This is a genomic window from Nitrosomonas sp. PY1 (genome assembly GCF_022836435.1).
Lineage (GTDB): Bacteria > Pseudomonadota > Gammaproteobacteria > Burkholderiales > Nitrosomonadaceae > Nitrosomonas.
In genome coordinates, this window is the sequence record NZ_BQXC01000001.1 from 519,044 (window position 1) to 634,386 (window position 115,343).

The following is a 115,343-nucleotide window of genomic DNA, read 5'->3' on the forward strand; positions in this document are numbered from 1 at the left end:
TGGGATGACTTTACCAATCCGATTACCACATTAACGGGTAAAAACATTGATCTGGAAACTTTCAATTTCAGCAATGGTGTATTCTGGCACTTGGTATGGTTGGGTCTTGGCTGCTTCTGGATTGGCTACTTTGTAGCGAAACCGATGTTCTTGCCACGTAGTCGGGTATTGTTGGCGTATGGAGACGAATTGCTGACATCACCGACGGACAGGAAATTTGGTCTTGCGATGGCGATTCTGACCTGTGCGATTGTATGGGGTGGATATCGTTATACAGAAACGGTTCATCCGTACACGGTACCGATTCAAGCGGGTGAATCTAAAGTAGAGCCATTACCGATTGCACCGAATCCGGTAGCGATTAAAGTTACGCATGCGAACTATGACGTACCTGGACGTGCGTTGCGCGTTACGATGGAAATTACCAACAATGGTGACTCACCGGTTAGTATTGGGGAGTTCACTACAGCGGGTGTTCGTTTTGTTAACAAACTGGGTCAAACACATTTAGATCCGGACTATCCGAGAGAATTGGTTGCGACTGGTTTATCGATGGATGATGACAGAGCGATTCAACCTGGTGAAACACGTGAAGTTAAGATGGAAGCCAAAGATGCGTTATGGGAAGTACAACGTTTGATGGCGTTATTGGGTGATCCTGAAAGCCGTTTTGGTGGATTGCTGATGACTTGGGATGACAGTGGTACACGTTATATTAACAGTATTGCGGGAGCCGTTATTCCAGTGTTTACCAAACTATAATCGAAGATAGATTGGTTTAGGTTTAAACACAAAGCGCCGGTACACCGCTGTCGAAAGACAGATAGGGTACCGGCGCTTTCTATTTGCCGATTGAGTTTTCAAGTGAATATTTGATCAGGGGTTCATGAATTGTTACCAGCAATTGAAATTGAAACAGGTGAATTGCCGGAATATGTAATTATATGGTTGCATGGTTTGGGTGCGGATGGTAATGATTTCCTGCCTATAGTTGATCAATTGAATCTTCCATTGAATAAATCTATACGATTTGTATTTCCTCATGCGCCAGAACGACCGATTACTATTAATAATGGCTATGTTATGCGAGCATGGTATGACATTAAAGGCTCGAATTTTAATGCTAGTGAAGACGAATTAGGAATTCGTCGCTCCCAGAGAGCGATTGAAGCTTTGATTGAGAGAGAAATTGAGAATGGAATAGCAACTGAGCGAATAGTAGTGGCGGGATTTTCTCAAGGTGGCGTAATGGCTCTGCAAGTAGGTCTAAGATACACAAAACCACTTGCGGGAATTTTAGCGTTATCATGCTATTTATCGCTTTCCGAATCGCTTGTAGCAGAGATAAATCGGAAAAATCTCACAATTCCGATTTTTATGGCGCATGGAATTGACGACAATGTAATACCATTATCTTATGCTATAAGATCAAAAGAAATGATAAGGGCGGTAGGGTATACGCCTGAATGGCACGATTATTCCATGATGCACAGTGTGTGCAATCAGGAGCTGCACGATATTAGTCAGTGGATACAAAAAGTATTTTCATAGATAAGGAATTCGTTTGCAACAACTCGGGAAAGAGATCAAGAGATTGATAAAAATTTATCGCTACTCGTTTTATTTCTGGAAATGAGAAAGTATTGCGGTCTGATTCTAATCTGGTTGTTCAAAATAATAGAGTACCAGGTCGTGAAATTGTATTGGCACGAGCTAGGCTCACACATCTCTAGTGAAGGTAATATGCACATTTCATGATGGTTTGCAGTCTACCAGAGGAGGTTAAAAAAACTTTTAAGAGGATTTTCGTTATGGAGGCTCTGCAAAATGGGGATAAATACCCATAGTGCTTTACCGTCAATTCGTCCAGCATATCTCATAGAGAGCTAAAACAAATAGAGAAGTCGAGATTGTTCTGTAGTGCTGTAACTGATTGCCAAGTTGCTCGATTGCGCAAAAAGTTATAGTGGACAGAGGATGACGAGTAGATACAAGAGCAAATAGAAATAATATTCTGAAAAACAATATGATACGAAAAATGGAGGATATTTTTGAGAATATTAGTGGCTAGTGTGCGACTATCAGTGGTTTCTTGTGAAATGAAATATCAACCACCTTGGTAATTTTTCTTATGATTGATACTTCAAACTCGATAATCGATAAAAAATTGATTGCTAGCTATTACCAAACACAGTATTGGGTTTCTATAGAGCGCGAGAAGGTAGTCGTTTTCATTGATCGTTATTCGGAACGGATCAAGTCGCTACTGATTCAATTCGGGGCATCCTGTGCGGCTATTGTGACAGCTTATAATTCGTATAGCCAATTGAGTAGTGAGAATGCAAATTGCTTTGCAAATGAATTGCTAAGAAATTTTTTGGCCCAGAATCACTACCACTTCCTTGAAAGTTTGAATGTTGACCCCACTCAAACATGGCCACCGGAAAAAAGTTTTTTTGTTTTTGGTCTCGAGTTTCACGCTGCGCAAAATATTGGACGACAATTTGATCAGAATGCCATTGTATGGATGAGGCATGATGCAATCGCACGGTTAATTTTATTGCGTTAGCAGAAACGAGCAGAATAAAAATATTGTAGTGGTGTTAATAAACACGATAATATATTCAACTTCGATAACCTTGTTTAGGAGACAACTATGAAGAAGATGTTCACTTACCTGACATTGGCTATCTTCAGCTTTGGACTATTTGCGTTTGATGCTGTCGAAGCAGAAGCAGCCAAACGTATGGGGGGCGGTAAAAATATCGGTTCTCAACGACAATCGATCAACCAGCAACAAGCAGCGCCAAGCAGTTCTAAACAATCTCCTGCTGCACCTGGGGCGACGCCTTCGACTGGAAGTAAATGGGGTGGCGCGCTGGCTGGCTTGGCTGCGGGCGGGCTTTTGGCGGCACTTTTTATGGGGGGCGCTTTTGAAGATATTAACATGATGGATATGTTGGTTCTGGCTTTGTTGATTGGTGCAGTATTTTTTGTGATACGCATGCTGCGTAAACCAAAGATGGCAGGACAGGGTGCGCGTATGCAGTATTCCGGAATGAATACGGATACGCAAGGTCAATTCAGTGCGCCGCCTTTTGGCGCTGCTGGAAACACTGTTTCATCGATGGATAATGCTGCTACGGCTCAGCAACCTAATATTCCTGCGGGATTTAAGGTGGAACCATTCCTGCGCAATGCGAAAAACTCTTTTATTAAGTTGCAAGCTGCCAATGATCGTGGCGATGTCAATGAAATTCGTGATTATGCAACACCAGAGATGGTTGCTGAGATTACTACTCAAATTAATGAAAGAAATGGCGCGCAACAACAAACCGAAGTCATGTTTATTGATGCTAATTTACTCGAAGTTGAAACCACGAGCGATACAGCCATTGCAAGTGTGCGTTTTACAGGTCAGTTGAGAGATTTGCCTAATGGCGAGGCTGAATCTTTTGATGAAATTTGGCATGTACAGAAAGATCTTAAAGATCCAAATGCCACATGGTTACTTGCGGGTATTCAGCAGATCTCTTAGTGTGATTACGGAAAGTTAATTTTCCTAACTTTCATTCTTCAATCCGGAAACTGTTTTTGATTCATCTAAAAGACAGTTTTTCCGGATTTTTAGTTTACAGTCTTTAAAGTGTTGTCATATAAATATGCTAACGAAGCTGTCAAAGGTACTAACTGATTATTGCAAACATCACATGCTTTCAATCAATTCAAAGAATCTTACAAGTCACTAACGGGCGCTATCCTAACCAATCACTGTATTTTGCTACAGAGACGGGTGAGTATGCTGTCAATACGTTTCCAGTTAGTTTATTTTGTTGATCGTTTCTGAAGATTTATCTTGGATAGAATCTTTTGTTTCTTCTAATCTATTTTCAATTCTTTTTCTTATACATTCTGCTTCACTTCCAGTGCAAGTAGCTTCTTCAATTCGGTTTACCGTTTCATTGGCTCCTCTTTTAATATCATTAGCAGTTGCGGTAGCTTTTTCTGATATCGTTTCATCTGCGTACACATTCATGACTGAAAGTGATAATGCTAAAATTATGAATGAATATAATCTCATTTTATATTTCCTTTGTTTTGGCGAGTAATTGCTCGTTATGTGGTTTTAATAAAGGGAATTCATTAATCCGGAAGCTTCCATAGCTTAAGAAGGAATGCTACGATCATAATCAATTCTGCGACAAATACGTTTGAATTTTTCATACCAGAGCTCTGGCTATGCCAAAAAACACTAGAGCGTTAGTTTCACAGCAACACTAATAAATGTCAATGCTCAACCTTGCGTAACTGATATTGATTCTTGTTGCCAAAGTTGGCAGCATGACTCTCGGATATTTACTGCACACCTTCAAAATTGAATCGATAGTCGGTGAGTTTTTTGTAAAGAGCAAAATCACTAGAAAAAAGAATTATTTTCTTGTCTAATTTTGTATAAATGCATTAATTCCTGCTTGGGCGATCTGAGCATCCTGATTAGATCGCACACCGCTGACGCCAATTGCGCCGACAAATTGACCGTTGATGACAATCGGAAGCCCGCCTTCGATCGGTAGGGCTCCCGGTAAATTCAAATAGCGCAGGTGACCTTGGTTAATATTGTCTTCCAGAACTTTAGTCGGGCGCCGAAGGGCAATCGCTGCGCGTGCTTTCTCGATCGCGATTTGTATGCTACCAAACTGAGTGTCGTCTAAGCGCTGCAAGTAGAGCAAGTGCCCGCCATCGTCCAAGATGGCAATGACAACCGGCCATTGGTTCGCCAGTGCCGTTTGCTCGGCTGCCTGAGCGATTTTTTTGGCGTCCGCTAAAGTTAGCATGATTTTTTCTGTTGTCATTTAGATCCCGCCTCCATTTTCAAATACTTCATTTCGCATCTGTGCTTGTGAAACGTTACTTCCAGGTGGAACCGAACGGGTTAGCCACACATTGCCGCCAATGGTGGACCCACGTCCTATGGTGATTCTTCCTAGAATCGTTGCGCCGGCATAAATTACCACATCGTCTTCCACAATCGGATGACGTAAATTGCCTTTGACCAAAGCGCCACTTTCATCGACCGGAAAGCGTTTTGCACCGAGTGTAACAGCTTGATAGAGGCGCACATTATTACCGATGATGGCGGTTTCTCCAATGACAACGCCAGTGCCATGGTCGATAAAAAAACTACTGCCGATTTGTGCGCCTGGATGGATCTCAATACCCGTTTCTGAGTGTGCGATTTCTGAGATCATGCGAGCGATTAGCGGAACACCGAGCTGATAGAGTACATGTCCGAGGCGGTAGTGCATGGTTGCCATGATGCCCGGATAACATACTAAGACTTCGTCAATGTTACGTGCGGCGGGATCGCCTTCATATGCTGCTTTGATGTCACTTTCTACTAGTCGGCGTATTTGTGGAAGCTGCTTGGCAAATGCTTGCGCGATGATCGCTGATTGCTTGCGGTCTTCGTTGCTGAGAATTTCCAAACCGGAGTTGTAATGAAGTTCGTGCTGGATTTGTACCATCAATTCACGTAATGTCCGGTTCAGAGTATGTCCAACATAATGATCGATTCCTTCATCAGCCAACTCGGAAGATCCTAATCGATTAGGAAATAATGCAGCACACAAGCCTTCAGTGACGCTGGCTAGAATTCGACGCGACGGCAAGCGTGGTGGCGCGGTGTGGCGGTTGCGACTCTCCAAATTTGTTACACGAATGTTGCGTAATTCAATAACGATTTCATCTACATTCAGGTGTGTATTACGCACTAGAATGTCGCGTGTTCTTTTGGTTGTGCTCACAGCGGTGTCATGCCTTGCTCGTCAAACATGCCTTCAAACAGGATGCTGCTTAAATAGCGCTCTGCAGAATCTGGCAGTATGGTTACAATGGTTTTTCCGGCATTTTCAGGACGCTTGGCTTGGCGTATGGCAGCTACTACGGCGGCACCGCAGGAGATACCAGCCAGTATGCCTTCTTCTTTGGCCAAGCGGCGCGCGTATTGAATGGCTTCTTCATTCGTAACTTGTTCGACGGCATCGATCAGTGACAAATCCAAGTTATCCGGTACAAAGCCAGCGCCAATCCCCTGAATTTTATGCGAGCTTGGTGTCAGTGTTTCACCGGCACGTTTTTGTGTAATCACAGGACTAGCCGATGGTTCAACGGCTACCGAAATGATGTTCTTGCCGCGAGTTTTTTTGATATACCGTGAGACGCCGGTTATCGTACCACCGGTTCCGACACCCGCAACGAAGATATCCACTGCGCCATCGGTATCCTCCCAAATTTCCGGGCCAGTCGTTTTTTCGTGAATTGCTGGGTTGGCAGGGTTTTTGAATTGTTGTAGCAAGACATAGCGGTTTGGATCGGAATCAACGATTTCCTGTGCTTTGGCGATTGCACCATTCATGCCTTTTGCTCCTTCGGTCAAGGCAAGTTTTGCACCCAATGCTACGAGCAATTTACGCCGCTCTAGACTCATAGTTTCTGGCATTGTCAGAGTCAGAGGAATACCCCGGGCTGCTGCAACAAAAGCTAGCGCAATGCCGGTATTACCGCTGGTTGGCTCAACAATTTCCTTTCCTTTACCGAGCAGCCCTTTATGCTCAGCATCATCAATCATTGCCGCACCAATCCGGCATTTAACTGAATAAGCCGGATTGCGTCCTTCAATTTTCGCTAATATCAATGCGGGAGCGCCATCGGTGATACGATTCAGGCGTACCAATGGAGTCCGTCCAATAGAGAATGCGTTGTCTTTAAACCAATTTGCCATGAGTTTTCCTCTGTGTGCTAATGAATGACAGAATATCAGCTTTTGACTATAGCGCAGTCATGCTGAGATTAACAGGTCGTTGAATGTTGCTATTTTTTTATTATTAATGCGTGATAGCAAAATGAAAAATTTACCATGCTTATCCCGGGAAATGCAATTAATTGTAACGTTGATCGAACATCGCAAAGAATCCTGTATAGTACGGTTTTTACAGATAGATCGGAAAGGAGTTTCGATGAATGCAGAGGTAATTTCATGCGAGCTGCATGATTTCGTTGAAGTGGCTTGCATGTATGGTTATCACTTAAGGGTGGTACTCAAGAATCAGCAAATCGTAGAAGGTAAAGCGCTAGATATTGTCAATTCGCCAGAAAAGCGTGAATGCCTGATTATTGATCAGAGTGGCGATGATAAGCAGTACATTGATTTGACTGAACTGGTCAAAATGGAGGTGTTAACGCCAAATGCTCGGTTTAAGGAAGTTGTTTTTGATTAAGATGTTTTTTTGCTATAAAAACGGATGATAACTATTGCTTCATTATTGATAGATTGGCATCGCAAATATGGACGCCACGATTTGCCTTGGCAAAAAAATCGTGATCCATATGCAATCTGGGTATCCGAGATTATGCTGCAGCAAACCCAGGTCAATACGGTTATTCCTTATTATCATCGTTTTATGCAGGCTTTTCCTACTGTCGCTAGCTTGGCAGATGCGCCATTGGAGGCTGTCTTGGCGCTGTGGAGCGGTCTTGGTTATTATTCGCGCGCACGGAATTTGCATGCATCGGCACGTATAGTGGCATCAAACTACCAATGTCGCTTTCCTGTCGACCGATGCTCACTGGAGCAATTGCCTGGGATAGGGCGCTCCACTGCTGCGGCAATTGCAGTTTTTTCGTTTGGACAGCGCGAAGCGATTTTGGACGGCAATGTTAAACGTGTGTTTGCGCGTTATTTTGGTATTGATGGTTTTCCAAGCGAATCCAAGGTGCAAAAAATACTTTGGGAGAAAGCGGAAGAGGCTTTGCCTCATGATTATCAGAATGGCCAGATTGAAGCCTATACGCAAGCGTTAATGGATTTAGGTGCAACGGTTTGTAGTCGGGGTGCGCCGACGTGCGAAGTCTGCCCGTTAAATCGTTATTGCATTGCTGCAATTGAGCGTCGTATAGATCAACTACCTACACCAAAACCGCGCAAATCACTACCACAAAAGGAAGTCATTTTTTTGTTTTTGTTGCGAGATCGAAAATTATTTCTGCAAAAAAGACCAACTTCTGGTATCTGGGGTGGGTTATGGTGCCTACCTGAAATCAGTGCAGGAGTGGATGTTTCGGCGTATTGCTCAGATCAGTGGCATATCCAAGTCAAAACATTGCATGAATTGCCTATTTTGAATCATCAGTTTACTCACTTTAAATTGCGTATTTATCCAAAACTGTTGACGATCCGATCGGAAAAGATGGCTTTGTCTGACGATTCGATCTGGATATATCCTTCTGAGGCTCTGGAGCGTGGCATTCCAACTCCGGTTAGAAAGTTATTGCAGCGTACTTTTTCATCATCGAATAACTTGGCTATTTTTATATAAGTGATGAATACCGATTGGTCGACTTGGCGTAAAGAAAAACGTAAACAACTGATTGCCGCGCGCGAAACAATTCGACCGGAAGCGCACCAGCAATGGAGTCAGAGTATTACTGATTTTCTCAAACAAGAGTTTCCGCAGCTGCAAAAGATGATTGTTGGAATTTATTGGCCATTCCGTGGTGAGTATGATCCGCGCGCCATCGCACAATACTTACTCAATGGAGGTGCTACCTTAGCACTCCCAGAAGTTATTCAGCGGAATGAAGCTTTGCGTTTCTGTGAATGGACACCGGGTATGGCAATGAAAACCGGATCGTATGGGATCGCAGTACCCATAGATTCTCGACAAGTGTTGCCCAATGCATTGTTGATTCCTATGGTGGGGTTTGATGCGTACGGGTATCGTTTAGGTTATGGCAGTGGCTATTTTGACTGCACGCTCGCTGCTTATGATCTCCTGCCTTTGACTATCGGCATTGCGTTTGAATTGCAGCGATTGGAAAATATCCATCCACAATCGCACGACATACCTATGCAGTATATCGTGACAGAAGCGGGTACCTTTTGTTGTAACGACAACCTGATAAATAGGGAAGATTAGTTGTGTTTAAAGGATTCTTTAAAGTCATGTGTTTGTAAGACTTACTATTAAAATGTAGAAGACTAGAGAGAGGTTGTAGTGGATTAGCTTAAATAATAGATAAACTACCACAGCTCCTAGCTTTTTACTCCCCAACGTGGAGTGAGAGAGTGATTGATTTTTAAATAATCCAAGATGCGAGCTACGACAAAATCAATCCTTCAATAGGAGGGCATAAAAAATGTGGTGTGTTTTTTCAAATCAGGCCACCATTTTCAAAGTTGATGTATGTCTTTCCGTATTTTTCCCGATCTTTAACCCCGGATACCAGTGTTCAAAATGACGGTGTAAATCGTTATTCAGAGCCGCCGTTTTCGTTTGTAACAGATAATGGAGGTCTTGCGTCCATTGCATTTGCTGTTTCTTAACCTTCGGTCTAGCGCTCTTTCAACATTGCCATGCCAAAGTACCTTTGGTGCTTTCTAAGGCACCGGTGAGCTAATAATTGCGCTAACAGGCGAATTCCCGTAAGGCATTCCGGATGCGTCGGTAAGCGCGTGTGTGACGGGTTTTTTGATCGGGTATGGGAAGAGCTTGATTGGATCAATGACATTCAAGTTTTGCAGAATGTCGTGGATAATTATACGGCGGAACTGCCTTAGTGTTCAATTTTTCGTCTCTGTAGAATTATCCATTTCACGTTCTTGCCGTTCGATGAAATCCTTGGTGCTATCGATACCACGTAGTTGTAGCACATAATTTCGTACAGCAGCTTCTACCAGAACCGCTAAATTGCGACCCGCTGCAACAGGGATGATTACTTTGCGAATATCGACGTTCATGATGTTTTGATTGAGATTGCTCAATGGTAAGCGTTCTAGTGCTACTTGATCTCCAGAGACGCCATTTTGTAAGTGAACAATCAATTTCATGTTTTTGCGGCGCCTAACCGCGGTTTCACCAAAAATGGTGCGGATATTCAATATCCCTAATCCACGAACTTCCAGATAATCTCTCAACATCGGAGGGCAACGTCCTTCAAGAGTTTCAGGCGCAATGCGGCGCAACTCTACAATGTCGTCTGCAACCAAGCCGTGTCCGCGGCTAATAAGTTCAAGCGCCAACTCACTTTTACCAACACCGCTTTCACCTGTGATCAATACACCCATACCTAATACATCCAACAGTACACCATGTAAAATACAAGAAGGCGCGAGTACACTGCTGAGATAGGTACGAATTACCCAGATGATCTCAGAGCTGGGATATGGGGATCTGAGCAAAGGGATGTTGGCGTCATTGGATAGTGCAAGAATGGACTTGGGTGCCTCAGCATTATCCGCAATAATGATACAAACCATATTACTTTGTATCAATTGGTTGATTTTTTTTTCTAACGTATGGGGATCGAGCCGGTTTAAATAATTGATTCCGTCGCTATTTAATACTTGAATCCAATCAGGTTGAATGAAGTTCAAGTAACCAATGGCTTCTTTGTCATTATGTAAGACAGAATCGTCTGTGAGTAATTTATTGTTTCCCTCGTAGCCTGAAACCCAACTGAGTTTAAGCTTTTCCTTCTTGTCTTCAAATAATTGCGCGATGCTAATTTGTGACATTTGGTTTCCAATCAGCAATCATTTGGTGAATTGCAGCACCATCTTTGTGGCGTAAAAGATTATCGCGAAATTGTTTGTCACTAAACATTTGCGCCAATTCACTAAGGATCTGTAAATGCTGGTCGGTAGCTTTTTCTGGGACGAGCAAAATACAAGCGATATTGACAGGTTGACCATCAGGGGCATCAAATGGAATCGGTTCTTTTAAAGTTACTAATGCTGCTACGGCTTCACGCAATCCTTTGATACGACCGTGTGGAATTGCCACGCCTTGCCCTAAACCGGTTGATCCGAGTTTTTCGCGGGCAAATAAGCTTTCAAAAACCTGACTGCGTGCAATTTGTTTTGTGTTTTCGAATAATAATCCGGCTTGTTCAAATACCCTTTTTTTACTGGCAACATCTAAATCAACAATGACATTGGCTGGAGGAAGTAGCTGAGAAATGAGATTCATTAAGAATTTGTTTTTTTTAATAATTATTTTGACGGAATATTGTTAATACGCATTTGTGTGACAGTCTTTATGAAAAAGTTAATGTGCTTAAGATTCAAAATCATGATCTTTTAATCCACTATGATTGCGTTTTTCAAGATTCTTTTCTTTATGTTTAAGTATTTGCCTATCTAATTTATCGACCAAACTGTCAATCGATGCGTACATGTTTTCACTTTCTGTTTCGACAAAAATATCTTTACCGCGAATATGAATGTTTGCCTCTGCTTTTTGTACTAGCTTTTCTACCGACAAGATGACGCTAACATCAATAACATGATCGAAATGCCGTGTTATTTTACCGATTTTTGAAGTAACGTATTCACGCAATGCTTCAGTAATTTCTACGTGATTGCCGATAAGCTTAAGATTCATAGTAATCCTTTATTCTATTTAAAATGTTTTGCGAAGATTAGCTGGAGGGATTTGTAATATTTCCCGGTACTTGGTGATGGTTCTGCGTGCGACAACGATTCCTTGTTGCATTAAAACCGCAGCAATTTTACTATCGCTTAAAGGTTTTTTAGTGTTTTCTTGCTTAACTAATTCTTTAATCAGCGCGCGAATTGCTGTAGCTGAGCAAGCACCGCCAGTATCTGTTGCCAAGCGGCTACCGAAAAAATATTTAAGTTCAAAGATACCACGCGGTGTATGCATAAATTTCTGTGTTGTTACTCGTGAGACCGTTGATTCGTGTAGATTTAATGTTTCTGCGATCTCTCTGAGAACGAGTGGTCGCATAGCTACTTCTCCATGTTCAAAAAATTGTTGTTGGCGTGCGACAATAGCAGTGGCGACTTGCAAAATTGTTTGTGAGCGTTGTTGGATATTCTTGATCAGCCACTTAGCCTCAGTCAGTTGACTTGATAGATTATTAGTGGCATTTTGTTTTAGTATGTTAGCATACAGACGATTAATATTTAGACGCGGTAAAGCAGCCATATTGAGCTCCGCAATCCAAGTGTTATTTTTCTTTTTTATAATAATGTCAGGTATAACATATCGTTCGATCGATGCGTTAAATTCTGAGCCAGGCTTTGGATTTAGATGTGTGATTAACTTCTGAATTGCTTGTAGTGCCTTATCATCGCATCCCAGTAATTTTTTAATTTGACTGTAGTCATGAGATGCCCAAATCTGTAAGTACTCCGCAATAATTTTAAAAGCTTCGTTTCGATAAGGTGTTTTTTCAGGCATGGCTTGCAACTGTATGAGCAGACATTCTTGCAAATTGCGTGCACCTACGCCAACTGGATCGAGTGTTTGTAAGTCTTGCAAAGCAACTTCTAAATCATTGGGGTCGATTTCAAATTCGGGTGGTAAGAATGCATTCAATTCATCCAAAGATTGTGTCAGATAGCCGTCTTCATCCAAGCTGTCAATCAACAGAGTGATAATTTCTCGGGTGAATTCAGAAATTCTTTGTGAGCAGGCGACCTGAGTAAGCAAATGTTCTCGTAAAGTGATAGGTTTTGCAGGAATTTGAGGTCCATCGTAGTCATCGTCCTCTAAAGCCTGGTATGTTGGGAAATCTTCCTGTTGCCATTCCGGACCGCTATCATATTCTTTGTCGTTTATATTCGAATCTTCTGAGGGGAGCGTTTCAGTAATTTTACTTTCATTGTTAGTTTCATGATTGCTAGATTCAATCTCTATTTCTGAGCAATCATCATTGACCGGTATTCGATGAGTATCCAACAACTCCAGCAACGGATTTTCTTGCACAATCCGCTCGATTTCTTGACTTAACTCAATAGTAGAGAGCTGCAACAATCGTATCGATTGCTGCAGTTGAGGTGTCAATTTAAGTTGATGCGAAAGCTTTAGTTGCAGTGCTGGTTTCATGATTCCAAGAAAACGATCATTGTGTTAGAAATTTAATTTTTTATTCATTATGTTACAGTTTAAAATGTTCACCCAAATAAACTGCTCTGACTCGTTCGTCATGAATGATCTCCTCAGGTTTTCCTTTTGCCAGTACATGTCCTTCGCTGATGATATAGGCCCGATCACAAATTCCCAAAGTTTCTCGAACATTATGATCGGTAATCAAAACACCAATGTTGAGCTGCTTAAGAAATGCAACAACTTTTTGAATATCGATGACGGCAATTGGATCAACACCTGCAAACGGCTCATCTAGTAAGATAAACCTTGGTTGCGATGCCAAAGCTCGTGCAATTTCAACACGTCGGCGTTCGCCACCGGACAAACTCATAGCGGAATTATTGCGCAAATGTGAGATATGTAAATCGTTTAATAGGCTATCTAAATGGCATTGTTTTTCGTCCTCTCCGAAATTTTGTAATTCTAATACTCCTAAAATATTCTCTTCAACGGTTAAGCGTCGAAAAATAGAAGTCTCTTGGGGTAAATAGCTTAAACCAAGTTTTGCGCGATGATGAATGGGTAATCGGCTGAGGTCAATATCATCCAATGTTATTTCACCTCCATCCAAGCCAACAAGTCCAACTACCATATAAAAGCAAGTAGTCTTGCCAGCACCGTTGGGGCCTAGTAGTCCAACGACTTCACCGCTATTTAACGAAAATGACACATCTTTAACTACGGTGCGTGATTTATAACTTTTTCTCAGTTGATTTGCTTTTAATTCACTCATTCCAGATTGCCACTTATTTCGATGCTACGCAGGTTAGTTATTCTGATTTATTCTTGGGTTGAATGGTGATATGCACTCTTTTGTTGGGAGCTGATTCGATATTGCGATTATCATTTCCAATTACTTTGAAAAATTCATTGCTCATTTCATACGAAATGTAATCGCCATTTACTTCGTCTTCGCCACGTTTCAAGCGAGCGCGGCGAAATAATTCAATTTTGTCAGCTTTACTATCGTATTCCGCGCGCTCGCTCCAACCTTCGACATATTCATTCAAGCCATCGCGTTTTTGGCGAAAGGTAACTAAATTCCCAGTAGCGATGGCGTGACGAAAGCCATCGATGTCTTCTTTCATGATCAATTTGTCTGCCTTAATGCGTAGTGTGCCTTGAGTGAGAATGACATTGCCAATAAACGTACTGATGCGAGTGGATTCTTTACGATTGACATCATCAACTGTCGCTCGATCCGCTTCAAGGTGTATCGGTTTATTTCGATCAGCTTTTTCAGCCAATACGTTGGTAATAATAAAAAATGACAAAGCGCACGCCGTGAAAAATAATTTCATTATTTTGATGATGATTTGAAGTTGATAGCTTTTACATTGGATAGAAGTTGCAGAATACCTGTTTGATTGTCCAATTCCATTCCGATGGCACTGATTCTGGAGCCTGGTTTAGAAATTGTTACAGCGTGATTTGTGATGACCATGCTTTCATCAGGAATAAGATACAAGAAATCAGTTGTTAAAGTAATTTGATCTTTTTCATTTTCAGTACCGCGAATAGCGGTGACGTTTTCTCTTAGATAAATATTTTGGTTTTTATCTCTGATCTCTGCAATATCTGCTTGTAAGCGAAACACAGGTTTGCCTTGTCCAGAGTTTACGAAGCTGACTTGCTGCATACGCGTGACATTTTCTTCATGATAATGCGATAAGGTTTCCGCCGAGAAATTTCTACGATTGGCTTTCGTATGGTTCATTTGAATACCAGATACTCCTTCAATAATATAATCAGGATTATAAAACATGCCTTTACCGTTGATGGATTCATAAGGCCGATAAAGCTGATCCAACCATAATGCTACCAGCGCAAGAAAAATAAACACCGCAAGTGGAAAACTAATATGGGAATATTTAATCATACTAGATAAAGAAAAATGGCCGGTTTGATGATTGCAGTAAAATTAATTTATTCGACACAACAACTTAAGGCTATTCAAAGTTCTGTATGGTATGAATTATATCAGAACCGGATATTTTTACTTTTTATGATGAATTCATCTTTTCTTTTACGTTGGCTTGCAAATAGTGCATTTGAATCTGTATCTTAGTATGATAATGTGCATCATTTCAGTCATTACCGGAAGGAAGTAAACAAATATTATGCAGCATGAAGCAATTGATTTTGAACACTATGATTTACTACAAGATGAAGCGTGTGCTCAGCGTATTATTGAGGCCAAAAAAATGCTTGGAAAGCGTGCGGTTATTTTGGCGCATCACTATCAACGTGCTGATGTTTACCGGCATGCCGATTTGACGGGGGACTCTTTAAAGCTTTCATTTTTAGCGGCACAAACCGATGCAGATTATCTAGTTTTCTGCGGCGTGCATTTTATGGCGGAAGTCGCAGATATTCTTTCTAGCCCGCAGCAAGTGGCTATTTTACCTGATATGTCTGCAGGTTGTTCGATGGCCGATATGGCGAGCTTATCGAATGTAGAGAGAGCTTGGCGTGATTTAGCGGATGTCTTGGATCCCGATGAAAAAATCACACCGGTAACCTACATCAATTCGGCAGCAGATCTAAAAGCTTTCTGTGGCGAGCACGGTGGAATTGTATGTACTTCCAGCAATGCTGGTAAAGTACTGCAATGGTCTTTTAAGCAGCGAGAAAAGGTATTGTTTTTTCCAGACCAACATTTAGGGCGTTGGAGCGGTCATCAATTGGGTATCCCTTTGGATGAAATGGTAGTGTGGAATTTTGATGAACCTTTAGGAGGGCTTACGCCTGAGCAAATTAAGAAAGCCAAAATTCTACTGTGGAAAGGCCATTGCTCGGTTCATCAAATGTTCCAACCACATCACATTATCCGGTTTCGTAATCAGCATCCGGATGGCATCGTTATTTCCCACCCAGAATGTAGCTTTGAGGTTTGTAAAGCATCCGATTTTGTCGGCTCTACGGAATACATTATCAGAACCATTGCTGAGGCGCCAAATGATACGCGCTGGTTAGTTGGTACCGAGTTGAATCTGGTCAGTAGAATTACTGAGGAATTTAAGTCGCAAGGAAAGATTATTCAATTTATGTCACCGATGGTGTGTATGTGTTCAACTATGGCACGTATCGATCCACAGCATTTGGCTTGGACACTGGAAAATCTAGTCAATGGTAATGTGGTCAATCAAATCAAAGTACCGGAAAGTGAGGCCAAGCTCGCTAAATTATCATTGGATCGAATGCTAAAGATCTCATAGTTTTATTCATGCTATGAAGACTGTATCTTTTTCTTTTGAAAGTGCTGTTATCACGGAGCAACAGCGCGAACAGATTTCTCGTGCTATGAGTATCTTGAATGCTGGTGGAGTGGTCGCTTTTCCGACAGAAACAGTTTATGGCCTTGGTGCTGACGTGACAAATCTCGAAGCGATTAGCAGTATTTATCGTATCAAACAAAGACCGATGAATCATCCTCTGATAGTACATATCGCTGATTTTTCGTGTCTGTCAGAATGGGCGCAAGCAATACCGGACACCGCTTTGAAGCTCGCAGCACGATTCTGGCCTGGGCCATTGACTTTGATTCTGAAACGTAGTCGATGTGTACCGGATATTGTAACGGGTGGGCAAGATACCGTGGGGATACGCGTTCCTGGACATCCCATTGCATTAGCTTTGCTTCGATCTCTGGGGCGGGGTAGGGCGCTTGCTGCACCCTCTGCTAATCGTTTCGGTCGAATCAGTCCAACCACGGCAGCACACGTGCAGAAAGAATTGGGCACAGAAATTAGCATGATTTTAGATGGAGGATCGTGTGCGGTCGGTTTGGAAAGCACGATAGTCAGCTTTGTGGGCGATAACCCTAAAGTGCTTAGGCCGGGTGGAATTGCTTTGGCTGAGCTCGAATCAGTACTCGGTGCATCGATTAGTATGATGCATCGGTCTGATTCATCCACGATTCGTGTGCCAGGGTCCTTGTCTTCGCACTATGCGCCAACGACACCACTCAAATTATGTGCGACGGAACAGTTGTGGCAGTATGCGCAAAAAATGACGAATCAGCAGTTAAAAACGATGGTTATCACTTGGTCTCCGATTCAACTACCTTTGCAGCAAAATGAATATCTACAACATTGCTCCATGCCCAATGATCCTGAATCTTATGGTAGGGAGTTATATGCGATTTTGCATCAGTTCGACCAGGCAGAATTTGATTATTTATTGGTCGAGATGGTGCCTGATCATCCCAACTGGGTAGCTATTGAGGACCGCCTGCAGCGAGCCAGTCATCGCGCATCATAAAATTATATTGTTAATTGAGGCTAAGTTATATGAATTCCGGTAACACTTTACAAGCTGTTTTATTTGACGTCGATGGAACTCTAGCAGATACCGAACAAGATGGTCATCGCGTCGCTTTTAATCAAGCATTCAAAGAAAATGGATTGAATTGGCAGTGGAGTATTGAGCTTTATGGTGAATTGTTACAGATAACGGGAGGTAAAGAACGTATTCGCTACTATTTAGAAAGATATTCTCCAGAATTATTGAGCAGAAATGATTTGAAGGATTGGATCGTGCATTTACATAAAACCAAAACGGGTTTTTATGAAATGTTTATGGAAAAAGGCAGCATTCCATTACGGCCAGGAGTGGCCCGGTTGATTCATGAGCTACGTGACAAAAAAATAAAGCTAGCCATTGCCACAACCACTACGTTGGAAAATGTTACTTCGCTATTAAAATCTACTCTTGGAGAAGAATCCATCGATTGGTTTGATGTGATTGGTGCTGGAGATATTGTATCGATGAAGAAGCCTGCTCCCGATATTTATCACTGGGTATTGGATCAGCTTAAATTGAATGCGCGGCAGTGTATTGCAATTGAAGACTCCGAGAATGGATTAAAATCGGCGATAGCAGCGAATCTGCAAACATTGATTACAGTCAACGATTACACGCATTTGCAAGACTTTTCTGGTGCGCTAGCAATTTTGTCTGATTTGGGTGAGCCAGAAAAACCATTTATCCAAATTAATGGGAAAACTTTCAAGCAGCAGTGGATTGATTACCAGAGTCTTAATCACATGCTGGAATAATGGTTGATATTGAATGGGTTATTAAAGATTAATTTGAACTACTGTTAATCGTATCAGTCTATTTCATAGAATTATACTGTTCATTATGAGTTAGGAAGTTGAATGGAGAATTCTTTTTTTAATAATTAAGTATAAAGGGATAGGCTTATGAAACGCATTAAATTACCTTTGATCGTTGTGATCGCTGCACTTTTTATTAGTTTTTCGTCAATTGCGGCGGATATTAATCCACATGTTGCAGAAGCTATAGAGCATGCAGAGTCTGCACAGACACACGGAAAAGCAGGTCATGCTAAAGAATTGCAAACGCATGCAGAAGAAAGCCTAAAACATGCAAAAGCTGCGGAAAGTGGGCTTTCTGGTGCTAGCAAACAACATGTTGCCGAATCCGTTACACATTTGAACGAGGCCATTGCGCATGCTAAACAAAATCATGCAGATGAGGCTACTAAGCATGTTAGTGAAGCTTTGGTCCACTTAAAAGAATCTTCTAAATAATTGTTATGTCAGGCTAGAAGCTTGTTTAGTTAGAGTTTCTAGCTTAAGAAGAGTTTTAAGTTAGCGGTAAATCTTCACAAAGAAATCCACAGTTTCTTTCAATCCTTCCATGAAGTGGTGTGTTGGAGCGTATCCAATTAAGGAATGGGCTAATGATGTATCTGCTAAGGAGTTTCGGATATCTCCGGCACGTGGGGCACGATGGATTGCCTCGTGCTGGGATTGCAATATATTCCTGATTGCGTCGTACATATAGTTTACGGTAAATTTTTCACCCACAGCTACATTGATTACTTTACCAAAAGCTTGCTGGTTTTCGCAAAATAGAGCACGAATATTGGCTTGGACTGCATTATCCACAAACGTGAAATCGCGAGTTTGTTCGCCATCGCCATTGATATAAACAGGTGTTTTGTCGAGAATTCCTTTGATGAAAAGTGGTATAACAGCTGCATAGGGGCCATTGGGATCTTGTCTTGGTCCAAATACATTAAAATATCTAAAACCTATGACTTGCATGCCATATAGTTCATGAAAGACAGAAGCGTATTGTTCATTTGTTTTTTTTGTTACCGCATAAGGTGAGAGTGGTTCTCCTACGCGATTTTCAATTTTGGGTAGCGTGGGTTCGCTGCCGTAAACAGAGGACGATGAAGCGTATACAAATGTTTTAATGCGAGCATCTTTTGCAGCAGTTATCATGTTAACGAAGCCCGTAATATTGACTTCATTGGTAGTAAGAGGGTCTTTTATTGAGCGAGGAACTGAACCCAGGGCGGCTTGGTGAGATACATAATCGATTCCTTCGCAGGCTTCCTTGCAAGTAGCAAAATCTCGTATGTCGCCTCGAATGAATTCAAAAGCTGGATGATTACTAAAGAGATCTATATTTTTTTGTAGGCCCGTGCTCAGATTATCTAATACTCTAACTTTTTTAGCTTTATTGTTTAACAGATACTCAACGATATGCGAACCGATGAAACCTGCTCCTCCGGTGATAAGAAAAGTATGCTGATCAAATGGACTTGAATGAAATAAAGTCATCAAAGGCTCCAGTATTTAAGATTCTTAATTTTGTTTCTGAATTGGCCTTTGATATCAATTAAAATACCATTGGGCTTTAACAATGACTTAAAATATTCTTCAGTTAAGTCTTTGTATTCACTGTGGTTGACTGCTGCGATGATTGCATCATAACTTGTTCCTATCTTTTCACATAAACCAAAGCCATATTCATGTTTCACTTCATCATCATTTGCGCGAGGATCGGATACGTCCACCTGTACCTGATATGCGACTAGCTCATTATAGACATCGGCTACTTTTGAGTTACGAATATCCGATACGTTTTCTTTGAATGTACACCCCATAATCAGTACTTTAGCTTGCGCTATATTGACACCGGATTTAATGATGGCTTGAACTGTTTTTTTTGCAACATGATTAGCCATTTCGTCATTAATAGTTCTACCAGATAAAATGACGCGACTGTTATAACCAATCTGTTGTGATTTGTAAGTAAGATAATAGGGATCTACACCGATACAATGACCTCCAACTAATCCAGGGAAAAACTTCAGAAAATTCCATTTGGTTCCGGCCGCTTCAAGTACTTCAAAAGTATTAATATTCATTTTGTCGAAAATGATCGATAGCTCGTTCATAAGTGCGATGTTTAAATCGCGTTGTGTATTTTCAATAATCTTTGCTGCTTCGGCTACCTTCACTGAGCCAGCTCGATGTATGCCGGCTTTTACTACCAAATGGTAAACCTTCGCAATTTGATCAAGCGCCTCCGCATCGCTCCCAGATACTACTTTCACGATGGTTTCCAGTGTATGAAGCTTATCGCCGGGATTGATTCTTTCAGGGGAATATCCATATTTAAAATCGATACCGGCCTTCAATCCAGATGATTTCTCTATAACAGGTAAGCAATCTTCTTCAGTGCATCCGGGATATACCGTTGATTCATATACTACATAATCTCCTTTTTTAATAACTTTTCCGACTGTTTCAGAAGCCCTTGAAATAGCTGTTAAATCAGGAACGTTATGCGAATCAACAGGAGTGGGTACAGCTACGATAAAAAATTTTGCTTTTTTTAAAACACTTAAATCGTTTGTGAATTCGATATCGCAGTCAATGAAATCATCCTCAGTCAATTCGTTGCTAGGATCAATGTTATTTCGCATCATTTCTAATCTATCTGCATGAATATCAAATCCTATTACCTTGATTTTTTTGGCAAATGATAGTGCGATGGGTAATCCTACATAACCTAGCCCAATAACTGCAAGTGTATTTTCTTTATTGAAAAGTGATTGATACATAGATATAGATATTATTAAGTTTCTGATAAATGATAAAAAAACAAGTTTGGCGATTATTGGTATTTAAAACGGATATCAATTGTTAGATTAGATAATTACTTGCTCATGAGAATTTGAGCGTAAATAGCAATTATTCAAAAATAAGCCAAAAATAAGCTTGTGACTTGTAAAAAAGTACTTAATTTGAGTTAGATGAGCAAACATCCGCGCACTTTAGCATACTTAGCCATCCCAGAAAAGATAAGGGTAGGTTTTGTTGAAGGGGTGACTAGTATGCGTTATTAGATTTATTAAAGTATTTTTGTAATTAATATTCTTTTCGTAGTTTGCGTATAAGACTGGGAGAGCGCTCTTTTGTAGAGAGCGCAAGCATCTTTGTTTTCAGTCTTTACAAGGTGCCGATCAGCAGGAATTTGCACTCGATGTTGTTGTCACGCTCCGCTGTGTGTCGCTTTTGCAATCATCATATGTTTTTCGAATCTCGCTCCTTTGATTCCCGGTAATCATTTCATCAAACTCATGTAAAGCTGCATAAATCCTTTGCTACAGGCAAAGATGGTCTGTTTGTTCGCTCTATTTTGTAAAATAATTTGTGAAACAATGATTGACATGGTATTTTTTCCCACGTATATTTTCAAAAGAGGGAAATAATCACACGAAATAATTTCGATGTTTTCTTCTGAAGCTAGGGTTTTGTGATTTTTGTATTACCCCCTAAAGCCCCCTAAAAATCGTAGCGAATCTTGAGTCATGAGGTTTGTTTTGATTGAGTAGGATTCTGTGAGTTTCTTATTGTTAATCAAATAATAAGAAATATTTGTTCAAAACGTAATAATGAAAAATTGGAGGATAACAAGATCGATTCAATGCGATTAGAGCGGTTCTTTTATCAGTGACTAGCTGCGTAATGTAAATGTGCATAGTCTCACAAAGCTAAGCATAAAGTGGCAGACAACGGTGATCGAGCCGACATAATTGATTTTAATGAAGATAACGAAAGGATTTTTAATGAAAAAATGTTTTAACTACGAAATGAATAATACACAAGACGATAAATTTTTGCTTAAAATTAAAAGATCTTGTAATTTAATTTTTGGGGTGGTCTTTGTCATAGGCATGAGTTTAATTCCCTTGGGAGCAGTAAATGCTGGTGCAATGAAATGGCATCCTGGTCACTACTATATACTTACACCTAAGCAAAAATCGATTGATTCATACATGAATATGGTTTATGACGAAATGCAAAGTACGCCGGCCTTGCGCGGAATACAAGCGCGTTTTTCATGGCCAGAACTAGAGCCCTCAAAAGGTGTTTATAATTTTGCATTGATTGATAAACTTCTTGCGCAGCTATCCAGTCGAAAAAAACGACTTTTTGTTCATTTGGGGTTAAAATCATTTGATCTCAACGGAAATGTTGTTCCTGCTTACATGACAACACCTGAATATGAGGGGGGGCAATTTAATTGGGCGAAGTCTGGTTCAAGTACACCCAAAGGGCGCAACGTAAAGCTATGGAACGCAAAAGTTAGGGATCGCTTGGCAGCGTTATTTGCTGCAATGGGAAAACGATATAATTCGCATCCTTATTTTGAAGGCATCACAATGAATGAAACGGCTCTTGGAAATGCGTTACCAAGAATGTCGGATGCTCAAGTAAGCGGTTGGTTTGATAACTTGGCCATTCTTCATCAAAAAATCCGCGTGGCATTTCCAAACACTGTGACATTTCATTATTTAAACTACCCACGGGATCAATTGGCAGAGGTGATTGGGAAATTTAGACAATCCGATACTGGAATAGGTTGTCCTGATGTGTTTCTAGAAGATCCAGGTGTGCACCATCCAACAGGGATTTATAGCTATTATCGTAAGAATAATGGTGTACTGCCTTTAATGGTGCAAATTGAGCATGCCAATTACCTCAATACCCGCCATGACAACACGGGGTATGTGCCGACCATGGCTCAACTGCACAATTTTGCCAAGAATGAATTGGATGTTAATTATATTTTTTGGACAAGGCTTCCACAATATAAAGATAAAATTCTTGAGCATTTGAGATATAAAGCTCAAACAGCGGACGCATCAGGTGGGTTACGTTCTAACTGCCCAAGTGCGTTTTCATCTTGTAATACAAACTAATAAAGTTATTTAGAAGTTTTTTACTAAGATATTCTGCCGTATAAACAAGGATACTGCTATATAATTTAGTATGTATCCTTGTTTGTTTTCTTTTGATGGAAATTAAATCGACTGAAGTGATAAATTTATTTTTATTATCGAATAGCTTAACAAAATGGGCTTTTCTTTGAATGATGAGAAACTTGGGTTTTGATAGACTTGAAAAATATTGTTTGAGTCAATTGATTGCTTTTGATTGGGTTTCTTATGGAAAACGACCATACTACGAACTTTCTAAGAAAATTTTTTCGTTCACATTGGAGTAGCCGATCCATGTTATGGAAGGTTTTTTTTTATATAAAGGATTCGCTTCAATCTTTTTTTTCTGCTGCATTACTAACAATTGATTATTTTTTGTTTTCTTTCCAGCAAGATCGTACAAAAAGATTATTCAGGCAGAGCGAATACATTCATTTTGAAACTCATTGCATTAATCTTCTTCGTAGAACCGATAAGAGAAAATTTATTGAAGATCAGTTTGATAATGTAAGTTTTAATTTGAAAATGTTTCCTGCGGTTGATGGCGCGATCATTGATACAGCAGATCTCGTGAAGCGAGGTGTTCTTTCACCCGATAATAAAGATCTTGGTTCCGGAAAACCTCTTTCTTTAGCACAAATAGGAGTATACCTTTCCCATTATACACTTTGGGAGAAAGCGGCCAATTCAGTCAATAAAATCACTTTCATTCTTGAAGACGACGCATTGATTCAATGCGATGCGGCTACATTACAAAAATTTACTCACTATATTCCAGAAGATACAGATATCTTTTTCATTAACCATAGAAAAAATAGAATACAGCACATCAATCCGTATGTGTCAAAATTTGTGGGGCGTTTCTGGGGACTTACAGCCTATTTTTTGACAAAAAATGGAGCAAAAAAATTACTTGAATTGACTACCCCCATTCATATGAGTGTTGATGATATGATCAGTCAATTGAATGAAAAAGGATTGATCAATTGTTATTGCTCTCGCCAAGAGCTGGTTGTTGAGTGTAGTAACGCGAAAGACACCAAGAACTTTCGCTTCGCAAGCGATATTCTTGATCGAACACAAGAGAAGAAATAATGTGAATTTAAACTCGTTTCATCGAGTCAAAGAAGTCAGAATTGTTTTTAGTTCCTTTGACTTTATCAAGTAAAAAAGCCATAGCATCCATATCATCCATTGGATGAAGCAACTTACGCAAAACCCAAATTTTTTGTAAAATATCGGAGGATATAAGGAGTTCTTCGCGGCGCGTTCCTGAGCGATTGACATTAATGGCTGGATAAATACGTTTTTCTGCCATGCGTCGATCCAAATGGATTTCCATATTGCCAGTACCCTTAAATTCCTCATAAATAACGTCGTCCATACGCGATCCGGTATCAATCAACGCAGTTGCGATAATCGTTAAAGACCCGCCTTCCTCAATATTTCTTGCGGCACCGAAAAAACGTTTCGGGCGCTGTAACGCGCTGGCATCGACACCACCAGTCAGTACCTTACCTGAAGCAGGAACCACCGTATTATAGGCGCGTGCCAACCGCGTAATGGAATCAAGCAATATAACGACATCTTTTTTATGCTCAACCAAACGCTTGGCTTTTTCAATGACCATATCGGCTACTTGTACGTGGCGTGTTGCGGCTTCGTCAAAAGTAGAGGAGATGACCTCACCTCGAACTGAACGAGTCATTTCAGTTACTTCCTCGGGGCGTTCATCAATAAGCAAAACTATCAAAATAACGTCAGGATAATTTGCCTCAATAGAATGCGCAATGTGCTGAAGCATCACAGTTTTACCCGACTTAGGGCTGGCAACCAATAAACCACGTTGTCCTTTTCCGATAGGTGCAATTAAATCAATGATGCGGCCGGTTATGTTTTCTTCGGCTCTAATATCGCGTTCTAGTATAAGGCGCTCATTGGGAAATAGGGGGGTAAGATTCTCGAATAGGATTTTTTGTTTAGAGTTTTCTGGAGGCTCGTTATTGACTTTATCAACTTTAACTAATGCAAAGTATCGTTCGCCATCCTTAGGTGGGCGAATTTCCCCATCAATCGAGTCGCCTGTATGTAGATTGAAGCGTCGAATTTGGCTGGGTGAAATATAAATATCATCTGGACCAGCTAAATAAGATGTGTCAGGGGATCGTAAAAAGCCAAAGCCATCTTGTAATATCTCTAGCGTTCCGTGTCCATAAATGGTTTCACCTTTCCGAGCTTGATTTTTTAATAAGGCAAAAATCAAATCCTGTTTGCGCATTCGATTGGCGCCATCAATTTCATATTCGACGGCCATTTTGACTAACTCTGTAACATGAAGATTTTTTAAATCAGATAAGCGCATGAGGGTACTCGTGGTAAAGGATAATCAAATGAATGGTGAAAATAGGGAAGGAAAAGGCTACAGATGGAATCGTTCAAGTGGATAGCGCTGCTAAGAAAGAATCCTACCTGACCTACATCCATAGGCGCGTAAGACTAATCGGTTTAGATATGACTGTCAATAAATGCAGTAAGTTGTGATTTGGATAAAGCGCCGACTTTTGTTGCTTCGATATTACCATTTTTGAATAACATCAAAGTAGGGATGCCGCGAATGCCATATTTAGGTGGCGTAGACTGGTTTTCATCAATGTTGAGCTTGACTACTTTTAGCTTGTCTCCGTATTCATTCGCGATCTCATCCAGTACCGGTGCAATCATTTTACAAGGACCGCACCATTCTGCCCAATAATCTACTAAAACAGGCGTGGCTGATTGTAAAACTTCTGTATCGAAATTAGCATCCGTAACATGATGAATATGCTGACTCATATAGTCCTCTGTTAAATAAGTGATTGTAAAAGCATAAACCCAATACTATCGTTAAAAATCGGGATATCAATTAGCTGACTGAAGTTTGGGATTAAAATTTATTGAAAGGTTTAAAAACAACTTATCTTGCTATGCTATAGAAAAAACGATCAAATGTGAAGCGTCAAATCTAAAAATGATGATAATTATGGGCGACTGAAAGCAATAGCCCTTTCAGAGTGATGGGGGCGCAACTTAATTCCGGTACGGTTTCCTATGGTTCTACTTACATGGCTGGAAGAGAGTAAAAGTAGCGTTATACCGCTGTCCAAGCGGATTGTATAAAGGATTTCTGCGCCTAAGAAAATTTTGTGAGTTATTGTTGCGTATGCGCGGCTGTTTTCATCGAATTCGATATCGGATGGGCGTAAAAAAACATCGACATCGTGACTGTTCGTGTTAGTTTTTTGTGACGTTAATACCGTAGATAAAACACCCAGCTCGGTTTCTACATGATCGGAATCCCGCATAATTCCGGGCAATAGAGTACCTTGCCCGATAAAATGCGCTACGAAGCGATTGATAGGATGATGGTAGAGATTGTCTGCAGTATCCCATTGTTGAATAGCGCCTTGGTACATGACGCCGATTTGGTCGGCGATTGCAAATGCTTCGGCTTGATCGTGAGTGACCAGGATAGCAGTAATGTGTTGTTGCTTAAGGATGTCACGTACTTCCATACTGAGACGCTCGCGTAAATTGACATCCAAATTTGAGAAGGGCTCGTCCAGTAACAATAGTTTCGGTCTAGGAGCGAGAGCACGCGCTAAGGCAACACGTTGTTGCTGTCCACCGGATAGTTCATGTGGAAATTTGTTAATCGAGTCCGCTAGGTGCATGATGTCGAGTAATTCATGTACACGCTGTTGTTTCTCGATTTTGCTTAAATGATTCAAACCAAAGCGAATATTATCCGCGACATTGAGATGAGGAAATAAAGCATAATCTTGGAAAACCATACCGATGTTTCTTTGTTCTGGGGGGACAAAATGAAGTGCGCTGCACAATAAAATGTCATCCAGCCGAATCTCACCCGCCGTGATTCTTTCAAACCCAGCAATGCACCGCAATACGGTGGTTTTCCCACATCCACTCGGGCCTAATAAACAGCCGATTGTTCCTTGCTCGAGTGTCAGTGTCAGCGTATCTACGACAATGCGCTTGCCATATGCTTGCTGAATCGTGTCGAGTTGCAAAAATGGATGACTTATCATTGATTACTCAGTTTGGCGCATGAATAGGAAGATTGGTATCAAGCCTGCTAATACCAGTGTCAAAGCAGGAATTGCAGCTTGTTCCCATTGTCCTTCGGAAGTCATTTCATAGATACGTACTGCCAGGGTATCCCAGCCAAAAGGCCGTGTCATCAGTGTAATGGGCATTTCTTTCATGACATCGACAAATACCAAAGTCATTGCGGTAAATAAGCCCGATTTGAGTATAGGTATATGCACTCTGCCAATAATCGACCATCCGTTCAACCCAAGGCTCATGGCCGCTTCATCAATACTGGTTGTTATTCGCCGCATTGCGCTGTCAATGGCGTAGTGACTTACAGCCATGAAGCGTATCAAGTAGGCGATCAGCATTAAAGCAATGGTACCTTGAACGATCGGTCCTATTTCTATCTGAAACCAATGTGCCAATCCTGTCGATAATTTGCCATCTAGCCATGTCAGGGGTACGTAAACACCAATGGCTAGGACAGTACCTGGGAGTGCATAGCCAATGGTCGCAATACGAACAGCGTTGCGTGTGGCAATATCCGGGTAACGACGCACGCTATAAATCATCAAGGTTACTACCGAGCAAATGAGTACGGCAGCTAAACTGGATAGCAATACTGAATGCGACAGAAATCCTAGATAACGTGCACTATCAAAATCTTGTGAAAAAGCTTCAATGGACCAGAGTGCAAGTTGTGCGACAGGCAATACGAATGCCAAGGTTAAAATGCATATTATGAAACCTATAGCAAATACATTCTGCCATCCGATTAGTTGAATGCGTTGCGCTCGACCGCTTACTTTTGTTTCTGCGTAACGCATGCGCAGGCGTAAGCGCTGTTCGATCACGATCACGATAAAAACGACGATAATCAGTAACGAAGCCAGTTGTGAAGCTGCTTGCAGGGAAAACATATTAAACCAGGCTTTGTAGATTGCGGTGGTAAAGGTATTGTAGTTAAAAATAGCGACTGTACCGAAGTCTGCCAATGTTTCCATAAGTACCAGCATCAATCCGCCGGCAATCCAGGGGCGCGCCATTGGTAATGCAACGCGGAAAAATCCTTGTATTCGATTAAGACCCAACGATTGAGCGACTTCCAGCGAACGTTTGCCTTGCGTCAGAAATGCATTGCGTGCAAGCAGGTATACATAAGGATAAAAAGCCAAGGACATTACAATGATAACTCCCATGCGGTTGCGTATCTCAGGAAACCAAGATAAATCACTGTCGAGCGTGTTACGTAATGTGGTTTGGATAGGACCGGTAAAATCGAACAAACCTAACGCAACAAACGCAGTAACATATGCGGGCATAGCCATGGGTAGTAATAGCGCCCAAGAGAAAAAGCCACGTCCGGGAAAATCGTAGACCGCGGTTATCCAAGCCAAACTGGTGCCTAATATTGCTGTGCCAGCGATAACGCCGCATGCGAGCCAAAAAGTATTGTGTAATAAAAGCGGCAGCGATGTTGCGATCAAATGCTGCCAAATATCTCCAGCCGGCGCAAGTAGCGATGAAATTATCACGCCAATAGGCGCTAACACTAGTATTGCGGCTAGAAAGGGAATTAAACGCCAGACAGACATTACACCGCAAAAGTTAAGGGATAAAACAAGGAAACATGAATCCTATCACCAGCTACAGTTGTTATGGAATACTTTCATGTTTCATCGTTCATTATTGATATCCGGCACGATCCATGAGCTTTACTGCGGTTGTTTGCAGCTCGCCCGCTTTTATCAGGTTCATCGGATTCTGTTTAAACTCACCCCAACTTTGGACAAATGGATCGGCATCAATGGCTGGATTTACCGGATATTCCATGTTTACATCAGCAAACAGATTTTGCGCTTTATCAGAGGATAAGAATTCCAGCAACTTGATTGCAGCTTGTTCATTGCGACTGTAACGAGTGATGCCTGCGCCTGAAACATTCACATGAACACCATTTTTATCCTGATTGGGCCAGAAAATTGCCAGCGGTAGATTCGGTTCTTTTTTCATTAATCGACCGAAGTAATAGGTGTTCACTAAAGTCACATCGCATTTTCCTGCAGCGACATATTCCAATGCTTTGGTGTCATCTGAAAGTGGGTCCGTCGCCAGATTGGCGACCCAGCCTTTGGCGATTTCCTCTGCTTTGGCTTCGCCATGTTCTGCAATCATCATCGCTACCAATGATTGGTTATAAACTTTTTTGGATGAGCGCAAGCATAACCGATTTTTCCATTTGGGATCGGCTAAGCTTTCATAGGAGGAAAGCTCTTCTGGTTTGACTTTTTTCGTGTTGTAAACCATGGTTCTGGCACGAATCGATAGGCCGAACCATTGATTTTGCGGGTCACGTAGATGAGCAGGGATGTTGTGCGTGAGAACACTGGATTTGATAGGTTTCAGTAATCCTGCTTGAGCAGCCGCCCAAAGATTTCCAGCATCGGAAGTGATCAGCATATCTGCAGGTGTATTTTTGCCTTCCGCTTCAAGTTTGGCGAGCAGAGCGCCTTCATTATCTGTGGTGTATTTTACTTTGATGCCAGTTTCTTTGGTGAATGCATCAAACATCGGTTTAATCAATTGTTCGATGCGAGCAGAATAAACAACGACCTCTTGTGCTTGCGCAGACGCTACAGGCCATATAAAGAAGCAGAATAAAGCGAAGATAAAACGATTCATATTGAGTTTAAACATAAAAGAATTCGAAATGATGAGTAATTTAAATGGCTTGATTAAAATAGCCTATCTGATCGTTTAATTTGATAACCAGTTTGTTAGTTACTATAGTATGAATAGGAATAGTTATCAATTAAATCTGGTGTATTTTTATGGATTCAGTGTAGAAAGCGAAGGAGCAGAAGGTGAAAAGTTTCTATGGCCAATTACAGGTAATTTGATTGTAAAGGGATCAAGACTAAAACCAAAAGTCAGTCCGAGTAAATTCAACTCAAAGCCTTCCACTGGACTGATCAATATGCCAAATAATCCAAATACCGAGAATTGATAACCGCTACCACTCGGTGCGCGGGAGAAAAACCGTAATCCGAGATAATCTTTACCGATTGCAGTCGATGGTAAATTTAATCGAAGCTCGGGAACGGCTCGAGAAATCCATGCGACGAATGTATTGGAATTCGGACCAGGCCAAATGGTATAGCTATGAGAATAAGGATAAGCGCGCGCAGCTTGATCAATTTTTTCGATCATTGTCTCGGCATCGCTACCACGTTTCTCCAGTAAAATTTCTGGCATATTTCCATACCACCTGCGATCTGGCGCATTTTGATGAATCGATACCACCGACAGTTTTTGGCGTTGTAGCCAACCGATCACTTCATATACGGTATAGGTGTTCGCTTGCGTCGGTTTTACTGCAATCCAGGTGTGAATGCCAAAGTATCCTCGCCAACTGTATGCACGCGCACCATACACCTGAATGACTGCTTCTGGTGTGGTGGTGGGGTCAGGTGCCAATCCGGTGGATTCTCGGCTCGCATTCCACCAGTACTGTGCGTGTACGGAATGGGTGAAAAGTACGATGCATAGCAGCAATGGCAAAAAGAATAAGAAACAAATAGATTTCATATTGTATTGAATTAAAAATCATGCAAATAATCGGAAAATTGAAAATATTGGAAGATATTATTTCTTGTGTTGAGCGATTAAGAGATCTGGTAATTCTTTAAGAAACCGCCCGGTACTTATCATTTGATGTCGTAGCATGTTCCAGTTCTCAGCATTTTTTCGTGCGTCCAAGCAACGCATCAAACGCATACGTAATGCTTCGTTTTGTGTGTTCAAGATTGCAGACCAAAGTGCGTCATCCACGTTATACACTTTATCTGTGGATAAGCTTACCGGAATCACATGCTCAATTGGCACGGCCAGATCATTGGCAACCGCTTGTATGGCTCGATTAATGTTGAGCGATTTAGTATCGCCGGTATCGTTTAAATCATAGGGGGGCTGCCATTCATTGATGGGTCGCAAGCGGTCAATGAAGCTGACTACTACCAATAAAGGTGATGCATGGCGGTGCGTACGCGCAGTTTGGAATGCGCGTAGTGCATCGAGGCTATCGCGCTCAATTTGCCGATCAGGACGATCGGCCGGTGTAATCCACAGAATCAAATCTACTTCACCAGCGGCTTTTAGCATTTGTTCTTGATTGAATAGGGAGCTATCGCAGCCTGGGCTATCCAGGATAATTGCTTGTGACAAACCTTCGCGGGTTAGAACAAACGGTTTGAGAAGATCGGTAGTGTCTGGCAATGTATCTGTCGCAGTGATGGAGTCTCCAAATAGCGCATTGATTAGGCTGGATTTTCCTGAATTTGAGCGACCTAAGACCAAAATGCGCAAAGGTTCGTCACGCAGTTTTGTGAGGGTATCCGTTGCTTGTGTCAAATCGATTTCGGAAACAGGAGTGATCGCATCGGGTTGTTCGATACCTAATGATAAGCGTCCACTATAAAGATCAATAGCGTAGTAACCGACTTTACGCACATAGGTACGTAAAAACCAGCGATGCAACTCATCTTTTGCCAACATGAAGCTGCGCTCACGTAAATGGCGCCATGTTTCACTGAGTAATGCATTGACAGGATTGACAATGATATTGCCAGCGCGATAGATGTTGAACAGTTGCTCTGCTTTAGTTTTCCAGCGTTGAATACGAAATAAATCACCGAGAGTCAGTCGATGACTGAAAGGGATCTTTTCGGCAACATCACGGCGTAAATCTCGGCTGGCACGCTCAATAATCAATAGCGTATGCGGAATGGTCAGTTCTAGTAAGGGTTTCTCAACATCTGGGTGATAATTATGCGCAACTGTTTGCAAGGCTTGCTGTGCGAGTTGCAACGTCCATGCGCCATTTTCCAGCGGCCAATCTTTAGGATGTGTATTTTCCGCCAATGTTTCCACTTGCTTCCATACAGTATCCGCGCTGGGGGGCCAGATTGGATTTGGGATTGTGGTGGCATCCTGTAGTAACTTACTTTCGCGCTGTACAAGCCAAGATTGTAAGCCGTAACTCAACACACCGCATACTGTAAGCACAATCAACCAAGTTACCAAATAATCACTTTGCCACAGCCATATGACGCCGAAGCCAAGTAAAGCTAGTATTGGTAATATCAATAACAAAAATACCAATACCCTAAGTGGGTTGAGTAACGAAAAATATTTCATTCGGATTTATTCGACTTACTTGAGCGTTGTTTCAAAATCAAAGCACCGCGCTTTAATTCCTCGGCATACAGCCGACGCAGTGAATCGGGGTCAATATTCAATCCATTTTTTCGTTGCGCGAAGAAATAAATCGCTGCTTTACCTAATGCATACGTGGAAGATCCAGTTGAGGCGACGCTCCATAGGGTACCGATTGTTTGGCCCCAAACTGGGATGATTTTTACTGCCGTTCGGGTCAACCATCGAGTCAAATAACTTGATGCGATGCCTACCCCCATCAATCCTAGAAATTCACTGATAGTACTTTGATCCCAATGCTGTCCGTACAGCTTAGCCAAGCCATGCAGCATCTTTGCTTGAACTGCCGAAACGCTAACCAGATCGACTACCGGCAGGGCGCCTAAGCCTGCAGCAGTGAAGGTATAACCGACAATGTGTTGATGTGCGGCACGCGCATAGATATCGCGTACTTCCTTGCCACCACTAAGATGATATTGTAAACCTAAGGGAGATAATGCTTCGATTTTTTGCCACAACTCCTCCAAGCCGTATTCTACGGGACTAAAACCGTCTTCCGGTAAAGTCAAATCCACTGCGACCCACTGTACCGGCGCGAAGCCGGGTAATGGTTTGAGGCTATTACGCTGCGATTGCAATGCACGGCGCAAATTCAGCGGAATGCTGTCGGGCAGTGGATCGTCGTCGTAAGGCCAAGGTAGGATATGCGTGAAACTGTTGGGATAAAGATCATGTAATCCAGTTTGTACGATCAATACTGGCCACTCGGGGTGGTGTTTACGAATCGTGTGTAGTACGTCAAAAACACTGATTTGACTGAGATCGGCGACTTTCATCACGGCAATTAACAAATGTGCTTGTGTTTCGCAGTAGCGGATGTCTTCGCTGGGATCATAAGAAACCTCGCCGAGTCCACGCGTATCTAGGAACCGTACGATCGGTGCTGGTGTAGGAAAATCGTAAAACTGCGAAGTTCTCGTGCACGGCTGAAATCCGTTACCGATTTCAGCCGCCTCACTACCGGTCAATGCCTTGATGATCGAAGTTTTGCCAGCTTGGGTTTTACCGAGTAGCCACAAAACCGGTATCGGTACCTGTTGGCGTGCGGCGCGCAAAGAAGCATCCAGAACATCAGGATCGATTTTTGGTGATGTAAATGCCGCGCGCAACTGTTCCCAGTAACCGCTCCAATTTTCTAAGTCATTCCATTTCATTGTCCCATCTTAACATTTCTGGGAAATGGCTAAAATCCAAAATGGTGCGGGTTGTTGCTATGGTTGTTAGAACGTTAAGCTAGGCGGTGTGTTATGGAGTATCTGATTTTCGTAGAAAAGTGACTTAATCTCTTCTGGATTCTATGTGAATTAAATGTTTTGTAACAAAAACTACTTAGAGGAGATGCTTTGTACCAAGAATTATTTGATGCGCTTGTAATTTTTTTATGATTTCTAAACCACCTTGAATTACTACCTCAGGATTCGGATGATTCAATTCAACAGCAATTTGCTGTAACAAATACTCACACGATTTATGAGTATTGTTGAGTAGTTGCATTAAACGGGCAGTGACAGCATTCACTTCCATAAAATGTACGACAAAATCCGCGTTACGATAAACGATCAAATGAATTAATTCTTTACAAGGAATTTGTGGTTGAAAGGTGGGGCTAATCTGATGAACCGGGAATTGGTAGCTGAGCATCCAAGCCAGTGGAGAAATGACAGGAGTACCTGTTAACAGATCACCATTAGGATCAAAGGTCGTTTGTTCGATTTCTACATCCAATGTCGAAATGGCGAGTTCAACCCATTCGTAATGCGCCAATTCCAACATGAAAGGAGGATCATCAGTAGAGGCATGGCGCTCATGTTGTAGATATTTGAGAAATTCTCGCGGCATTTCAGGGAATAATGGCGTATGTGCTAAGTGGCTAGAAAAATAATCACGTATTATGGTGTGCCATTGATTATCCGGAAGAACTTTGCGTAATACCGGATAGGCATTTGCGATAAAGTCTTCTACATTACGGTAAAATAAGTCGCTGTATACGTCCATGCGTTGTGGATTTATACCTTTAGGACAAGCGTTTTTTTGGGGATTGCGGATATAGGCTGCAAAAGCGTATTGCAGTGCGGTAAAATCGTTAAGATCAGTCTTGTCGCTTATGGTATTCACGATTTCTTTCTTGCCACTGAGCTTGTATGGCTTGAATGTTAGTAATTTCTTTCAGTAATTCGGGCAGCGGGGGGATGTTGAAATCCCGCTCCAATAAAGTTGGAATGACACCAAAATGCTGATATGCATTATTCAATAATTGCCATACCGGGGCTATTACATCGGCACCGTGGGTATCAATGATCAGATCTTCTGCCTCGTTGTAATGTCCGGCGATATGGATATAAGCAATACGTTCGGCAGGTAATCGATGTAGAAAAGCTTGAGCGTCATAACCGTGGTTGACACTGTTGACATAAATATTGTTGACATCCAGTAACAGATTGCAATCGGCTTCTTGCAGTACTGCATTCAGAAAGTCGATTTCCTCCATCTCTTGACCCGGTGCGACGTAGTACGAGACATTCTCGATTGCGATACGTTGTTCGAGTTGCTCTTGTACTTGCTTGATTCGATTTGCAACGTAACGAACCGCCTGTTCGGTGAATGGTATTGGCATCAAATCGTACAGGTGGCCATCATCACTGCAATAGCTCAAATGTTCACTGTAATAGCGAATATTATGTTCACGCAGGAATTTTTTTAGTTTCTGCAAAAAAGCTTGGTCAAGCGGCGTAGGGCCACCAATCGAAAGCGACAAACCATGACAGATGAAAGGATGCTTTTCAGTCAGTTCGTGAAGTTTTTTACCAAAATAGCCGCCTACACCTATCCAGTTTTCCGGTGCAATTTCCCAGAAATTAACGCTATCGGTTGAATGATCCGAAAGCGAGCGTATAAACGCTCGCCGTAGCCCTAAGCCTGCACCATGAACGGGATAGTTCATATTATTGTGCAACGCTTTGAGTGAGCGGATTATTTCTTATTGCTTCCGCATTTACCTTCACCGCACTTACCTTCTTTTTCGGATTTCTTGTCGCCACACTTACCTTCCATATTCTTTTTCATTTCATCTTTGTTGCCACACTTGCCTTCACCACATTTACCTTCCTGAGCCGGTTTTTTATCGTCGTGCTTAGGTTTGTCAGCGGCATCGGCCTGCGCTAATTGCATATAGCCACCCGCTAGTTCTTTCATTGCGAAAGGATTAGCGTTGTTTATTTCGGTATTGGCCGACAGACTGCTGATAGTCAGAGTAGAAACAAAAGCGGTGCCTAATACAATTGAAGCTGGTTTGATTATTTTTTTTGACATAAAATTTTCCTTTAAGAATTAAAACTGGAACTTCGAATCATAGCGTTAAAATCTAACGATGTGTTTCATTATTTTTGGTGGGATTTACTAGCCAGCGCGTAGACATTCCCGCAATCATATGATCATCCACATGACAATGAAATAACCAGTTGCCCGCAGATCGAGGAACCATATCGACAGAAATCATGCTAGCCGGTAGTACTTCGATGACATCTGTGCGTCGACCGTGATTAAGTACAGTTTGCCCATGCCAATGGACAGTATGGTTGTCTGTTTCGTTCCCAAGCGCCATCAAATGCCAGCGAATCCGTTCGCCGATAACCGTTTCATAACCAGAGAGATTACCAAAGATACGCCCATTTATGGTATGTTTCATACCGCTTTCTTCATCATTTTCTTCATTGAAAATCATGAATAGTGCGGTGAATTCATGATCGACATCCTTCGGGGTTGGGTCGGTATTCGAACGCACTTTGTCTGCACGTGTTACGACGATGGTGCCAATTAAACCAAGATTGGTTTCTTCTTCTCCCATTACGTGCGAGTGATACAACCATACTACCGATGACAGATCGCTTGGGCCGGGTCCGGCATCTTCATCAACAATCCAGGTATAGGTAAAACTTTTTCCCGGCGGAATACTGCTACCTTGACCGCCATCTGCGCCCTCATTGTCTTTGGTATATTTCATTCCGTGCGGATGCATAGAAAGAGGTCGGTCTGTTTTATTGAGAAAATGAACCTTAAGTGTATCTCCGACCGCAGCACGAAGTTGCGGGCCTAGAATTCCCATCCATTCAGGCTGGGAAGATGGCTTTGAGTAACTGCTATCGGTATACCCGATATAACGATATTTGGTGTAAGTTAAAGTTTTTCCCCATACATTCATATCATCGTGCGAGTTTATTAAATTTTTGCTTGAAGGCGCATAATTCCAAGTTACTTGTTCAGCAGCAATCCAGTATTCCCTGACGGATGCTTGCGTTGAAAAAGAATAAGCTGCTAAAAAATATAAAAATAATAACTTGAAGGTATTTGTATTACGAAAAGAAATCATTACAGACTAAAAATAAAATCATCAATTATTCGGTAGATTAACCATAGCTTTTTGTGGCAAGCCAGTAAATCCACTTACCCAACTTGCTAATGCATGGATTCCTTGTCGGAAGGCAGTTAATGTTGATCGATCTAATATAACACAAGGTTTTTCAGAGAACTGGCAATAGCATTTGACAATAATAAACACCTGGTGATTGATACAGTCAATCGGACAAACGATCATATCTGTTTTTTCTAGAAGCTGCAGTAATCGTTCAATGGATACATCATCTGGAGCGCCGTGAAAGGACATGAATTGCGCTCCTGTTTTTTGGGTAAGCCGTTCATATTCCATATAAAGGTTTTTACGGCCTCCAATACACAGAACGGATTGGCCTGATAAGTCACATTCATTCTGAACGTTAATCGGCTTGATCGTATTGTATTTTTCCGCTGACAACGTTTTGATCAACCTAGGTTGGAATTTTTGTTGCAATGAGCTTCGAGTCGATTTATGGCGTTGGGAGTTTTTGGAAATATTTGATTTTCGATACGAAGATAAAAGTTTGAAATTCTTATGGAAGAGTCTCAGAAAGTTATCGATTAATGCAAAAGATCGATTAGAAGCAATCGAATGAAACGTATTGCTTATTGTCAACACAGGATTTCTTAATGCTCTCATAATCGAACCCCCTGAATTTTATTCATAAAGAAAAAATCGCTTGCTGACCTGGGAGGATTAGGCTGGCTGGCTAAATAAGCTGCTGGAGAAGGAAGAGAACTCCAGCAGCGTTGGAAAAACTTACATCTGACTTTGTAACCAATTTTGAATACCGACTTTCTGTATAACATCGAGCTGCGTTTCTAACCAGTCGATGTGTTCTTCAGTATCTTCAAGTATATGCTTAAATAATTCACGAGAAATAAAATCGCTTGCGTCTTCACAAGCTGCAATGGCTTTGAGTAATGACTCTCTAGCGATTATTTCAAGTTTTAGATCACAAGCGACGCATTCTTGTGCGCTTTCTCCGATCATTAGCTTGCCCAAATCTTGTAAATTGGGTAAGCCTTCCAAAAAAAGAATCCGCTCAATTAATTCATCAGCATGCTTCATTTCTTCGCAGGATTCTTCAAATTCATGCTTGCCAAGACTATGAAATCCCCAGTTTTTATACATGCGGGCATGTAGAAAGTATTGATTAATAGCGGTTAGTTCGTGTAGTAATTGCTGATTTAAGTGACGGATAATCTCTGTGTTACCTTTCATGGTTGTCTCCTATACAGGTAAAGGCACGGGTATGGGTATATTAAATATCAAAACATCGTTTCGAAAGAATAACAAAATTACTATGCTACTCATCGATTCGTTCACAATATTAATATACCTGATTACCGCTTTAAATCCACATACTATTTGTTCAAAAGTAGTTTTCCGTTACGTGTGCATCGTAATGAATACTGTTCTCCTTTGTGCGATATCAACACGATGTCACCATTTTTAAATAACCACTCGCTATCCAGAGTTTTTTGGGTGTTTTCTGTTGAACCTTTTGAATAAAAAATAGAATCAATGCTGTTGAGCTGAGAAGTATGTATTTTGTTCATATAAAATATAAGTAGTAGTTAGAATTATTAATGAGAATGATTATCATTATAATCTGTTTTCTGAGAAATGCAAATTTTTATATAATCTGCAGAATATACGGTGATGGACTTCAAATTGATGTTCTGTGGTTTAGTTTCGCGATTTCTCAATTACAAAAATCAGGAAATATTTTTCTTGCTAGTTAAGAGCAATAGTTTTCTGATTGGTAAAAATAACAAACAATTTAGGCGGTTTTTGTGAAAATGCCTAGAAAAAATATTGTTTACAATAATTTTATGAGAATATGATTAATGCGAAAGTGTCGTACGAAGTGATGCGCCGGCTGGAAAGTACTAGTGAGTTTTAAAGGGGGGAAAGTTGCAAATGAAGCTTCAAATCGTTATTTTTATATACTCCAGAATATATGTGTAATGGATTCTATGATGTGATTTCATGTCTATTTCGAATACGCATTATCGCGATAATTTATTTATCAATGCTTGCCAGTTCAAATGTTGCTGCGGAGGATTTTGCTAAGTTTCTGCAGCCATCGACGTTGGGACTTGGTAGAGTCATCCAGCCTTATTTTACTTACGGACTTGTCGTCGATGACAATATAATGAGGATTCGTAAAAGGTCTAATCCAAATCAATTGGATGAATCCCAAGTAAAAGATGAGCTTTTAAAAGGCCATAAATCTGATATTACCAATCGATTTGTAGGGGGAGTTCTACTTAACAAAGAATTTGGTCGTCAGCGATTCACTGGTGATTTGAACTGGGCTTATAACAAATTTGAAAGATTCAGCGACATGAGTCAAGATTTTAAGAATGCTGCTGGTAGTTGGAATTGGGTCGTTGGTAAAAGATTGGAAGGTAATGTGGGAGTGACTTACAACGAATCATTAATGCCATTTTTATTTCAGCCAGGCGCTAAAATTCTTCGTACTCAACAAACACAATTTGTCAATGGTGTATGGACAATTCATCCGCGATGGCGTTTTAACGGTGAATATCTCCGCTATGATCAGGATATAGGTAAAACCGATCTTGCTGCTAGTCAACGGGCGAGGAATCTTGCTCGTACTGAAAATCGTTTTGAAGGTGGAATCGATTATGTTACATATGGTAGGAATACCGTTGGCGTGCTTTTCCGGTACATCATAGGGGATTTTTCCCAAGCACCTAGTGTCGGTCCTGACGGAATTCCAATAAGCAGCGATTTTGATCAAAAAGAGGTCATGGGGAAAGTGAGTTGGGCCGTTACTGAGAAATCCCATTTTTTGGTGACAGGGGGGTGGGTTGAGCGCTTAAACAAAAGCCTTAAACAGCGTAATTTTAGTGGATTTAATGCACGTGGTATTTATACTTGGAAAATGACAGAGAAACTGGGGTTCAGCGTTAACGGTTGGCGTATAACTTCTGCCATGGGTAACTTAACCGCGAACTTCAGCTTAAACACCGGTGTCAGCGTGCATCCCTACTGGCAGATTACCGAAAAAATTCGGTTTGAAGGGGATTTATCTTACGAAAAAAGGAAATTCGATCGACTCACAGCTCTTTTTGACAATGCGGAGGTTACTGGTACTAAAAATACATTTCGAAATGTGGCCTTGAGAGCAGTTTACCTACCCCATCCAAGTTTGGTATTAAGTACTTCTATTTTTCATTCTGATTTAAGTACTGATGCTGTGGTGGGTGGTTTTAATGCAAATGGCGTTACCGCTAATTTGCAGTATGTGTATGGAAAACGATGACAAGTAACGATTTACCGATAGTAGCTTTTTTTAAGCACCTGCTTGATCCTTTTATTATATGGGGCATGTTGATACTGACAACTTGGTTCTATGACGAGGATTTTACGAGTTACTATCTTGTATTGGTAATTATCACGTTTTTTATTTCATCCTATATATACGAACGCACCATGGTCTACCGAAATTGGCGTAAAGGTGGATTACTTGCTTATATGCGTGATACTGTGATCGGATGGATAATGATTGTTGGCATTATTGTCTTTCTGGGATACGCAACTAAATTTCACGATCAATTTTCTCATCAAGTACTGTTGACTTGGTTTGTTGTAACGCCTATTACACTCATTATTAGCCACATTATAGGGCGTAGCATTATTTCCTGGCTTTATGCAAAGGATCATTTGCGTTCAGCGATCGTGATAGGCGCTAATGAAACGAGCCTTGAATTCATTAAACATATCGAAGAAATACCTTTCTTATTGATCAGCTATCATGGTTATTTCGATGGACGTGTTCACTCACGTATTATCGATACGCCTGATAATTGTTTTGGTCGGCATTTAGGTGGTCTCAGCGATGTGATTGCTTATATTCACAAATATAACATCGAGATGGTATTCATCAGTTTGCCAATGTCTTCTCAGCCACGTATTCAGAAATTGATGGATGAAATTCCTGACACTACAGCTTCTGTATATTTCCTTCCCGATATTTATGTTTTCGATTTAATGCAAGCTCGATTTGATTATTTTGGGGATGCTCCGGTTGTGTCCATGAATGAATCACCGTTCGTTGGTGTTGATGGGGTAGTGAAGAATACCAGCGACTTCATTTTATCGATAATTATTTTGATCCTTTTATTACCGCTAATGCTGGGTATTGCAATTGCAGTGAAGTTGACTTCGCCTGGTCCGATTATTTTCAGGCAACGACGTTATGGTTTAAATGGCGAAGAAATTATTGTGTATAAATTTCGTTCGATGACTGTTGCTGAAGATGGCGTTAATGTGACGCAGGCAACGAAAGATGATCAGCGTTTTACAAAGATTGGTGGTTTTTTACGCCGTACTTCGCTGGATGAATTGCCACAATTTATCAATGTACTACAAGGACGCATGAGTATTGTCGGTCCACGTCCCCATGCAGTTGCACATAACGAATTGTATCGAAAGCTAATTAAAGGTTATATGTTACGCCACAAAGCGAAACCGGGAATCACAGGCTGGGCCCAGGTTAATGGTTGGCGTGGAGAAACTGAGGTATTAGAGAAAATGAAAGCTCGCATTGAACATGACTTATATTACTTGAAGAATTGGTCGATTTGGCTCGATTTCTGGATTATTATTCGAACCGTTTGGACTGTTGTTCGTAAAGATAATGCGTATTGAGTTATTACTTATTGTAAGCCAGACTGCGGTCAATTTAGGTTTCTTGGTTTGTGATATCCCTTATCGCTAAAGCTGTAGCGATAAGGGATAGGGTGTTGCAAAAGGCGCTGTACTTGGAATTAACTAATCACTATTAACGAAACTTAATAATGAGTATCATTGGTTTGCTTTGATTGCATCGAGATTGGCTTGAGCATCTGAATTCCCTTGTGATGCAGCTTTCTCAAACCATTTGATAGCTTCTTTTTCATCTCTGTTGACACCTTCTCCAGTAAAATACATTGCGCCCAAATTATTTTGGGCATCTATATGGCCTTGTTCTGCCGCTTTTTTAAATAATTCAACTGCATGATTCATATCTTTTTCAACGCCTTCACCGTTTACATACATCAATCCTAAATTGAATTGGGCATCGGCATATCCTTGTTCTGCAGCACGATAAAACCATCCAGCCGCAAGCTCTGGGTCATTGTCGAGAATTTTTCCTGAAGGGCTTTTTGAAATGGCTTCACCGGTATAGTACATTACACCTAGATTGTTTTGTGCTTCCGCATTTCCTGCTTTTGCATTTTCTACTAGCATCTTAAATTTTTTTTCAGCAGCTTCAGAATCATTATCTAGCTCTTGGGGGAAGATTTGTTTCTTTAATTCACTTTTTTCTTCATCCGATAAACCTTCTGAAAGCGAAGAGGGGATTTCTCCTAAGCGCGTGATTTCATCTGAAACGGTTGCTTTGCCTTGAGTGTCGGATTTATCGGCTACGGAATTATTATCGCAACCAATAATCAATCCAATAACTGCAATAAAAAAAATATAAGACAATGTTTTCATAATTGTTTTCCTGGGTAATAAAAAGGCGATTTATAGCATCTATCGTGGATTTGAATCGAATAAGATGTGCTGTTGATAGAGCATGCTTCTATTGATATTGTCGTAGATTGGTTTATCTTATGGCGCCAGATTTTTTCAGTATCTCTGCTATCTCACTAAATCGGTATCGTTCGGCAAGCATTAGTGCAGTCATTCCATTGCTGCTTTTTAAGTTTAAATTCGCTTTTGCTGCAATAAGGGTATATACCGCTCGTAAATGACCGTGTTGTGCCGCAATCATCAATGCAGTAGCGCCGTTTTCCAACTGATAGTCTTTTTCCGCACCCGCATCCAACAACATCTGAATAATCTGTTGATGTCCTTCTTGTGCGGCTAATAATAATGCTGTCATACCATTAATTCGTTTCGCATTGACACTGGCATGTGCAGCCAATAGCAATTCTACTGCCTGCTTTCGATTTTTGCCGGCAGCCAAGATTAAAGCAGTGTCCTTTTCATCATTGACAGCATTTACATCTGCTCCTGCTCTCAATAAAAGCTTTATAATTTCATCACGGCCATCGTGTGCAGCTTGCATGAGCGGGGTATAGTCATCGTCATTTTTGCTGCTAATATCTGCCCCTGCTTGTAAAAAGCGTTCAACTATTTCTGTATGCCCTTTTTTTACCGCAGCTACAAATGCTGTATTGAGCTCTTCTGACTGAATTTGCTTTTCGTCTAGGATTTGTTTTACCAATCGAATATTACCTTTATTGGCCGCATTTACAAGCTCACTGTCAGTTAGTGCAATTGCAAAGCTAGGTGTTGCCAAAAGCAATGGCAATGTATATCTCACCAATTTAAGTATTAAAAGTTTTACCTTATTATTAATCATATGTTGATAGCAATAAATTAAAAAAACGGATTATGCCACTGGATTTTCGTGCGATCACTTTGCCTTTTGTTAATTACTTTACACCAAACATGTTAATCTATATTGATGCCAGTTCAAACAATACAGATTTTTCAAGTTTAATCTTTATCTCGATTTTTAATCAGTTATCGATCAATTAAAATGACTAACGATCATTACGACATTGTCATTATTGGCGGCGGTCCTGTGGGCATGGCATTAGCAATAGCCTTACATAACGCGGATGCTTCGGTATTGTTATTGGAAGCTCGTGGTATACCAGAAGAGATTGGGGATCCCAGGCCCTTGGCATTGTCGTATGGTAGTCAATTGATATTACGTCGGCTGAGAGTTTGGGATCGATTAACTCAGAAAACACCCATTACATCCATCCATATCTCTAACAGGAGCAGTTTCGGACAAACATTGATTACACCGGAGGATGCTAATGTTCCAGTATTGGGTTATGTAGTCAGCTATTTCGATTTATATCGTTCCATGTACCAAGAATTGTCGGAAAGAACTACGGACAATATTGATTATATTGCGGGAGCAACCGTAACTCAATTGGAAACCTCTGATCATTTAGGTACGGTATATTTTGATTATCAAGGAAAGAAAGTAAAAGTCGATGCCCAAATGCTGGTGCTAGCCGATGGCGGTAAGTTGACGCAATTTATTCCGGGTATCGTGTATAAAACCCGAGATTATCAACAATGGGCAGTCATCGCTAATATCAAGGCCGAGAAAAAACAAGTTGGAGTTGCTTATGAACGCTTTACTCCTGATGGACCGATAGCATTATTACCCAATAAGGAAGATTTTGCTTTGGTTTGGACAGTGCCATCTTCAATTGCTAAAGAAATTTGTGAGCTTGATGATGTAGCGTTTCTTAAGCGTTTGCACCATCATTTTGGCGATAGGTTAGGTCAGTTTGTTGCAGCAGGAGAGAGATCTGCTTTTCCACTCATGCTAAAATACGCCCCTTCGATTATAGCGCAAAGAATAGTTTTGATAGGTAATGCCGCTCAAACACTGCATCCAGTTGCAGGGCAGGGATTTAACTTGGGGTTACGTGATGCCTATGAGTTATCGAGAGAAGTATCGAGTATGCACAATACGGTCAGTAAAATAGGTACATCTACTATGTTAACGAAATATAGTGAAAAGAGAAAAATCGATAGTTATGGAGGCATGATTTTTACAGATACGCTTATAAAACTCTTTTCTAACGAGCATGCATTACTAAAATCAGCCTGCGGATTTGGTTTAAGCACCTTAGATTGCGTTTCTCCTCTGAAAAGACTTGTTTCTCGTCGTATGATTTTTGGAGCAAGAGGGTAGTTTATTCGATGTTGCTACTCTGTCGGTGATCAAAGCGCTATAATTCACGCCAACCATTGTTTTAGAATGGTTTTGTTTTAATAAGAATGATGTAATCGTTAATAACTATTTTTTAATAAAGTAGATTACCTAGAATATTTTCTATCCCTGAAACGTATTCAATCTAAATGCAAATCGGTTCATATATTTTTAAAAATAAGCTTATTGTCGCACCAATGGCTGGTGTTACAGATCGACCCTTTCGACAATTATGTAAGAAAATGGGTGCTGGCATGGCGGTTTCTGAAATGGTTTCCAGTAATTCGTTGTTGTGGGGATCGAAAAAAACGGAGCGTCGTGCTAACCATGAAGGTGAAGTATCTCCAATTTCCGTTCAGATTGCGGGTTCTGACCCCAAAATGTTGGCAGATGCGGCTCGTTACAATGTTGAAAGGGGAGCTGAGATCATTGATATCAATATGGGGTGCCCTGCCAAGAAAATATGTAACGTTATGGCGGGTTCGGCTTTATTGCAAAATGAATTACTTGTTAGGAAAATTCTTGATACTGTTGTTAAAGCAGTTGATATTCCAGTAACACTTAAAATACGTACAGGTTGGGATAAGCAACATAAAAATGCTTTGATTATTGCGCATATTGCTGAAGATTCAGGAATACAAGCTCTCGCCATTCATGGCCGTACTCGTGCTTGCGCATATACTGGCAATGCTGAATATGACACTATTGCAGCAGTTAAAGCTGATGTCAAAATCCCGGTCATAGCGAACGGCGATATCACAACGCCTGAAAAGGCAGATCGGGTACTTACATACACTAAAGCCGATGCAATTATGATAGGGCGCGCGGCTCAAGGACGTCCTTGGATATTTCGTGAGATAGATCAATATTTACAAAATAAGGCTGAGTTACCATCACCTAAAGTCTCTGAAATACACCAAATTCTCATTAACCATTTACATGACTTGTATGATTTCTACGGAGAATACTCCGGCGTGCGTATCGCACGCAAACATATATCCTGGTATACCAAAGGCTTAGTTGGTTCTGCCGGTTTCCGGCATAAAATGAATCAATTGCAAACCAGTGAACAGCAAATCTTCGAAATAAATCTATTTTTTTCTGAATTAGCCGAGAAAGGCCAAAGATTGAGTTATATAGAAGGAGAGGGATCAGTTCATGAGCGCAGTGAAGGAGAATGAAATTGCAACGTGTATTCGCAAAGCTATCGGTACCTATCTGGGTGATCTAGACGGAGAGAAGCCGGGGGAACTATATAGTATGGTTATTCATAGCGTTGAGAGACCTTTGATTGAAATAGCAATTCAACATACTAGGGGTAATCAAACTCAGGCAGCGGAATTGCTGGGAATAAACCGTAATACATTACGCCAAAAAATGAAACAATATCAAATTAAATGACTATTCAATATGCACTCCTGAGTGTTTCCGATAAAACAGGAATAGTAGATTTCGCTCAACGATTGATTCAGAATGGTATTAAGATACTATCTACGGGTGGAACGGCTCAATTATTGCGAGAAAAAGGATTAGCCGTAACGGAGGTTAGTGATCATACTGGCTTTCCTGAAATGCTGGATGGTCGTGTTAAAACTTTGCATCCGAAAATCCACGCAGGAATATTGGCTCGTAACGATTTAGTAGAACATCAGCAAGCGCTTGAAGAATCAGGAATTCCCAATATCGATTTGGTTGTTGTTAATCTTTATCCGTTTAAGAAAACTATTGCAAAACCAGATTGCAGCTTGAGCGAGGCGATTGAAAACATTGATATCGGTGGTCCAACTATGATAAGGGCAGCTGCAAAAAATTACCAAAAGGTTGCTATTGTTACCGATCCACTTGATTATTCTTCCGTTTGTGAAGAGCTGGAAGCGTGCCATGGAAAGATTGGTGAGGCAACTCGTTTGAGTTTAGCGAAAAAGGCATTTTCTCACACGGCTTCTTATGATAGTGTTATCAGTAACTATCTTACCGGTATCGACAAAAATTTTCCTGATTCTCTCAATTTAAACTTTCATCTTGTCCAGGAATTGCGCTATGGCGAAAATCCTCATCAGAAAGCAGCTTTTTATCGTGACGAGGTAACGGTATCTGGTAGCTTGGCGAATTATGAGCAACTACAAGGCAAGGAGTTATCTTATAACAACATCGCAGATACAGACGCTGCATGGGAATGTGTCAAGACTTTTCATCAACCAGCTTGCGTGATTGTGAAGCATGCAAATCCTTGTGGAGTGGCTATTGCAGAAACAACTTTGCAAGCCTATCAACGTGCTTTTGCTACAGATCCCGTTTCTGCTTTTGGCGGTATTATTGCATTCAATCGACCGCTAGATAAAGAAACGGCAGAATTCGTTTTGAAGCAATTCGTTGAAGTCATCATTGCTCCACAAATATCATCTGAAGCACAACAAGTTTTGGGGCAAAAAAATAACATTCGCGTATTGATTGTGTCATTAGAGAATCATTTTCATCAGTATGATTTGAAGCGAATTGGTGGAGGCATTTTGGTGCAGACTCCAGATATAAAAAATGTTACCGAGTCAGATTTACAGGTCGTTACACAGGTAAAGCCAACCGCACAGCAACTTGCAGATTTATTGTTTGCATGGCGCGTGGCGAAATTTATCAAATCGAATGCCATTGTGTTTTGTCGTGAGGGTCAAACTGTAGGTATAGGTGCTGGGCAGATGAGTCGTGTAGATAGTGCACGTATTGCATCTATTAAAGCTCAGCAAGCTAATCTTTTATTATCAGGCTCTGTTGTTGCTTCAGATGCTTTTTTCCCTTTCCGAGATGGCTTGGATGTTGTGGCACAGGCTGGTGCAATCGCTGTGATTCAACCAGGCGGCAGTATTCGAGATAACGAAGTTATTGCGGCAGCCGATGAACAAGGTATTGCAATGGTGTTTACAAATATTCGTCATTTTAGGCACTAATTTGTTTTAATAATTATGAGAGTATTGGTTATTGGTGGCGGTGGTAGGGAGCATGCGATTGCATGGAAATTAAAGCAATCTCCTCGTGTTGATAAAGTATTTGTGGTGCCAGGCAATGCAGGTACAGCACTAGAACCAGGTGTTGAAAATGTTGGAATAACCGAAATTCCTGAGCTTGTTGAATTTGCGCAAAAAGAATCTATAGCCATTACTATCGTTGGTCCCGAGGCACCGCTGGCTAATGGCATAGTTAATGACTTCGAAAAAGCGCGATTAAAAATTTTTGGACCGACTTGGCAGGCTGCGCAACTTGAGACATCAAAAATTTTTGCTAAGGAATTCATGTTGCGACATAAAATTCCAACAGCAGGGTATATGCGATTTACCGATGCATTATGTGCTCATCGTTATATTGATGAAAATCCCGCACCGCTTGTTATTAAAGCAAATGGCTTAGCTTCTGGGAAAGGAGTAGTGGTTGCAGAAACGAAAGAGCAAGCACATAGTGCTGTGGATGCTATTCTTGTTGCCAAAAGCTTAGGAAATGCAGGAAATGAAATTCTCATAGAGGAATTTCTTCAGGGCACAGAAGTCAGCTTTATTGTTATGACGGATGGGCAATATGTATTGCCGCTAGCGAATAGTCAGGATCACAAACGGCTCTATGATGGAGATCAGGGTCCTAATACTGGTGGAATGGGTGCATATTCACCTACACCTTTTGTATCATCCACGCTTCATGAAAAGATTATGCAAGAAATCATTCATCCCGCGATTGATGGAATGAGGCAAGAGAATATTCAATATCGTGGTTTTTTATATGCCGGGCTTATGATTTCTCAGAATGAACAACCAAAGGTTTTGGAGTTTAATTGTCGACTGGGTGATCCCGAAACACAACCAATTATGCTTCGACTCAAGAGTGATTTTTTTTCAATCATAGAGCATGCTGTTAATGAAACTTTGGATAATGCATTGATTGAATGGGATTCGCGAATTGCATTAGGGGTTGTGATTGCTGCGCATGGTTATCCTGAGAATCCAAGGAGAAACGATGTTATTCAAGGGCTAACGGAATCAATGCTTGCGCAAAAAGATAATAACGATTTCCATGTTTTTCATTCCGGTACTGTTATTCGGAAGAATGGTACTAGTGATGAGATTGTTACTGCTGGGGGGCGCGTACTATGTGTTACGGCATTGGGCGAGACAGTCAAAATTGCGCAACAAAATAGTTATCAGTTAGTAGATAAGATTTCTTTCAAGGATTGTCAGTTTCGTCGGGACATTGGTTATCAGAGTATTCGACGCTTGAGTTAGAGTTATTTGGAGTTATATGTAATTAAATAACGATAAGCTAGAAATTTTTACGTATGATTGTTGAGCGGCTTGAAGATAGAGTTGTTGTCGTTGTAAATCTGATATCGATTTTGCAAAGTCAACATCTTGTAGATTTGACAATAAGCCCTCAAATTGAATCTCTTGATCGCTTCCTACGCTTTCTAGTGCATCAATCTCTTGAAGCCTTGATCCGATAGCTGATTGTTTAGTGAGTACATTTTCTAAGCTATTGCTGATATCTTGTAGTGTAGAACTTAAAACGTTTGCAAAACGAGTGCCGTCAGGTTGGCCGGCAGCGGGTTTTTCTAGTGCTGAAATTAAATTACTAACGGTCTGGAATATGCTTTTGTTAGTGCTAGGGGATACAGTAAATTTATCACCATTGACAGGATCTCCTTTGATATTAAATTGGATTCCGTCGAAATTAATTGTACTGCTGCTGTTACTATAAGAATTACCAGATGAAACGGTTGTTGATGTCGTTGTATTGATAACATCATAAGTTGTAACTCCTGCCACAATGGAAAAGCTTATTTCATAGCTATTACCCGTTAAGCTGCCTGGATTAACTACAGATCCTGCATCGACAACTCCTGTTCCTGCGTTTAGAGGGTGAGCCGCAGTGGCAAAGACGCCATTACCATTTTTGATTCGCTCAAAGATGTCGGTTCCTGGATCGCTCACAGCCAATTGGCGTGAAAAGCTCACCTGACTTAACCTTTGTCCTTGATCTCCCTGGTACTGTACATTCAACCCGGTTTGACTAAAAGGTTTTGTGTTCGCTTGATATCCTGAAAATAGGAATTGGCCTTTCTCATCAGTTGCATTCGCTAATCCGACAAGAGATTCCAGTTGGCTGCGCATTTCCGTTGCGACAGTTATTCGATCAGCATTACTGAATGAGGCAGTTCCTGCACGTACTGCAGATTCATGCACATCTTGTAGCAATGATGTCACTTTTTTTAATACGTTTTCTTCAAGCTTCAATGATAAATCTGCGGTTGTACGATTAACCGAGTATTGCTTGTTAAGTGATATAGATTGACTGATATTTAATGCCTGTGTGGCAGAAATGGGATCATCAGAAGGTGTTAATACTCGCCTTCCAGTTGAGAGTTGCTGTTGAGTTTTGATTAATGAGTCTTGTTGCTGAAGCATTAAATTCGTTCCCGTTTCATATATAGTATTTGAACTGATGCGCATTCTATTGCTCCTTATTAACCAAGCTGTAGAATTGAGTTAAACAGTTTTTCACTGATTTCAATAATTTTGCTCGAGGCTTGATAGACTTGTTGATATCGCATCAAATTAGCGGCCTCTTCGTCCAAGTTAACACCCGAAATCGACTCCATTGAATTTTTAGTTTGTGTTAATAAATTTGCCTGAGCCTTACTTGTTACTTCTAGTTCGCGCGTTTTGTTACCTATTAGAGAAACCAGTTGCCCATAAGAGGATTGATAAGTAGCAGAACCGCCATCCATGGTGTTTTTTGTTTGTAAAGTACCTAATTGGAGTATGTTACGATTGTCTGCAAAGCCATTGCTATTAGGTGTTATTGTGAAAATATCTCCACTTGCAGGTTCACCACTAATCTGAAAGGTATATCCATTAAATGTGATATCAGCTCCTGAAGTGTAAGTTTGATTAATTGCTGGCAGCCCGGAACCCAATCCGGTTACATTGTATTGACCATCATAAGGCGTGTGAAATGTGATCGTCAGCGGTTGTTGGAGATTGGGATCGGCAGGAAATGCCGTTACATTCCCAGCGCTGATGAGGCCTGTGCCGGTATTTGATAAAGCCGAACCAGTGCGATTAGGGCCTGCTGCAGCTATTTTAGCGGTATCTTTAATGTTAACCGCAATATCTCTGGCACCATTTATCGTTGGCTGAATTAGAAATCTTTCGTTGGCTAGAATGCTTGCATTGGTAACGGTTACTCCATCAAGAGTTAATGGAGAGGCAGGTGAAGGCATTGTTGCGCTACTGATAGAGCTTTTGTCGGATAATCTCATCAAAGTATAATTCGTTCCGTCATAAGAGAATTGGTAATCGCTTGTCGTTAAATTTCCAAAATCAGTGATCGAGGCAGAAATACTTGATGTTCCGCTATTTATCAAAGAAGAAATAATTTTCGGTGAAGATACTGTAAAAAAGTCACCGCCCATTTCACCATTAAGGTCTACGCCTAAGTGGTGTTGCTCATTAAAATTTTGTGCCAATGTTATTGCGATTCTTCCTAATGAGCTCTGCGCATTTTCAAGGGTATTACTGCGAAATGCGAATAGGCCCCCTAAAGATCCTCCGTTTATTTGTTCTTCAGGTAATTGAATAGTACTTCCACCGCTAACTATGCCTAATGTTAAATTGCTCGGATTATCGGGAGATTGTATTGTTTTGAGTGATATCGCTCTAGAACCAACAACTATTGCTTGACCATTGCCAATATAAACATTCATACTGCCATCACCTTGTCTTACTGTGTCAGTGTTTACCAGTTTGCTGATTTGATTGATAAGTTCATCTCTTTGGTCAAGCATATCGTTAGGAGGTTGTCCAGCAGTAGAACCTTCAGCTACTATGATTTGTTGGTTAACTTCAGCTACTTGCTTTGCTAGTGAATTTATTTCGTCAATGTTGCTGGTTATTTGCTCATTTACTCCACTTTTAATTTGAAACATTCGCTGATCCAAGCTTTGGAAGCGCGCAACAAGAGCTTCTGAGCTACTTAATATGGATTGGCGCGAGGATGTTAAAGAAGGGTTTGTGGCGACATCCTGTATGGCATTAAAAAATTTCTGTAATGTTGGTGATAAACCAGAAGTCGCTTCAGCCAGCATATTGTCAAGTTGCTTTATTTCCGCATAATTGGTATCCAGCAATTGACTTTGTGTTTGAACCTGCAGAGATTGCGACACGAGAAATTGACTATATATGCGTTGTATGGTGGTTGTATGAACCCCTTTTCCTACAAATCCAGTGCCAAATGATTGCGGAGCATTAGTGCCTTGCAGTACCTCTTGTCGCTTAAAGCCAGGCGTATTGGCATTGCTTATGTTATGGCTGGTTGTCTGCAATTGATTCTGTGCAGTTAGAAGGCCAGAGATACCAATATTTAGAATATTTCCCATAATATTATCTAAGTTCGTATTTTTAGAGAGCCATATTCGTTATATCGACGCAACGAAAGAAGTATTAAGCAGATTTTAAGTAATTAAATAAATTTTCGATTTTGTATTGCTTCGTTATTAATTATCTTAATTAATTTGTCTGCATAAAGTGGATCTGTTGCATAACCTGCTTGCTGCAAGCCATTTGCAAATGCAATGGCGTCGGTATTTTTTACAACTTTGGCATATCGTGGATTGTCCGATAGCAACTTGGCATAATCACTGAACCCTTCTGCATATGAATTATAGGCACGAAATTTTTCGACAATTCTTTGTGGAGCACCATTGATGTACTCGGTTGTTACTGTCTCGATAACTTCCCCTTTCCAGTTTGCTCCAGCTTTAATACCAAATAGGTTGTAACTAGGCTTGTTGTCCGCACGCCGAATTTCATGTTTACCCCAACCGCTTTCTAAAGCAGCCTGCGCTAGGATAAATTGAGAAGGAATGCCCGTTGATTGAGTGGCAACTTTTGCATGAGGTAAGAGTCTGTCGATAAAACTGCTGATTTGATTAGATAATTTACTGTTTGTTAATTCCGATTGCTTTGAAAGAGAGGAGGATTCCGTTCGTGTATTAGCGATATTAGGTGTGCCGATAGAGCTAATATTTGGAGTGCTTTTTAATGTAGGCCATAGCTGTTGAGATTCATCATTGGGATGCATGCCCGGAATAATGGGTAACTTTTTATTCGGATCAGTTGTAGGTAGTGTCGGGTTAACTTCATTAGAAATAGAAGCTCCTAATGCGTGGGACCGTGATAGTTGTTTTACCATCATATCTGCAATACCGATGCCTCTTTTTGATATATGCTGCGCCAATTGCTGGTCATACATTTGGGTAAAGAATTGTGTTTGCTGACTATCAAATAACCCATCTTTTGGCGTAGCTTCGCGCATACTTTTTAGAAGCATGTGCATAAATAGCCCTTCAAATTGTTGTGCAACTTTTTGTAAAGCATTATCTGGATTTCTTTTGGCTAGCACTTGCAATTCATCAATGCTCCTGGCATCAATCGCGAGCCTGCTTGAGATATCGGGTGAAATAATCATGATTATTCGTCCTTATAAAAATGAGATTAGATTATTTCCAGATCTGCACGCAAAGAACCAGCTGCCTTTAACGCTTGTAATATAGAAAGTAAATCTTGTGTGGTTGCGCCTATGGCTGTCAAGGCTTTTACAACTTCGCCTAGATTGGCACCATTTGGTAGTAACATCAAATTTCCTTCTTCCGTGCGTATTTCTACTTGCGAACGTTGCGTAACGACAGTTTCTCCACGCTGAGCAAGCGGGCCCGGCTGACTAATAACGGGCTCTGTATTTATGATGATTGATAAATTACCATGTGCAATAGCGCTGGGTTCGAGAGTGACAGTTTGATTCATTGCTACAGAACCTGTTCTGGAGTTAACAATAACTTTAGCAGTAGGTTTTGCAGGATTGATATCTAAGCTTTCAATTTTTGCGATAAATGCAATGCGCTGGCTATTGTCAATAGGTGCTCTAACTTGAACCATTCGGCCATCAATGGGCGTTGCAGTGGAAGGGTATAGTTGATTGATCGCATCCACGATGCGATGAACGGTTGTAAAGTCCGTCGAATTTAGCTCCAGATTAATGTAATCGCCTTGTCCGACAGTTGTGAGTATTTCACGTTCTACCAAGGCTCCACCTGTTACGCGGCCTACACTTAAATGATTAACTTGTACACTACTGCCGCCGGCTGCTGCACCGACACCGCCTACTAAGACATTTCCTTGAGCGAACGCATAAACTTGGTTATCGATACCTTTGAGTGGCGTCATTAACAGTGTGCCCCCGCGCAAGCTTTTTGCATTGCCCATGGAAGATACTGTGACATCAATTTGTTGCCCAGGTTTTGTAAATGCAGGTAATGTTGCGGTTACCATGACTGCAGCAACATTACGTAATTGCAAATTGGTGCCAGGTGGTAAATTTATACCTAATTGACCCAACATAGAAATGACGCTTTGCACCGTAAATGGTGTTTGTGTTGTCATGTCACCGCTGCCATCAAGCCCTACTACAAGTCCATAGCCTATGAGTTGATTGCTACGCACACCTTGGATGGAGGCTAAATCCTTCACGCGGTCAGCCATGCATAATCCAGGTAAAAGAAGAAGAGTAAAAACAAGTGTCAGTCGGGTAAGGATCTGTTGTGTTTTCATAATATCGTTTGATAATGGATTTTGTGCACAGGATTTGTTTAGAAAGGGGAAATGGATAAGAAGAATCGGGATAACCATCCCATTGTTTGCACTTCATCGACGTATCCGGTACCTCTATATTCGATCCGCGCATCAGCTATTTGCGTGGAAGAAATCGTATTGCCGATAATGTGTATTGGATTTATAACACCCGAGAGCCTTATGAATTCTTGCCCTTGGTTAATGCCTATTTGTTTTTCACCGCTGACGACCAGATTCCCATTAGGTAATGCTTCAATGACCGTTACTGTAATTGTGCCATTAAAGTCATTTTTACTTGAGCTTCCGCCGCCGCCATCAAACTTATTATTGCTGTTGGCTTTGATGGTGGCATTTTTTGATAAAAGTGTAAGAGGAATACCCAAAAAATTTGGTACCGAGAAATCAATGCTTCCAGACCGGTCGATATTACTCTCGGAGCTTTTACTCGCATTGGTTTTTTCTCTAAGATTAACCATAATGGTGTCCCCAACTACCCGTGCCCGACGGTCCTCAAATAAAGGTGTGTAGCGGACACCATTGATCGTGCTATTTATGGACTGAGCGATGGCGCCATTAGGTTGCGCTGCTAAGGCGCTCTGTTGCGGAGGCCTTAGTGTGTAAGGTTGATATGTCACAGTGGATGGGGTCATTAGTGTATTGCAACCTGTCATAAAGCAAGCAAACACCGATGCATAAATCCAGCGGCACTGATTCTTGCTTTCTTTGTCCATAGTTGTTGGCATAGTAGTGCCTTACTTAATCATCACGTTATATTTGAGCTAGCCGTTGCAACATTTGATCCGAAGTTTCAATGGATTTTGAGTTCATTTCATATGCGCGTTGTGTTTGGATCATGTTGACCAGTTCTTCCACCACATTGACATTAGACGCTTCTACATAACGTTGCATTACTGTTCCTAGGCCATTGGTGCCGGGAGAATTTTGATTGGGTGTTCCGCTGGAAGCGGTTTCTAAATAGAGGTTTTCACCTATTTTCTGCAATCCCGCAGGATTAATGAAACTTGCAAGCTGTATATTTCCGACCTGAATGGGTGCGACACTACCAGGCATTGTTGCAGAAACTGTGCCATCTCGAGCTACTGTTATATCAATCGCATTGGGAGGCACGGTAATGACGGGTTGAACTGGATAGCCGCTTGATGTTACAACTTGCCCGTTAATATCTGACTGAAAAGCACCGTCACGAGTGTATGCAGTTGTTCCGTCGGGAAGCAAAATTTGGAAAAAACCAGCGCCATTGATAAAAATATCACGTGAATTATCGGTGGGTTGTGGTGCCCCCTGAATAAATACGCTTTCAGTAGCAACAGGTTTAACACCAGTGCCTAATTGTAGACCCGTTGGCAATTGTGTTTGCTGCGATGATTGTGCGCCGGGTTGCCGTATCGTTTGATACATTAAATCCTCAAAAACAGCGCGAGAGCGCTTAAAACCGTTGGTGCTGACGTTTGCCAAATTATTGGCAATAACATCCATCTTGGTTTGTTGTGCATTCAACCCTGTTTTAGAAATCCATAACGAACGTATCATGATAATTGATCTCTGGTTTGTTATTAATAATTAGGCTCTTAAAACCATTATTTCACTGGCCTGCCGAGCATTGTTCTGAGCACTTTCAAGCATTTTCATTTGCATATCAAATTGCCTGGCCAGTGCTATCATGCTAACCATTTCATGTACAACATTGACATTACTGTCTTCTAGTGTGCCATCTGCAAGCCTAACTCTCGCATCTACAGGTGCATCGTCTCCATTTTTAAGCCGGAACAAACCGTCTGTACCTTTTACCAATTGATCTTCTGGTGGATCAACTAATTTGATCCGAGCCACAGGCGCGACAGTATTAGGCTGTGGGAAAATGGGTACCGATGACACTGTTCCATCCACACCAACGGTAATACGTGTATCGGGTGGAACAGAAATGGTGCCGCCATCACTGTTCTTTACTTTAAATCCATTTTGTGTGAGTAATATTCCATTAGAGTTCACTTGTAAATTGCCGTTTCGCGTGTAAGCTTCCTTGCCATTATCAAGCTGAACGGTAATCCAGCCAGAACCGCGAATTGCAACATCGAGATCGCGTCCAGTAGTTTGTACTGACCCAAGTGTGAAATCTGCGGAGGTGGTTGAATCCACTACAAAAGCTCGAGTGGGTGAGCCATCTCCAAAGACGGGTACCGCACGAAACGCATTTTTTTCTGCACGATAGCCATTTGTCGATACATTCGCAAGATTATGAGCGACGGTAGCTTGCTGATGCAATGTGTGATTTGCACCTGTCATTGAAGTATAGATAAGTCTGTCCATATCATCTCACTGGAAATTGCGAAAATTGCATTAAAGATTAACCAAGGTTTGTAAAATGGCATCTTGAGTTTCAATTGTTTTGGCATTGGCTTGATACATACGTTGAGCTGTAATCATTTTTACCAATTCAGAAGTTAGGTCAATATTGGCATCTTCCACGGAAGAACCAGCAAGTACGCCGAGTGTTCCGGTTTGGGGGACTCCTATTATCGGCTGTCCGGATTGAGGTGTTTCTATCCAGTTTCCATTTCCGACGGGTGTAAGTCCTTGTGCATTAGCGAAGTTTGCTAGAACGATTTGTCCCAACGTTTTGGTTTTTCCATTGGTAAATGCGCCTTGAATAATTCCGTCAGGAGAAGTTTTGAATCCAGCTAACCTTCCGGAGGTATATCCATCTTGTGCATGGGTATTGACGCCAAAAGGCGATCCGAATTGGGTGGAATTCGTTAAATCCAGAGAGAAAGTAAGCGGAGAAGTGGCACCTTGAGACGGACTGATCGTGTTTAAATCGACTGTTACATCGAATGGAGCAGTGGGACCTGGTGCTGTTAGGGCACCTGTTGTATCAAAGTTTAAAGTGGTGCTGGCAAGTGTAACACCTTGAGGAGTGCCGGTATTATCAACTTTCCCATCGACTGTTGCAAAGATATTCCAGGCACCTGCGGTTGCTGTTTTCTGGAAATAGAAAGAGAGAACATGGGAGTTGCCTAGGCTGTCAAAAAACTCGCCAGAAGTTGTATTGGTATAGCTTTTGGGATCATTGGCATTAAAAGTTGTGACAACAGGGGGAACCGAATTTGAATTAAGATTGAAGCCAATATCATAATTCGCGGTGGCTTTGGGTGGAACATCTGCAGCATTCAGTTTAAGATTTGTTAACTGACTTGCAATGATATTTCCGTTATCATCGGCCATATAGCCTGTTACATTTGAGCCGCTTGCATTGGTTAGGAAACTATTGGCATCTACATGAAATTGTCCATTTCTGCTGTAACTGATTATGCCTCTATCATTCGTACGAAAAAATCCTTGACCGTTAATTGCGATATCTAATGGATTGCTGGTCGGTGTGATTCCGCCTTGATTGAATCCTTGCGCTATAGTAGCTACCCTAGAACCGATACCTATTTGTGATGTTCCTGATCCGGCCAGTGAGTTTGCATAAATATCGGTAAATTGTGCTTGGGATTCTTTAAATCCTACCGTGTTGGCATTTGCAATATTGTTTCCAATCACATCAAGATTTGTGGAGGAAATATTTAGCCCGCTTAAGCCATGTTCAAAACTCATGTTGATCTCCTAATTAGAATACTTGTTTAATATCAGATAAACTGACCAGTCCAATCTTATCGATGTCTAGCAGCGCGCCTTTTTCATTCGGTGTTACGCTATTGACTGTCCCTAGAGAGAGTGCGTTGGCTTTAATATCGTTACCACCCTGGCTTGCTACTATCGAGAAAGTGTACTCACCATTTGCGGCTAGAATACCGCTATCTGTTTTTCCATCCCAAGGAATAGCATTGACTCCGGCCGGCATGTTTCCTAAGTCCATATGACGAATTGGTAAACCAGAACTATCCATAATGGTGACTTTAAGTTGATCAACCGCTTGATCCAATTCGACTCCAGCCGCCGCAGCACCTTGCTCAAGTGTGAGTGTTGTTCCTGGTACAAGAACGCTATGTCCAATCATTTGGGCGGCTTCCATCGATAAACTTTCTGCAACATCCGAATTAAGGAGTTGAAGTGTGCTGTTCAATTTATCGATTCCCGAAACTGTACTAATTTGTGCTAATTGACTGGTAACTTCGGCGTTATCCAGCGGTTTAAGAGGATCTTGATTTTTCATTTGAGTTACGAGTAGTTTCAAGAACCGATCTTGAGGGTTTTCAGCGCTCTTTTTTGTAACATTGGTCGCGGCATTAGAAGAAGAAACCGTTTGTGTACTGATTGGTTGTGCTGAACTCATTTTTTTCTCCTTATTGACCGATCGTGAGTGTTTTTTGCAATAACGATTTTGTGGTGTTCATCATATCGACGCTGTTTTGATATGAACGTGATGCTGACATCATATTGACCATTTCATCGACGACATTGACATTAGGCATCGTTACATAGCCATCTTTATTAGCCATGGGGTGCTTGGGTTCGAAGATCTGCCTCATCGGAGATGCATCATGAACGACACCGGCAACTTTAACACCGCTTGCGCCGTTTAAATTGGCTTGCAATGTACTAAAAACCACCTGACGGCCACGATAAGGTTCACCGGTTGAACTGGTAACGCTATCGGCGTTTGAAAGATTACTGGCGACTACATTCAAGCGTTGTGACTGAGCCGACATTGATGAACTTGCAATACCAAATACATTGAATAATGACATTTTTTATCTCTCCTGCATGGCTAGCATGATGTTTTTGAACTCATTATTGATAAATGATATGCTGGCATCATATTTGATTGCATTATCGGCGAATCGAGTACGTTCCATGTCCATATCGACAGTGTTACCATCTACGCTTGGTTGTAAGGGGTTTCTGTAAAGTAGGTTGTCTGCAAAAGTGTTTGCCGGACTAGAATTCATATGCAGCGGAGAGGTTCTATTTAAATCAACCTTGCCAAAAGTAGCGGTTAATCCGACTTTTTGATTGAGTACACTCGCAAAATCAATATCCTTTGCTTTAAAGTTGGGGGTATCAGCATTTGCTACATTACTTGAGAGCAATTCTTGCCTTGCAACTCGCAGCCCCAAAGCTTTGTGGTAAAAATTAAGTTCTTTATCAAGTTTATTAATCATTTTTAAGTTCAAGCAAAATGTTTTCTCGTTCTGCTTACAAGCACTTTTTGTGCCAGATATGGTGAAAGCTTTGAGTAGCTACTCAATCAGTGATAAAGGCAGGGAAAGATGGTTATCTTGACAGATAACTGATTGATTAATCATTTATGATGGACTTCCGTAGCGGCAATATTTGCCGTTACGGCAGAATTTAATGATGGATCCAATCGCAATGAATCTGAAGATAAAAAACCTGCTGCTATTCCTGTCGATGCTCATGCACAACGCTGTATTTGCATCCAATCATAGTGCTGAAGAGCAGCATCAAGACTTGTTACTCATTCGAAATGCAGTTGAAGACTTTGTTTATCGCAATACGGCAACACTAGCTGGGCAAGTTACAGTGAATGTCGACAAAATCGACAAATACCTGACTTTGCCGAAGTGCCCAGAGTTGCAACCTTTTATTCCACCTGGTAGTCGCTTATGGGGGAAAACATCGGTGGGGGTTCGTTGCAACCATCAGGATATTCATTGGACTATTTATGTTCAAACCGAAGTTAATGTAATGTCTGATGTATTACATATCGCACGACCCGTCTCGACCGGTCACGCTTTAACTTACGAAGATATTACTTCGCAAGCTGTAAACCTAACTCAAATGCCAGATGGCATATTCACGAATCCTGCCCAAGTTATTGGCAAAATTGCCACTACCAATCTTACTGTCGGTCAACCTGTTCGGCAGCATATGTTGCGCGCACCTTATGTGATACAAAGAGGACAGAAAGTGAGTTTAATTGTTACAGGACGCGGGTTTAGTGTCAGTTCGGAAGGAAGTGCCTTAAACGATGCGGCAGAAAATCAAGTTGTTCAAGTACGCAATAAATCGGGGCGTATCCTCAGTGGCATTGCGCGTTTAAATGGAATTGTTGAGATACAGCCGTAAATTGGATTTGTATCGACGCTATTCCCCAAAATATTCGATTACTTTGATTCATCGCTAAGGATTAATAGCTTTTATGCGATGAAAATGCATGACTAAAATCAGTGCATTTTTTCTAGCTTATCCGGCTTGATCGGCAAACCAGTGCATTGTTCCTTATACGCAATATCCACCGAAACCCAATCTTGCCATTCTTCATGGCTCATATTGCGATCCAATTTTTTACACAACGAATTCGCCCAACCTTCAAATACCTCCCATAACCGCAGTGTCTTATCCTGACTACCTGAGACGATACGCGTGCCGTTCGGGCTGAAGGCAATACTGAAAACCCCACCTTCATGGCCGGTGAGCGGTTCACCGATGGATTTACCGGTGGCTGCATCCCATAACCGCAGTGTCTTATCCTGACTACCTGAGACGATACGCGTGCCGTCCGGGCTGAAGGTAATACTGAAAACCCCACCTTCATGGCCGGTGAGCGGTTCACCGATGGATTGGCCGGTGGCCGCATCCCATAACCGCAGCGTCCGATCCTGACTACCTGAGACGATACGCGTGCCGTCCGGGCTGAAGGCAACACTCGAAACCCGACCTTCATGGCCGGTGAGCGGCTCACCGATGGATTGGCCGGTGGCCGCATTCCATAACCGCAGCGTTCGATCCCGACTACCCGAGACGATACGCGTGCCGTCCGGGCTGAAGGCGACACGCGAAACCTCATATTTATGGCCGGTGAGCGGTTCACCGATGGATTGTCCGGTGGCTGCATCCCATAACCGCAGTGTCCCATCGAAATCTCCCGAGACGATACGCGTGCCATCCGGGCTGAAGACAACACTTGAAACCCCATTTGTATGGCCGGTGAATGGTTTACCGATGGATTGGCCGGTGGCCGCATCCCATAACCGCAGCGTCCCATCCCAACTACCCAAAACGATACGCGTGCCATCCGGGCTGAAGGCAACACGCGAAACCTCATCTTTATGGCCGGTGAATGATTCACCGATAGATTGTCTGGTGGCCGCATTCCATAACCGCAGCGTCCCATCCCAACTACCCGAGACGATACGCGTGCCATCCGGGCTGAAGGCAACATTCAAAACCGCATCTGTATGACCGGTGAATGGTGCACCGGTGGATTGGTCGGTTGCCGCATTCCATAACCGCAGCGTTCGATCAGAATCTCCCGAGACGATACGCGTGCCGTCCGGGCTGAAGGCAACACTCAAAACCGCATCTGTATGGCCGGTGAGCGGTTCACCGATGGATTGTCCGGTGGCTGCATCCCATAACCGCAATGTCTTATCCTGACCACCCGAGACGATACATGTGCCGTTCGGGCTGAAGGCGACACTTGAAACCACACCTTCATGGCCGGTGAGCGGTTCACCGATGGATTGTCCGGTGGCTGCATCCCATAACCGCAATGTCTTATCCTGACCACCCGAGACGATACGCGTGCCATCCGGGCTGAAAGCAACACTTGAAACCCCATTTGTATGGCCGGTGAATGTTGCACCGGTGGATTGGTCGGTTGCCGCATTCCATAACCGCAGCGTCTTATCCCAACTACCTGAGACGATACGCGTGCCATCCGGGCTGAAGGCAACACTTGAAACCCCATTTGTATGGCCGGTGAATGGTTCACCGATGGATTGGCCGGTGGCCGCATCCCATAACCGCAGCGTTCCATCAGAGCCTCCCGAGACGATACGCGTGCCATCCGGGCTGAAAGCAACACTCAAAACTGCACCCTCATGGTCGATGAATGGTTCACCGATGGATTGGCCGGTGGCCGCATCCCATAACCGTAGCGTTCGATCAACATTACCCGAGACGATACGCGTGCCATCCGGGCTGAAGGCAACACTTGAAACCCCATTTGTATGGCCGGTGAATGGTTCACCGATGGATTGGCCGGTGGCCGCATCCCATAACCGCAGCGTCCCATCGAAATCTCCCGAGACGATACGCGCGCCATCCGAGCTGAAGGCAACACTACGAATAGGTATGGGGTTTTCCCGAATGAAAATCTGAGAATAAAATTTACGATATTCTTTTTGCAAGACTTCATCCGTGTAGGCAGAGCGTGCGATTCTGTGACCCGCTAACACTTTAAGCAATCCCTGGATTGTTCCACCGGGTTTCAAGCCAGAAGTGATGGCGCTCCCTTCGATCCCTAAACGCATCGCCGTCGCATCCCGAAACGCTTGTTGCGCTTTTCCTTCCGCCTCAAGCGCTTTTTGCCAAGCGTTATACATGAATCCGGCAAAGATCGATAATGTGAGTATCAGTACAAAGGCTCCCACTCCTCGGAGCCAAAGTAATCGTTGTCGCCTCAGCGTTTCCTGTTTTTGTTGACGGTCTTGCCGGTGTTGCAGCGCGACTCGAGCCAGAAGATCATGCACTAACTCAACGCGATCGCCTTCCTCTAGGGATTCCCGGCGGATCAAGCGCCTATCGATTAACGTCTGTATTTGTTCTTTTGTTGCCAGTTGTTGAGCTTCTATCGAACGTTCCGGATAGGATTGGCGCACGCCATCCAAGGTAATCAGATTGTGTTCAACAAAATCACGTATCGATTCAGGCAGGTCATAGAACGCTTGATAGTAAAAGCGCTCCACAATGAAATCGCCTTTCCTGGCTAAATCGCCGGTTGATAATTGTTTGTTGTTGACATTAAGTCGTTCTGCATTTAAACCGGAGCACATCAGGCTGAGCAAAGCCGGTTCTACCTGGTTTTGTGTATGCCGCCGTTTTAGCCCTAATTCCGTTGAAGCTTGCTTGCTGGTCAAGTAACCGACGATATTTCGCGCATCGTCCTGCGTAACCAGTTGGCCGCCGGTTTTGATCACGGCGTTTTCTGCTTGCGAACTTGACATAGGTAGCAAGCGATAACGGTTTGGCCCCAGCCGAGGAATCAAATCCGTCCATTCTTCCAGATCGGGGAGATAATCTTCTCGCAGCGAAATCAGGAAACGATAATGCTGCACATCTAAATTGAGCTGATCATACAGAGCATCATCGGTATACAAACGTTCAGCGATTGCTTTGGGAATGCGATTTTCGATCAGATCGCCAAGTTCATAGAACAGTTGCTTTTGTCTTTCGGAATCTTTAGCACCGAGCGTGAAGATTTCTTCGAATTGATCCAGCACAAATACCGGTGTCCAACGTCGCCCTAGTTTATCGCGCAAATCAAAATCGAGACGGTGAAGCTGACTCCACAGGGAGTGTTCTGCACTGAGACTGATCAATGGATCGGATGCTTGCGGTAAAAATATGTTCAGTTGCTCGTAAAAATGTTTAGCGATTTGTACGGATACCGTGGCAGCCATGTCTTCATGACTCAAGCGAACATACACTGGTAACAATCGTTCCTTGCGCAGGAGTGGAAATAATCCTGCCTGCAGCAGAGAAGATTTACCCAAACCGGACTTGCCGAATAGCACCGTGACCGGCGCGGACAGCACATAATGCAACAGAGATTCGCTTTCCTCATCGCGCCCGTTAAAAAATGGCGCGGCCTCTTCGGGAAACGCATTCAGCCACGGCCAGGGGTGTTCTGCATCGATCTGAAGTAAATCAGACATGCGAGGCTTCCAAAAAGAGACGGATGCGTTCTCTAAATGCTTCGTCAGCCTCAGGACTCAAAATTCCACGAGGCGCATGAAATAGATGTTTGTCGAAAAAGGTAACGGTATCCCCATCGGAGATTCGTGAATAGGCTTTTTTTTCAGGAAACTCTGTATCGATACCGACAGGTAATATGAAAACATCTTTAATGCTGCGAGCTTGTTCCAGTGCAGTTTTCCATTCATCCCAAAAGACACCTTCGCGACGCCTATCTGCTTCCTTGGAAAGAATCGGTATAAAAAAATCAGTTTTTTCGATGGCCTCAAAAATTCGGTCAGACCAGTCATCGCCCCCGATGAGTTTTTTCTTATCCAGCCACACGTCGCTAAAACCTAGATTGAGTAGTGTTTCAGCAATGCGGCGAGCTGAGTCTGCATTTTCACTAGCATAGCTTATAAATACGGTGGGACCTGGTCCGGTGGATTTCCGACGAGGAAAGACCGATGGTTTCGTCGATGAAGAAATCGCTTGGAAACTTTGCGACAATTTTTTGACCAGCTTCTCGGGTTGCCCTTCAAACCCCAGTGTATTGGGGCTATATTGGGTAAGAAATGTGTGTAATCCCATATCCTCAGCGTTGGGGCATAGAAACTCCAAGGTATCTTTAACATACAGACGATTATCATTGACTAGACGAAATATGGCACGACCCAACCAATCGGGAAAATTACAATTGATAAACAGTTTATCGCGGCGACGTAATTCAGACAGTATGCTGGCAAAGCGACGCGCAGCACTGGATTGCAGAAGAAACATATATTCCAAGGCATCTTCTTCATGCATGGCAAAGCCACTGCCAACATTGGTACATGAGCCTAACATCTGAAATATGCCACGCTCGCCTTGGCGTAGTAAGGATAAGTCCGCCAGGGACTCAGAGGCATCGCGAGGAGAGAATATGCTCACGCGAGTAGTTTCTATGTTATGTGGATCTGTCATGGCTTGCTCGAGCAGATTATCTGGTGTCAAGCTGATGAATAAAGTAAATATAGGAAGGTTAGCCAGTAGCCGCAGACTTTCAGCAGGTTGCACAAGATTGCTGTAATGCGCCACAAGACGCGAAACTTCGCGTCGAATACGCTGATCAATTCCTTGACCCCCTTTGTTTGCGAGGATAATGGAAACCGCTTTATGCAAGGACCAGGTATGTTGCAGGATTTCCGGTTGTGGCTCGATTTGGAAGATTCTTAGTAAGTCTGAGGTGATTAATCGGTAAAAAGGTAAAGTTTGATTCTCATAATCGACCATCAATGCATCTGGGCCAATGATAGGAATGACATTTCCTTCTCCTATCGAACGTTTCAAGGAAAACCAATTGGCATCACTGAATTCATTCACTGTATGTGTTTCCAATTAAATCTCCATTCTGAATTAATCCTTTTTATGAGCCATTCTAATCAAACGGGATATGCGTTTCTGCCCAATGATAAGTTAATGGTTGATAAGTGTACTGAGGTTGTATTTCCAATGCTAGTTTCTATAGGAAATATAGTAGCCTCTACGATCAGTATAAAATCTTAACTTTCTTTTCCTGTAATTTTCATGGGATTTCATTGCAGCTATCAAAAAAATGTCACACGTATGTGCTAATTTGATAGAGATAAAAAAATCATTACCAAAATCCAGTTACTGATATTAGAAGTTGCCATAATGCGATACCATACGTGGATATAAGGAGCCTGTTATTTAAAATGACAGCGCTTGATAGCCATAAAATGTGATAGGACGTTGTATATGATTAATCAGCCTGGTACTAATAGCTCTTCCGGTAGCCGCAATCATAGTCACGCAGCGCATAATGATACGCTTGCTCTGGTTTTGGCGGGTGGACGTGGCAGCCGCCTGCATCAGTTAACCGATTGGCGTTCAAAACCAGCGGTTCCTTTTGGCGGAAAGTTCCGCATTATTGATTTTCCATTGTCGAATTGCGTCAATTCAGGCATTCGGCGTATTGGTGTGGTGACACAATACAAAGCACAAAGCTTGATTCGGCACATTCAGCACGGTTGGAGCTTTCTCGATGGAAGATTTAAAGAATTTGTCGAGTTATTGCCAGCACAGCAGCAAACGGCTGATGAAACCTGGTATCAAGGTACTGCTGATGCGGTATTTCAAAATCTGGATACGTTGAGAAGACACGATGCAAAATACGTGTTGATTTTGGGGGGCGATCATGTATACAAAATGGATTACAGCAAACTGTTAGAAGAACATATCGAACAGTCAGCTGATATGACTGTGGCTTGTCTCGAAGTCCCGGTGCAAGAAGCTGGTGCTTTTGGTGTCATGGGTGTGAATGATCATTGGCAAATTACCAGTTTTGCTGAGAAGCCGGACAACCCTATACCGATTCCTGGGCATCCGGACAAAGCATTGGTCAGCATGGGGATTTATATTTTTAATGCTGAGTTTTTGTATCAGCAATTGATTCGCGATCATCATGTCCATGAATCTTCGCATGATTTCGGTAAGGATTTGATTCCCTATATGGTTCCACGCTACCGCGTTTTCGCGCACCGTTTTTACAACAGTTGCGTCAACATGTCCTCAGGCATTCCTTATTGGCGCGATGTCGGAACGATAGATGCCTACTGGGAGGCTAATTTGGATTTGACTTTGGTGACGCCGCAGTTGAATTTATACGATGTCGACTGGCCTATCTGGACGCACCAAGAACAATTGCCACCAGCGAAATTTGTGTTTGATGATAATGATCGGCGCGGGCAAGCACTAGATTCTTCCGTATCCGGCGGTTGCATCATCAGTGGTGCGACAGTGCGCCGGTCGCTATTATTTTCAAATGTTAAAGTGAACAGCTACAGTATCATTGAGGATTCCGTCATATTACCCGATGTGGTGGTTCATCGTAATGCGCGCTTACGCAGAGTAGTAGTTGAGAAACGTTGTGTCATTCCAGAAGGATTGGTTGCTGGCTATAATCCTGAAGAAGACCAGCAACGATTCCGTGTTACTGAAAGAGGTGTCACGTTAATTACATCAGAAATGCTAGGGCAAAACTTATATGAGTACTCGCAGAAATTCTAATTTTTTTGACCTATCTATGAATAACAATTACTTATCCGTTAAATGAAAAAACTGAATCTCGTTTTCTTGTGGCATATGCATCAACCGGATTATCGCGATCACGCGACACAGGAATTTGTATTGCCGTGGGTTTATTTGCATGCTATCAAAGATTATACGGATATGGCATACCACCTTGAGACGCATCCTCAAGTAAAAGCCGTAGTTAATTTCGTACCGATTTTACTGGATCAGTTGGATGATTTTGCGCAACAGTTTTCCACAGGTAAAATGCGCAACCCATTACTAAAACAGTTATCGAACCCTCGGCTTGAAGATATTTCCATTCAAGAACGCATTTATCTCCTTGATAGCTGCTTTCTGAGCAATCATGAAAATATGCTAAAGCCGTATCCGAGCTACAGGCGTTTGTATGAGTTCAGTCAAGCTTTTAGTAAGTACAATGACAATGAACTGGGGTATATATCCGGGCAATACTTTGCTGATCTCCTTGTTTGGTACCATATCGTGTGGATGGGAGAAAGTGTGCGCCGACATAATGTTTTTGTTCAAAAGCTACTGGAACAAAACAAAGGATTCAGTTATCAAGATCGTTTGCAATTATTCAATTTGATTGGCGATTTGATCGGTGATTTAATTCCACGCTATCGTAAGTTGGTGGAGTCCGGGCAAATCGAACTATCGACAACGCCGCATTATCATCCTTTGGCACCGCTGATGATCGATTTTTCATCGGCAAAAGATAGTCAACCAGATATCTTGATGCCAGATTGTTCGAGTTATCCTGGCGGACAGGATCGTGTGAATTTTCATTTGACTTCCGCATTGCAAAGCCATGCACGTTATTTTGATCATGAGCCTTGCGGTATCTGGCCTGCTGAAGGAGCGATGTCGACGGCTCTGCTTGAAATGATGGCGCAACAAGATTGCCGGTGGAGTGCCAGTGGGGAAAACGTTTTAATCAATAGCTTGAGAGCTTCTTGCCCAGATACACCGCTACCAGGCAAAAATAATTATTTGTACCAGCCTTATCGGATTGCTGGGCAGGCATCATCTATGGTTTGCTTTTTTCGTGATGATCGACTATCTGACTTAATTGGCTTTGAGTATTCCAAGTGGTTCGCACCGGACGCCGCAAAAAATTTTGTACAAGAATTAGAGCATATTTATCACAATGACATTGGCGATCGAGATCCTATTGTCAGCGTTATACTTGACGGTGAAAATGCTTGGGAGTCCTATCCTTATAATGGATATTATTTTCTGCAGGATGTGTATCAAATGCTGGCACAACATCCGTTCATTCGTACCACTACCTATCGTGATTATATTGCGGATAACCAGAATATCGAGCGGGCGGCAACTTTAAATAAATTGACTGCCGGAAGTTGGGTATACGGAACCTTCTCTACTTGGATTGGCGATTATGAAAAAAATAGCGCTTGGGATTTGTTGTGCGCGGCTAAACGCTGTTTCGATCAAACCATGGAAAGCAATGTACTGACGGAGGAAGAAAAAGAATTAGCTATTCGTCAATTGTCATCATGCGAAAGCTCTGATTGGTTTTGGTGGTTTGGTGATTATAATCCGGCACATTCTGTTGCCAGCTTTGATCAATTATTCAGAAAAAATCTTATGAATCTGTATCGTTTGCTCAAATCACCAATTCCGCCCGAATTACTTGATCCCATCAGTAAAGGTAATAATGAAAGCCAAGACGCGGGAGCTATGCGTCGATCCTCGTAAATACTGCTCAGGATTATTGCGGTAAGTAAAGTTTTGATCGGCGGCGTAGTTATTTTATTTTTAGAACAGTAACTGGGAATCACTAAATGTCACAACGTGTATCGTTACTTTTTGGTGTGCATGCGCACCAACCTGTAGGCAATTTTCCCAGCGTCTTAATAGACGCTCATTTGCGGTGTTACAAGCCTTTCTTGCAGGTACTTTATCGCTATCCAGATTTTCGTTTTGCGATTCACTTATCCGGTTGGTTGTTGGATTATCTTTTAGCAAATTATCCGGAAGACATGACACTGTTACAACAGATGGTGGCGCGCAACCAAGTAGAACTTTTTGGTGCAGGCGATACCGAACCGGTGTTAGCGGTGATTCCTAATCGGGATCGTATCGGACAGATTCAAACTTTTTCTGATAAATTAGCGCAGAAACTCGGTCAGCGGCCACAAGGCGCTTGGTTAACGGAACGTGTTTGGGAATCAACGGTCATTCCGGCATTAGCCGATTGTGGTATTCGCTATGTAACAGTCGATGATTACCATTTTGTTTGCGCTGGAAAAACACTCACAGAGCTCAACGGATATTTCACTACCGAAGAAGGCTCGCAAAAGCTGGATCTGTTTCCAATTTCCGAGGCGCTGCGCTATAAAATTCCTTTTGCGCCAGCCGAAGAAACGGTCGCTTATCTAGAATCTTTGGGGAATCAAACTACTACGCATGCGCCAAGTGCGGCTATTTATTTTGATGATATCGAAAAATTTGGTATCTGGCCTGAAACCTATCATTGGGTATATGAGAAAGGATGGCTGGAACAATTCATTCAAAAAGTTTTAGCTTCCAACATTATTACCACACAACATTTCAGTGAATATCATGCCGCGGAAAGAACGCGAGGTATTGTTTATCTTCCGACTGTTTCCTATATCGAAATGAATGAATGGACTTTACCGGCCACAGCCGCGCATGCTTATGCGGATTTGACGCAACAAGCAAAATTGCAAGGCTGGTATGAGCAAAGAAAAGCATTTTTACGTGGAGGTATCTGGAAAAATTTCTTTTCCCGTTATCCCGAATCGAACTGGATGCATAAACGGATGCTAAGTCTTTCGGCGCGTTTCGCAAAATTACCTATAAAGCAGCAAACGCTAGAAATGCGGCAAAAGCTTTATGAGGCGCAAGCTAATGATGCTTATTGGCATGGCATGTTTGGCGGATTATATCTGCCGCACTTGCGGCGTGCCATTTACAACGCCATGCTGGCGTTGGAGGCGATGTTGGATGCCTGCAAATCTCGCCCTAAATCATATGTGGAGGATACTGATCTGGATGGCACGCAAGAGGCTTATTTGCACAATGCATTGCTACAAGCAGTGGTCAAATTGGATTCATATGCGAGTATCTGTGAGCTTGATGCTTATGCGTTGCAGCATAACTTTGCCGATACATTACGCCGCCAGACCGAGCATTATTATCGGAAAATTCAAGATGGCCATTGTGACGCAACTCATCAAAGCAACGAAGGTATTGCTTCGGCGCACGATCGAATCAGTTTCAAACATGAGATCAGCGCACAAGACATTCTAGCTGACGATCATCCGAGGAGGTTGTTCGTCGATTTTGTGGGTAGTCATCCGGTTGCTTATAATTCGAAAAGCCCTGTGCTGAAGAACTTAGATTTTGTATCGCATAACAGTCCAGTGACAGTTCGCAAACATTTCACACTCAAGAATAATCAACTCCATGTGCTGTATCGGTTTGATGATAAGGCAAAACAAACATTCCAGACTCAAATCAATCTTGCAATGCCGAGTTGTGACGGTATGGGCGGGCGATATCGGTACCGGCAAGAAATCCTAGGTGGCTTCGGTCAATGGATTGAATTATCCGATTTGACAGAAATTATGCTAGATGACGATACGCTAGGCGGTCATGTTGTGCTAAAAACCTCTGCTCCCATCAATCTACGTGCGTATCCGCATTTTTCTGTATCGCAATCGGAAAGTGGTTTTGAAAAAATCATGCAAGCTGTGACACTCGAATTGGAATGGCAGACTAGTATTCAGGAATTGACGGTTACGCTCGCAATTTATGCAAGAAATCATGCGTAATACTTTATGATTATCTTGCTACATGAAAATTAATTTGTCAGTTCATGCTGTATTCTGACAGGAATAGATTCTTACTAATAACTAGAAAATATCATTAACGGTATGTCATCACTAACACACTCACCCGCTTGGCTTGCATTGCAAAGTCAGCAGAAAATAATGGCACCGCTGCATTTGCGCGATTTATTTCAAAAGAACCCGCAACGTTTTAATGAGTTATCGCTACAGTTTGACAGTATTTTGTTGGATTATTCCAAACAATTAATTGATCATGAAACAGTTCGACTGCTTATTAATTTGGCTAATCAGCAACAGCTTTCCAATTGGATAACCCGCATGTTTTCAGGCGACAAAATCAACTCAACAGAACATCGTGCTGCGCTGCATATTGCCTTACGTGGGCAAAGCCCGGTTGAGATTGATGGCACGAATGTTATGCCGGAAGTGGAACGCGTTTTAAAGCAAATGGAAAAGTTGGTTTCTGAGGTACAAAATGGCCAGCGGGTTGGTTACTCTGGAAAAACTTTCACGGATATTGTTAATATCGGTATCGGCGGATCGGACTTGGGGCCGGTCATGGTGACGGAAGCGCTGAAGCCGTATCGTTTGCCAGGCATTACGCCTCATTTCATTTCGAATATTGACGGTACTCAGCTTGCCGATGTGTTGCAACACCTTGACCCAGCCTCGACATTATTTGTTGTTGCTTCAAAAACGTTTACCACGCTTGAAACCATTACCAATGCATGCTCAGCCAGGCAATGGTTTTTATCAAAAGGCGGTAGCGAAAAAGACATTGCTAAGCATTTTGTTGCGGTATCGACTAATCGATCCGCAGTGGAGAATTTTGGTATTAATCCTGACAATATGTTTGAATTTTGGGATTGGGTAGGTGGGCGTTATTCTTTATGGTCAGCCATAGGTCTACCGATAGCTTTAGCGGTAGGGATGGATCATTTTTATGAATTATTAGCCGGTGCGCATGAAATGGATCAACACTTCGCCACCGCGCCATTCGATAAAAATCTACCTGTCATGTTGGCACTCGTGGGGATCTGGCAAGTCAATTTTCTTGGTATTGCAGCACATGCCATTCTGCCTTATGACCAATCAATGCACCGCTTTCCTGCGTATTTGCAGCAGTTAGAAATGGAAAGTAATGGTAAACGTGTTACACGCGATGGAGAAGTCGTTGATTATGCTACCGGTGCGATTGTCTGGGGAGAGCCAGGAACTAACGGACAACATGCTTTTTACCAATTATTGCATCAAGGCACTCAAGCCGTTTCAGCCGATTTTCTCGCGCCTTGTCAAAGCCATCATTTGATCGGTCTTCATCACCGTATGCTGTTGGCTAATTTCTTTGCTCAAACAGAAGCGTTGATGACTGGGAAAAATACACAAGAAGTGCGTACTGAGCTTGAAGCGCAAGGCATGGATAAAGAAGCCATTGCACAGTTGTTACCGCACAAGATTTTTCCAGGTAATCGCTTTACCACTTCGATTTTATTCAAAAAATTGGATCCTCGCACATTAGGTGCATTGATTGCGCTGTATGAACATAAAGTATTTGTGCAAAGTGTTATTTGGAATATCAATCCCTTTGATCAATGGGGTGTTGAACTGGGTAAACAACTGGCTGGAAAAATCCTGTCTGAACTTGAGCAAAACATTCCAGTCGTATTGCATGATGCTTCCACAAATGGCCTAATCAATTTTTTCAAAACCAATCAGTAGTATTTATGATACGTACACAGAAGTTACGGGTTCTTTTTATTACATCGGAAATTTATCCTGTTTGTAAAACGGGCGGCTTAGGTGACGTCAGTGCTGCTTTGCCAATGGCACTACAGCACTTGCAAACGGATATCAAAATACTGCTACCCGGTTATTCATCCGTTTTAAAAGGTGTTAAATACAAGAAGGTCGTGCATGAATTCAATGATCTGCAGCACTTTCCAGTGGCTACTCTACTATCGGGAAAACTTGCTTTGAGCAAGACTGAATCCCTATCAGTATTTGTCATTGATTGCCCAGGATTGTATGTACGTGAAGGTGGTCCTTATTTGGATGCACAGGACCGTGACTGGCCGGATAACTCACTCCGTTTTGGCTTATTATCAAAAATCGGTGCAATTTTGTCGAGTGACGCTAGCCCACTTAAATGGCAACCGGACATCGCGCATTGTAATGATTGGCCTAGCGGTTTAACACCCGCTTATTTGCATTTTCATTCTGGCCGTAAAGCTGCAACTGTGATGACGATCCATAATCTGGCTTTTCAAGGCGTTTTTGCGCCCGGAACGGTTATTCAACTCGGATTGCCGCCATCCAGCTTTAACGTGGAGGGTGTCGAATATTACGGTAACTTATCTTTTCTTAAGGCTGGTATTTACTATGCTGAGCATATCACCACAGTCAGCCCGAATTATGCTCAAGAAATCCAGGGTGAATCACTGGGTTTTGGGATGCAAGGTTTGCTTGCATCGCGCAATGACAAGCTAACCGGTATTGTGAATGGTATTGATACCGAGAAATGGAATCCTGAAACGGATGCCTATTTGGCAAAGCCTTATAACGGTGAGAAGCTATCGGGTAAGGCATTGAATAAAAAGGAGCTGCAGCAGCGCATGGGGCTGGATATAGATAGCGACATTCCCCTTTTGGGTGTTATCAGTCGTTTAAGTTACCAGAAAGGTACTGACTTACTGATTCAGATCGCTCCAGAACTGGTAAAGCTACCTGCTCAGCTCGTCATTCTCGGTAGTAGTCACGCAGAGCTGGAAAAACAACTCGTACCCTTGGCAAAAATGTATCCAAGCGCAATTGCTGTCCAAATTGGTTTTGACGAAGCTTTATCGCATTTAATCGAAGCTGGCGCGGATTGCTTTTTGATGCCCTCGCGCTTTGAGCCCTGTGGTTTGAATCAAATGTATAGCCAACGCTATGGCACGCTGCCTATCGTCCATGCAACGGGTGGTTTGTTAGATACGGTTGTTAACTACACGCCTAGCTCGTTAACCAAAGGCACTGCCAGTGGTTTCCTGTTTCATCCCATTACTGCGGATGGCCTATTAAAAGCGATTCAATCCGCGATTAACACTTATCAAGATAAAAAAACCTGGTATAAATTGCAGAGAAATGCCATGTCCAAAGATTTTAGCTGGCAGACCAGCGCTACGGCCTATCAAGAGATTTATCGATCGCTCATTCATGCAGCTTAGAAATTCATGCGTTTATGGACGATTCATCCAAGATATCTCGATGCTAAAGGCCTCGTTGCTTTGTGGCGTGAAGCATTATTAGCTCAGGCGGTTATTAGTGGTCTCACGAAAGGCTACAAATATCATCCACAACTCAATCGCTTTTACAGTCACGAGTCACCGCGATCTGCTATCAATGTATACCTCTTCCATATTCACGCAGAATCAGTGCAGCGTGGCTATCATTTCGATCCATCGAAATTTGAGCAAATTTCAACCACGACCAAGCTAATTCACGCGACTACTGGCCAATTGAACTATGAATGGCAGCACCTGCTTGCTAAGCTAGAAGTTCGCTCTCCTGAGGTATATCAAACCTGGGCAAAACTAGATAGACCGGAAGCACATCCGCTTTTTCAACTTAAATCAGGTGCAATTGCAGATTGGGAAATTGTAAATTAGCGTGATTTGCAATTTTTGGATTTGATGAATCGAAAGTAAAGCATCGTTGTAAAAATTCCCCTCCCCTTAGGATTCGAAAAATCGCCCGCTAAAGTGTCGGGATCTATTGGCTTGCAGCAATGATATTTATCCCGATTGCTAGGATACTTTTCCTTCTAAAACAAGAAAACTTTGGGACATTATCTTTAAGTAATTCACTGAGATAAGCATTACTATATAGAGAACGGAGGAATCTAAAGATTATTCCAGAAATGAATATCAGCGTTTAAAGAAAAGCCGATAGCACCGCTAAAATTAAAACTTTTATATTAAAATCTTGAACGATAAGCTATTGAACCAACAAAAGACTTCTAGTGCCCAACCTGCTGTGACCATGCATGGTTCTGAAGGTCTTTATCAATGGTTGCATAGCGAACAGATTAGTTTTGCTTTTACGACCTACCAAACCAACCGGTTGTTTCTAGTCGGACGAAAAGAGAACGGGCATTTGGCGGTTAACGAGCGTTTGTTTGATAAGCCGATGGGCTTGTATGCAAGCGATGAAAGTCTCTATATGGCAACGCGCTACCAGATTTGGCAACTGGAAAATCGCTTGGGACAAGACGAGCAGTATCAAGCGTGTGATCGACTATATGTACCCAATCGGTCTTACACCACGGGTGACTTGAACATTCACGATGTCGTCGTCGACAAAAAACATCAAGTATTATTTATCAATACGGATTTCAGTTGCTTGGCTACGTTGCAAGCTGGGTTTAGTTTTGTTCCCGTCTGGAAGCCACCCTTTATATCCAAGCTTGTGGCTGAAGATCGTTGTCATTTAAATGGCTTGGCCATGCGAGAAGGCGAGCCTACCTATATTACGGCATGTAGCGCGACAGACGAAGCAGCGGGCTGGCGTAACTATCGCACGAGTGGCGGCATCGTGATGCATATTCCGAGCAATGAAATAATAGCTACGGGTTTATCCATGCCACATTCACCGCGCTGGTATCAGGGCAAGCTATGGTTGCTCAATTCCGGTACCGGTGAATTGGGTTATTTGGATAAAGACGAATTTATACCTGTGACATTTTGTCCAGGCTTCGTGCGAGGTTTGGCATTCTGGAAAAACTACGCCTTGGTGGGATTATCAAAACTACGTTCCAAAGCTTTTTCAGGCTTACCTTTGGAAATGCGACTTGTAGAGACGAATATGCCGGCTCAATGCGCCTTGAGCATTATTGATTTGAACACGGGTAACCCGATACACGCATTACATATTGAGGGGGTAGTCGAAGAATTATTCGATGTGGTGGTGTTGCCGGATGTTCGTCAGCCACGGATGTTGGGTTTTCAGGATGATGATATCGAGCGTTTGATTTCATTTCCTGGCTCAGGAGGATTGATAACCACCAAGCCTACTGTTAGCCGACCCAGCTTGAGCCGCTCTTTTCAGGTAGCGGGCTTGCCACGTGTTCCGGAAACGGAGAATTCAGAAGACCTTGCGGTTAAATATCAGAAGATTTGCAATTTAACCCCAGAGAATCTTTTGCCTTATGAAGCAATGACCCATCCGAGTTTACAAGGTCGCTGGCAAAGCTTGCGGCAGCGCGGTGAATTATTTGGCGTATCTGCATCCATCGATGGTCAAATGATTGGACTGGCGATCGCGGAACGTTGGCAGGAAAATGAACAATCGCATATTGAATTATTGTCATCGTATGTTGTACCCGCTTATCGCCACCAGCCCATCGAAAAGAAATTACATCAACATTTGCGGCGTGCGGTTGATCATATAACAATTCATAAAAATACTTAGCATTTCTTGGAGAATGATTATGCCAGATCCTGTTTTTACCTTAGCTTCCGCTAGCCTTTTTGGTTTGGGAGGCGTGCGTGGTAGCCCCACATTGATTGATATCGATGGTGATAAGGATTTGGATATTTTTATAGGGACGGCCGATGGTAGTACAGCGTTTTTCCGAAATACTGGAACAATCAATAATCCAATTTTTTCAACTCATTCTATCAATCCTTTTGGTTTGAGCGATGTAGGCAGTCCAACTTCTTTTGTAGATATCGATGGCGATGGGGATCTGGATGCTTTTTTGGGTACTGGAGGAACTTATTTTGTGCCATCTGACCAACCCATAAGCCTTGGCGGCGACACGTTATTTTTTAGAAACATAGGAACAAGTCGTAACCCCGAGTTTGCTCCAGCGATCACGAATCCTTTTGGCCTGAGCAATGTTGGTTTTGGGGCTGATCCTACTTTTGTAGATATCGACGGTGATAAAGATCTGGATGCTTTTATTGGTACTGGATACTTTGGTGGTAACACGCTGTTTTTTAGAAACACGGGAACTGTTAGCAATCCAGTGTTTGCTGCTCCTGTAATCAATCCATTTGGTTTGATTAGTTTGGGTTATTATGCCAGTCCCACCTTCGCCGATATTGACAACGATGGGGATCTAGATGCCCTTCTGGGGGAAGGGAGCGGCAATACTGTTTTTCAAAGAAATATAGGATCAAAAAGTGCCCCAATATTTGCTGCTGCGAGTTTCAATTCATTGGACTTGATTGATGTGGGCGACGACGCTGAACCGACCTTTGTTGATATTGACAACGATGGTGATCAGGATGCTTTTATAGGTAACAGATCGGGCGATCTAATGTTTTTTAGAAACACGGGAACCGCCGGCAATCCAATTTTTGCGGTTCCTGTTGTCGATCCATTTAATTTAAGCAATGTAGGCAGTGTCGCCGATCCTTCCTTTGTGGATATAGACGACGATGGAGATCCAGATGTTTTTGTGGGCAGCAGTGATAATGTGCTGTTTTTTAGAAATATAGGAACTGCTAGCAATCCGGTCTTTTCCTCTCCCGAAGCAGATCCTTTTGGTTTATATAGTGCAGGAAGTTATTATGGAAATAATCCTGCTTTCGCAGATATCGACGGCGATGGGGATTCGGATGCTCTTTTAGGAAATTTCTTTTATAAAAATACGGGAACGGCTAGTAATCCAGTCTTTGTCGGTGAATATGATCAGTTTGGTTTGGGTATCACGGGTTATGATGTTAATTTCACTCTGGTAGACATAGAAGGTGATGGTGATTTTGATCTATTTGCTGGATATGGGTATAGAGGGTATCTCTCCACAGTTTTTTTTGAAAATATCGGGACTGCCAGCGAGCCACACTTTGACAGAAATGCTCCTCTTCCTAATGGTTTAAGTTTCTTTGGTATCAATGGGGCTTCCTTTGTCGATATTGACAACGATGGTGATTTAGATGCTTTCCAAGGCAATTGGAATGGCAATACGGTATTTCAAAGGAATATAGGTACCCTGCATAATCCAAGATTTGCTCCTGCCGATAATGCTTTGGGTTTGATCGATGTAGGATACAGGGCTCAGCCGGCTCTGGGAGATATCGATGGCGATGGCGATCTGGATGCTTTCGTGAGTAATAGCTCTGGCGATACACAATTTTTTGTTAACAATGGCCTCTTGCTGGTGAGTACCGCAGGAAATAATACGTTAACGGGCACACCTTCCAATAACGATACAGCTAGCTATGCCGCTGCTACCAAATCGGTTACAGTTTCCTTGCTGGTTAATACGCAGCAGAATACAATCGGTGCCGGTTTGGATACACTAATCAGCATTGAAAACCTGACGGGTAGCGCATTTAATGACAATCTAACAGGCAATGCACTCAATAATGTTTTGGATGGAAGAGCTGGTAATGACACTCTAAGGGGATGGTCTGGTGCGGATACCATGATTGGTGGTTTGGGTAATGATAGTTATTTTGTTGAAAATGCGAAAGACGTTGTTACCGAGAAAATCAACGAAGGAACGGACATTGTCAGTAGTAACGTTACTTACACGTTGTCCGCTAATGTGGAAAATCTTACCCTAATCGGTGTTGCTGCGATTGATGGTACTGGTAACAACCTGAAAAATACCATTACTGGGAATGACGCCGCGAATCAACTCAATGGTGGTGCTGGCAATGATACCCTAGATGGCGGCTTAGGTGCCGATAGGCTAACAGGTGGGACAGGGAATGATATTTTTAAATTCACGACAAAAGGCCAACTTGACAAAATTACTGACTATAACGTAACCAATGACACCATCCAATTAGAAAATGCCGTGTTTAAATCACTCATGGTAACCGGTACGTTAGCTGCCAGCCAGTTTAGAATCGGTGTAAAAGCTTTAGATGCGAATGACTTCATTATTTACAATAAAGCTACTGGTGCATTACTATACGATGCCGATGGTAGCGGTAGCAGTGCCGCGATACCGATTGCCACAGTTGACATAGGTTTGAATATGACCCATGCGGATATTGTAGTAATCTAGAAAGCAGGTAGTCTGACACATAAGCTTTTCATTTCAGTGCGCCATGCAATTCGATAGCTTGAAAATACCCTTTTCTCCAACCAAGGATATCAAAATGATCATCAGAGCGTTGATTATGAAATATAATTATTAGGATACGGTTGAGTGAATTCGGGTGAATCGGGATTCACAATATTCCTGGATATGAAGACCGTCCAGCGAAGGAGTTCTTTGTACTTTCATTACTGGTCGAGATACGTAATTAGATAGATTCATATGATAAATTTTCGAGGTGTAGTCATGAAACTTTGCATGCGGAAATTCTTACTTGCAAGTACGCTATTAGTTTATGGGATATCTTCACAAGCGGATACCGTTAAATTCTCTGCGCTTGCGAAGTATTGATTTCACAAACTTCAGTTAGGGGTGAGTTTGGAAAGTTCGATAAAGTCATTCTCGATCATAATGTCATCATCAATGAGCAGGATCATTTCAAAACTGGAGATATTTTTGTGGGATTCCGGCGTAAAAGTCAACCTGATATGATATGGTTAACTGATGGTGACGAATGGGTAAATGCCAACAATGACAATACTACACCTAAGAACTATCCTGTCATTCTGCCAAATGGTGATGGCACGCTCCAGCCTGTCATGCCCATTACGCTCTCTCGTGAACCTATTGACGTTAGTGCATTCGTTGGAGATGGTGAAGTATGGGTCGGTTATGGCTTAAAAGAAGCAGGTGCCTCGGAAAAATCATATGTGGATATGATAAGTAACCGCCGGTTCAGTAAAATATGGGACATTACTGGTTTGACTCCTGCTTCAGGACTGCCAGGTGATTTACCGATAATTTGCTTAACCGCAACTGAAATGAAGGCCTTTGTTCTTACTCTGGATCATGATTTTTAAGATAAATTTGAACGAAAAATTGATCATTTCGACCTAAATATTTACCATTATCAAGTTTAAACCGTGATTTGAAATCGCTACAAAAACTACTCTAACTATCGCTCAATCAAACCTGGTTATTGTATGATCGAGGCCTTTGCAAAACTCCATTTCCTGAAATTTTATATCAATAAAAACAGTAACCTGAAGATGCATCAAAGGGCTTTTGCAAAGGTCTCTGATCATGTTTAAACTTCTAACCAAAACGTAAGGGTAAATTTATTTTTAATTCGATATTAGCAATTTGTATGGGGGCATCTCTTGGCGCTGTTTTGAGATGGCTACTGGGAGTTTCGCTCAATGCATTTTTTCCAACCATTCCACTCGGGACACTGGTGGCGAATCTTATTGGCGGCTATTTGATAGGCGTGGCACTCGCCGTATTTGCGCATCATCCTGATTTCGCGCCCGAGTGGCGCTTGTTTGTAATTACCGGATTTCTGGGTGCGCTAACTACGTTTTCCTCTTTCTCCGCTGAAGTCACCGCGTTGATTCAAGAAGGACGCATACTTTGGGCTGTTGGCGCAATCAGCGTTCATGTGATCGGTTCGTTAGTGATGACAATGTTGGGACTGGCGACAGTTTCTGCGATCAAAGCCGTCTGATTCTTGACTATGGCAATGAACCGGCAGTAAAGCGCGTTTTCTCATTGACGAATTTCCGTCAAATGGTTCGACCGTAGGAGTCCTCGAGGCGGACGATGTCATCTTCTCCGAGATAGGCGCCGGATTGTACTTCGATCAGATGCAGCGGGATTTTTCCTGGATTTTCGAGACGGTGCGGTTTTCCGAAAGGAATATAGGTCGATTGATTTTCAGCAAACAGCATCGCTTTATCTTCCACAATGACTTTCGCGGTTCCACTGACTACGACCCAGTGCTCGGCACGATGGAAGTGCATTTGCAGCGATAGCTTTTCACCGGGTTTTACCATGATTCGCTTGACCTGGAAGCGTTCACCTTTGTCGATTCCCTCGTACCATCCCCAAGGGCGATGAATGCGTAGATGATCCAAATGCTCTTTGCGGTGATTGGAGCCAATGTGTTGTACTGCAGATTTAAGTTGATCCGTTTTGCTTTTGTGCATGACCAATACTGCATCGGCAGTTTCTACCACGATGACATCTTCCAGTCCAATGACGGATACTAAGCGATTCTCTGCACGGATATAGCTGCGGTGTGTATCCAAAATGAGCGTATCGCCGCTGGAAAAATTGCCGTTTTTATCCTTGGGCGATATGCGCCATAATGAATCCCATGAACCAACATCGCTCCATCCGAATTCTGCTGGTATGACGACAGCGTGATCGGTGCTTTGCATAATTGCGTAATCGATAGATTCGGCGGGGCAGGCGGCAAAAATTTCTCGGTCTGGGCGAACGAAATCCAAGTCGGCGGTGCGTTGTTGCCACGCTTGTTTAGCCGTTGTATAGATATCGGGTCGGTGCCGCTGCAATTGCAGTAAGTAATTACCCGCAGTAAAAACAAACATGCCACTGTTCCACAAATAACCACCTTGCTGTAAATAGGTTTGTGCTTCTTCGAATTGTGGCTTTTCACAAAAAGATTGGATTTGATAAAACGATGGCTGTGTTGGTTCAGTTAGCTCTATATGATCGCCTATTTTGATGTAACCATAGCCTGTTTCAGGAGAATTTGGCGATATACCGAATGTAACCAGATAGCCATGTTGTGCTGCTGCTATTGCTGTTTCGACGGCTTGAGCAAAATTTTCTTGATCGTCAATGACATGATCTGCTGGCAATACCAGCATGATTGCATCGTTGTTCGTTTGTGCAAGATGGAATGCAGCTAATGCGATTGCTGGGGCAGTATTGCGACCTACTGATTCAAGATAAATGGCTTCCGGTTTGACTGCAATAACTTCGCATTGCTCGCGAATTAAAAAACGGTGTTCGTTGTTGCATACGATAATCGGTGCCTGAGCATACGGTAATGCCATGGAACGGTGAAGCGTAACCTGGAGCATTGTTTTTTTATCGACAAGCGGTAATAGTTGCTTGGGATAATTGGCACGAGAGAGCGGCCATAAACGACTGCCGCTTCCACCAGAGAGAATCACAGGATAGAGCGTGTTGGCATTTTTCATGAGGAATTTTTGTACATCTGAATTGATTTCACAAATGGGAATGAACGTACATCAAGCGAAGTCTGCTTGTAATACAATGCGGTATCGCGCTTTGCCAGCTTGTAAATGTGCCAATGCTTCGTTGACTTGACTCAACAGAAAAAATTCCACTTGAGGCGCGATTTGATGCCGGGCTGCGAATGCCAGCATAGTGGAAAGCGCAGCTGGGCTTCCGGTGGGTGAGCCAGAAACACTTTTTTGTCCGAAAATAAGATTGATTGCCGGAATAGCCATGGGCTCCAAAACTGCCCCGACAACGTGTAAGCGTCCATTGGGCCTAAGTGTATTCAATAAACCCGTCCAATCCATCGGTACGTTCACGGTAACAATCAATAGATCCAATGAAGAAGCTATCTTTGTGAGTGCATCGTGATCTTGAGTCGAGACGACGTGATGCGCGCCTAGCGCTTTTGCTTCGTTTTTTTTGGATGCGGTGGAAGTAAAAGCCGTTACCTCACAGCCCCAAGCTTTTGAGAATTTGATGCCCATGTGGCCTAATCCACCGATTCCAACAATGCCGACATGATGCGTGGGTTTAATACCAAATGTTAGAAGAGGGGAGAACACCGTAATTCCGCCACATAATAGCGGTCCTGCGGTTGCAGTATCCAACGTGTCTGGTAAAGGAATTACCCATATCCAATGCGCCCTCACTCGTTCGGCGAATCCGCCGTGATGGCTAACAATCGTTGGTTGCGCGCTTAAACAAAGATTATGATTTCCTTCGATACATTCGTGACAGTGCATGCAACTACCGGCGTTCCAGCCAATTCCTACCTTTTGACCCAACTGTAGGCCTTTGACATTCGATCCTAGTAGGGTAATTCGTCCCACTATTTCATGGCCTGGAACAACAGGATATTGCGATAGGCCCCAGTCATTATTGATCATGGATAAATCAGAGTGACATAAGCCGCAATATTCGACCGTAATTTCAACTTCATCTACCCCTAATGCCCCTGGATTAAATACAAAAGGTTCTAGTTTCTGCTTGGGACCTTTACTGGCCCACGCCCGAATTTCAGCCATTTCATCTCCTCCGAGTTTTCGGTAATTTTACCATTGTGTAAAAAATTACTATTACATAATTTCGCAGTATCGATAATTCCCGTTAATATCACGGTTTTAAAATTTGATCACACGAATGGATGAACAAACAAGCCTGATTGCGCTTTTTACCAGTAGTTTCCTTGCAGCTACCTTGCTTCCAGGGGGCTCTGAAGCGGTATTGGTTAGCGTGTTATTGGCATATCCAGAGCTACACTGGCAGGCGCTTGTTTTAGCGACCATTGGCAATACACTAGGAGGAATGAGTTCCTATTTGATTGGCCGTTTTTTACCGAGTGAACAAGCAATGCATGAGAAAATTGGGAAAAATACTCGCGGATTGCGATGGATCAATCAATATGGCGCGCCCATTCTACTGCTATCTTGGGCTCCACTCATTGGAGATATACTCTGTGTTGCTGCTGGATGGTTACGGATTAATTGGCTGAGTGCAGCAATATTTATGGCGATTGGTAAATTCCTGCGTTATTGGGTAATAGCAACAGCAATTCATTAAAAATCTCAATCGAAAAAATCAACCGACTTTAAATATCGAGTACTGCCTGATGATCTAGCTACTTGGTCAAATCAATGAACCAAATCACCAGGCTGATTCAATCGTTTTTATTCAAATAATTTTTGCAATTCGCCGGACTGATACATTTCCGATACGATGTCTGAACCGCCAATAAATTCGCCATTTATATATAACTGGGGTATTGTAGGCCAATTGGAAAAGTCTTTAATGCCTTGCCTGATTTCAGGGTCATCTAAGACATTCACAGAAAAGATATTGTCAACACCACAAGTTTTTAGAATTTTCACTGCATTAGCAGAAAAACCACATTGTGGCTGTTCTAATGTACCTTTCATGTAGAGTACGACTGGATGCGTGCTAATTTGCTGCTCAATTAAATCTTCAACATTCATAGTGTTAATTTCTCCAAAAAATTTTGTTTTAGTAACCGCGTAGTCGATCAATCAATCAACTGCATCGGGCTATTTTAGCTGGATGCGCTGAATTGTCCACCGCTTACTCGCATTATGCCAGCCAAGTCAGGGTAAGAACAAATCTTAGTAAAATTTCCTCTTTTCAACAATTGCTTACATTTATTTGCTTGATCGTATCCATGCTCCAATAACAACCATCCACTTTTTTCGAGATATTGAGGTGCTGCTTGAATAATGTGATTAATGCAATTCATTCCAGAGTGACCCGCAGATAATGCAAGCTTTGGTTCAAATCGCAAGTCTCCTTGTTGTAAATGTGGGTCACTTTCGGCAACATATGGTGGATTCGTTACAATCAGATCAAATTTTTCATTAGAAAGTTCAGAAAACCAATTTCCTATGACTAAGCGAACATTGCTTACCTGTAGATTCTTAGTATTCCAATCTGCGATGGAAATCGCATCAGCGGATAGATCAACAGCAGTGACTTGAGATAAGGTGCGGTGTTTTGCAATTGTGATTGCAATCGCGCCGCTACCAGTTCCTAAATCAAGAATTCTGCAAGCACGATCGGCTGGGATTAAGTTTAGTGCTAAATCTACCAGTAATTCGGTTTCCGGGCGAGGAATCAATACAGCATCGGATACTTTAAACACATTATCATAAAATTCGCGTTGTCCGATCAAGTAAGCAATTGGAATACCTGTCGAGCGTTGCAAAACGCAATGAAGGAAACGGTTTGTTTGTGCTGTTGTCAGGGTTTGATCTGAATGTGTCAGCAGAAAAGTAGGGTTAACCGCTAAAATATGTTGTAACAGCAAATGCGCATCGATCTTGTCGATATGCTGATAGGCTTGAAGTAAAACTTGCTCAATCGTTAAAGCAGACATGGTCAAACGGTTGTAAGCAAAATAGCTGTGTTACTACATGCGAGATGAATGGGTTATTCTTGTACTGAAGCAGCCAATAGCTCAGCTTGGTGTTCAGCGACTAAAGCGGAGCATAATTCATCGATATCACCATCCATAATATGATCCATTTTGTACAACGTCAGATTGATGCGGTGATCGGTCACGCGTCCTTGTGGAAAATTATAAGTGCGAATTCTTTCTGATCGCTCTCCGGTGCCTACCAAAGATTTCCGGGTAGCGGCTTGTTCTGCATGTTGTTCGCGCATTTGCTTATCGTGGATGCGGGCGGCCAAGACACTCAAAGCTTGTGCTTTATTCTTGTGTTGCGAGCGACCGTCCTGGCATTCCACTACGATCCCTGTCGGTAAATGTGTTACCCGCACAGCCGAGTCGGTTTTATTAATGTGCTGTCCTCCCGCGCCTGAAGCGCGAAAGGTATCGATGCGTAATTCTGCTGGATTCAAAGTTACTTCGCTGACTTCATCTGCTTCAGGCATGACTGCAACTGTACATGTTGAAGTGTGAACGCGACCTTGCGTCTCTGTCACGGGAACACGTTGCACGCGGTGACCGCCTGATTCAAATTTAAGCCGTGAATAAGCACCTTGGCCATTGATTTTTGCGATAATTTCTTTGTATCCCCCTATATCCGAAAGGCTTTGCGAAATGATCTCGACTTGCCAGCCGCGACGTTCGGCATAACGCGAATACATCCGAAATAAATTCGCAGCAAACAGCGCTGACTCGTCTCCTCCCGTACCGGCGCGTATTTCGAGAAAAATATTGCGATCATCATTCGGGTCTTTGGGAAGTAATTGCTTTTGAATCTCCACTTCAAGGCGAGCTAAATTTTCTTTACTTGCTTGTATTTCTGCTTCAGCAAAATCACGCATCTCTAAATCGGCATGCATTTCTTTTGCAGTTTGCATATCGTGCTCGGTTTGTTGAAATGCGCGATAGAGCTCTACAATGGGTACGATTTCAGCGTGTTCGCGTGTCAGTTTGCGATAATTATTCAGATCTGCTGTGGCTGATTCACTGCTAAGCAAATGATTTAATTCTTCCAGGCGGACACTCAATCGAGTGAGCCTATCGGTGATGTTCTTATTCATTGTGGGCGATGCAGTTGATATAATCGATTGACCAAGTCGACCAATTCATCTTGTTCATCAGTGGATGCGTGATTGAGTGTGCTGGAGGGCACATGCAAGAATTTATTTGCGAGGCTGTTACTTAATGATTCAATAACTTTCTTTGGATCTTCGCCCTTTTCCAATAGTTTGTGCGCTTTAGCCAGTTCATGCCGACGGTAGCGCTCCCCTTGATCGCGTAGTGCGCGAATGGTGGGAACCATTTCCCGAGTTGCCATCCAACGCATAAAATCCACTACGTTAGAGTCAATAATGGTTTCAGCTTGCGCGACTGCATTTTGGCGCGAATCAAGTCCTTCTTTGACAATCTCTGCTAAATCATCGACATAGTACAAAAATACGTCGTCGAGTTCGGCAACTTCCGATTCGACGTCGCGCGGAACTGCCAAGTCGACTATAAATAGAGGGCGATGTTTACGAATTTTTAGCGCACGTTCAACCATACCTTTTCCTAGGATAGGTAATGGGCTTGCAGTACACGTGACAACGATATCATGATGTGCAAGTTGTTCTGGAAGATCGCTTAAAGTAATGGCTTTTGCATTGCTAAAACGGCCAGCGAGGATTTCCGCTCGTTCTACAGTACGGTTGGCAACGGTAATATGACGTGGATTACGAGCTCCAAAATGATTTGCGCATAGTTCGATCATTTCTCCGGCACCGATAAACAAAACACTTTGTTCACCGATATCGCCAAAAATACGCTCTGCTAAACGGGCCGCTGCTGCTGCCATGGAAACTGAGCTGGCGCCGATTTCGGTGGAAGTGCGCACTTCTTTGGCGACGTAAAAAGTACGTTGGAACAATTTATGTAGCATGAGCCCGAGCGTTCCAGCGTGTTCAGCGGATTTCACTGCGTTTTTCAACTGACCGAGAATTTGCGGTTCGCCTAACACCATTGAATCCAGTCCGCTGGCAACACGAAAAGCATGTTTGACAGCTTGCTCACGTGACAATTTGTACAGATAAGGATCAAGTTGACGTGTAGGCAAATGATGAAAATCTGCCAGCCATGTCATGGCATCTTCAGGTTTATCGGTACAGCAATAAATTTCAGTGCGATTGCAGGTCGAAACAATTGCTGCTTCTTTAACTGGATCACGCCCAACTAAATCATGCAGCGCATGCTCCATGGTATTTTCAGGAAAGCTCACTTGCTCGCGCACGTCAAGCGGCGCAGTATTATGATTTATCCCAAAAGCAAATAACTGCATAAATATAGTAATTACTTAGCAAACACTTACAAAGGAAGCGCCATTATAAACAAGTTATAAAATTCTAAAATAGTTGTTGACGCATCTTTTGATCCTGATTTTGTACCAAGCTGCGCATCAATTACTATTCCAGGTATTCACCGGGATAATTGAAATGCTGTTTTTGGGAGATCCATCAATAATCTTATCGCTGTATGTTAGATAAATCAGTACGTTTCTTTTTGCATCATAGAAACGTACAACTTGCATGGTTTTAAACAATAATGAAGTGTGTTTTTTAAAAACTTCGTCACCATCTAAATCACCATTCTTAATTTTTTCTGATAGTGTAATAGGACCAATCTGGCGACACGATATCGATGCATCGGATGAGTCTTCTGCTACTCCCACCATGCCACTGACTCCTCCTGTTTTTGCACGACTCAGATAGCAAGTCGCACCGGGAACATCTGGATCATCAAAAGCTTCGATTACAATTTTGTCGTTGGCGCCCAACATTTTAAATTTGGTAGACACGCTACCGATTTGATCAGCCCAAAGTAAATGTGGCATTAGTAGTGCAATCATCGATAACAAAAGAATGCGCATCATTTTGTAGGCGTCGTTATTGGTCTTTACCATTTCAATTCTCTCCTGATCTATCAAAATGCGATATTCGTTTAGCCGGATGGATATTATACTTTTTTTAAAACAAAACTTGATGACAATATCGACAATACGAATTACCGCAAAAACAGTTACTCTATGCGAGGATATTTACGACAGTGCCCGTATCAACTCGATCAAACAACTCCAATATATCATTATTTCTCATTCGGATACATCCAATCGAACCCGGCTTACCCATTTCTGCGGTATCCGGGCTACCATGAATATAAATATAGCGGCGCATGGTATCGACTGTTCCTAGACGATTAAAACCCGGCTCGCAACCTGATAGCCAAAAAATACGCGTCAGAATCCAATCTCGTTTAGGGAATTGCTCAGCCAATTCCGTACTGTAAATTTCTCCGGTTGGTCGGCGTTTGATAAAAACAGTATTGATCGGTTGCTTGTCGCCGATTTTGGCGCGGATAATGTGTCGCCCTAGAGGTGTACAGAAACTTCCGTACTGTTGCCCTGTGCCTTTTATGGCTGATGAAATAAGATATTGTTTGATGATTTTTCCATTGACATCAAACAAATCGAGTCGTTGATTTGCGATACTAATATCTATTCTCATGATGGCATCGTTCGGAAGTACTCCGACGTTGTACAAAAAAATCCTTTAACAATGTGCTTGCTTCAGATGCCAGAATTCCTCCAGTGACTTGTAAGTGGTGGTTTAATCTGGATTCCAAGGGTAAATTAATAACACTGCCACAAGCACCTGTTTTAGGATCTGCTGCAGCATATACCAAACGCTTGAGGCGTGCATGAAAAATGGCGCCAATGCACATCGTACACGGCTCCAAGGTAACGTACAACGTGCATTCGGATAATCGATAATTACCTATCGTGTTTCCGGCTGCGCGAATCGCTATGATTTCGGCATGTGCGGTTGGGTCATGGCTCTGGATCGGATGATTGAATCCATAACCGATGACGATCTGGTTCTGTACCACAACTGCACCGACGGGAACTTCGTCGATACTCCTTGCCCGTTGTGCTTGTTCCAATGCATGATGCATAAAGAAGCAATCGTTTTTAGTTTCCAAAAATTATCTCAATGATGAAAAAAGTGATACCGGATGTTATCGTTCGTTGATTCTGTGCTACATTGCAGCGCAATTGATAAGTCTCGATTTCCAATAATAGTAGTACGAATTCTACAATGACTTTCCAGACACCATCACAATTTGAAACTATCCGTGATCTATTGCGGTTTGCGACCACTCAGTTTAATAAAGCTGGCTTATGCTTTGGTCACGGCTCTTCTAATGCTTTCGACGAAGCTGCTTATCTGATTCTAAAAACACTATCATTGCCGCTGGATCAGCTAGAACCATTTCTGGATGCACACTTATTGGATAGGGAGCGCGATCAAGTTCTAAATGTTATTGATCGACGTATCAACGATCGAGTCCCCGCAGCATATATCACGAATGAAGCTTGGTTAGGTGAATATAGCTTCTACGTGGATGAACGCGTGATTGTACCACGCTCTTTTATTGCTGAATTATTGCAAACACAGCTTGCTCCATGGATCACCGAACCGGAGCAAATCATACGTGGATTGGATTTGTGTACCGGTTCCGGTTGTCTGGCGATTTTAATGGCGCTGTATTTTGAAAACGCGCAAATCGATGCTGTCGATATTTCTAAACCGGCACTGGAGGTCGCTTATAAAAATGTTTCTCACTATGGTTTAGAAAAAAGAATCCACTTGATTGAATCCGATTTATTCTTGTCTTTAGAAAATAAACGATATGATTTAATCATTAGTAATCCGCCCTATGTGAATGCGCAATCCATGTCTCAATTGCCTCGGGAATATCAATATGAACCACAGAATGCCTTGTCTAGTGGTATTGATGGATTGGATGCGACACGAAAAATTCTCAAGTATGCTGCGCGGCATTTGACGGATCGAGGATTGCTCATCGTTGAAGTTGGCCATAATCGCGAGGTGATAGAGACGGTTTATCCAAATATACCATTCCACTGGCTTGAAACCAGCGCAGGTAACGAGTTTGTATTTCTATTGCAGCGCGATCAACTGCTTGACAGTGATGCGTGATGATTGCCGATTAAATCCAATAGGCGTTTTGTTTTCTTTTCATCCAATTCAAGCCACTGACCGCGCTTAATTCTCGGCGGTAGATTCAATGGACCAAAGCGTACGCGAATCAAACGGCTGACTGTCAATCCGATTGCTTCAAACATGCGGCGTACTTCGCGATTCTTGCCTTCTTTAAGAATGGCGCGATACCAATGATTTGCGCCTTCGCCACCCTGATCGGCCAAGTAGGTGAACGCTGCATTTCCATCGGATAAGGCAACGCCTGTCGTGAGTTGCGTCATTTGCGCATCGGTCAGTTCACCGAGTATCCGCACGGCATACTCACGCTCCATTTCAAAACGAGGATGCATCAAACGGTTAGCCAATGTGCCATCGTCAGTAAAAATCAACAATCCACTGGTATTGAAGTCGAGTCGGCCAATCGCGATCCATTTCGAAGAACGCAAATGCGGTAATTTGTCGAAAACTGAAGGACGTCCCTGAGGATCCTTGTAACTTACAATTTCACCTTCGGGTTTGTGATAGAGCAGCACCCTCGGAAGTTCTTCCGGTGCATTCATTCGAATGACGCGCTTGCCAATGCGAATCACGTCAGCAGGTCCGGCGCGATCTCCTAGTGCGGCAACTTCGCCATTGAGCGTGACTTTTCCGGCAGCGATCAATTCTTCCATTTCACGTCGCGATCCTAACCCTCTGTGCGCTAATAATTTTTGTAGCTTAAAGGTTGCAGTGGTCTGGGCTGGTTTTTCTAAATTTTGTGCCGGGTTTTTAGATATTTGCGTTCTAGGTTGCCTGGATTCGGGTGTCCCGCTGATCGCTTTGAATCGATCGGTTTTTTGACGTGGGGATCTGAGTGGTGTTTTCTTTTTAGTTGGCATTGATTTGAGAGGCGTTGTAACGCTTCATTCTTTAAAATTACTCATAAGGTATATTTCTGCTCTGATCGAATAAAATTGTTATTTAATCATGTTTGTATGTTTTCCCATAGCTTCTTTAAGCGTTTGGACGATATCGGTTGTGGCGTTTTTAATTCTTGCGCAAATAGCGATATACGCAGTTCCTCGATTTGCCAACGAAATTCTTCCAAATGTTCATTTTTAATAAGAGAGGGTGGTTTTTCCGCCAAATACTTGCAATATTTCTGCCAAAAAACACTAACTTCTTGGCGATTCCGCATATCCCGCTCAGGATTGCTTGCAAACTTCTCTAAGCGTAACTTGATTCCTTTCAAATAACGTGGAAGGTGCAACAATCTTTTCCATGGAATTGCGCCGAGGAATCCTGTAAAAATTAATTGCTCCAATTGCTCGTGCAGTTCATGTTGTACATCGTGATTACGTTGTTCGGCCAATTGTAGATGGACGTGCTGGTATTCTGTGCCTATTTGTTGCAGTAATTGAGTGAGCTGCGCGGTGGCGTCCGGTAAGCGTTGTTTCGCTCGTTGTTTTTGTGCATGGAATTCATTTTCACTGCGTGGCAGCGGATCATCCGCCAATAGAGCGCGGTCCAGAATAGCATTGAATAGATCTTGTTTCAAATCGCCAGGGTTCATTCGGTTGGAGAATTGCATTGCAGCCAGCTTGAGTCCGGGTATATTTTTTTCCAATTGTTTGATTTGTTCTTTCAATGCCAGACAAAGTAAGCGTTTCACGCCAGCGCGCATCAGATCATCCGCAGCTGATGCGGTATCAAGTATGCGAATCGCTACGCTGTCGCCGCAATCAACCAGAGTAGGGTAGCCTTCAAAGGATTGGCCATGACGAATAAAAGTTATTGTGATCGGTAACTCGGCAAAATCCCATTGCGCGATAGAGTCGCGCTCGATGGGATGTTTTTCACTTTTATTTGTGGCTGCGAAAGTTGCTTGTGCTTGTTGTCCAAACTGCTGTTGCAATTCGATCAAATTACGGCTCATCATCAATTCTTTATTCGAGTCGTCGACTACTTGTATGTTCATCGACAGATGTAGCGGTATGGTTTCAGTCTTCCACGTTTCGGAGGGTATTGCGATGGTGGTTTTACACAAAATAAATTGACTCATAGCATCTTGTAGTAACGCGGGTGATTCTGCATGATTCAAATTTTCCAGAAATGCTGTCACTGATTCTGGCAAAGGTACCAGCATACGTCGAATCGGTTTAGGTAACGACTTGAAATACCAAGTTACTTTCTCGCGAATTAACCCAGGAACCAGATAATCTAATTGCTTTGCGTCAAGACGATTGAGTAACGGTAGCGGAACAACGACTGTTACGCCATCCAAAACATGACCAGGGTCAAAACGGTATGTGAGGGGCAGTTGATTGCCATCTGGCAGTAATAAGTGCTCGGGGAACTGTACTTCGGTGATACGGTCGGCGTCATGACGCATAAGCATTTCACGTTGTAGATACAGTATCTGTGGATTCACCGATTCAGCTTGTTTGCGCCATTTCTCAAATGCGCCGCCATTCACGATATGTTGCGGAATGATTGCATCATAAAAAGCGAAAATCTGTTGCTCATCGACCAGTACATCCTGTCGCCGCGCTTTATGTTCCAGTTCTTCGATTTCGTGTACTAACGTTTGATTGTGGATAAAGAATGCCGCCTGCGTAAGATATTCTCCGGCTACCAAGGCGGCGCGGATAAAGATTTCACGGGCTTCTATGCGATTGATTGTTCCATAATGTACCGGACGTTTTGGAACGATCATCAGACCATACAATGTCATCCTTTCGTATGCCATGACCTGGGCTTGTTTTTTCTCCCAGTGTGGATCGAAGTAATGGCGCTTACATAGATTACCCGCAATTCTTTCGAGCCAGTTCGGATCGATTTGCGCCACACAACGTGCATACAGTTTAGTGGTTTCAATCAATTCCGCAGCGACAACCCATTTGGTTTTACCCTTTTTCAATGTCGAGCCAGGAAAAATTGCAAACTTAATCCCGCGCGCACCGAGATACTCACCTTCTTTTTCGGTTTTAAATCCAATATTGCCGAGTAATCCCGCGAGTAAGGCGCGATGAATTTCATCGTAACTCGCTGTAATGGCGCTTGGTTTTAAGCCCATTTCGCTGATCAGTACTTGCAATTGACCGTGAATTTCCCGCCATTCGCGTAAGCGGCGGTAGGATAAAAATAGATCATGGCACTGTGCAATCAGTTTCCGAGTGGATTTTTTGTGTTTAACCTGTTCATCAAAAAAATCCCATAATTTAAGATACGACATGAAATCCGAACGCTCATCGACAAAACGGCGTTGCGCTTGATCGGCCGCAGCTTGGTGATCAAAAGGACGATCGCGCGGATCTTGGAGACTTAATGCTGAGGCGATAATCAAAATCTCACGTAAACAATTTTCCTGTTTAGCGGCAAGAATCATGCGCGCAATCCGTGGATCCATCGGAAACTTCGCTAAACGCCAACCAATTGCCGTCAATCCTTTGTTTTCATCGACTGCACCGAGTTCTGCGAGCAGTTGGTAGCCATCACCAATCATGCGTGGCGATGGCGGTTCAAGAAATGGGAAATTTTCTACGTCACCGATTTTCAGCGATTTCATGCGTAAAATTACTGCGGCCAGAGAAGAGCGCAAAATTTCCGGATCCGTATATTCACTGCGCGCATGGAAGTCGTTTTCGGAATAAAGCCGTATGCAAACACCTTGCGCAACCCGACCGCAGCGACCCGCACGCTGGTTTGCGGAAGCTTGTGAAATTTTTTCTACCAGTAACTGCTCAACTTTATTGCGATAACTGTAGCGATTGATGCGTGCTAGGCCGGTATCAATCACATAATGAATCCCCGGAACGGTGAGTGATGTTTCGGCTACATTGGTAGCCAGCACAATGCGGCGGGTGTTGCCTGTCGGTTGAAAGACTTTTTCCTGCTCCGCAACCGATAAGCGCGCGAACAGCGGTAGAATATCAATACGGACGAGGCCCGGGCGACTGTGATCATAATGATGTTTGCGTAAGGCTTCCGCAGTTTCGCGGATTTCTCGTTCACCCGGTAGAAAAATCAAAATATCCCCTGGACCTCTGCCGATCAACTCATCTATTGCCGATAAAATGGCTAATTGCAGATCGCTGCTTTCTTCATCATCCGCAGACAAAGGGCGGTAACAAATTTCCACGGGATACAATCGTCCAGTGACTTCTATCACCGGTGCATGATCAAAATGCTTTGAGAAACGTTCGGCATCAATCGTCGCTGAAGTGACAATCAGTTTTAAATCGGGCCGTTTCGGTAATAGCTGACTGAGATAGCCGAGCAGAAAATCAATATTGAGGCTGCGTTCGTGCGCTTCGTCAATAATTAACGTATCGTAAGCTTGTAGCAGCGGATCACTTTGTGTTTCAGCGAGCAAAATGCCATCGGTCATCAGCTTGATATAGGAATCAGTACTGACCTTATCGGTAAATCGTATTTTATAGCCGACTGCCTGGCCCAACGGACTGTTTAATTCACTGGCAATGCGCGCAGCTACGGTGCGCGCCGCAATTCGGCGCGGTTGCGTGTGCCCGATCAATCCTTTTACGCCACGTTTGAGTTCCAGGCAAATCTTCGGAAGTTGTGTGGTTTTACCCGAGCCTGTTTCACCGCAAATGATCACGACCTGATGATGATCGATCGCTTCCATGATTTCTTCCCGTCGGGCATGGACAGGCAGATCGCCGGTATAGATTGGGCTTGGCAAATGCGCAAGCCGCCTCGTGATCGCATCGGAAGAAAATTTTCTCATAGAAATGCTGCAAAATCAGATCATTGGTCACTCAAGACCATTTCGAATGATCTTTACAAATTATCCAGGGGATCGATAACGCCTGATTCTGATAGTGTAGGACACATGAAGCTCATTGGCCAGATGAGTCAAAAATCCTTCCACTTCAACCGCTCTCCTATCAGCCGGATCATACTTGTCATTAAACGCAATATGGTGTTTAATCCATGAAATGTAAGTCTTTTTCGTGCTTTTCTGAGTCATTGACTATTGATTAACATACATAAATCATGGGGCTGTAGTAGATCAGCTTAAATTTGAGTCCAATTTTTCAATATTTTTAGTTGATGTTTAGGTGTTCCATAGTTGAATCTAAATTCACATTCTTTAAGAAAAGATGGAAATGACTCTTTGGGAATTCCATTGTATTTTCTTAAAACACGTTTGGCCTGATTCCAAAAATTCTCAATCCCATTAATGTGATTCTTGCCTTGCGCAAATAACGTGGAATGATTAATCCGTTCATGGTAGAAGTGGCTCACATCAAGCGCATTGTAACTGCGATAACAATCTGTATAAACTACGCTGTCAGGTGCTATTTTTCTGGTTATCAGCGGCATAAGTGTTTCTGATTTAGTGTCGCCTACAACTTTTGTGTATACCTTACCACCACGCTTCAATATGCCGAACACAGCCACCTTACCAGCAGCTCCACGGCCACGTTTACCTTTACGAACGCCACCGAAATAGCTCTCATCCAACTCCACTATACCATCAAAGATTTCGTGAGATTCCCGCTCCAGATGATAAGCAATAACTTCACGTATTTTACGATAAAACAACGCGGCGCTATTGGGTTGTATTCCGAGTATATTGGCTGCTGATCTTGCTGTAACTTCCAGCACAAAAAATTCCAGTAACCTTAACTGTATTTTCCTTAATAATCTACAATGACTTATCTTCATTTGATTAGCTTAACATCTAAGCTAATCTACTACAGCCCCTAAATCATTATTATCATAATGATAATTGCCAACAAACAAGATTGTACGACATTATCTGACAGGTTATCGGATAAAATGTCTTGTACGTTACGTTGGGCGGCTGCCTTCATCTCGTCCGCGGATAGGTCAAACCCTATGTACAGAATTTCCATCGCCTCTTCTGCTGATGTTGAGCCAATCACCACCTTATTACAAGCCAACTCAGTGGAACGAGGTGGCTCGCTTACCGGCCATTTCTCCAACACTTGGGTTCACTCCATGGTTGAATCTGGCATGCCCATAGTCGTTGCATATCGCGGCAGCTATCTTGCAGGCGTCCTATTTAGTGCAGCTATGGATGCACCCTCCCAGTCTCCAGCAGTCATTGCAATGCGAGAGACTTGGTCCGGACAAACTGGCGCTTATATTTATGGCCCTGTTTGCGTCGCTCCCACCGAGCGTGGCCAGGGTTTGCTAGTGAAAATGTACGCGTCACTCGTCGATCAACTACCTAACCGTGAGGCTGTGTTGTTTATTCGTCAAGACAACATTGCCTCTATTCGTGCCCATAAATCTTTAGGAATGCACCAAGTCGCTCAATTCCGATTTGACGACAATGAATACCTTATTTTCAGCGATTCAAAGCTTCCACCCGCCTAACTGAGATGTGCTATCAAAAATGGAGTCCATGTGTTTAAGCAGCGAGTAGATTTGCATAGTACTGCTGCGAAAATTGCACACGCGATAAATAGCCCAATTTTTCTTGCTTACGCTGTCTGTTATAGAATATTTCGATATATTTGGTAATCTCGGCAATGGCTTGTTGGCGTGCTTTGAGCCACAACAGTTATTCCAAGTATGCTAAACAGGTTACAGTGATGCATGCGAAACTGAGAGTTGATGAAAAATGGCTTTCGCAACTTAATAATGTGATGCTTGATGCATGCGCCTAGTATGCTACCGATCTCAAAATCCTTCTTGATCCACATTTTCAAGTTTACAATGACAACCTTTCAAGTACGATATAGATCGACGAGGGACAAATGGTGAAGCGCATAACCTTTTATTTATTGATTCTGATTATATTTTCGATTATTGCGGGGTGTGCTGCAAAGCCTAGACAGCCTGCATATCACATTACAGATATTTCGCAAGATGTGATTGCTGTTGTGACCAATGACGCCGTTACGCAAATGTCGGTATTGTTCGCACCTGAAAAAACAAAGCTTGTGCTAACTCACCCCGCAACCGATCAATTTGGATTAGCGTTCGTTGATCGGTTGCGTGAGAAAGGGTTCACAGTGAAGGAGCATCCTACTCAAAATTTGGATCAAGTGCTGCTGGATCACCGGGAGCACGAGAAACATACCCACGAAGATGGAACTGATTTGATAAAGTTAGAAGAGCCGGATAGCGCTGTTCCACTCTCATACTTGCTGGATCATGGAGGAGAAAATTATCATGCCAAATTGACGGTGGGCAATCTTCAGTTGATGCGCATATATTCCATGCAAGGAGGGGAGGTAAGGCCCTCGGGACATTGGATTCGCCAGGAACCAAAATAATATAGGATAGATAATCCGGTTTCTGATTGCTTGATCAATCGCGCAAAAGGAACGCAGCCTTCTTCGGTGCGTTAATGAATACGATCGTGATTTAAACAGAAAATGACGATCCACAGCCACAAGTACTGGTAGCGCCAGGATTTCTAATGATGAATTGAGAGCCTTTTAAGTCTTCTTGGTAATCGATTTCGGCGCCAATGAGGTATTGATAGCTCATAGAATCGACTAATAATTGAACACCATGATTCTCCATGACCATATCGTCTTCATTAATTAGCTCATCAAAGGTAAAGCCATACTGAAAACCTGAGCAGCCTCCGCCATTAACAAAAACCCTGAGTTTGAGATTCAGATTTCCTTCTTCTTCAATGAGTTGCTTAACTTTAACAGCAGCATTGTCTGTGAAAGAAAGTGGGGTGTGATTTTCAATATTCATAGAATTTTCATGTTCTGGTTAATTTAAGTCTTATTCATTGTGGAAAGTTAGATGGTGATTTTTTCCTTGAGTTTCGTTTTATTTGCTATCCGGTTCTGTAGAAATTAAAGGAATCGTTTTTTCTGGTAATTGTGCATCATTATTTTGCAAATGAACCATTTTTCCTTCAACCAATGCACCCAAGTGAATTTCTATCGTACCGTAATGGATATCACCATATATTTGAGATTTCTCTTGCAACTCAAGATAGCCTTGTGCATATACAGGGCCAAAAACTTTACCATTGATAATAATGTGAGTTACTTTGATCGCGCCATCAATGCGCCCGTCGCTACTCAATACCAAGGTACTAGGTTCATTATCGGCGGCCGTAATGTCACCTGTAATATGCCCATCAACTCTTAATCCGCCGCGAAAATGGACATCCCCAATGACTTTGGTATTTGCTCCAATTAAGGTGTCAATATGATTATGTGGTTTGTTTTTCTTATTGCCAAACATGGCTTCCTCGTTATAAGGTCGGTTGCGCGGTTTGCGTTAATAATACTTTTCCGTTGCTATTTTCATAAACTTGTACCTGTAAGTTTTTTATAGTCATGTCATCGGGTACTTTGAAGCTGTCTTCTAATCGATAGAGAAATTTGAAGCTAATTGGGAAGTCCAATTTAGATTCTTGATTAACTAATGGAACCGTTTTGGTTTTATCGTTCTGTAAAAGAGTCACGAGCAGCCGCACTTTCCCTTTAAAATCATTGGGTCTTTCTCCTCCCTGAATCAGCGTTAATGCGTAGCGAAAATTACCGGGTATTTCTGTTTCTTTGAGGCTAAATTGATAAATTGAGACGCCGTTTTTCGCGCTTCCCGACATCAGATGCTCAAAGAATAACATTTTTTCTTTCAGTTGGTCATTCTCATAAGTCAATGCTTTGATTTGTTTTAACAGATTAGCATTAGCCGTATTATGCATCTGAACTTGATGAATCAATTCGCCCATTTCGGAGCAAAGCTGCTGCCGTTTTGTTTGTCGGCAAACTGCTGGATCGTATGGCGAATCACCATAGATTTTTTCCTCCGTGAATTCCTCTAGCAAAGTATTCCTCGATTGTTTTCCGACTTCAAACATAACCCAAGAAACTGAAAGTAATACAAAACACACAACCAGTATAACGACTAGTCGATATTTCCAGGAAGGGTAGGGGCGTACAATGACACGTGGCGATAGAATTTGAGTATTCTTGGGAAAGATTCTATTCATCTATGTTAATACGGTTGCGTCAAAAATACTGAAAACATTGCGATATAGAATATGATAGGAGCTCTCATGGTAGCAAGGGTATCTGATTAATACCCAGTGCTTCAGGCAATTCAAATAAAATATTCATGTTCTGGATTGCTTGCCCGGCTGCGCCTTTTACCAAATTATCAGTTACCGAGAGTATGACAGCCGTATTACCGTTTTGTGGTTGATGTACAGCAATGCGGCACAGATTGGATCCCCGGACCGAGCGCGTTTCAGGGTGTTTTCCTGTGGGTAACACGTCTACGAAAGCTTCTGTAGCATAACGTTTTTCATAAAGTTCTTGTAGGTTAACTTTTTTAGTCAATGTTGCATAAAGCGTTGCGTGAATGCCACGAATCATCGGGACTAAATGAGGGACAAAAGTAAGGCCTACAGATTTCTTGGCTACCGTTGAAAGCCCTTGCTTGATTTCCGGTAGATGGCGGTGGCCTGGAACACCATAAGCTTTAAAGTTATCGGACGCTTCTGCGAGTAGCGTGTGTACTTCCGCCTTTCGTCCTGCTCCCGATACACCTGATTTAACATCTGCAACGAGATTTTTAATGTCAATTACACCGGCTTCTATGAGCGGTAAAAATCCCAATTGAACGGCTGTCGGATAGCAACCCGGATTAGCAATTAAGCGCGCATTTTTGACTTGTGCGCGATTGATTTCCGGTAAGCCGTACACCGCTTCAGCAACCAAATGGGGACAAGCGTGTTTCATGCCGTACCATTTTTCCCACTCGGCAACGTCTTTGATACGAAAATCAGCTGCTAGATCAATAACCTTGACGCCTGCTTGCAGCAAGGATTCCGTTTGTTGCATGGCGATACCATTCGGCGTGGCAAAAAATACCAAATCACATTTATTGAGTTTAGCGTCAGCAGGGTCGCTGAATTTTAAATCAATGCGTCCGCGAAGATTGGTGAACATGTCGGCTACATCCATTCCTGCTTCGCTGCGTGACGTGATTGCTTTGATTTTTACTTTTGGATGCTGCGCTAGTAAACGCAACAATTCCACGCCTGTATAGCCTGTGCCGCCAACAATTCCTACGTTAATCATGATTAGTCCCTTCCGTTTTTTCCAGATATATCGATATTATATTAGCTAGCAAATAAAAAAGCCGCCATAACAATAGGGCGGCTTTCTACTAATGGATCTAAACTTATCGTTTGGAGAATTGCTTGCGTCGACGTGCTTTACGTAAACCCACTTTCTTTCTTTCCACTTCTCTGGCATCGCGAGTTACTAATCCTGCTTTACTCAATGTGGGCTTCAATGTTTCATCATAGTCTATCAGAGCGCGCGTAATACCGTGCCGAACTGCGCCTGCTTGACCTGATTCACCACCACCACGGATATTTACCATGATGTCGAATGTGCTCACATGATTGGTCAATTCCAGCGGTTGCTTTACAATCATGCGACCGGTTTCGCGTGAGAAAAAAGTATCCAGTGGCTTATCGTTGATAACAATTGAGCCTTTTCCGGGTTTGATAAAAACACGTGCTACAGCACTTTTGCGTCGCCCCGTTCCATAATTATATTGGGTAGCCATAATTTTAAGCTCTCACTTCAAGCGGTTTGGGTTGTTGTGCAGCATGAGGATGTTCATCACCCGCATATATCTTAAGTTTTTTAATCATCGCAAATCCCAAAGGACCTTTCGGCAACATTCCTTTAACTGCCTTTTGGAGGGGGCGCGCAGGAAATTTTGCATGCATTTTTCTAAAAGATGTCGCATAAATTCCGCCAGGATAACCTGTGTGACGATAATAGATTTTATCATCCATTTTATTGCCGGTAACACGTAGTTTGTCAGCATTAATGACGATTATATAATCGCCGGTATCTACGTGAGGCGTATAAATGGGTTTATGTTTGCCACGTAAACGGTGCGCAATTAGAGAAGCGAGTCGACCCAAAACTTTATCGGTTGCATCGATAACATACCAATCATGGTTGACTTCGTGTGGCTTGGCTGAAAATGTTTTCACGAAAACCTGTCCTGCATATTCAAAAAGAGCCAGGATTCTATGTTAGAAGGCTACAAAAGTCAAATTTGAGTCAAGCTTTCATTCATCGCTATAATCATAGGAAAATGCGGTGATGGCAGTCTCACACCGCTTACTAAGATCGACAGTAAAAATTTAGTTTGTCACGATTCACTATCTTAAGAGAGCATAATTTTGAAAGACCAATCTAAGCATGTATCGATAGAGGCAGCAAATGCGGTTGCCTCAAATTTCATACGCACGATTATTGATGACGATAATCGCTCCAATAAGTGGAAGGGGCGCATAGAAACTCGCTTTCCTCCAGAACCTAATGGGTATTTGCATATTGGTCACGCGAAAAGTATTTGCCTAAATTTTGGTATGGCTAAGGATTATGGTGGCGTATGTCATTTACGGTTTGATGATACCAATCCAGAAAAAGAAGCTCAGGAATATGTCGATGCTATTTGCGATAACGTAACCTGGCTGGGCTTTGAGTGGGGTAAGCATCTGTATTATTCATCCGATTATTTCGATCGGTTATATGAATTTGCCGAGTATTTGATTAGCGAGAGCAAAGCGTATGTTGAGGAATTAACGGCCGATGAGATTCGTGAATATCGCGGTACACTGACCGCTCCGGGTAAAAATAGCCCATACCGAGAACGTCCGGCCGCAGAAAGCTTGGATCTATTTCGACGTATGAGAGCGGGTGAATTTCCCGATGGAAAATATGTGCTGCGCGCTAAAATTGACATGACTTCACCTAATATTAATATGCGTGACCCAGTCATTTACCGCATTCGCCATATACATCATCAACGTACTGGGAATCAATGGTGTATTTATCCGATGTATGATTACACGCACTGTATATCTGACGCGTTGGAAAATATCACGCATTCGTTATGCACATTGGAATTTGAAGATCATCGACCGCTGTATGATTGGGTGTTAGACCAACTGGTTGATAAGGTACCGTGCCATCCGCAGCAAATCGAATTTGCTCGACTTAATCTGACTTATACCGTGATGAGTAAGCGTAAGTTGATTCAGTTAGTGACTGATAAATTGGTCGATGGCTGGGATGATCCACGGTTGAGTACCTTGGCGGGCATTCGCCGTCGCGGCTATACGCCGCAGGCAATTCGATTATTTGCTGAGCGAATTGGCGTCAGTAAAGCGGATTCCTGGATTGATATGACGGTGCTGGAAGATTGTTTGCGTGAAGATTTAAATGAATCCGCTGCACGGCGTATTGCGATCCTCAAGCCGCTGAAGATGATTATCGATAATTATCCGGAACATCAAGAAGAAGATTGCTTTGCCCCAAATCATCCACAACAACCGGAATGGGGTAAGCGTACGGTGCCATTTTCTAAAACACTCTATATTGAGCAAGATGATTTTATGGAAGAACCCATAAAAGGCTATTTTCGATTATCACCGGGGGCTGAAGTGAGATTACGCTATGCATTCATTATTAAATGTGTCAGTGTCGAAAAAAATGCGCAAGGTGAAATTGAGGCGATACATTGCCTTTATGATCCCGATACCAAAAGTGGTACAGCAGGTGCGGATAGCCGCAAAGTGAAGGGCAATATTCATTGGTTATCGCTCAAGCATGCGCAACCAGCTGAAATTCGTTTGTACGATCGTTTATTTAATGATCCCTATCCAGATAGCGGCGACAAGGACTATAAAAAAACATTAAATCCTGATTCCAAGAAAATTATTTCGGGATATGTCGAACAGGCATTGGTTGATGCAAAACCAGAGGAACGTTTCCAGTTTGAGCGTAACGGTTATTTCATCGCCGATCGCTATGACATGACGCCGAACAAGCTGGTGTTTAATCGTGCGGTCACTTTACGGGATTCCTGGGGGAAAGCAGTGCATGCTTCTTAATCATTCAGAAAATGCCAATCCGAAAAAGCGGCCGCTTGTCCTACGGTCGCTCCGCTAGCGTTCTGTACAGTCCAAATGATAGCGTGGTTAATTAGGAACCGCTTTCCCGTACTCGAGATTCGTATGCCGCGATAATTTGAAATATAACCTTGGCTTCTCGCTTGTGCCAGCATACGCGAGCGTTCTTCTCGATTCATTGGTTCCGCTGTTTGGCGAGACGGCGTACGGGTGAATTGCTCCCAATCCATCTCCCACAATCGCAGTGCTGCATGATTGCCGAAATTCAAAACCGGATCGGTTTGTGTTCCATGAGAAACAATGATCTTTGAATGATCAAACAATTGCTTAGCTTGCGTTAAAGGAGTGCCATCTCGCTGCAAAAGATCATGCTTTGTCCAATAAGCATAACTGTTCAATAAATACTGACACCATTCCACGGTACTTGGATTTGACCAATATTTTTGCACTTTAACAACCGATTAAAAATGCTCATACTCTAAGCGTTCTTCTCGTCGGATCATATCGTCAATGGTCAAACCAACTGCCGATACACCATCAAATACCGTTCCCACTCTTTTATTATTAAAATGCTCCAACATTGTGACGTAAGCTGTCGGTGGTAATGGAAATAATCGCGCTTTTTTAGCAATCAGAACAGCATTTTTCAAATAGAATGTGATGAATTCTCGTACTTCCGGTTTGCCGGCAGCTTTGGCGCTGACATAGATAAAAATGGGACGCGATAGTGGCTGATAGCTCCCATCTTCGACACTTTCAACAGAAGGTAAAACCGCGTCATATCCTTTTTCGCTATCGATTGCTGCTGCTTTAATTTGTGCTTGATAATCAAGGTAAGAAGCAAAACTCAAGAATCCCATTCCGTTTTTATTATTGACGATATCTTTTATCAAAGCATCATCATTTTTTGACTTATTGAAATCGCTGCGGCTAAATTTAGGTTTTCCTACAATGGCTTTGGTGAAATAATCGAAAGTGCCAGAATCCCTTTCAACTGCATAAAGGTTGATCATGTCATTCGGCCAAGCGGGATTGATGTGATTCCAACGCATAATTCTGCCTTGCGCGGCTGGCTCCCACATCTTTTTTAAATCCCTGACGGTCATTGCAGTGCTCCAGGTGTTTTGGGGACTGATAATAACCGTGATAGCATCAAATGCAATTGGAATTTCGATAAATTGTACTTTTGCCTTCTTACATTCAGCTAATTCTTTTTTTAAAATCAGACGCGAGGAATTCGCGATATCGATTTCACCATTACATAGTTTTCTCAAGCCATCACCGCTTCCGGAAACATTCATCGCTACCTTAACGCTATTTTGCTTTGAGGCCTCAAATTGATCTGCAGCTATCTTAGTAATTGGATACACGGTGCTGGAGCCATCGATTTTAATGACGGCTTGTGCGTGAGCTAGGCTGATGTAGCCGAATAAGCTACTAAAAATAAATAAATTCTTTAATAAATTAGATCTTAATGTTTGCATCATTTTTTCTCCGTAATTTCGGAACTACTGATGTTGTACGCTAATCCGGAATCTTTTGTTTTTCGGCGCTGCGCAAGTTGCACAATCTCGCCTCAATGTAATCAAAAAATTATCATTCACCATTTTGAACAATGATATTACTGCTAAAAATCTACCGTCAATTGTGTCAAGAATGCACTCAGACTGCCATTATCCCAGCCATGCGTTCTTGCTCCGGCTCCACCTGAATATCCATTGGTGTTGGTGGTCGGTGTTCCTGCGGTATTGATATTGAGTATCTGTATGATATTGGCCTGAAATTTGACATTGGAATGAGGGTACCAATTTAGACCGAATCGAACCATATTGGCTTCACCACCTTTGATTACACCGGAATTCATATCGATATAATCGTAACCAAACGCAACTTCCCATGCACCCAGACCTGGGCCGTTAAGCTGAAATGGTTTTTTGGGTTTGATACGATTTGCGGCACCGTTTCTAACATGATAAGACTTGGAATCCCCATCAGTCAGGAAGTAGCTGATAAAGCCATAATAACCAGTCAAATGTTCGCCGTTATAACCGACGCCATTGATGTTTGTTCGTAGATATTCCGCTTGTGCTGAGAATGGGCCATACACAAACCAGCCCTCTGCACCGTAGCGATCATAACTGGTAATTTGTCGCCGGTTTGGATCATTTAATCCGCCATAACTTAAATTACCGGTATTGAGGATATTGCTACGGTCGACGTTGGTTCCAGGAAAAGTGAAAAACGCCATACCGCCGCCGCCGCCAATCTGTCCTTCACCGACCATTGTACCGTCAGCGCGGTATTTTGTGTTGACATCGGTGTGTCCTGCGGAAACACCGACATGAAGAAATTTAGTTTCATCTTCCATCCACGGTCTACCACTGATACGACCGATACCTTCCCAACCGGTATCTCCGGAACCATTGTTGCGATTCTGATTGCCATTGGCATTGACTGAGGAAGAAGCTGCTGACCAACTGCCAAGAGGCTCTGTTTGGAACGCAATGCCCGTTTGCCATCTCGTTACAGCATAATTGATACCGATACCGGTTTTATATGTATTTGGATTGTCGACAAATGTATTCACTGACATATGCCGTTCGATGAAGGTCAGATAACGGTTGCTGGCAGCTTCTTCCAAGCTAAATGGTTCCTTGAAAAGACCAATCTTGTAAGAAAGTGCATTGGTATGATTAAGGCGCACAAATGCATCAGTAATTCCAGAGCCTACCGTTCCATTGCCGCGGCTAAAATCATATTCGAATTTATAATCCCAAATTTTCATAAAGGTGCCTTCAACCCCTAAGCGGGCGCGGCGAATATTCATCCCGCTGTTTAGTTCATTCGAAGTGTTGGCGCCGAATGCAGGGTCTGGATCGTTGATGAAGTTATACTGCGAAGCGGGTTGAATCCGTCCATTGAGTGATATCGCGAAGTTTCCGTCTTTGGTTGACCAATGTAAGCCACGATCATCAAAATTGCCATGTATTTTTTCAACTTCCTTGACGCGCTCATCGAGCATTGAAACTTGCCCTTTAAGTTGCTCTTTTTCGGCTTTTTCCCGCAATCTTGCCAAGCGGTCGCTGCTGTTCTTATTGTTGGTGTCAGCTTTTTGATTTTCAGGAGCGGCAGTGAATTCGATTGGTGGGCTTGCAGGTTTCGTTGTTTTAGAGGCAGCTACAGATTTTTCGTAAGTGCCCATATGTACTCTACCAGGCCCAGGCTCAGCAAAGATTTGTTTGGTTTTCATGTCAACATACAAATCCAATGCGTGACTGCTGGAAGCGACGCATAAACTGATTACAGACAATATTGCCAAAGGAGGCCTGAATAATCGCATAGTTTTTAATCCAGAAATTTTATAAAGGTGATCGAGAACAACCTTATAAAATAAAAATGTTACAGTTTTATGACGGTTAAATTTTTGTTACAAACTGCGGTGGGTTTTTAGCTTGAATCGATTGGATAATCATTATTCAAAAATTTTAATAATCAACTTATTAAGTTTGTGTCGTGCACAGATGAAGATCATTCATTTGAATTTAATGAGGTGGGTTGGATAAAAAAAAGGGAACTTTTATTGGTAGAAAGCCTGTCTATATTTTTATCTGGGCAATAGAAAATTAACTTTGATTAATCTATGCCAAGGGTGATTTTCGACTAACAACCTAATAGGAGGAGAAAATGGCAACGACATATGGCACGAGTAGTGCGAGTAAGAGTGCTGATTACGACATGTCGCTGTGGTATGACTCAAAATACTACAAATTAGGCTTGATAACGATGTTATCAGTAGCGATATTTTGGATATGGTATCAAAGGACATTTGCATATTCGCATGGAATGGATTCGATGGAACCTGAGTTTGACCAGGTATGGATGGGTCTGTGGCGGGTGCACATGACGCTGATGCCGCTGTTTGCGTTGGTGACATGGGGTTGGATTCTGAAGACTCGTGATACGAAAGAGCAATTAGACAATTTGGACACCAAGCTGGAGATCAAACGTTATTTTTACTGGATGATGTGGTTGGGTGTTTATTTGTTTGGTGTTTACTGGGGCGGAAGTTTCTTTACGGAACAAGACGCATCTTGGCACCAAGTGATTATTCGTGACACGAGCTTTACGCCAAGTCACGTAGTGGTATTTTACGGTTCGTTCCCGATGTACATTGTATGTGGTGTAGCGTCATACTTGTATGCGATGACCCGTCTGCCGCTGTATAGCCGTGGCACATCCTTCCCGTTGGTGATGGCAATTGCTGGTCCATTGATGATTCTGCCGAACGTAGGGTTGAACGAATGGGGACATGCATTCTGGTTCATGGAAGAATTGTTTAGCGCGCCATTACACTGGGGCTTTGTGATTCTGGGTTGGGCTGGTTTATTTTCGGGTGGAATTGCAGCACAAATTATTACCCGTTATTCAAACCTGACCGATGTAACCTGGAACAATGCTAGCAGAGAAATTCTGAATAACCGCATCGTTCCTGAAGTTAATGTAAAATAAGTATTGAAAGCTGTTAGAACTTGCCCACTGCCAGTTGTATAGGCAGTGGGCTTTTTTGTTTTCGGTAATTCGAAATGAATTGTTAATAGGTAAAATAATGTCTCGTTAGCTTCTGTAGGAAACATTATTTCTTCCAAGAAAATTATCTATTTGATGGAGGTAGTTGATACTCAATAGAAATAATTGGCTCCTGTTGTTGTATGATGACGTATGACCCTAAAGAACTTAAAGTTGACGCATTTATACATACGCTATAATCCTCGCTAGAAGGGACATGGTACTGTGTTGCATCGGAAGTAATCTAAAACTATGTGCGAGAATATTTGCAATCATTAACGGATTGGAAGTTGCTGGCAAAAATAGATTATCTGATGACGCGTATGTAAATAAAATTTGAATAAAGACTAACCATCAATTTATGAAGTTAAAATTTACAAAAATGCATGGCCTAGGTAATGATTTTGTGGTTCTTAACGGCATCGATCAGACCATACAGCTTACACAACCACAAATTCGCTTTCTTGCGGACCGTCATTTTGGCATTGGTTGTGATCAAATTTTGTTGGTTGAAAGAGCACAGGGTGATGCCGATTTTCGCTATCGTATTTTTAATGCTGACGGAGGCGAGGTCGAGCAATGCGGAAATGGTGCACGCTGCTTTGTTCGTTATGTGCATGATCAATCCTTGACGCAGCAGCGTGAAATTCGTATCGAAACGCTAAGCGGAATTATTTCGCCGAAGCTTGAAGATAACGGGAATGTTACTGTTAATATGGGGAAGCCTATTTTTAGACCGGAAGATATTCCTTTCTTGGCTGAGAAAACTGAAAAAACTTATCCGATTGAAATTAATGACGATCTCGTTACAATAAGCGTGTTATCGATGGGGAACCCGCATGCTGTAAGAATTGTTGAAGACGTAGAGACGGCTCCGGTTGACACAGAAGGCGCTTTGATTGAGTCACATCGCGTTTTCCCGAAAAGAGTCAATGTGGGTTACATGCAAATTGTTGATCGAAGTTGTATACGGCTTCGCGTTTTTGAACGTGGTGCAGGCGAAACATTGGCCTGTGGCACAGGAGCTTGTGCCGCGGTGGTTGCGGGAATCAATTTGGGATTGCTGGAGCATCGGGTGACTGTGAATACACGCGGTGGCAAACTAATCATCGATTGGCAACAAGGCGATGCGCCAGTTTGGATGTCTGGTCCCGCAGTAACGGTATTTGAAGGTGAAATCAATTTGCAATCCATTAAGGAAATACGATGAAATCGGAAGAAATCGCGCAGTATCTAAAGGAGCACCTGGAATTTTTCAATGAATTTCCGGATTTGCTTGCGGATATTGAAATTCCTCATCCGCAAGATGATAAAGTGATTTCATTGCACGAGCGTCAAGTGATCTCACTCAGGGATAGAAATCGTGTTTTACAAGATAAGTTGCGCGAGTTGATCAGCTTTGGTGAAGAAAATGATGTAATTGGCGGAAAAATGCATCGATTAGTGATTGCGTTGCTTGCAACGACATCGATGAATGAGGTACTGAACGCGTTATATTTTAGCCTCAAAGAAGATTTTTCTGTGCCGCTGGTGGGGATGCGCTTTTGGGACGTGCCATATACTGATTCATCTAGAATAGAGTTTGCGCCGACCAGCGAAGATGTTCGCGTTATTGCTCAAAGCTTGGTGCAGCCGTATTGCGGTAACCATATTGTGGGCGAAATCAAGCATTGGTTTGGTGAAGGAGGAGAGCATTTGAATTCGTTTGCGATGATTCCGCTCAATACATCTCGGCTGATTGGTTTGCTGGTTTTGGGAAGTCCTGATGCAGAAAGGTTTTATCCAGAAATGGGTACATTGCATTTGAAACATTTGAGCGAGTTGATCTGTGCCGCAGTTATCCGTTATTCTGCAGCGAATCAAACCAATAGTAGCGCTCTAACACTAGATAGTTTATCGAATGAGCAGCAAACGTGAGCTACTAGCCGGTGCTTTTATTCATCATATGGTTTATGTGCGGCGTTTATCAGCACTCACCGGTGAGAGTTATTCGAGAGATATTCGAGCGTTATTTGAACATTTACAAAAGCATGAGTTAGAACAGGTTCAGGCACAAGATATTCGTTTGGTTATTGCGCGGCTCCATGGTAAAGGTTTTTCAGGCCGGAGCTTGGCTAGAATGTTATCTGCTTGGCGTTGTTTTTATAAATACCTGATCCGTGAGCGGCATTGTGAACATAATCCCTGCGTTGGTTTGCACGTTCCAAAATCTGCACAGAAATTGCCGAATGTGTTATCGCCAGATCAAGCCGTACAGCTACTCGCATTTCCATTGGATAATATTTTAAGTGTGCGTGATAGCGCTATATTTGAATTATTTTATTCTTCCGGTTTGCGCCTGGCAGAGCTGACGCATCTCAAGCAAGAGGACATACGTTTTTCCGAAGGGACTGTGCGCGTATTAGGGAAAGGTGGAAAAATGCGTATTGTTCCGGTTGGGGATTATGCAATTCGCGCTATCAGATGTTGGCTTGAGCAGCGTTCGAGTATTGCTAAACCGGATGTCCTGGCACTATTTGTATCTCGCCGTGGCGATGCGATGAGTGCTCGTACTATCAGTTATCGATTAAAAAATCGAGGTATAAAACAAGGCATACATCAGAATATACATCCGCATGTTTTGCGGCATTCGTTTGCATCTCATGTATTGCAATCGAGTGGTGATTTGCGCGCTGTACAAGAAATGCTGGGGCATGCTCATATTACATCGACGCAAGTCTATACGCATTTGGATTATCAGCATTTGGCAAAAGTTTACGATAAAGCGCATCCACGGGCGAAAAAAAGAAGCTAACAGTATCGCTTTCTGTCAGAGAGCGCGATGTTTTATACGCTATAATGGCGCTTTCTTTCAATAAGTATATTTCATGACAACAATCGTATCGGTCAGGCGCGGTCGGCAAGTTGCGTTGGGTGGGGATGGGCAAGTAACGCTGGGTGCGGTCGTGGCAAAATCGAGCGCACGAAAGGTTCGCCGGCTCTACCATGAAAAAATCTTAGCCGGATTTGCTGGAGGAACAGCCGATGCATTTACATTGTTTGAGCGTTTTGAAAATAAATTGGAAACGCATCAAGGGCATATTATGCGTTCAGCGGTGGAATTGGCAAAAGATTGGCGTACAGATCGAATCCTGCGTAGATTGGAAGCCATGTTGGTTGTTGCCAATGCGGAGGCCACATTGATTATCACGGGTGCAGGCGATGTTATTGAGCCAGAGCAAGGTCTTGCAGCCATTGGTAGTGGTGGATCATATGCGCTGGCTGCTGCACGGGCACTATTAGAAAACACTGACTTTCCTCCTAAAGAAATTGTCGAAAAAGCATTGACTATCGCTGGCGATATCTGCATATACACCAACCAAGATCATGTGATTGAAACCATCGACTAAACATTGCAAAGATTTTTCTACTCCACTTATTGGGTGGAAAAACAAACGATTTATTCTTATTGAATTTTTATAGAACATAGAACCATGTCTCAAATGACTCCCCAGGAAATTGTCCATGAATTGGATAAACATATTATCGGTCAAGATGCAGCCAAGCGTGCTGTCGCGATTGCATTGAGAAACAGATGGCGCAGACAACAAATTGCGGATCCATTGCGGCAGGAAATTACGCCCAAGAATATTCTCATGATTGGTCCGACCGGGGTAGGGAAAACGGAAATCGCACGGCGTCTGGCAAAATTGGCTCATGCACCTTTTATCAAAATCGAGGCTACTAAGTTTACTGAAGTCGGTTATGTCGGTCGCGATGTCGATTCGATTATCCGCGATTTAGTGGAAACGGCCATTAAAGAAGCGCGTGAAAGAGAAACAAGAAAGAAACAACCGCTTGCAGAAGATCGCGCAGAAGATCGAATTTTAGATGCATTACTGCCTGTTGCGCGGGATTTTGATCTTCAACAATCTGCCACGGAAGACCGTGATAGTTCAACCCGACAGAAGTTTCGCAAGAAATTGCGTGAAGGTGAGCTAGACGACAAAGAAATCGAAATTGAAATTGCATCGCCACGTACCAGCATGGAAATCTTTGCACCACCAGGAATGGAAGATCTGACTTCTCAAATTCAGGGGATGTTCCATAATATGACCGGGGAGAAAAAGAAAACCCGCAAACTGACCATTCGTGAAGCTAAAAAACTGCTATTGGAAGAAGAAGCAGGGAAAATGGTCAACGATGAAGAATTGAAACTCAATGCGATACAAAATATCGAGCAGAACGGCATTGTATTTTTGGATGAAATCGATAAAATCGCCAGTCGTTCCGGTCATACCGGCGGTGATGTTTCTCGTCAGGGGGTACAACGAGATTTGCTACCTTTGGTGGAAGGAACTACTGTATCAACCAAATATGGCATGATCAAAACGGATCATATCTTGTTTGTGGCTAGTGGCGCTTTTCATATGTCAAAGCCTTCCGATCTCATCCCGGAATTACAGGGGCGTTTCCCAATTCGGGTTGAATTGACCAGTCTCAGTGTGAGTGATTTTGAGCAAATCCTAACGAATACCGATGCTTGCTTGACACGCCAATACGAGGCCTTATTGGCTACTGAAGGTGTTTGTTTGGAATTTGGTAGTGATGCCATTAAGCGCTTGGCTGAAATTGCTTATTCGGTGAATAGCAAAACGGAAAATATTGGCGCAAGGCGTCTTCATACCGTAATGGAAAAACTCTTGGAAGATGTTTCATTCAATGCAACCAAATATAGTGAACAAACTGTCACTATCGATGCAGCGTATGTTGATGATAAGCTTAAAAATCTATCACAAAGCGAAGATTTATCGCGCTACGTGTTATAAGTTTTAATAATCCTTTAATTATATTTATTTTGTTTGGAGAAGTGACCGAGTGGCTGAAGGTGCACGCCTGGAAAGCGTGTGTACGGTTTAAACCGTACCGCGGGTTCGAATCCCGCCTTCTCCGCCACTTCAATTTGCTTGCTTTCTAGCCTCCCTAACACCTTGAACGGTAATGGGGTTTCAGCGGTTCTAAGTCCTGTATTTCGGTGATATTGGAATCCACCCGGAAAAGCCAGTTTCAGCACTGCGCGGCGGTCGCACAATCTTACAGAATCCCAGATTTTATAAGGACTTGCAATAAAAGGTTCTATCGCAAATTTTAGCGTGTGGTGTTAGTCTTGGTATTTTCCTTGTCACCGCCACCGATCATGCTCACTTTCAAAGGTTGCCATTACCCGAAAGCTATCGTCCTTTATGCCATTTAGTTTTATGTCCGCTGCGGCGTGTCGTACCGGGACCTGGAGGAGATCATGGCTGAGCGCGGTGTCACTCTTGACCACGCCACACTTAACCGCTGGGTCATCAAGTATATCAAGGTCAAGAGGCAATGTACCTGTACCGTGCCATCGACAAGTACGGCGATACCTTGGATTTCATGCTATCCGAACGCCGCGACGAAGAAGCAGCCCCCCATTTCTTTCTACACACGGTAGGCTCAAACGGTCTGCCAGAAAAGGTCGTTATCGACAAAAGCGGAGCCAATTATGCCGGTTTGTTGAACCTCAACCTTCTTCTTTTGTGGCTTGGCTGGTACCACCTGGTTGAGATTCGCCAAATCAAATACCTGAACAACATCGTCGAACGAGACCATAGATTTATCAAAAGAATTACCCGGCCTATGCTGGGTTTCAAGGCATTCCATTCTGCCGAGGCAACCCTGTGCTGGCATTGAAACCGCACACATGATCCGAAAGGGGCAGCTGAACCGACAAGGGTTGTCCGGATTTCAGCAGTTTGCTAGCCTTGCAGGATAACTTTGCCTGAAGGGTGTGTTCGCTGCACCTCGTTTAAATATTTGCGACAGAATCATTGACAATCATGGTAATCACCTCTTAATTTCTCCCGCCTAAAATTTAGGCAAGATACGTGAATTACCTGATCTGTTTTCAATCGGTACAACTAGGCTTTTATGGTCAAATTTCAACCGGTGTCAACAATTCAAGACAGAGTGCTGAATTATTTTGAAGAATAGGCTGGTACTGGTGCGATTGCAGGAGATATCACGGTCGGTGTTGATGTCGGCGGCTCGGTCTCGCTCATGCGTTCGAGGATAAACTGCTTGCGACGCAGCAACCGTTTTGACTGATTGATAGGATTATCAAATCTGGAATTTGCGAGAGTTGCGGCTAACAGAGCCGATTGTTCGGAGTTTAATGCCGATGCGGGAATATTGAAATACGTCAGAGATGCGACCTGTACGCCCCAAATCCCATCCCCCCATTCGACCACATTCAGGTAGATCTCAAAAATGCGGCATTTGCTCAGCTCGGATTCGAGTTGTTGGGTGAGTAGGAACTCGCGCAAATTGAAGAAGGAATCTTTCTCCGGCAAAAGATAAAGATTCTGGACCAACTGTTGTGTGATGGGGTCATGACTACCGATCATCGGCTTTTTTTTCCAGCTTGCTTTAACCAGCTTCTGCGGTTCGTTGGAGTCAATACATTCATATAAAAAAGGCGCATTCTTCGCCGCCAATACTGCATGTTGGAGATGACGAGATATTCGATCGTGCGAAACCCAGCGCTGCAGGCGACGAGGGTTTTTCCCTGCTTTTTGACCTTCGGCAAAGCGCAAGTCGATGAGCGCGGTTGAGGCGGGGTTCGTTATCTTCAAGGAACGGACATCAGGTAGGGTGAGGTAGATATAGGTAATGTAACCTACCCCACCAATGATCGCCCCGATTCCCATCCACCGAAGTAAACGTAACAGAGTATGAGTAGTGTAAAAATCCTCTTTCATAAGAAAAAATATATGGAAATTCTATATTTTGTCATTCCGCTCAAACCACCCTTATATATTTTCAAATCATTTATTTGTTAGAGGGCATCTGATTTGCTGCAATCAATTGAAATTGATAATTTCCGAGACGCTGGAATTTTACCTTATAGAGTTAAGTTCTATAAAGGTGGGTAACGTGACATAGGGTTTTCATTATTGTGGTCTGAGTTGTTCATTTTATCTGATCAGGAAACGGCGATAGAAAGCCGTATCTTCCGATACCGAGCGTTTTGATTCTAGGTCTTTGACGGTATGAATCACCTGTGTCAATGATCGCGTGATCCGAGACAACTTCCAGCCACAAGAGTATCGCCTTCGCGCATATAATCGAGCGCTTCCTGCAGTTGCTTACGATCCTTGTTGGCACCGGATATTTTTTCGTAAAGATTTTTTCAACAGGCCTCATTAAGAGTATCAATCTGCTGCTGCGGATTTTGATCGAGTGTTGATACCCTCGTATATCCGATGAGCATATTTTTTATTCTCAAGACGATTTTTTGTGATACTAACAGAACATATAATTGGGAATAATGTTCTGAGATTGATACATTATCGAAGATATTTTGTCAAATGTGTCAATCGCCGTGCAAAACTTACCGGGATTTTGGGTAAATCGGCGTTGAAAAGTTTCCACCCAGGATTGTTAAATACCCGACATTTAGTCGGAGAATTCTGGAGTGATAACAATGGATATTATTGCCGAAGTCAGAAGGCGTCATTTTGTTAGTAAGGAAAGTATCGGTTCAATAGCGCGTTCATTGGGATTATCACTCCCCACGGTCAGGAAGCATTTACAGACAGAAGCTGAACCGGTATATCGGCGTCGCATTCAAATTGCACCCAAACTGGGTGAATTCAAGATGTTATTAACGAAATGGCTTGAAGCAGAAGCATTGTTACCCCAAAGGCAACGTCGTACAGCGGTGCGCTTATATGAAGGTTTGGTTGATGAGGGTTATACAGGTGTTTATGACAGTGTTCGGCGATTTGTTAAACAATGGAAGGCCAGTTACAAGAACACACCTTCATTAAAGCAAGCCTTTGTTCCTTTGGCGTTTAAGCCTGGTGAAGTCTGTCAATTTGACTGGAGTCAGGAAGTTGTCGAGATCGGCGGTATAGAGTAAGCTATCAAAGCGGTTATGTCGCAAATATTTAAACGAGGTGCAGCGAGCACATCCTTCAGGCAAAGTTA

At 42.5% G+C, this 115,343-nt stretch carries 110 protein-coding genes, 1 tRNA gene and 3 pseudogenes (2 of these 114 running past the window's edge); 45 read left to right on the forward strand and 69 right to left on the reverse strand.

Annotated features, from left to right (window positions below; translation table 11 throughout):
* The 4 genes from W03_RS02305 to W03_RS02320 form a co-directional block, all read left to right on the forward strand.
* Window positions 1–762, forward strand: the 3' portion of a protein-coding gene (locus W03_RS02305; protein WP_244071012.1) for a methane monooxygenase/ammonia monooxygenase subunit B. It extends 501 nt beyond the left edge of the window; the window shows 762 of its 1,263 coding nt (coding positions 502–1,263); its start codon lies off the left edge, out of view; its stop codon occupies window positions 760–762.
* Window positions 763–891: 129 nt separating this feature from the next.
* Window positions 892–1,551, forward strand: coding sequence for an alpha/beta hydrolase (locus W03_RS02310; protein ID WP_244071014.1), 660 nt, complete (start codon window positions 892–894; stop codon window positions 1,549–1,551).
* A gap of 580 nt (window positions 1,552–2,131) precedes the next feature.
* Window positions 2,132–2,569 (forward strand): DUF3293 domain-containing protein, encoded by a 438-nt coding sequence (locus W03_RS02315; RefSeq protein WP_244071016.1) that lies wholly within the window; start codon window positions 2,132–2,134, stop codon window positions 2,567–2,569.
* Window positions 2,570–2,656: 87 nt separating this feature from the next.
* Complete coding sequence (locus W03_RS02320; RefSeq protein ID WP_244071018.1) at window positions 2,657–3,538, forward strand: Tim44 domain-containing protein; 882 nt, start codon at window positions 2,657–2,659, stop codon at window positions 3,536–3,538.
* 282 nt (window positions 3,539–3,820) lie between these two features.
* Here W03_RS02320 and W03_RS02325 read toward each other — a convergent pair whose 3' ends face one another.
* From W03_RS02325 to cysK, 4 genes are all read right to left on the reverse strand, one after another.
* The gene (locus W03_RS02325; protein ID WP_244071020.1) at window positions 3,821–4,081 is read right to left on the reverse strand and encodes a hypothetical protein; all 261 of its coding nucleotides are present in this window, start codon (window positions 4,079–4,081) and stop codon (window positions 3,821–3,823) included.
* A gap of 361 nt (window positions 4,082–4,442) precedes the next feature.
* Window positions 4,443–4,853: a heme-binding protein gene (locus W03_RS02330; protein ID WP_244071022.1), complete on the reverse strand. Its 411-nt coding sequence runs from the start codon at window positions 4,851–4,853 to the stop codon at window positions 4,443–4,445.
* Entirely contained in the window at window positions 4,854–5,804 is a 951-nt protein-coding gene (gene epsC / locus W03_RS02335) for a serine O-acetyltransferase EpsC (protein ID WP_244071024.1), read from the reverse strand. It abuts the gene before it with no gap.
* Window positions 5,801–6,781, reverse strand: a complete 981-nt coding sequence (cysK, locus tag W03_RS02340; protein WP_244071027.1) for a cysteine synthase A — start codon at window positions 6,779–6,781, stop codon at window positions 5,801–5,803. Before cysK ends, epsC begins: the two co-directional genes overlap by 4 nt.
* Window positions 6,782–7,016: 235 nt before the next feature.
* On the opposite strand from cysK, the gene W03_RS02345 reads away from it, so the two are divergent.
* From W03_RS02345 to W03_RS02355, 3 genes are read left to right on the forward strand one after another with little or no spacing between them, the layout of a single operon-like run.
* The gene (locus tag W03_RS02345) at window positions 7,017–7,277 is read left to right on the forward strand and encodes a Rho-binding antiterminator (protein ID WP_244071029.1); all 261 of its coding nucleotides are present in this window, start codon (window positions 7,017–7,019) and stop codon (window positions 7,275–7,277) included.
* Window positions 7,278–7,301: 24 nt separating this feature from the next.
* Window positions 7,302–8,375: an A/G-specific adenine glycosylase gene (mutY, locus tag W03_RS02350; protein WP_244071031.1), complete on the forward strand. Its 1,074-nt coding sequence runs from the start codon at window positions 7,302–7,304 to the stop codon at window positions 8,373–8,375.
* Between the two features lie 3 nt (window positions 8,376–8,378).
* Entirely contained in the window at window positions 8,379–8,975 is a 597-nt protein-coding gene (locus W03_RS02355) for a 5-formyltetrahydrofolate cyclo-ligase (protein WP_244071033.1), read from the forward strand.
* 240 nt (window positions 8,976–9,215) lie between these two features.
* Here the strand turns inward: W03_RS02355 and W03_RS02360 are convergent.
* The 8 genes and pseudogenes from W03_RS02360 to lptC all read right to left on the reverse strand — a co-directional run.
* Window positions 9,216–9,395: pseudogene (locus W03_RS02360) on the reverse strand (hypothetical protein); the annotation flags it as partial.
* Between the two features lie 224 nt (window positions 9,396–9,619).
* On the reverse strand, window positions 9,620–10,573 hold the full coding sequence (gene hprK / locus W03_RS02365; protein WP_244071035.1) for an HPr(Ser) kinase/phosphatase: 954 nt from the start codon (window positions 10,571–10,573) through the stop codon (window positions 9,620–9,622).
* Window positions 10,560–11,027 carry a PTS sugar transporter subunit IIA gene (locus W03_RS02370; RefSeq protein ID WP_244071037.1) on the reverse strand — a complete coding sequence of 156 codons (468 nt, stop codon included), beginning with the start codon at window positions 11,025–11,027 and terminating at the stop codon, window positions 10,560–10,562. The genes hprK and W03_RS02370 overlap by 14 nt, the downstream gene beginning before the upstream one ends.
* An 87-nt stretch (window positions 11,028–11,114) precedes the next feature.
* Window positions 11,115–11,441, reverse strand: coding sequence for a ribosome hibernation-promoting factor, HPF/YfiA family (gene hpf, locus W03_RS02375; RefSeq protein WP_244071038.1), 327 nt, complete (start codon window positions 11,439–11,441; stop codon window positions 11,115–11,117).
* A gap of 18 nt (window positions 11,442–11,459) precedes the next feature.
* Window positions 11,460–12,911: an RNA polymerase factor sigma-54 gene (locus W03_RS02380; protein ID WP_244071041.1), complete on the reverse strand. Its 1,452-nt coding sequence runs from the start codon at window positions 12,909–12,911 to the stop codon at window positions 11,460–11,462.
* 52 nt (window positions 12,912–12,963) lie between these two features.
* Window positions 12,964–13,686, reverse strand: coding sequence for an LPS export ABC transporter ATP-binding protein (gene lptB / locus W03_RS02385; RefSeq protein WP_244071043.1), 723 nt, complete (start codon window positions 13,684–13,686; stop codon window positions 12,964–12,966).
* Between the two features lie 37 nt (window positions 13,687–13,723).
* A complete protein-coding gene (gene lptA, locus W03_RS02390; protein ID WP_244071045.1) occupies window positions 13,724–14,254 on the reverse strand; it encodes a lipopolysaccharide transport periplasmic protein LptA in 531 nt (176 codons plus the stop codon).
* On the reverse strand, window positions 14,254–14,832 hold the full coding sequence (gene lptC, locus W03_RS02395; protein ID WP_244071047.1) for an LPS export ABC transporter periplasmic protein LptC: 579 nt from the start codon (window positions 14,830–14,832) through the stop codon (window positions 14,254–14,256). The genes lptA and lptC overlap by 1 nt, the downstream gene beginning before the upstream one ends.
* Window positions 14,833–15,073: 241 nt before the next feature.
* Between lptC and nadA the strand changes: the two genes are divergently transcribed.
* From nadA to smbP, 4 genes are all read left to right on the forward strand, one after another.
* Window positions 15,074–16,171: a quinolinate synthase NadA gene (gene nadA, locus W03_RS02400; RefSeq protein ID WP_244071049.1), complete on the forward strand. Its 1,098-nt coding sequence runs from the start codon at window positions 15,074–15,076 to the stop codon at window positions 16,169–16,171.
* Window positions 16,172–16,184: 13 nt separating this feature from the next.
* Window positions 16,185–17,216, forward strand: coding sequence for an L-threonylcarbamoyladenylate synthase (locus tag W03_RS02405; protein ID WP_244071051.1), 1,032 nt, complete (start codon window positions 16,185–16,187; stop codon window positions 17,214–17,216).
* Between the two features lie 29 nt (window positions 17,217–17,245).
* A complete protein-coding gene (locus W03_RS02410; protein ID WP_244071053.1) occupies window positions 17,246–18,013 on the forward strand; it encodes an HAD family hydrolase in 768 nt (255 codons plus the stop codon).
* Window positions 18,014–18,160: 147 nt separating this feature from the next.
* Window positions 18,161–18,511 (forward strand): small metal-binding protein SmbP, encoded by a 351-nt coding sequence (smbP, locus tag W03_RS02415; RefSeq protein WP_244071055.1) that lies wholly within the window; start codon window positions 18,161–18,163, stop codon window positions 18,509–18,511.
* Window positions 18,512–18,571: 60 nt separating this feature from the next.
* On the opposite strand, the gene W03_RS02420 is transcribed toward smbP, so the two are convergent.
* A complete protein-coding gene (locus W03_RS02420) occupies window positions 18,572–19,555 on the reverse strand; it encodes an SDR family oxidoreductase (RefSeq protein WP_244071057.1) in 984 nt (327 codons plus the stop codon).
* Entirely contained in the window at window positions 19,555–20,844 is a 1,290-nt protein-coding gene (locus W03_RS02425) for a nucleotide sugar dehydrogenase (protein ID WP_244071059.1), read from the reverse strand. Before W03_RS02425 ends, W03_RS02420 begins: the two co-directional genes overlap by 1 nt.
* 1,008 nt (window positions 20,845–21,852) lie before the next feature.
* Here W03_RS02425 and W03_RS02430 point away from each other — a divergent pair.
* Window positions 21,853–22,989, forward strand: a complete 1,137-nt coding sequence (locus W03_RS02430) for a beta-galactosidase (RefSeq protein WP_244071061.1) — start codon at window positions 21,853–21,855, stop codon at window positions 22,987–22,989.
* 312 nt (window positions 22,990–23,301) lie between these two features.
* A complete protein-coding gene (locus W03_RS02435; RefSeq protein WP_244071063.1) occupies window positions 23,302–24,102 on the forward strand; it encodes a glycosyltransferase family 25 protein in 801 nt (266 codons plus the stop codon).
* Window positions 24,103–24,109: 7 nt separating this feature from the next.
* On the opposite strand, the gene rho is transcribed toward W03_RS02435, so the two are convergent.
* From rho to hemP, 15 genes are all read right to left on the reverse strand, one after another.
* Complete coding sequence (rho, locus tag W03_RS02440) at window positions 24,110–25,369, reverse strand: transcription termination factor Rho (protein WP_244071065.1); 1,260 nt, start codon at window positions 25,367–25,369, stop codon at window positions 24,110–24,112.
* Between the two features lie 143 nt (window positions 25,370–25,512).
* The gene (gene trxA, locus W03_RS02445; RefSeq protein ID WP_244071067.1) at window positions 25,513–25,839 is read right to left on the reverse strand and encodes a thioredoxin TrxA; all 327 of its coding nucleotides are present in this window, start codon (window positions 25,837–25,839) and stop codon (window positions 25,513–25,515) included.
* A gap of 185 nt (window positions 25,840–26,024) precedes the next feature.
* On the reverse strand, window positions 26,025–27,092 hold the full coding sequence (locus W03_RS02450; protein ID WP_244071070.1) for an ABC transporter ATP-binding protein: 1,068 nt from the start codon (window positions 27,090–27,092) through the stop codon (window positions 26,025–26,027).
* Between the two features lie 3 nt (window positions 27,093–27,095).
* Window positions 27,096–28,694, reverse strand: a complete 1,599-nt coding sequence (locus tag W03_RS02455) for an iron ABC transporter permease (protein WP_244071072.1) — start codon at window positions 28,692–28,694, stop codon at window positions 27,096–27,098.
* Window positions 28,695–28,785: 91 nt separating this feature from the next.
* Window positions 28,786–29,781, reverse strand: coding sequence for a Fe(3+) ABC transporter substrate-binding protein (locus W03_RS02460; RefSeq protein ID WP_244071074.1), 996 nt, complete (start codon window positions 29,779–29,781; stop codon window positions 28,786–28,788).
* Between the two features lie 147 nt (window positions 29,782–29,928).
* A complete protein-coding gene (locus tag W03_RS02465; RefSeq protein WP_244071076.1) occupies window positions 29,929–30,687 on the reverse strand; it encodes a DUF3750 domain-containing protein in 759 nt (252 codons plus the stop codon).
* Window positions 30,688–30,744: 57 nt separating this feature from the next.
* The gene (locus W03_RS02470) at window positions 30,745–32,295 is read right to left on the reverse strand and encodes a GTPase family protein (RefSeq protein ID WP_244071078.1); all 1,551 of its coding nucleotides are present in this window, start codon (window positions 32,293–32,295) and stop codon (window positions 30,745–30,747) included.
* Window positions 32,292–33,527: a YcjF family protein gene (locus W03_RS02475; protein WP_244071080.1), complete on the reverse strand. Its 1,236-nt coding sequence runs from the start codon at window positions 33,525–33,527 to the stop codon at window positions 32,292–32,294. Before W03_RS02475 ends, W03_RS02470 begins: the two co-directional genes overlap by 4 nt.
* Before the next feature lie 175 nt (window positions 33,528–33,702).
* Complete coding sequence (locus tag W03_RS02480; RefSeq protein WP_244071081.1) at window positions 33,703–34,488, reverse strand: DUF2063 domain-containing protein; 786 nt, start codon at window positions 34,486–34,488, stop codon at window positions 33,703–33,705.
* Complete coding sequence (locus tag W03_RS02485; protein ID WP_244071083.1) at window positions 34,463–35,314, reverse strand: DUF692 domain-containing protein; 852 nt, start codon at window positions 35,312–35,314, stop codon at window positions 34,463–34,465. Before W03_RS02485 ends, W03_RS02480 begins: the two co-directional genes overlap by 26 nt.
* 29 nt (window positions 35,315–35,343) lie before the next feature.
* Entirely contained in the window at window positions 35,344–35,682 is a 339-nt protein-coding gene (locus tag W03_RS02490; protein WP_244071085.1) for a hypothetical protein, read from the reverse strand.
* A 52-nt stretch (window positions 35,683–35,734) separates the two neighbouring features.
* On the reverse strand, window positions 35,735–36,739 hold the full coding sequence (locus tag W03_RS02495; protein ID WP_244071087.1) for a multicopper oxidase domain-containing protein: 1,005 nt from the start codon (window positions 36,737–36,739) through the stop codon (window positions 35,735–35,737).
* Between the two features lie 21 nt (window positions 36,740–36,760).
* Entirely contained in the window at window positions 36,761–37,402 is a 642-nt protein-coding gene (locus W03_RS02500) for a DUF2325 domain-containing protein (protein ID WP_244071089.1), read from the reverse strand.
* 120 nt (window positions 37,403–37,522) lie between these two features.
* Entirely contained in the window at window positions 37,523–37,987 is a 465-nt protein-coding gene (gene bfr, locus W03_RS02505; RefSeq protein ID WP_244071092.1) for a bacterioferritin, read from the reverse strand.
* A gap of 143 nt (window positions 37,988–38,130) precedes the next feature.
* Window positions 38,131–38,325: a hemin uptake protein HemP gene (gene hemP / locus W03_RS13340; protein ID WP_279599989.1), complete on the reverse strand. Its 195-nt coding sequence runs from the start codon at window positions 38,323–38,325 to the stop codon at window positions 38,131–38,133.
* Window positions 38,326–38,801: 476 nt separating this feature from the next.
* Here hemP and W03_RS02510 point away from each other — a divergent pair, with 476 nt between their 5' ends.
* Together W03_RS02510 and W03_RS02515 are read left to right on the forward strand one after the other, a co-directional pair.
* Entirely contained in the window at window positions 38,802–40,061 is a 1,260-nt protein-coding gene (locus W03_RS02510) for a hypothetical protein (RefSeq protein WP_244071094.1), read from the forward strand.
* Entirely contained in the window at window positions 40,058–41,449 is a 1,392-nt protein-coding gene (locus W03_RS02515) for an undecaprenyl-phosphate glucose phosphotransferase (protein ID WP_244071096.1), read from the forward strand. Before W03_RS02510 ends, W03_RS02515 begins: the two co-directional genes overlap by 4 nt.
* 156 nt (window positions 41,450–41,605) lie before the next feature.
* Here the strand turns inward: W03_RS02515 and W03_RS02520 are convergent, their stop codons facing one another.
* Both W03_RS02520 and W03_RS02525 read right to left on the reverse strand, forming a co-directional pair.
* Entirely contained in the window at window positions 41,606–42,280 is a 675-nt protein-coding gene (locus W03_RS02520; RefSeq protein WP_244071098.1) for a tetratricopeptide repeat protein, read from the reverse strand.
* 112 nt (window positions 42,281–42,392) lie between these two features.
* Window positions 42,393–43,091: an ankyrin repeat domain-containing protein gene (locus W03_RS02525; RefSeq protein WP_244071101.1), complete on the reverse strand. Its 699-nt coding sequence runs from the start codon at window positions 43,089–43,091 to the stop codon at window positions 42,393–42,395.
* A 243-nt stretch (window positions 43,092–43,334) separates the two neighbouring features.
* Here W03_RS02525 and W03_RS02530 point away from each other — a divergent pair, with 243 nt between their 5' ends.
* The 5 genes from W03_RS02530 to purD all read left to right on the forward strand — a co-directional run bounded on the left by W03_RS02530 (window position 43,335) and on the right by purD (window position 48,796).
* On the forward strand, window positions 43,335–44,516 hold the full coding sequence (locus W03_RS02530) for an FAD-dependent monooxygenase (protein ID WP_244071103.1): 1,182 nt from the start codon (window positions 43,335–43,337) through the stop codon (window positions 44,514–44,516).
* A gap of 167 nt (window positions 44,517–44,683) precedes the next feature.
* Window positions 44,684–45,715, forward strand: a complete 1,032-nt coding sequence (gene dusB / locus W03_RS02535; RefSeq protein WP_244071105.1) for a tRNA dihydrouridine synthase DusB — start codon at window positions 44,684–44,686, stop codon at window positions 45,713–45,715.
* Window positions 45,693–45,935 (forward strand): helix-turn-helix domain-containing protein, encoded by a 243-nt coding sequence (locus tag W03_RS02540; RefSeq protein WP_244071107.1) that lies wholly within the window; start codon window positions 45,693–45,695, stop codon window positions 45,933–45,935. Before dusB ends, W03_RS02540 begins: the two co-directional genes overlap by 23 nt.
* Complete coding sequence (gene purH, locus W03_RS02545) at window positions 45,932–47,476, forward strand: bifunctional phosphoribosylaminoimidazolecarboxamide formyltransferase/IMP cyclohydrolase (protein WP_244071109.1); 1,545 nt, start codon at window positions 45,932–45,934, stop codon at window positions 47,474–47,476. Before W03_RS02540 ends, purH begins: the two co-directional genes overlap by 4 nt.
* A 15-nt stretch (window positions 47,477–47,491) precedes the next feature.
* Window positions 47,492–48,796 (forward strand): phosphoribosylamine--glycine ligase, encoded by a 1,305-nt coding sequence (gene purD, locus W03_RS02550; protein ID WP_244071111.1) that lies wholly within the window; start codon window positions 47,492–47,494, stop codon window positions 48,794–48,796.
* A 12-nt stretch (window positions 48,797–48,808) separates the two neighbouring features.
* Here purD and flgL read toward each other — a convergent pair whose 3' ends face one another.
* From flgL to flgB, 11 genes are all read right to left on the reverse strand, one after another.
* Entirely contained in the window at window positions 48,809–50,020 is a 1,212-nt protein-coding gene (gene flgL / locus W03_RS02555; protein ID WP_244071113.1) for a flagellar hook-associated protein FlgL, read from the reverse strand.
* 14 nt (window positions 50,021–50,034) lie between these two features.
* A complete protein-coding gene (flgK, locus tag W03_RS02560; RefSeq protein ID WP_244071115.1) occupies window positions 50,035–51,948 on the reverse strand; it encodes a flagellar hook-associated protein FlgK in 1,914 nt (637 codons plus the stop codon).
* An 83-nt stretch (window positions 51,949–52,031) separates the two neighbouring features.
* Window positions 52,032–53,039 (reverse strand): flagellar assembly peptidoglycan hydrolase FlgJ, encoded by a 1,008-nt coding sequence (gene flgJ, locus W03_RS02565; protein ID WP_244071117.1) that lies wholly within the window; start codon window positions 53,037–53,039, stop codon window positions 52,032–52,034.
* A 26-nt stretch (window positions 53,040–53,065) separates the two neighbouring features.
* Window positions 53,066–54,109, reverse strand: a complete 1,044-nt coding sequence (locus W03_RS02570; protein ID WP_244071119.1) for a flagellar basal body P-ring protein FlgI — start codon at window positions 54,107–54,109, stop codon at window positions 53,066–53,068.
* A 107-nt stretch (window positions 54,110–54,216) separates the two neighbouring features.
* A complete protein-coding gene (locus W03_RS02575; protein ID WP_375792705.1) occupies window positions 54,217–54,942 on the reverse strand; it encodes a flagellar basal body L-ring protein FlgH in 726 nt (241 codons plus the stop codon).
* A 25-nt stretch (window positions 54,943–54,967) separates the two neighbouring features.
* On the reverse strand, window positions 54,968–55,750 hold the full coding sequence (flgG, locus tag W03_RS02580) for a flagellar basal-body rod protein FlgG (RefSeq protein ID WP_244071121.1): 783 nt from the start codon (window positions 55,748–55,750) through the stop codon (window positions 54,968–54,970).
* A gap of 30 nt (window positions 55,751–55,780) precedes the next feature.
* Window positions 55,781–56,527 (reverse strand): flagellar basal-body rod protein FlgF, encoded by a 747-nt coding sequence (gene flgF, locus W03_RS02585; protein ID WP_244071123.1) that lies wholly within the window; start codon window positions 56,525–56,527, stop codon window positions 55,781–55,783.
* A gap of 30 nt (window positions 56,528–56,557) precedes the next feature.
* A complete protein-coding gene (gene flgE / locus W03_RS02590) occupies window positions 56,558–57,817 on the reverse strand; it encodes a flagellar hook protein FlgE (RefSeq protein WP_244071125.1) in 1,260 nt (419 codons plus the stop codon).
* Between the two features lie 13 nt (window positions 57,818–57,830).
* The gene (locus tag W03_RS02595; protein WP_244071127.1) at window positions 57,831–58,496 is read right to left on the reverse strand and encodes a flagellar hook assembly protein FlgD; all 666 of its coding nucleotides are present in this window, start codon (window positions 58,494–58,496) and stop codon (window positions 57,831–57,833) included.
* A 10-nt stretch (window positions 58,497–58,506) separates the two neighbouring features.
* Window positions 58,507–58,911, reverse strand: coding sequence for a flagellar basal body rod protein FlgC (gene flgC, locus W03_RS02600; protein WP_244071128.1), 405 nt, complete (start codon window positions 58,909–58,911; stop codon window positions 58,507–58,509).
* A 3-nt stretch (window positions 58,912–58,914) separates the two neighbouring features.
* Entirely contained in the window at window positions 58,915–59,325 is a 411-nt protein-coding gene (flgB, locus tag W03_RS02605) for a flagellar basal body rod protein FlgB (protein WP_244071131.1), read from the reverse strand.
* Window positions 59,326–59,518: 193 nt separating this feature from the next.
* Here flgB and flgA point away from each other — a divergent pair, with 193 nt between their 5' ends.
* Complete coding sequence (gene flgA / locus W03_RS02610) at window positions 59,519–60,253, forward strand: flagellar basal body P-ring formation chaperone FlgA (protein ID WP_244071132.1); 735 nt, start codon at window positions 59,519–59,521, stop codon at window positions 60,251–60,253.
* A gap of 98 nt (window positions 60,254–60,351) precedes the next feature.
* Here the strand turns inward: flgA and W03_RS02615 are convergent, their stop codons facing one another.
* Together W03_RS02615 and W03_RS02620 are read right to left on the reverse strand one after the other, a co-directional pair.
* Entirely contained in the window at window positions 60,352–63,846 is a 3,495-nt protein-coding gene (locus W03_RS02615) for a WD40 repeat domain-containing protein (protein ID WP_244071134.1), read from the reverse strand.
* Window positions 63,839–65,242 (reverse strand): toll/interleukin-1 receptor domain-containing protein, encoded by a 1,404-nt coding sequence (locus W03_RS02620; RefSeq protein ID WP_244071137.1) that lies wholly within the window; start codon window positions 65,240–65,242, stop codon window positions 63,839–63,841. Before W03_RS02620 ends, W03_RS02615 begins: the two co-directional genes overlap by 8 nt.
* A gap of 381 nt (window positions 65,243–65,623) precedes the next feature.
* Here W03_RS02620 and glgC point away from each other — a divergent pair, with 381 nt between their 5' ends.
* The 10 genes from glgC (at window position 65,624) to crcB (ending at window position 80,339) form a co-directional block, all read left to right on the forward strand.
* Window positions 65,624–66,934: a glucose-1-phosphate adenylyltransferase gene (glgC, locus tag W03_RS02625; RefSeq protein ID WP_244071139.1), complete on the forward strand. Its 1,311-nt coding sequence runs from the start codon at window positions 65,624–65,626 to the stop codon at window positions 66,932–66,934.
* A 42-nt stretch (window positions 66,935–66,976) separates the two neighbouring features.
* Complete coding sequence (locus W03_RS02630; RefSeq protein WP_244071141.1) at window positions 66,977–68,680, forward strand: glycoside hydrolase family 57 protein; 1,704 nt, start codon at window positions 66,977–66,979, stop codon at window positions 68,678–68,680.
* An 86-nt stretch (window positions 68,681–68,766) separates the two neighbouring features.
* Window positions 68,767–70,782, forward strand: coding sequence for an alpha-amylase/4-alpha-glucanotransferase domain-containing protein (locus W03_RS02635; protein ID WP_244071143.1), 2,016 nt, complete (start codon window positions 68,767–68,769; stop codon window positions 70,780–70,782).
* A gap of 102 nt (window positions 70,783–70,884) precedes the next feature.
* Entirely contained in the window at window positions 70,885–72,519 is a 1,635-nt protein-coding gene (gene pgi / locus W03_RS02640; RefSeq protein ID WP_244071145.1) for a glucose-6-phosphate isomerase, read from the forward strand.
* A 5-nt stretch (window positions 72,520–72,524) separates the two neighbouring features.
* A complete protein-coding gene (gene glgA, locus W03_RS02645) occupies window positions 72,525–74,006 on the forward strand; it encodes a glycogen synthase GlgA (RefSeq protein WP_244071147.1) in 1,482 nt (493 codons plus the stop codon).
* Window positions 74,007–74,012: 6 nt separating this feature from the next.
* Window positions 74,013–74,447, forward strand: a complete 435-nt coding sequence (locus W03_RS02650) for a pyrimidine dimer DNA glycosylase/endonuclease V (protein WP_244071149.1) — start codon at window positions 74,013–74,015, stop codon at window positions 74,445–74,447.
* Window positions 74,448–74,763: 316 nt separating this feature from the next.
* Complete coding sequence (locus tag W03_RS02655) at window positions 74,764–76,248, forward strand: TIGR03032 family protein (protein ID WP_244071150.1); 1,485 nt, start codon at window positions 74,764–74,766, stop codon at window positions 76,246–76,248.
* A gap of 19 nt (window positions 76,249–76,267) precedes the next feature.
* A complete protein-coding gene (locus tag W03_RS02660; protein ID WP_244071152.1) occupies window positions 76,268–78,802 on the forward strand; it encodes an FG-GAP-like repeat-containing protein in 2,535 nt (844 codons plus the stop codon).
* Between the two features lie 380 nt (window positions 78,803–79,182).
* Window positions 79,183–79,695 (forward strand): hypothetical protein, encoded by a 513-nt coding sequence (locus W03_RS02665; protein WP_244071154.1) that lies wholly within the window; start codon window positions 79,183–79,185, stop codon window positions 79,693–79,695.
* Between the two features lie 260 nt (window positions 79,696–79,955).
* Window positions 79,956–80,339: a fluoride efflux transporter CrcB gene (crcB, locus tag W03_RS02670; RefSeq protein WP_279600082.1), complete on the forward strand. Its 384-nt coding sequence runs from the start codon at window positions 79,956–79,958 to the stop codon at window positions 80,337–80,339.
* A 58-nt stretch (window positions 80,340–80,397) separates the two neighbouring features.
* Here crcB and W03_RS02675 read toward each other — a convergent pair whose 3' ends face one another.
* A complete protein-coding gene (locus tag W03_RS02675; RefSeq protein WP_244071158.1) occupies window positions 80,398–81,843 on the reverse strand; it encodes a mannose-1-phosphate guanylyltransferase/mannose-6-phosphate isomerase in 1,446 nt (481 codons plus the stop codon).
* Between the two features lie 51 nt (window positions 81,844–81,894).
* The gene (locus tag W03_RS02680; RefSeq protein ID WP_244071160.1) at window positions 81,895–82,911 is read right to left on the reverse strand and encodes an NAD(P)-dependent alcohol dehydrogenase; all 1,017 of its coding nucleotides are present in this window, start codon (window positions 82,909–82,911) and stop codon (window positions 81,895–81,897) included.
* A gap of 115 nt (window positions 82,912–83,026) precedes the next feature.
* Between W03_RS02680 and W03_RS02685 the strand changes: the two genes are divergently transcribed.
* Window positions 83,027–83,446 carry a YqaA family protein gene (locus W03_RS02685; RefSeq protein ID WP_244071162.1) on the forward strand — a complete coding sequence of 140 codons (420 nt, stop codon included), beginning with the start codon at window positions 83,027–83,029 and terminating at the stop codon, window positions 83,444–83,446.
* A gap of 107 nt (window positions 83,447–83,553) precedes the next feature.
* Here W03_RS02685 and grxD read toward each other — a convergent pair whose 3' ends face one another.
* From grxD to tadA, 7 genes are all read right to left on the reverse strand, one after another.
* Window positions 83,554–83,859, reverse strand: a complete 306-nt coding sequence (gene grxD, locus W03_RS02690; protein ID WP_244071164.1) for a Grx4 family monothiol glutaredoxin — start codon at window positions 83,857–83,859, stop codon at window positions 83,554–83,556.
* Window positions 83,860–83,933: 74 nt separating this feature from the next.
* Complete coding sequence (gene prmC / locus W03_RS02695; protein ID WP_244071165.1) at window positions 83,934–84,770, reverse strand: peptide chain release factor N(5)-glutamine methyltransferase; 837 nt, start codon at window positions 84,768–84,770, stop codon at window positions 83,934–83,936.
* A gap of 53 nt (window positions 84,771–84,823) precedes the next feature.
* Window positions 84,824–85,903, reverse strand: a complete 1,080-nt coding sequence (gene prfA, locus W03_RS02700; protein ID WP_244071167.1) for a peptide chain release factor 1 — start codon at window positions 85,901–85,903, stop codon at window positions 84,824–84,826.
* The gene (gene hemA, locus W03_RS02705; RefSeq protein ID WP_244071169.1) at window positions 85,900–87,156 is read right to left on the reverse strand and encodes a glutamyl-tRNA reductase; all 1,257 of its coding nucleotides are present in this window, start codon (window positions 87,154–87,156) and stop codon (window positions 85,900–85,902) included. The genes prfA and hemA overlap by 4 nt, the downstream gene beginning before the upstream one ends.
* Before the next feature lie 117 nt (window positions 87,157–87,273).
* A complete protein-coding gene (locus tag W03_RS02710) occupies window positions 87,274–87,747 on the reverse strand; it encodes a CreA family protein (RefSeq protein WP_375792722.1) in 474 nt (157 codons plus the stop codon).
* Window positions 87,748–87,898: 151 nt separating this feature from the next.
* Window positions 87,899–88,378, reverse strand: coding sequence for a L,D-transpeptidase (locus W03_RS02715; protein ID WP_244071173.1), 480 nt, complete (start codon window positions 88,376–88,378; stop codon window positions 87,899–87,901).
* The gene (gene tadA / locus W03_RS02720) at window positions 88,362–88,853 is read right to left on the reverse strand and encodes a tRNA adenosine(34) deaminase TadA (RefSeq protein ID WP_279599992.1); all 492 of its coding nucleotides are present in this window, start codon (window positions 88,851–88,853) and stop codon (window positions 88,362–88,364) included. Before tadA ends, W03_RS02715 begins: the two co-directional genes overlap by 17 nt.
* A gap of 116 nt (window positions 88,854–88,969) precedes the next feature.
* On the opposite strand from tadA, the gene prmB reads away from it, so the two are divergent.
* Complete coding sequence (gene prmB / locus W03_RS02725) at window positions 88,970–89,875, forward strand: 50S ribosomal protein L3 N(5)-glutamine methyltransferase (RefSeq protein ID WP_244071175.1); 906 nt, start codon at window positions 88,970–88,972, stop codon at window positions 89,873–89,875.
* Here the strand turns inward: prmB and rluB are convergent.
* The 4 genes from rluB to W03_RS02740 form a co-directional block, all read right to left on the reverse strand.
* Window positions 89,851–90,756 (reverse strand): 23S rRNA pseudouridine(2605) synthase RluB, encoded by a 906-nt coding sequence (gene rluB, locus W03_RS02730; protein WP_244071177.1) that lies wholly within the window; start codon window positions 90,754–90,756, stop codon window positions 89,851–89,853. The genes prmB and rluB overlap by 25 nt on opposite strands.
* 86 nt (window positions 90,757–90,842) lie before the next feature.
* Window positions 90,843–94,607, reverse strand: coding sequence for an ATP-dependent RNA helicase HrpA (gene hrpA / locus W03_RS02735; RefSeq protein ID WP_244071180.1), 3,765 nt, complete (start codon window positions 94,605–94,607; stop codon window positions 90,843–90,845).
* Between the two features lie 60 nt (window positions 94,608–94,667).
* A complete protein-coding gene (locus W03_RS13500) occupies window positions 94,668–94,850 on the reverse strand; it encodes a phage integrase N-terminal SAM-like domain-containing protein (RefSeq protein ID WP_375792706.1) in 183 nt (60 codons plus the stop codon).
* A gap of 47 nt (window positions 94,851–94,897) precedes the next feature.
* Window positions 94,898–95,551 carry an IS1595 family transposase gene (locus W03_RS02740; protein WP_244071182.1) on the reverse strand — a complete coding sequence of 218 codons (654 nt, stop codon included), beginning with the start codon at window positions 95,549–95,551 and terminating at the stop codon, window positions 94,898–94,900.
* A gap of 174 nt (window positions 95,552–95,725) precedes the next feature.
* On the opposite strand from W03_RS02740, the gene W03_RS02745 reads away from it, so the two are divergent.
* Window positions 95,726–96,229, forward strand: coding sequence for a GNAT family N-acetyltransferase (locus W03_RS02745; protein ID WP_244071184.1), 504 nt, complete (start codon window positions 95,726–95,728; stop codon window positions 96,227–96,229).
* Window positions 96,230–96,263: 34 nt separating this feature from the next.
* Here the strand turns inward: W03_RS02745 and W03_RS02750 are convergent.
* Window positions 96,264–96,398, reverse strand: a pseudogene (locus W03_RS02750) (IS3 family transposase); the annotation flags it as partial.
* Window positions 96,399–96,612: 214 nt separating this feature from the next.
* On the opposite strand from W03_RS02750, the gene W03_RS02755 reads away from it, so the two are divergent.
* Window positions 96,613–97,134, forward strand: coding sequence for a hypothetical protein (locus W03_RS02755; protein WP_244071186.1), 522 nt, complete (start codon window positions 96,613–96,615; stop codon window positions 97,132–97,134).
* Window positions 97,135–97,225: 91 nt separating this feature from the next.
* Here W03_RS02755 and erpA read toward each other — a convergent pair whose 3' ends face one another.
* From erpA to rplM, 6 genes are all read right to left on the reverse strand, one after another.
* Window positions 97,226–97,570 carry an iron-sulfur cluster insertion protein ErpA gene (erpA, locus tag W03_RS02760; protein WP_244071188.1) on the reverse strand — a complete coding sequence of 115 codons (345 nt, stop codon included), beginning with the start codon at window positions 97,568–97,570 and terminating at the stop codon, window positions 97,226–97,228.
* A 78-nt stretch (window positions 97,571–97,648) separates the two neighbouring features.
* Entirely contained in the window at window positions 97,649–98,071 is a 423-nt protein-coding gene (locus W03_RS02765) for a polymer-forming cytoskeletal protein (protein WP_244071190.1), read from the reverse strand.
* A 10-nt stretch (window positions 98,072–98,081) separates the two neighbouring features.
* A complete protein-coding gene (locus W03_RS02770; protein WP_244071192.1) occupies window positions 98,082–98,825 on the reverse strand; it encodes a DUF6776 family protein in 744 nt (247 codons plus the stop codon).
* Between the two features lie 64 nt (window positions 98,826–98,889).
* Window positions 98,890–99,918 carry an N-acetyl-gamma-glutamyl-phosphate reductase gene (gene argC / locus W03_RS02775; RefSeq protein WP_244071194.1) on the reverse strand — a complete coding sequence of 343 codons (1,029 nt, stop codon included), beginning with the start codon at window positions 99,916–99,918 and terminating at the stop codon, window positions 98,890–98,892.
* Between the two features lie 103 nt (window positions 99,919–100,021).
* Window positions 100,022–100,414, reverse strand: coding sequence for a 30S ribosomal protein S9 (gene rpsI / locus W03_RS02780; protein WP_244071195.1), 393 nt, complete (start codon window positions 100,412–100,414; stop codon window positions 100,022–100,024).
* Between the two features lie 4 nt (window positions 100,415–100,418).
* Complete coding sequence (gene rplM, locus W03_RS02785) at window positions 100,419–100,853, reverse strand: 50S ribosomal protein L13 (RefSeq protein ID WP_244071197.1); 435 nt, start codon at window positions 100,851–100,853, stop codon at window positions 100,419–100,421.
* 192 nt (window positions 100,854–101,045) lie between these two features.
* Here rplM and W03_RS02790 point away from each other — a divergent pair, with 192 nt between their 5' ends.
* Complete coding sequence (locus tag W03_RS02790; protein ID WP_244071199.1) at window positions 101,046–102,761, forward strand: glutamine--tRNA ligase/YqeY domain fusion protein; 1,716 nt, start codon at window positions 101,046–101,048, stop codon at window positions 102,759–102,761.
* On the opposite strand, the gene W03_RS02795 is transcribed toward W03_RS02790, so the two are convergent.
* From W03_RS02795 to W03_RS02805, 3 genes are all read right to left on the reverse strand, one after another.
* Window positions 102,758–103,228, reverse strand: a complete 471-nt coding sequence (locus W03_RS02795) for an MEKHLA domain-containing protein (protein WP_244071201.1) — start codon at window positions 103,226–103,228, stop codon at window positions 102,758–102,760. The two genes, W03_RS02790 and W03_RS02795, sit on opposite strands and share 4 nt — an antisense overlap.
* Window positions 103,229–103,240: 12 nt before the next feature.
* Entirely contained in the window at window positions 103,241–104,266 is a 1,026-nt protein-coding gene (locus tag W03_RS02800) for a PstS family phosphate ABC transporter substrate-binding protein (protein WP_244071203.1), read from the reverse strand.
* A gap of 140 nt (window positions 104,267–104,406) precedes the next feature.
* Window positions 104,407–106,119: an OprO/OprP family phosphate-selective porin gene (locus W03_RS02805; protein WP_244071204.1), complete on the reverse strand. Its 1,713-nt coding sequence runs from the start codon at window positions 106,117–106,119 to the stop codon at window positions 104,407–104,409.
* Between the two features lie 344 nt (window positions 106,120–106,463).
* Here W03_RS02805 and W03_RS02810 point away from each other — a divergent pair, with 344 nt between their 5' ends.
* The 8 genes and pseudogenes from W03_RS02810 (at window position 106,464) to W03_RS02845 (ending at window position 113,127) form a co-directional block, all read left to right on the forward strand.
* Complete coding sequence (locus W03_RS02810; protein WP_244071206.1) at window positions 106,464–107,288, forward strand: methane monooxygenase/ammonia monooxygenase subunit C; 825 nt, start codon at window positions 106,464–106,466, stop codon at window positions 107,286–107,288.
* Between the two features lie 418 nt (window positions 107,289–107,706).
* The gene (gene dapF / locus W03_RS02815; protein WP_244071207.1) at window positions 107,707–108,555 is read left to right on the forward strand and encodes a diaminopimelate epimerase; all 849 of its coding nucleotides are present in this window, start codon (window positions 107,707–107,709) and stop codon (window positions 108,553–108,555) included.
* The gene (locus W03_RS02820) at window positions 108,552–109,262 is read left to right on the forward strand and encodes a DUF484 family protein (protein WP_244071210.1); all 711 of its coding nucleotides are present in this window, start codon (window positions 108,552–108,554) and stop codon (window positions 109,260–109,262) included. The genes dapF and W03_RS02820 overlap by 4 nt, the downstream gene beginning before the upstream one ends.
* Complete coding sequence (gene xerC / locus W03_RS02825; protein ID WP_244071212.1) at window positions 109,246–110,139, forward strand: tyrosine recombinase XerC; 894 nt, start codon at window positions 109,246–109,248, stop codon at window positions 110,137–110,139. The genes W03_RS02820 and xerC overlap by 17 nt, the downstream gene beginning before the upstream one ends.
* Window positions 110,140–110,212: 73 nt before the next feature.
* A complete protein-coding gene (gene hslV / locus W03_RS02830) occupies window positions 110,213–110,734 on the forward strand; it encodes an ATP-dependent protease subunit HslV (protein WP_244071214.1) in 522 nt (173 codons plus the stop codon).
* An 84-nt stretch (window positions 110,735–110,818) separates the two neighbouring features.
* Window positions 110,819–112,153, forward strand: a complete 1,335-nt coding sequence (gene hslU / locus W03_RS02835; RefSeq protein ID WP_244071216.1) for an ATP-dependent protease ATPase subunit HslU — start codon at window positions 110,819–110,821, stop codon at window positions 112,151–112,153.
* Window positions 112,154–112,188: 35 nt separating this feature from the next.
* Window positions 112,189–112,280: transfer RNA gene (locus tag W03_RS02840), tRNA-Ser, on the forward strand.
* 241 nt (window positions 112,281–112,521) lie between these two features.
* Window positions 112,522–113,127 (forward strand): annotated as a pseudogene (locus tag W03_RS02845) (transposase).
* A gap of 202 nt (window positions 113,128–113,329) precedes the next feature.
* On the opposite strand, the gene W03_RS02850 reads toward W03_RS02845, so the two are convergent.
* Window positions 113,330–114,112: a biosynthetic peptidoglycan transglycosylase gene (locus W03_RS02850; RefSeq protein ID WP_244071218.1), complete on the reverse strand. Its 783-nt coding sequence runs from the start codon at window positions 114,110–114,112 to the stop codon at window positions 113,330–113,332.
* Between the two features lie 725 nt (window positions 114,113–114,837).
* On the opposite strand from W03_RS02850, the gene W03_RS02855 reads away from it, so the two are divergent.
* Window positions 114,838–115,275, forward strand: coding sequence for a hypothetical protein (locus W03_RS02855; protein ID WP_244071220.1), 438 nt, complete (start codon window positions 114,838–114,840; stop codon window positions 115,273–115,275).
* Between the two features lie 65 nt (window positions 115,276–115,340).
* Here the strand turns inward: W03_RS02855 and W03_RS02860 are convergent, their stop codons facing one another.
* On the reverse strand, window positions 115,341–115,343 hold the final stretch of the coding sequence (locus W03_RS02860) for an IS6 family transposase (RefSeq protein WP_244071222.1). 681 nt of this gene lie beyond the right edge of the window; only the last 3 of its 684 coding nucleotides appear in the window; the start codon falls outside the window, past its right edge; the stop codon is at window positions 115,341–115,343.

Bases quoted from the DNA above. Each gene is read 5' to 3' on its own strand.
- W03_RS02490 (WP_244071085.1), bottom strand. From the start codon at position 35,682: ATGTCAAAAAAAATAATCAAACCAGCTTCAATTGTATTAGGCACCGCT.
- W03_RS02345 (WP_244071029.1), top strand. From the start codon at position 7,017: ATGAATGCAGAGGTAATTTCATGCGAGCTGCATGATTTCGTTGAAGTG.
- erpA (WP_244071188.1), bottom strand. From the start codon at position 97,570: ATGAATATTGAAAATCACACCCCACTTTCTTTCACAGACAATGCTGCT.
- W03_RS02325 (WP_244071020.1), bottom strand. From the start codon at position 4,081: ATGAGATTATATTCATTCATAATTTTAGCATTATCACTTTCAGTCATG.
- prmB (WP_244071175.1), top strand. From the start codon at position 88,970: ATGACTTTCCAGACACCATCACAATTTGAAACTATCCGTGATCTATTG.
- W03_RS02410 (WP_244071053.1), top strand. From the start codon at position 17,246: ATGAATTCCGGTAACACTTTACAAGCTGTTTTATTTGACGTCGATGGA.
- W03_RS02540 (WP_244071107.1), top strand. From the start codon at position 45,693: ATGAGCGCAGTGAAGGAGAATGAAATTGCAACGTGTATTCGCAAAGCT.
- grxD (WP_244071164.1), bottom strand. From the start codon at position 83,859: ATGAATGTTGAAGATTTAATTGAGCAGCAAATTAGCACGCATCCAGTC.
- smbP (WP_244071055.1), top strand. From the start codon at position 18,161: ATGAAACGCATTAAATTACCTTTGATCGTTGTGATCGCTGCACTTTTT.
- W03_RS02485 (WP_244071083.1), bottom strand. From the start codon at position 35,314: ATGAACTATCCCGTTCATGGTGCAGGCTTAGGGCTACGGCGAGCGTTT.
- W03_RS02430 (WP_244071061.1), top strand. From the start codon at position 21,853: ATGAAAAAATGTTTTAACTACGAAATGAATAATACACAAGACGATAAA.
- W03_RS13500 (WP_375792706.1), bottom strand. From the start codon at position 94,850: ATGACTCAGAAAAGCACGAAAAAGACTTACATTTCATGGATTAAACAC.
- W03_RS02450 (WP_244071070.1), bottom strand. From the start codon at position 27,092: ATGATAAGTCATCCATTTTTGCAACTCGACACGATTCAGCAAGCATAT.
- W03_RS02615 (WP_244071134.1), bottom strand. From the start codon at position 63,846: ATGTCTGATTTACTTCAGATCGATGCAGAACACCCCTGGCCGTGGCTG.
- flgJ (WP_244071117.1), bottom strand. From the start codon at position 53,039: ATGATTATTTCACCCGATATCTCAAGCAGGCTCGCGATTGATGCCAGG.
- W03_RS02330 (WP_244071022.1), bottom strand. From the start codon at position 4,853: ATGACAACAGAAAAAATCATGCTAACTTTAGCGGACGCCAAAAAAATC.
- mutY (WP_244071031.1), top strand. From the start codon at position 7,302: ATGATAACTATTGCTTCATTATTGATAGATTGGCATCGCAAATATGGA.
- W03_RS02420 (WP_244071057.1), bottom strand. From the start codon at position 19,555: ATGACTTTATTTCATTCAAGTCCATTTGATCAGCATACTTTTCTTATC.
- prfA (WP_244071167.1), bottom strand. From the start codon at position 85,903: ATGAATAAGAACATCACCGATAGGCTCACTCGATTGAGTGTCCGCCTG.
- W03_RS02465 (WP_244071076.1), bottom strand. From the start codon at position 30,687: ATGAAATCTATTTGTTTCTTATTCTTTTTGCCATTGCTGCTATGCATC.
- W03_RS02660 (WP_244071152.1), top strand. From the start codon at position 76,268: ATGCCAGATCCTGTTTTTACCTTAGCTTCCGCTAGCCTTTTTGGTTTG.
- hrpA (WP_244071180.1), bottom strand. From the start codon at position 94,607: ATGAGAAAATTTTCTTCCGATGCGATCACGAGGCGGCTTGCGCATTTG.
- W03_RS02570 (WP_244071119.1), bottom strand. From the start codon at position 54,109: ATGGCTGACCGCGTGAAGGATTTAGCCTCCATCCAAGGTGTGCGTAGC.
- W03_RS02515 (WP_244071096.1), top strand. From the start codon at position 40,058: ATGACAAGTAACGATTTACCGATAGTAGCTTTTTTTAAGCACCTGCTT.
- W03_RS02510 (WP_244071094.1), top strand. From the start codon at position 38,802: ATGCTTGCCAGTTCAAATGTTGCTGCGGAGGATTTTGCTAAGTTTCTG.
- argC (WP_244071194.1), bottom strand. From the start codon at position 99,918: ATGATTAACGTAGGAATTGTTGGCGGCACAGGCTATACAGGCGTGGAA.
- W03_RS02805 (WP_244071204.1), bottom strand. From the start codon at position 106,119: ATGCGATTATTCAGGCCTCCTTTGGCAATATTGTCTGTAATCAGTTTA.
- glgC (WP_244071139.1), top strand. From the start codon at position 65,624: ATGATTAATCAGCCTGGTACTAATAGCTCTTCCGGTAGCCGCAATCAT.
- lptC (WP_244071047.1), bottom strand. From the start codon at position 14,832: ATGATTAAATATTCCCATATTAGTTTTCCACTTGCGGTGTTTATTTTT.
- bfr (WP_244071092.1), bottom strand. From the start codon at position 37,987: ATGAAAGGTAACACAGAGATTATCCGTCACTTAAATCAGCAATTACTA.
- W03_RS02575 (WP_375792705.1), bottom strand. From the start codon at position 54,942: ATGCCAACAACTATGGACAAAGAAAGCAAGAATCAGTGCCGCTGGATT.
- flgL (WP_244071113.1), bottom strand. From the start codon at position 50,020: ATGCGCATCAGTTCAAATACTATATATGAAACGGGAACGAATTTAATG.
- flgF (WP_244071123.1), bottom strand. From the start codon at position 56,527: ATGGACAGACTTATCTATACTTCAATGACAGGTGCAAATCACACATTG.
- cysK (WP_244071027.1), bottom strand. From the start codon at position 6,781: ATGGCAAATTGGTTTAAAGACAACGCATTCTCTATTGGACGGACTCCA.
- W03_RS02315 (WP_244071016.1), top strand. From the start codon at position 2,132: ATGATTGATACTTCAAACTCGATAATCGATAAAAAATTGATTGCTAGC.
- lptB (WP_244071043.1), bottom strand. From the start codon at position 13,686: ATGAGTGAATTAAAAGCAAATCAACTGAGAAAAAGTTATAAATCACGC.
- flgG (WP_244071121.1), bottom strand. From the start codon at position 55,750: ATGATACGTTCGTTATGGATTTCTAAAACAGGGTTGAATGCACAACAA.
- W03_RS02680 (WP_244071160.1), bottom strand. From the start codon at position 82,911: ATGGCTGAAATTCGGGCGTGGGCCAGTAAAGGTCCCAAGCAGAAACTA.
- W03_RS02500 (WP_244071089.1), bottom strand. From the start codon at position 37,402: ATGAGAGCATTAAGAAATCCTGTGTTGACAATAAGCAATACGTTTCAT.
- W03_RS02850 (WP_244071218.1), bottom strand. From the start codon at position 114,112: ATGAAAGAGGATTTTTACACTACTCATACTCTGTTACGTTTACTTCGG.
- W03_RS02855 (WP_244071220.1), top strand. From the start codon at position 114,838: ATGGATATTATTGCCGAAGTCAGAAGGCGTCATTTTGTTAGTAAGGAA.
- flgB (WP_244071131.1), bottom strand. From the start codon at position 59,325: ATGATTAATAAACTTGATAAAGAACTTAATTTTTACCACAAAGCTTTG.
- flgA (WP_244071132.1), top strand. From the start codon at position 59,519: ATGATGGATCCAATCGCAATGAATCTGAAGATAAAAAACCTGCTGCTA.
- W03_RS02355 (WP_244071033.1), top strand. From the start codon at position 8,379: ATGAATACCGATTGGTCGACTTGGCGTAAAGAAAAACGTAAACAACTG.
- lptA (WP_244071045.1), bottom strand. From the start codon at position 14,254: ATGAAATTATTTTTCACGGCGTGCGCTTTGTCATTTTTTATTATTACC.
- rluB (WP_244071177.1), bottom strand. From the start codon at position 90,756: ATGCCAACTAAAAAGAAAACACCACTCAGATCCCCACGTCAAAAAACC.
- hemP (WP_279599989.1), bottom strand. From the start codon at position 38,325: ATGAACAAAATACATACTTCTCAGCTCAACAGCATTGATTCTATTTTT.
- W03_RS02745 (WP_244071184.1), top strand. From the start codon at position 95,726: ATGTACAGAATTTCCATCGCCTCTTCTGCTGATGTTGAGCCAATCACC.
- W03_RS02595 (WP_244071127.1), bottom strand. From the start codon at position 58,496: ATGAGTTCAGCACAACCAATCAGTACACAAACGGTTTCTTCTTCTAAT.
- rpsI (WP_244071195.1), bottom strand. From the start codon at position 100,414: ATGGCTACCCAATATAATTATGGAACGGGGCGACGCAAAAGTGCTGTA.
- W03_RS02435 (WP_244071063.1), top strand. From the start codon at position 23,302: ATGTTATGGAAGGTTTTTTTTTATATAAAGGATTCGCTTCAATCTTTT.
- W03_RS02495 (WP_244071087.1), bottom strand. From the start codon at position 36,739: ATGATTTCTTTTCGTAATACAAATACCTTCAAGTTATTATTTTTATAT.
- nadA (WP_244071049.1), top strand. From the start codon at position 15,074: ATGCAGCATGAAGCAATTGATTTTGAACACTATGATTTACTACAAGAT.
- W03_RS02715 (WP_244071173.1), bottom strand. From the start codon at position 88,378: ATGAGAATAGATATTAGTATCGCAAATCAACGACTCGATTTGTTTGAT.
- W03_RS02770 (WP_244071192.1), bottom strand. From the start codon at position 98,825: ATGAATAGAATCTTTCCCAAGAATACTCAAATTCTATCGCCACGTGTC.
- hpf (WP_244071038.1), bottom strand. From the start codon at position 11,441: ATGAATCTTAAGCTTATCGGCAATCACGTAGAAATTACTGAAGCATTG.
- xerC (WP_244071212.1), top strand. From the start codon at position 109,246: ATGAGCAGCAAACGTGAGCTACTAGCCGGTGCTTTTATTCATCATATG.
- W03_RS02800 (WP_244071203.1), bottom strand. From the start codon at position 104,266: ATGATGCAAACATTAAGATCTAATTTATTAAAGAATTTATTTATTTTT.
- glgA (WP_244071147.1), top strand. From the start codon at position 72,525: ATGATACGTACACAGAAGTTACGGGTTCTTTTTATTACATCGGAAATT.
- W03_RS02650 (WP_244071149.1), top strand. From the start codon at position 74,013: ATGCGTTTATGGACGATTCATCCAAGATATCTCGATGCTAAAGGCCTC.
- W03_RS02370 (WP_244071037.1), bottom strand. From the start codon at position 11,027: ATGAATCTCATTTCTCAGCTACTTCCTCCAGCCAATGTCATTGTTGAT.
- hemA (WP_244071169.1), bottom strand. From the start codon at position 87,156: ATGCAGTTATTTGCTTTTGGGATAAATCATAATACTGCGCCGCTTGAC.
- W03_RS02740 (WP_244071182.1), bottom strand. From the start codon at position 95,551: ATGAAGATAAGTCATTGTAGATTATTAAGGAAAATACAGTTAAGGTTA.
- prmC (WP_244071165.1), bottom strand. From the start codon at position 84,770: ATGTCTGCTTTAACGATTGAGCAAGTTTTACTTCAAGCCTATCAGCAT.
- W03_RS02675 (WP_244071158.1), bottom strand. From the start codon at position 81,843: ATGAAAAATGCCAACACGCTCTATCCTGTGATTCTCTCTGGTGGAAGC.
- W03_RS02455 (WP_244071072.1), bottom strand. From the start codon at position 28,694: ATGTCTGTCTGGCGTTTAATTCCCTTTCTAGCCGCAATACTAGTGTTA.
- rho (WP_244071065.1), bottom strand. From the start codon at position 25,369: ATGCGCTTATCTGATTTAAAAAATCTTCATGTTACAGAGTTAGTCAAA.
- W03_RS02425 (WP_244071059.1), bottom strand. From the start codon at position 20,844: ATGTATCAATCACTTTTCAATAAAGAAAATACACTTGCAGTTATTGGG.
- W03_RS02405 (WP_244071051.1), top strand. From the start codon at position 16,185: ATGAAGACTGTATCTTTTTCTTTTGAAAGTGCTGTTATCACGGAGCAA.
- W03_RS02470 (WP_244071078.1), bottom strand. From the start codon at position 32,295: ATGAAATATTTTTCGTTACTCAACCCACTTAGGGTATTGGTATTTTTG.
- W03_RS02520 (WP_244071098.1), bottom strand. From the start codon at position 42,280: ATGAAAACATTGTCTTATATTTTTTTTATTGCAGTTATTGGATTGATT.
- W03_RS02765 (WP_244071190.1), bottom strand. From the start codon at position 98,071: ATGTTTGGCAATAAGAAAAACAAACCACATAATCATATTGACACCTTA.
- pgi (WP_244071145.1), top strand. From the start codon at position 70,885: ATGTCATCACTAACACACTCACCCGCTTGGCTTGCATTGCAAAGTCAG.
- trxA (WP_244071067.1), bottom strand. From the start codon at position 25,839: ATGAGTCAGCATATTCATCATGTTACGGATGCTAATTTCGATACAGAA.
- flgK (WP_244071115.1), bottom strand. From the start codon at position 51,948: ATGGGAAATATTCTAAATATTGGTATCTCTGGCCTTCTAACTGCACAG.
- W03_RS02630 (WP_244071141.1), top strand. From the start codon at position 66,977: ATGAAAAAACTGAATCTCGTTTTCTTGTGGCATATGCATCAACCGGAT.
- dusB (WP_244071105.1), top strand. From the start codon at position 44,684: ATGCAAATCGGTTCATATATTTTTAAAAATAAGCTTATTGTCGCACCA.
- W03_RS02380 (WP_244071041.1), bottom strand. From the start codon at position 12,911: ATGAAACCAGCACTGCAACTAAAGCTTTCGCATCAACTTAAATTGACA.
- W03_RS02635 (WP_244071143.1), top strand. From the start codon at position 68,767: ATGTCACAACGTGTATCGTTACTTTTTGGTGTGCATGCGCACCAACCT.
- flgE (WP_244071125.1), bottom strand. From the start codon at position 57,817: ATGAGTTTTGAACATGGCTTAAGCGGGCTAAATATTTCCTCCACAAAT.
- hslV (WP_244071214.1), top strand. From the start codon at position 110,213: ATGACAACAATCGTATCGGTCAGGCGCGGTCGGCAAGTTGCGTTGGGT.
- hslU (WP_244071216.1), top strand. From the start codon at position 110,819: ATGTCTCAAATGACTCCCCAGGAAATTGTCCATGAATTGGATAAACAT.
- flgC (WP_244071128.1), bottom strand. From the start codon at position 58,911: ATGTCATTATTCAATGTATTTGGTATTGCAAGTTCATCAATGTCGGCT.
- W03_RS02820 (WP_244071210.1), top strand. From the start codon at position 108,552: ATGAAATCGGAAGAAATCGCGCAGTATCTAAAGGAGCACCTGGAATTT.
- W03_RS02685 (WP_244071162.1), top strand. From the start codon at position 83,027: ATGGATGAACAAACAAGCCTGATTGCGCTTTTTACCAGTAGTTTCCTT.
- W03_RS02530 (WP_244071103.1), top strand. From the start codon at position 43,335: ATGACTAACGATCATTACGACATTGTCATTATTGGCGGCGGTCCTGTG.
- W03_RS02755 (WP_244071186.1), top strand. From the start codon at position 96,613: ATGGTGAAGCGCATAACCTTTTATTTATTGATTCTGATTATATTTTCG.
- W03_RS02810 (WP_244071206.1), top strand. From the start codon at position 106,464: ATGGCAACGACATATGGCACGAGTAGTGCGAGTAAGAGTGCTGATTAC.
- hprK (WP_244071035.1), bottom strand. From the start codon at position 10,573: ATGTCACAAATTAGCATCGCGCAATTATTTGAAGACAAGAAGGAAAAG.
- W03_RS02460 (WP_244071074.1), bottom strand. From the start codon at position 29,781: ATGAATCGTTTTATCTTCGCTTTATTCTGCTTCTTTATATGGCCTGTA.
- purH (WP_244071109.1), top strand. From the start codon at position 45,932: ATGACTATTCAATATGCACTCCTGAGTGTTTCCGATAAAACAGGAATA.
- purD (WP_244071111.1), top strand. From the start codon at position 47,492: ATGAGAGTATTGGTTATTGGTGGCGGTGGTAGGGAGCATGCGATTGCA.
- W03_RS02710 (WP_375792722.1), bottom strand. From the start codon at position 87,747: ATGATGCGCATTCTTTTGTTATCGATGATTGCACTACTAATGCCACAT.
- W03_RS02320 (WP_244071018.1), top strand. From the start codon at position 2,657: ATGAAGAAGATGTTCACTTACCTGACATTGGCTATCTTCAGCTTTGGA.
- W03_RS02475 (WP_244071080.1), bottom strand. From the start codon at position 33,527: ATGAAATGGAATGACTTAGAAAATTGGAGCGGTTACTGGGAACAGTTG.
- dapF (WP_244071207.1), top strand. From the start codon at position 107,707: ATGAAGTTAAAATTTACAAAAATGCATGGCCTAGGTAATGATTTTGTG.